Annotated in this window: 100 protein-coding genes (2 of these 100 cut by a window edge); 52 read left to right on the top strand and 48 right to left on the bottom strand. The window is 57.6% G+C overall.

What is annotated here, in order from left to right; genetic code table 11:
- From CKW31_RS13465 to CKW31_RS13450, 4 genes are all read right to left on the bottom strand, one after another.
- Positions 1–735: the beginning of a DUF3488 and transglutaminase-like domain-containing protein gene (locus tag CKW31_RS13465; protein ID WP_095095579.1), read on the bottom strand. The gene continues 1,278 nt to the left of window position 1, outside the view; the window shows 735 of its 2,013 coding nt (coding positions 1–735); it begins with the start codon at positions 733–735; its stop codon lies off the left edge, out of view.
- Complete coding sequence (locus CKW31_RS13460; RefSeq protein ID WP_095095576.1) at positions 732–1,688, bottom strand: DUF58 domain-containing protein; 957 nt, start codon at positions 1,686–1,688, stop codon at positions 732–734. The genes CKW31_RS13465 and CKW31_RS13460 overlap by 4 nt, the downstream gene beginning before the upstream one ends.
- Complete coding sequence (locus CKW31_RS13455) at positions 1,685–2,602, bottom strand: MoxR family ATPase (RefSeq protein WP_095095574.1); 918 nt, start codon at positions 2,600–2,602, stop codon at positions 1,685–1,687. The genes CKW31_RS13460 and CKW31_RS13455 overlap by 4 nt, the downstream gene beginning before the upstream one ends.
- Before the next feature lie 241 nt (positions 2,603–2,843).
- Entirely contained in the window at positions 2,844–3,122 is a 279-nt protein-coding gene (locus CKW31_RS13450; RefSeq protein WP_027901763.1) for a hypothetical protein, read from the bottom strand.
- A 186-nt stretch (positions 3,123–3,308) separates the two neighbouring features.
- On the opposite strand from CKW31_RS13450, the gene CKW31_RS13445 reads away from it, so the two are divergent.
- Positions 3,309–4,367, top strand: a complete 1,059-nt coding sequence (locus CKW31_RS13445) for a patatin-like phospholipase family protein (RefSeq protein ID WP_095095572.1) — start codon at positions 3,309–3,311, stop codon at positions 4,365–4,367.
- A gap of 170 nt (positions 4,368–4,537) precedes the next feature.
- Here CKW31_RS13445 and CKW31_RS13440 read toward each other — a convergent pair whose 3' ends face one another.
- From CKW31_RS13440 to kdpF, 6 genes are all read right to left on the bottom strand, one after another.
- Entirely contained in the window at positions 4,538–5,227 is a 690-nt protein-coding gene (locus tag CKW31_RS13440) for a response regulator (RefSeq protein WP_095095571.1), read from the bottom strand.
- 31 nt (positions 5,228–5,258) lie between these two features.
- Complete coding sequence (locus CKW31_RS13435; protein ID WP_095096067.1) at positions 5,259–7,919, bottom strand: sensor histidine kinase KdpD; 2,661 nt, start codon at positions 7,917–7,919, stop codon at positions 5,259–5,261.
- A 9-nt stretch (positions 7,920–7,928) separates the two neighbouring features.
- Entirely contained in the window at positions 7,929–8,501 is a 573-nt protein-coding gene (gene kdpC, locus CKW31_RS13430; protein ID WP_095095568.1) for a potassium-transporting ATPase subunit KdpC, read from the bottom strand.
- Positions 8,502–8,622: 121 nt separating this feature from the next.
- Positions 8,623–10,704, bottom strand: a complete 2,082-nt coding sequence (gene kdpB, locus CKW31_RS13425) for a potassium-transporting ATPase subunit KdpB (protein WP_095095565.1) — start codon at positions 10,702–10,704, stop codon at positions 8,623–8,625.
- A 10-nt stretch (positions 10,705–10,714) separates the two neighbouring features.
- Complete coding sequence (gene kdpA, locus CKW31_RS13420; protein ID WP_095095562.1) at positions 10,715–12,409, bottom strand: potassium-transporting ATPase subunit KdpA; 1,695 nt, start codon at positions 12,407–12,409, stop codon at positions 10,715–10,717.
- 13 nt (positions 12,410–12,422) lie between these two features.
- Positions 12,423–12,512 (bottom strand): K(+)-transporting ATPase subunit F, encoded by a 90-nt coding sequence (gene kdpF / locus CKW31_RS13415; protein WP_080237935.1) that lies wholly within the window; start codon positions 12,510–12,512, stop codon positions 12,423–12,425.
- Between the two features lie 426 nt (positions 12,513–12,938).
- Between kdpF and CKW31_RS13410 the strand changes: the two genes are divergently transcribed.
- From CKW31_RS13410 to CKW31_RS13350, 13 genes are all read left to right on the top strand, one after another.
- A complete protein-coding gene (locus CKW31_RS13410; protein ID WP_095095559.1) occupies positions 12,939–14,153 on the top strand; it encodes a PepSY domain-containing protein in 1,215 nt (404 codons plus the stop codon).
- Positions 14,150–14,692 carry a thiamine pyrophosphate-binding protein gene (locus CKW31_RS13405; protein WP_095095556.1) on the top strand — a complete coding sequence of 181 codons (543 nt, stop codon included), beginning with the start codon at positions 14,150–14,152 and terminating at the stop codon, positions 14,690–14,692. The genes CKW31_RS13410 and CKW31_RS13405 overlap by 4 nt, the downstream gene beginning before the upstream one ends.
- Positions 14,689–15,042, top strand: a complete 354-nt coding sequence (locus CKW31_RS13400) for a hypothetical protein (RefSeq protein ID WP_371856738.1) — start codon at positions 14,689–14,691, stop codon at positions 15,040–15,042. The genes CKW31_RS13405 and CKW31_RS13400 overlap by 4 nt, the downstream gene beginning before the upstream one ends.
- On the top strand, positions 15,039–15,614 hold the full coding sequence (locus CKW31_RS13395; RefSeq protein ID WP_095095553.1) for a DUF6162 family protein: 576 nt from the start codon (positions 15,039–15,041) through the stop codon (positions 15,612–15,614). Before CKW31_RS13400 ends, CKW31_RS13395 begins: the two co-directional genes overlap by 4 nt.
- Positions 15,615–15,650: 36 nt before the next feature.
- Positions 15,651–16,577: a metal ABC transporter substrate-binding protein gene (locus CKW31_RS13390; protein ID WP_095095550.1), complete on the top strand. Its 927-nt coding sequence runs from the start codon at positions 15,651–15,653 to the stop codon at positions 16,575–16,577.
- Positions 16,574–17,338 (top strand): metal ABC transporter ATP-binding protein, encoded by a 765-nt coding sequence (locus tag CKW31_RS13385; RefSeq protein ID WP_095095546.1) that lies wholly within the window; start codon positions 16,574–16,576, stop codon positions 17,336–17,338. The genes CKW31_RS13390 and CKW31_RS13385 overlap by 4 nt, the downstream gene beginning before the upstream one ends.
- Complete coding sequence (locus CKW31_RS13380; protein WP_095095543.1) at positions 17,338–18,237, top strand: metal ABC transporter permease; 900 nt, start codon at positions 17,338–17,340, stop codon at positions 18,235–18,237. The genes CKW31_RS13385 and CKW31_RS13380 overlap by 1 nt, the downstream gene beginning before the upstream one ends.
- On the top strand, positions 18,238–19,149 hold the full coding sequence (locus tag CKW31_RS13375; protein ID WP_095095540.1) for a metal ABC transporter solute-binding protein, Zn/Mn family: 912 nt from the start codon (positions 18,238–18,240) through the stop codon (positions 19,147–19,149).
- A 396-nt stretch (positions 19,150–19,545) separates the two neighbouring features.
- Entirely contained in the window at positions 19,546–21,075 is a 1,530-nt protein-coding gene (hutH, locus tag CKW31_RS13370) for a histidine ammonia-lyase (RefSeq protein ID WP_095095537.1), read from the top strand.
- 154 nt (positions 21,076–21,229) lie between these two features.
- Complete coding sequence (locus CKW31_RS13365; RefSeq protein ID WP_095095534.1) at positions 21,230–21,511, top strand: hypothetical protein; 282 nt, start codon at positions 21,230–21,232, stop codon at positions 21,509–21,511.
- 307 nt (positions 21,512–21,818) lie between these two features.
- Positions 21,819–23,120, top strand: coding sequence for an Nramp family divalent metal transporter (locus tag CKW31_RS13360; RefSeq protein ID WP_095095531.1), 1,302 nt, complete (start codon positions 21,819–21,821; stop codon positions 23,118–23,120).
- Between the two features lie 294 nt (positions 23,121–23,414).
- A complete protein-coding gene (locus tag CKW31_RS13355) occupies positions 23,415–24,740 on the top strand; it encodes an MFS transporter (RefSeq protein ID WP_095095528.1) in 1,326 nt (441 codons plus the stop codon).
- A 124-nt stretch (positions 24,741–24,864) separates the two neighbouring features.
- Positions 24,865–26,634 carry an EAL domain-containing protein gene (locus CKW31_RS13350; RefSeq protein ID WP_095095524.1) on the top strand — a complete coding sequence of 590 codons (1,770 nt, stop codon included), beginning with the start codon at positions 24,865–24,867 and terminating at the stop codon, positions 26,632–26,634.
- Between the two features lie 26 nt (positions 26,635–26,660).
- On the opposite strand, the gene CKW31_RS13345 is transcribed toward CKW31_RS13350, so the two are convergent.
- On the bottom strand, positions 26,661–26,843 hold the full coding sequence (locus tag CKW31_RS13345) for a DUF6021 family protein (protein WP_095095522.1): 183 nt from the start codon (positions 26,841–26,843) through the stop codon (positions 26,661–26,663).
- 94 nt (positions 26,844–26,937) lie between these two features.
- Entirely contained in the window at positions 26,938–27,444 is a 507-nt protein-coding gene (locus CKW31_RS13340; RefSeq protein WP_246475355.1) for an SgcJ/EcaC family oxidoreductase, read from the bottom strand.
- Positions 27,445–27,626: 182 nt separating this feature from the next.
- Here CKW31_RS13340 and CKW31_RS13335 point away from each other — a divergent pair, with 182 nt between their 5' ends.
- From CKW31_RS13335 to CKW31_RS13320, 4 genes are read left to right on the top strand one after another with little or no spacing between them, the layout of a single operon-like run.
- Positions 27,627–28,811 (top strand): sensor histidine kinase, encoded by a 1,185-nt coding sequence (locus tag CKW31_RS13335; protein WP_095096061.1) that lies wholly within the window; start codon positions 27,627–27,629, stop codon positions 28,809–28,811.
- Positions 28,808–29,476: a response regulator transcription factor gene (locus CKW31_RS13330; protein WP_095095516.1), complete on the top strand. Its 669-nt coding sequence runs from the start codon at positions 28,808–28,810 to the stop codon at positions 29,474–29,476. Before CKW31_RS13335 ends, CKW31_RS13330 begins: the two co-directional genes overlap by 4 nt.
- Positions 29,473–31,785, top strand: a complete 2,313-nt coding sequence (locus tag CKW31_RS13325) for an ATP-binding protein (RefSeq protein WP_095095513.1) — start codon at positions 29,473–29,475, stop codon at positions 31,783–31,785. The genes CKW31_RS13330 and CKW31_RS13325 overlap by 4 nt, the downstream gene beginning before the upstream one ends.
- On the top strand, positions 31,782–32,267 hold the full coding sequence (locus tag CKW31_RS13320; protein ID WP_095095510.1) for a response regulator: 486 nt from the start codon (positions 31,782–31,784) through the stop codon (positions 32,265–32,267). Before CKW31_RS13325 ends, CKW31_RS13320 begins: the two co-directional genes overlap by 4 nt.
- A 142-nt stretch (positions 32,268–32,409) precedes the next feature.
- Here the strand turns inward: CKW31_RS13320 and CKW31_RS13315 are convergent, their stop codons facing one another.
- Positions 32,410–35,220, bottom strand: a complete 2,811-nt coding sequence (locus tag CKW31_RS13315) for a PAS domain-containing protein (RefSeq protein WP_141230153.1) — start codon at positions 35,218–35,220, stop codon at positions 32,410–32,412.
- 250 nt (positions 35,221–35,470) lie between these two features.
- On the opposite strand from CKW31_RS13315, the gene CKW31_RS13310 reads away from it, so the two are divergent.
- From CKW31_RS13310 to CKW31_RS13300, 3 genes are all read left to right on the top strand, one after another.
- Positions 35,471–35,977: a GNAT family N-acetyltransferase gene (locus CKW31_RS13310; RefSeq protein WP_371856737.1), complete on the top strand. Its 507-nt coding sequence runs from the start codon at positions 35,471–35,473 to the stop codon at positions 35,975–35,977.
- Positions 35,978–36,335: 358 nt separating this feature from the next.
- Positions 36,336–37,760, top strand: a complete 1,425-nt coding sequence (locus CKW31_RS13305) for a sugar porter family MFS transporter (protein WP_095095504.1) — start codon at positions 36,336–36,338, stop codon at positions 37,758–37,760.
- Between the two features lie 122 nt (positions 37,761–37,882).
- Positions 37,883–39,088 (top strand): sugar transporter, encoded by a 1,206-nt coding sequence (locus CKW31_RS13300; protein WP_095095500.1) that lies wholly within the window; start codon positions 37,883–37,885, stop codon positions 39,086–39,088.
- A gap of 199 nt (positions 39,089–39,287) precedes the next feature.
- Here the strand turns inward: CKW31_RS13300 and CKW31_RS13295 are convergent, their stop codons facing one another.
- Genes CKW31_RS13295 through CKW31_RS13280 form a run of 4 tightly spaced genes read right to left on the bottom strand, consistent with a single transcriptional unit; the run spans position 39,288 to position 41,973 of the window.
- The gene (locus tag CKW31_RS13295; RefSeq protein WP_095096055.1) at positions 39,288–39,653 is read right to left on the bottom strand and encodes a hypothetical protein; all 366 of its coding nucleotides are present in this window, start codon (positions 39,651–39,653) and stop codon (positions 39,288–39,290) included.
- A gap of 11 nt (positions 39,654–39,664) precedes the next feature.
- Positions 39,665–40,414 (bottom strand): phosphatase PAP2 family protein, encoded by a 750-nt coding sequence (locus tag CKW31_RS13290; RefSeq protein ID WP_095095497.1) that lies wholly within the window; start codon positions 40,412–40,414, stop codon positions 39,665–39,667.
- A 12-nt stretch (positions 40,415–40,426) separates the two neighbouring features.
- The gene (locus CKW31_RS13285; protein ID WP_095095494.1) at positions 40,427–41,287 is read right to left on the bottom strand and encodes a phosphatase PAP2 family protein; all 861 of its coding nucleotides are present in this window, start codon (positions 41,285–41,287) and stop codon (positions 40,427–40,429) included.
- Complete coding sequence (locus tag CKW31_RS13280) at positions 41,287–41,973, bottom strand: histidine phosphatase family protein (protein ID WP_176469879.1); 687 nt, start codon at positions 41,971–41,973, stop codon at positions 41,287–41,289. Before CKW31_RS13280 ends, CKW31_RS13285 begins: the two co-directional genes overlap by 1 nt.
- A gap of 323 nt (positions 41,974–42,296) precedes the next feature.
- Here CKW31_RS13280 and CKW31_RS13275 point away from each other — a divergent pair, with 323 nt between their 5' ends.
- From CKW31_RS13275 to fetB, 4 genes are all read left to right on the top strand, one after another.
- A complete protein-coding gene (locus CKW31_RS13275; RefSeq protein ID WP_095095491.1) occupies positions 42,297–43,937 on the top strand; it encodes a phosphoethanolamine transferase in 1,641 nt (546 codons plus the stop codon).
- Between the two features lie 63 nt (positions 43,938–44,000).
- The gene (locus tag CKW31_RS13270) at positions 44,001–44,675 is read left to right on the top strand and encodes a response regulator transcription factor (RefSeq protein ID WP_095095489.1); all 675 of its coding nucleotides are present in this window, start codon (positions 44,001–44,003) and stop codon (positions 44,673–44,675) included.
- Positions 44,676–44,817: 142 nt separating this feature from the next.
- Positions 44,818–45,465 (top strand): ATP-binding cassette domain-containing protein, encoded by a 648-nt coding sequence (locus tag CKW31_RS13265; RefSeq protein WP_095095486.1) that lies wholly within the window; start codon positions 44,818–44,820, stop codon positions 45,463–45,465.
- Entirely contained in the window at positions 45,462–46,256 is a 795-nt protein-coding gene (fetB, locus tag CKW31_RS13260; RefSeq protein ID WP_095095483.1) for an iron export ABC transporter permease subunit FetB, read from the top strand. Before CKW31_RS13265 ends, fetB begins: the two co-directional genes overlap by 4 nt.
- A 164-nt stretch (positions 46,257–46,420) precedes the next feature.
- On the opposite strand, the gene CKW31_RS13255 is transcribed toward fetB, so the two are convergent.
- Complete coding sequence (locus CKW31_RS13255; RefSeq protein WP_256582602.1) at positions 46,421–47,302, bottom strand: LysR family transcriptional regulator; 882 nt, start codon at positions 47,300–47,302, stop codon at positions 46,421–46,423.
- Positions 47,303–47,421: 119 nt separating this feature from the next.
- On the opposite strand from CKW31_RS13255, the gene CKW31_RS13250 reads away from it, so the two are divergent.
- Together CKW31_RS13250 and CKW31_RS13245 are read left to right on the top strand one after the other, a co-directional pair.
- On the top strand, positions 47,422–48,255 hold the full coding sequence (locus CKW31_RS13250; RefSeq protein ID WP_095095479.1) for an SDR family oxidoreductase: 834 nt from the start codon (positions 47,422–47,424) through the stop codon (positions 48,253–48,255).
- Between the two features lie 152 nt (positions 48,256–48,407).
- Entirely contained in the window at positions 48,408–49,031 is a 624-nt protein-coding gene (locus CKW31_RS13245) for a hypothetical protein (protein ID WP_095095478.1), read from the top strand.
- A gap of 158 nt (positions 49,032–49,189) precedes the next feature.
- Here the strand turns inward: CKW31_RS13245 and CKW31_RS13240 are convergent, their stop codons facing one another.
- Complete coding sequence (locus CKW31_RS13240) at positions 49,190–49,786, bottom strand: TetR/AcrR family transcriptional regulator (protein WP_095095475.1); 597 nt, start codon at positions 49,784–49,786, stop codon at positions 49,190–49,192.
- 214 nt (positions 49,787–50,000) lie between these two features.
- Here CKW31_RS13240 and CKW31_RS13235 point away from each other — a divergent pair, with 214 nt between their 5' ends.
- Complete coding sequence (locus tag CKW31_RS13235; RefSeq protein ID WP_095095472.1) at positions 50,001–50,678, top strand: type 1 glutamine amidotransferase domain-containing protein; 678 nt, start codon at positions 50,001–50,003, stop codon at positions 50,676–50,678.
- A gap of 140 nt (positions 50,679–50,818) precedes the next feature.
- Positions 50,819–51,955 (top strand): alkene reductase, encoded by a 1,137-nt coding sequence (locus CKW31_RS13230; RefSeq protein ID WP_095095469.1) that lies wholly within the window; start codon positions 50,819–50,821, stop codon positions 51,953–51,955.
- A 247-nt stretch (positions 51,956–52,202) separates the two neighbouring features.
- Here the strand turns inward: CKW31_RS13230 and CKW31_RS13225 are convergent, their stop codons facing one another.
- A complete protein-coding gene (locus CKW31_RS13225; RefSeq protein WP_095095466.1) occupies positions 52,203–55,232 on the bottom strand; it encodes an FAD-binding and (Fe-S)-binding domain-containing protein in 3,030 nt (1,009 codons plus the stop codon).
- 158 nt (positions 55,233–55,390) lie between these two features.
- Here CKW31_RS13225 and CKW31_RS13220 point away from each other — a divergent pair, with 158 nt between their 5' ends.
- Positions 55,391–56,293, top strand: coding sequence for a LysR substrate-binding domain-containing protein (locus CKW31_RS13220; RefSeq protein ID WP_095095464.1), 903 nt, complete (start codon positions 55,391–55,393; stop codon positions 56,291–56,293).
- A 108-nt stretch (positions 56,294–56,401) separates the two neighbouring features.
- Here CKW31_RS13220 and dapF read toward each other — a convergent pair whose 3' ends face one another.
- Both dapF and CKW31_RS13210 read right to left on the bottom strand, forming a co-directional pair.
- The gene (dapF, locus tag CKW31_RS13215) at positions 56,402–57,217 is read right to left on the bottom strand and encodes a diaminopimelate epimerase (protein ID WP_095095461.1); all 816 of its coding nucleotides are present in this window, start codon (positions 57,215–57,217) and stop codon (positions 56,402–56,404) included.
- A 44-nt stretch (positions 57,218–57,261) separates the two neighbouring features.
- Positions 57,262–57,591 carry a DHCW motif cupin fold protein gene (locus tag CKW31_RS13210; RefSeq protein WP_027898278.1) on the bottom strand — a complete coding sequence of 110 codons (330 nt, stop codon included), beginning with the start codon at positions 57,589–57,591 and terminating at the stop codon, positions 57,262–57,264.
- Positions 57,592–57,972: 381 nt separating this feature from the next.
- Here CKW31_RS13210 and dusA point away from each other — a divergent pair, with 381 nt between their 5' ends.
- Both dusA and tal read left to right on the top strand, forming a co-directional pair.
- On the top strand, positions 57,973–58,983 hold the full coding sequence (gene dusA, locus CKW31_RS13205; RefSeq protein WP_095095459.1) for a tRNA dihydrouridine(20/20a) synthase DusA: 1,011 nt from the start codon (positions 57,973–57,975) through the stop codon (positions 58,981–58,983).
- Positions 58,984–59,149: 166 nt separating this feature from the next.
- Complete coding sequence (tal, locus tag CKW31_RS13200; protein ID WP_095095457.1) at positions 59,150–60,076, top strand: transaldolase; 927 nt, start codon at positions 59,150–59,152, stop codon at positions 60,074–60,076.
- Between the two features lie 73 nt (positions 60,077–60,149).
- Here tal and rssC read toward each other — a convergent pair whose 3' ends face one another.
- Together rssC and rssB are read right to left on the bottom strand one after the other, a co-directional pair.
- Entirely contained in the window at positions 60,150–60,632 is a 483-nt protein-coding gene (rssC, locus tag CKW31_RS13195) for an anti-sigma factor antagonist RssC (RefSeq protein ID WP_027898268.1), read from the bottom strand.
- Positions 60,629–61,813: a two-component system response regulator RssB gene (gene rssB, locus CKW31_RS13190; protein ID WP_095095454.1), complete on the bottom strand. Its 1,185-nt coding sequence runs from the start codon at positions 61,811–61,813 to the stop codon at positions 60,629–60,631. The genes rssC and rssB overlap by 4 nt, the downstream gene beginning before the upstream one ends.
- Before the next feature lie 264 nt (positions 61,814–62,077).
- On the opposite strand from rssB, the gene CKW31_RS13185 reads away from it, so the two are divergent.
- Positions 62,078–62,377, top strand: a complete 300-nt coding sequence (locus CKW31_RS13185) for a PilZ domain-containing protein (protein ID WP_095095451.1) — start codon at positions 62,078–62,080, stop codon at positions 62,375–62,377.
- 78 nt (positions 62,378–62,455) lie between these two features.
- On the opposite strand, the gene CKW31_RS13180 is transcribed toward CKW31_RS13185, so the two are convergent.
- Positions 62,456–63,157 (bottom strand): VacJ family lipoprotein, encoded by a 702-nt coding sequence (locus CKW31_RS13180; protein WP_095095448.1) that lies wholly within the window; start codon positions 63,155–63,157, stop codon positions 62,456–62,458.
- A 209-nt stretch (positions 63,158–63,366) separates the two neighbouring features.
- Between CKW31_RS13180 and CKW31_RS13175 the strand changes: the two genes are divergently transcribed.
- A complete protein-coding gene (locus tag CKW31_RS13175) occupies positions 63,367–63,975 on the top strand; it encodes a phosphatase (protein ID WP_095096044.1) in 609 nt (202 codons plus the stop codon).
- A 195-nt stretch (positions 63,976–64,170) separates the two neighbouring features.
- Positions 64,171–64,434: a DUF4404 family protein gene (locus CKW31_RS13170; protein ID WP_095095445.1), complete on the top strand. Its 264-nt coding sequence runs from the start codon at positions 64,171–64,173 to the stop codon at positions 64,432–64,434.
- A gap of 73 nt (positions 64,435–64,507) precedes the next feature.
- On the opposite strand, the gene queF is transcribed toward CKW31_RS13170, so the two are convergent.
- The 5 genes from queF to CKW31_RS13145 all read right to left on the bottom strand — a co-directional run bounded on the left by queF (position 64,508) and on the right by CKW31_RS13145 (position 69,277).
- A complete protein-coding gene (gene queF, locus CKW31_RS13165; RefSeq protein ID WP_095095442.1) occupies positions 64,508–65,338 on the bottom strand; it encodes an NADPH-dependent 7-cyano-7-deazaguanine reductase QueF in 831 nt (276 codons plus the stop codon).
- A 73-nt stretch (positions 65,339–65,411) separates the two neighbouring features.
- Positions 65,412–65,924 (bottom strand): plastocyanin/azurin family copper-binding protein, encoded by a 513-nt coding sequence (locus tag CKW31_RS13160; protein WP_095095439.1) that lies wholly within the window; start codon positions 65,922–65,924, stop codon positions 65,412–65,414.
- A gap of 93 nt (positions 65,925–66,017) precedes the next feature.
- Positions 66,018–67,262 carry a lipoprotein-releasing ABC transporter permease subunit gene (locus CKW31_RS13155; RefSeq protein WP_095095436.1) on the bottom strand — a complete coding sequence of 415 codons (1,245 nt, stop codon included), beginning with the start codon at positions 67,260–67,262 and terminating at the stop codon, positions 66,018–66,020.
- Positions 67,263–67,335: 73 nt separating this feature from the next.
- Positions 67,336–68,019: a lipoprotein-releasing ABC transporter ATP-binding protein LolD gene (gene lolD / locus CKW31_RS13150; protein WP_176469878.1), complete on the bottom strand. Its 684-nt coding sequence runs from the start codon at positions 68,017–68,019 to the stop codon at positions 67,336–67,338.
- A 7-nt stretch (positions 68,020–68,026) separates the two neighbouring features.
- Positions 68,027–69,277, bottom strand: a complete 1,251-nt coding sequence (locus tag CKW31_RS13145; protein ID WP_095095433.1) for a lipoprotein-releasing ABC transporter permease subunit — start codon at positions 69,275–69,277, stop codon at positions 68,027–68,029.
- A 125-nt stretch (positions 69,278–69,402) separates the two neighbouring features.
- Between CKW31_RS13145 and CKW31_RS13140 the strand changes: the two genes are divergently transcribed.
- Both CKW31_RS13140 and CKW31_RS13135 read left to right on the top strand, forming a co-directional pair.
- Positions 69,403–69,984, top strand: a complete 582-nt coding sequence (locus CKW31_RS13140; RefSeq protein WP_095095430.1) for a PilZ domain-containing protein — start codon at positions 69,403–69,405, stop codon at positions 69,982–69,984.
- Between the two features lie 168 nt (positions 69,985–70,152).
- A complete protein-coding gene (locus CKW31_RS13135; RefSeq protein ID WP_095095427.1) occupies positions 70,153–70,875 on the top strand; it encodes a glycerophosphodiester phosphodiesterase in 723 nt (240 codons plus the stop codon).
- 42 nt (positions 70,876–70,917) lie between these two features.
- Here the strand turns inward: CKW31_RS13135 and sthA are convergent, their stop codons facing one another.
- Both sthA and CKW31_RS13125 read right to left on the bottom strand, forming a co-directional pair.
- Entirely contained in the window at positions 70,918–72,312 is a 1,395-nt protein-coding gene (sthA, locus tag CKW31_RS13130) for a Si-specific NAD(P)(+) transhydrogenase (protein ID WP_095095424.1), read from the bottom strand.
- A gap of 315 nt (positions 72,313–72,627) precedes the next feature.
- Entirely contained in the window at positions 72,628–77,163 is a 4,536-nt protein-coding gene (locus CKW31_RS13125; RefSeq protein ID WP_095095421.1) for a dermonecrotic toxin domain-containing protein, read from the bottom strand.
- 330 nt (positions 77,164–77,493) lie between these two features.
- Between CKW31_RS13125 and CKW31_RS13120 the strand changes: the two genes are divergently transcribed.
- Entirely contained in the window at positions 77,494–78,786 is a 1,293-nt protein-coding gene (locus CKW31_RS13120; RefSeq protein ID WP_095095418.1) for an MFS transporter, read from the top strand.
- 206 nt (positions 78,787–78,992) lie between these two features.
- On the opposite strand, the gene CKW31_RS13115 is transcribed toward CKW31_RS13120, so the two are convergent.
- Entirely contained in the window at positions 78,993–80,456 is a 1,464-nt protein-coding gene (locus tag CKW31_RS13115) for a glyceraldehyde-3-phosphate dehydrogenase (RefSeq protein ID WP_027898081.1), read from the bottom strand.
- Positions 80,457–80,672: 216 nt separating this feature from the next.
- On the opposite strand from CKW31_RS13115, the gene mfd reads away from it, so the two are divergent.
- From mfd to CKW31_RS13100, 3 genes are all read left to right on the top strand, one after another.
- Entirely contained in the window at positions 80,673–84,125 is a 3,453-nt protein-coding gene (gene mfd / locus CKW31_RS13110) for a transcription-repair coupling factor (RefSeq protein WP_095095415.1), read from the top strand.
- Positions 84,126–84,136: 11 nt separating this feature from the next.
- Positions 84,137–84,661, top strand: a complete 525-nt coding sequence (locus CKW31_RS13105) for a CsiV family protein (protein ID WP_095095413.1) — start codon at positions 84,137–84,139, stop codon at positions 84,659–84,661.
- 71 nt (positions 84,662–84,732) lie between these two features.
- Positions 84,733–87,474, top strand: a complete 2,742-nt coding sequence (locus CKW31_RS13100) for a DEAD/DEAH box helicase (RefSeq protein WP_095095410.1) — start codon at positions 84,733–84,735, stop codon at positions 87,472–87,474.
- A 207-nt stretch (positions 87,475–87,681) separates the two neighbouring features.
- On the opposite strand, the gene CKW31_RS13095 is transcribed toward CKW31_RS13100, so the two are convergent.
- The 3 genes from CKW31_RS13095 to CKW31_RS13085 all read right to left on the bottom strand — a co-directional run bounded on the left by CKW31_RS13095 (position 87,682) and on the right by CKW31_RS13085 (position 90,233).
- Complete coding sequence (locus CKW31_RS13095; RefSeq protein ID WP_095095407.1) at positions 87,682–88,422, bottom strand: S-methyl-5'-thioinosine phosphorylase; 741 nt, start codon at positions 88,420–88,422, stop codon at positions 87,682–87,684.
- A gap of 9 nt (positions 88,423–88,431) precedes the next feature.
- Positions 88,432–89,430, bottom strand: a complete 999-nt coding sequence (gene nagZ / locus CKW31_RS13090; RefSeq protein WP_176469884.1) for a beta-N-acetylhexosaminidase — start codon at positions 89,428–89,430, stop codon at positions 88,432–88,434.
- 86 nt (positions 89,431–89,516) lie between these two features.
- Positions 89,517–90,233 carry a TetR/AcrR family transcriptional regulator gene (locus tag CKW31_RS13085; RefSeq protein WP_095095401.1) on the bottom strand — a complete coding sequence of 239 codons (717 nt, stop codon included), beginning with the start codon at positions 90,231–90,233 and terminating at the stop codon, positions 89,517–89,519.
- A gap of 247 nt (positions 90,234–90,480) precedes the next feature.
- On the opposite strand from CKW31_RS13085, the gene lexA reads away from it, so the two are divergent.
- Positions 90,481–91,089 carry a transcriptional repressor LexA gene (gene lexA, locus CKW31_RS13080; RefSeq protein WP_095095398.1) on the top strand — a complete coding sequence of 203 codons (609 nt, stop codon included), beginning with the start codon at positions 90,481–90,483 and terminating at the stop codon, positions 91,087–91,089.
- Between the two features lie 9 nt (positions 91,090–91,098).
- Positions 91,099–91,569, top strand: a complete 471-nt coding sequence (gene sulA / locus CKW31_RS13075; RefSeq protein WP_095095395.1) for an SOS-induced cell division inhibitor SulA — start codon at positions 91,099–91,101, stop codon at positions 91,567–91,569.
- Positions 91,570–91,590: 21 nt separating this feature from the next.
- Here sulA and CKW31_RS13070 read toward each other — a convergent pair whose 3' ends face one another.
- The 7 genes from CKW31_RS13070 to CKW31_RS13040 form a co-directional block, all read right to left on the bottom strand.
- Positions 91,591–91,824 (bottom strand): hypothetical protein, encoded by a 234-nt coding sequence (locus CKW31_RS13070; protein ID WP_027900631.1) that lies wholly within the window; start codon positions 91,822–91,824, stop codon positions 91,591–91,593.
- Positions 91,825–91,962: 138 nt separating this feature from the next.
- On the bottom strand, positions 91,963–92,484 hold the full coding sequence (locus CKW31_RS13065) for a DUF6586 family protein (protein ID WP_095095392.1): 522 nt from the start codon (positions 92,482–92,484) through the stop codon (positions 91,963–91,965).
- A gap of 222 nt (positions 92,485–92,706) precedes the next feature.
- The gene (gene topA, locus CKW31_RS13060) at positions 92,707–95,316 is read right to left on the bottom strand and encodes a type I DNA topoisomerase (RefSeq protein ID WP_095095389.1); all 2,610 of its coding nucleotides are present in this window, start codon (positions 95,314–95,316) and stop codon (positions 92,707–92,709) included.
- Between the two features lie 114 nt (positions 95,317–95,430).
- Positions 95,431–95,667: a DUF1653 domain-containing protein gene (locus tag CKW31_RS13055; RefSeq protein WP_095095386.1), complete on the bottom strand. Its 237-nt coding sequence runs from the start codon at positions 95,665–95,667 to the stop codon at positions 95,431–95,433.
- 102 nt (positions 95,668–95,769) lie between these two features.
- The gene (fadA, locus tag CKW31_RS13050; protein ID WP_095095383.1) at positions 95,770–96,945 is read right to left on the bottom strand and encodes an acetyl-CoA C-acyltransferase FadA; all 1,176 of its coding nucleotides are present in this window, start codon (positions 96,943–96,945) and stop codon (positions 95,770–95,772) included.
- Between the two features lie 34 nt (positions 96,946–96,979).
- A complete protein-coding gene (fadB, locus tag CKW31_RS13045; RefSeq protein WP_095095380.1) occupies positions 96,980–99,127 on the bottom strand; it encodes a fatty acid oxidation complex subunit alpha FadB in 2,148 nt (715 codons plus the stop codon).
- Positions 99,128–99,711: 584 nt separating this feature from the next.
- Complete coding sequence (locus CKW31_RS13040; protein WP_095095377.1) at positions 99,712–100,149, bottom strand: hypothetical protein; 438 nt, start codon at positions 100,147–100,149, stop codon at positions 99,712–99,714.
- A 109-nt stretch (positions 100,150–100,258) separates the two neighbouring features.
- On the opposite strand from CKW31_RS13040, the gene CKW31_RS13035 reads away from it, so the two are divergent.
- Entirely contained in the window at positions 100,259–100,699 is a 441-nt protein-coding gene (locus tag CKW31_RS13035; RefSeq protein ID WP_095095373.1) for a universal stress protein, read from the top strand.
- Positions 100,700–100,890: 191 nt separating this feature from the next.
- Here the strand turns inward: CKW31_RS13035 and CKW31_RS13030 are convergent, their stop codons facing one another.
- Positions 100,891–102,807: an ATP-binding cassette domain-containing protein gene (locus CKW31_RS13030; protein WP_095095369.1), complete on the bottom strand. Its 1,917-nt coding sequence runs from the start codon at positions 102,805–102,807 to the stop codon at positions 100,891–100,893.
- Positions 102,808–103,022: 215 nt separating this feature from the next.
- Here CKW31_RS13030 and CKW31_RS13025 point away from each other — a divergent pair, with 215 nt between their 5' ends.
- Both CKW31_RS13025 and CKW31_RS13020 read left to right on the top strand, forming a co-directional pair.
- Entirely contained in the window at positions 103,023–104,951 is a 1,929-nt protein-coding gene (locus CKW31_RS13025) for a transglycosylase SLT domain-containing protein (RefSeq protein ID WP_095095367.1), read from the top strand.
- 393 nt (positions 104,952–105,344) lie between these two features.
- Positions 105,345–106,496 (top strand): glycerophosphodiester phosphodiesterase, encoded by a 1,152-nt coding sequence (locus CKW31_RS13020; protein WP_176469883.1) that lies wholly within the window; start codon positions 105,345–105,347, stop codon positions 106,494–106,496.
- 19 nt (positions 106,497–106,515) lie between these two features.
- Here CKW31_RS13020 and CKW31_RS13015 read toward each other — a convergent pair whose 3' ends face one another.
- Positions 106,516–107,532 carry a LacI family DNA-binding transcriptional regulator gene (locus tag CKW31_RS13015; RefSeq protein ID WP_095095365.1) on the bottom strand — a complete coding sequence of 339 codons (1,017 nt, stop codon included), beginning with the start codon at positions 107,530–107,532 and terminating at the stop codon, positions 106,516–106,518.
- Positions 107,533–107,804: 272 nt separating this feature from the next.
- Between CKW31_RS13015 and CKW31_RS13010 the strand changes: the two genes are divergently transcribed.
- The 6 genes from CKW31_RS13010 to CKW31_RS12985 all read left to right on the top strand — a co-directional run bounded on the left by CKW31_RS13010 (position 107,805) and on the right by CKW31_RS12985 (position 113,010).
- Complete coding sequence (locus CKW31_RS13010) at positions 107,805–108,299, top strand: gluconokinase (protein ID WP_027898328.1); 495 nt, start codon at positions 107,805–107,807, stop codon at positions 108,297–108,299.
- 111 nt (positions 108,300–108,410) lie between these two features.
- Positions 108,411–109,763, top strand: a complete 1,353-nt coding sequence (locus CKW31_RS13005) for a GntP family permease (protein ID WP_095095363.1) — start codon at positions 108,411–108,413, stop codon at positions 109,761–109,763.
- Positions 109,764–110,553: 790 nt separating this feature from the next.
- The gene (gene csrA, locus CKW31_RS13000; RefSeq protein ID WP_002554157.1) at positions 110,554–110,742 is read left to right on the top strand and encodes a carbon storage regulator CsrA; all 189 of its coding nucleotides are present in this window, start codon (positions 110,554–110,556) and stop codon (positions 110,740–110,742) included.
- Positions 110,743–111,035: 293 nt separating this feature from the next.
- Positions 111,036–111,782 (top strand): hypothetical protein, encoded by a 747-nt coding sequence (locus tag CKW31_RS12995; RefSeq protein ID WP_141230151.1) that lies wholly within the window; start codon positions 111,036–111,038, stop codon positions 111,780–111,782.
- Positions 111,779–112,186, top strand: coding sequence for a phage holin family protein (locus CKW31_RS12990; protein WP_095095359.1), 408 nt, complete (start codon positions 111,779–111,781; stop codon positions 112,184–112,186). Before CKW31_RS12995 ends, CKW31_RS12990 begins: the two co-directional genes overlap by 4 nt.
- Positions 112,183–113,010 carry a DUF3618 domain-containing protein gene (locus CKW31_RS12985; RefSeq protein ID WP_095095357.1) on the top strand — a complete coding sequence of 276 codons (828 nt, stop codon included), beginning with the start codon at positions 112,183–112,185 and terminating at the stop codon, positions 113,008–113,010. The genes CKW31_RS12990 and CKW31_RS12985 overlap by 4 nt, the downstream gene beginning before the upstream one ends.
- 55 nt (positions 113,011–113,065) lie before the next feature.
- Here CKW31_RS12985 and CKW31_RS12980 read toward each other — a convergent pair whose 3' ends face one another.
- The 3 genes from CKW31_RS12980 to CKW31_RS12970 all read right to left on the bottom strand — a co-directional run.
- Positions 113,066–113,308, bottom strand: a complete 243-nt coding sequence (locus CKW31_RS12980) for a DUF465 domain-containing protein (protein ID WP_095095355.1) — start codon at positions 113,306–113,308, stop codon at positions 113,066–113,068.
- A 59-nt stretch (positions 113,309–113,367) separates the two neighbouring features.
- On the bottom strand, positions 113,368–114,303 hold the full coding sequence (locus CKW31_RS12975) for a ketopantoate reductase family protein (protein ID WP_095095353.1): 936 nt from the start codon (positions 114,301–114,303) through the stop codon (positions 113,368–113,370).
- A 234-nt stretch (positions 114,304–114,537) separates the two neighbouring features.
- Positions 114,538–115,343, bottom strand: partial view of a pyridine nucleotide-disulfide oxidoreductase gene (locus tag CKW31_RS12970; protein ID WP_095095350.1) — the 3' portion only. It continues 616 nt past the right edge of the window; 806 of the gene's 1,422 nt are visible here — the last part of the coding sequence; its start codon lies beyond the right edge, outside the window; its stop codon occupies positions 114,538–114,540.

Raw genomic sequence — 115,343 nt, 5'->3', positions numbered from 1 at the left:
CAGGGAGCGCCAATACAGTTGATTACGCGCCGGAATCGGACCGTCAAAACTGGCACGAAACACCAACGCCGCAGACTTGCTCAGCTCGGCCATGTCCCCCGGTGCCATGCTGTCGGAAAGCCCCGTCTGGCCTTTATTGCTCGGCTGCGGCAATGACCAGAGCGGCTCCAGACGCGGGAAGAACAAGAACAGCAAAAGCATCAGCGGCACAGCTTGCGCCAACAATTTAATCGCCAACTTAAGGCTGCCGGGCTGACTGCTGGAATGACTGGATGACTGCAGGCCGATCAACGCCGCCAACAAGGTGCTGACCGGCAGCAAGGTAAACGCCGCCCACAGCAGGTTGTCCTCAAACAGGTAGCCAACCGTAATGCAAAAGAAGCCAAGAAAGATCAGTACCAATGCATCGCGCCGACTCTGCGTCTCGAGCATTTTCAGCACAAAGGCCGCCACTAATAGCGCGGCACCGGCCTCCAGACCGACCAGACTGCCACGGGCCAGATACACCCCGCCCGCCGTGCCCACCAGCAAACCGCCTTTTATCCATGCCCCCGGATGGCGAGCACGCATCCGGAATATCTGCACGCGCCACAGCATGCAGACCAGCCACAAAATGATGATGGTTCCAGGAATGTGCTGAATGAACGGCACGATGACCAGCGCTTGTGCCAATAGCAGCCAGAGCAGGCTGGCACGCGGAATCGGCAGGCTCAGGCCGGACGCGACGGCGGTCATTGCCGCACGCCGTACAACGCCAGAGCGCGCAGGCAGGTTTCCCGGTGCAGATTGCCGTTGTCCACTGCCGACAGATAACCCGGCAAGCGCAAGGCAAACGGTTGCTGACGCTGGGACAGAATCACCACCCAATAACACAGACGCGACAGCCGCTCTTCGATGTCACCGCCCAGGGCCATGAAGTCCAGGCACAAGTCCTGACCGCTCAGGTCGGTGAAGTCCTTGAGCAGCAGTCCTTGGCCTCTGGAATACGCCTTCCAGTGCAGGCGTCGCCGATTGTCACCGGGCTGATAAGTGCGCAAGCCCTGATAGTCATCCACGCCCGGTCCCTGAGTGGCCACCCCCTGATCTTCGGCATGGGGCTGAACGCCTTTAAGCAACGGCATTGCACCCGCCACTGGCCGCGGGTAAATCAACGCCGTCTGCTCCAGATCCAGCCAGCTCCAGGTGCGCAGAATGCTTAACGGAAAGACGCTTTCAACCCGTAGCCTTGGTGCCCGCAACCAGCCGCGATTGTGTGCAGGCAAGCTCAACTCGACCTCGACTCGTTCTTCGGAAGCGATATCGACTTGCTGCAATTGCTCCGCGTCCCAGCCCAGCGAGATCGCCTGATGGGCATGGTTATCACTTTCCAGGCGCAGGCTCAGTTGCACGGTCTCACCGACAAACACAGGCCGCGCCGGGCCCGCGCTAATCACCAGACCGCTCAGGTTTCTGTAGGTGTGCAAGATCCCCAGAATTGCCATCGACAGCAGCAGGAACGTCAGGCCATAAGCGAGGCTGTTCTGATAATTGATCGCCACCAGCAACATCAAAAACAGCACCAACGCGAAACTGCCACCGGTACGGGTGGGTAAGATGAAAATGCGCCGGTGGTCGAGTCTGACCCGCGATGCGGGGGGGATACGTCGCGCCAGCCAGCGCTGCCAGAACGGTTTGAACTGTTCGATCAAAGCGCCGGCACCTCACGCAGCAACCACTGGACCAAGGCCCCGCCGCCATGCCCGGTGGGATCAGTCCGCTCGCGAAGACGATGGCCAACCACCGAGGGCAAAATCGCCTGCACGTCTTCGGGGATCACATATTCGCGTCCGGCCAGCAAAGCCCAGGCCCGTGCTGCGCTGAGGATCGCCAGACTCGCCCGTGGCGACAATCCATAAGCGAACTGCGGCTGGGCGCGGGTTGCGTCCACCAGCCGCAAAACGTAATCCACCAGCGCATCGCTGACCCGCACTTGCCGGGCCTGCGCCTGTAAAGCCCCTAGTTCGGCGTGATTCAAAAGCGGCTGTAGACGGGGCAATAAATCCCGACGTGATTCGCCCAACAGCAAGGCTTTCTCCGCCGAGCGTGCCGGATATCCCAGTGAAAGACGCATCAGAAAGCGATCCAGTTGTGATTCAGGCAAAGCAAACGTGCCGCCCTGGCTGAAAGGGTTCTGGGTGGCGATCACAAAGAATGGATCCGGCAGCAAACGGGTCGCGCCTTCAATAGTGACCTGCCCCTCTTCCATGGCTTCAAGCAAAGCGCTCTGGCTTTTGGGCGTGGCGCGATTGATCTCGTCAGCCAGCACCAGCTCAGCGAAGATCGGGCCGGGATGGAAGGTAAACTGCCCCGTTTCCCGATCAAACACCGACGTGCCGAGAATATCCCCCGGTAACAGATCCGAAGTGAACTGGATTCGCTGGAAGCTCAGGCCCAGCACCTTGGCCAAGGTATGGCTGAGCGTGGTTTTGCCCATGCCGGGCAAATCTTCGATCAACAAATGGCCGCCACCGAGCAGGCAGGTCATTGCCAGCCGGACTTGCGACTCCTTGCCTAACACCACCTCGTTGATGGCATTGAGGCACTCATCGAGTTTTCTGCCCATCGAAAACACTCTCCAGGCGACTGCCTATGGCTAAAAACGGGACTGCTGTGCAGTCACAATAAAGTTAGCGTAGGTGTTTTCGCCAGAGAGAAGAGGAAATTGGTACGGGAGGGATGGGAATGTTGACTGAAAAACAATTGTGGGGGCGGTGCTTGTGCGCGATAAACGATAACGCGGTATGCCTTCTGGCTGCGTCTCATGTATCGCGGGCAAGCACCGCTCCCACAGCGCCCAGCTCTACTTACCTGCCAGCGCGGGATTCGCGGATATAGAAGCGGGCTTTTTCGGCTTTCTCGGTGCAACCTTCGAAGGCTTCAAATTGTTGCTGGGTTTTGGCGCCAGTCAGCAAGGACAAGGCTTTGGAGTAGCTGACCGTACCGGCGAAGCCTTCAGCCTTGGCCAGATCGAGTTCCTTCCAGGCCGAATCGAGTTGCGTCCCGCAACTTTCGCGATAACCGGTTTTACCCGCGCAACCAGTGAGAACCAGAGCAAACAAGGGCAGGACAATCCAGGCTTTCATCGGTGTTACCTCAAGAAGAACGATCAATGGTGCAGCTTTGACGGCGGCGCTTGCTGAAAGTGCCAATACCGCGGTCGCAAGCGTAACTGTTTTTTACTGAAATAGAGCCTTCACAACGCCTAAATGAGCGATAAAAATAACCCGATTCAAGCGTATGGTGGATCAATCTGACTCGGGGAGCCTTTCATGAAAAAACGTATAGCACTGGTGCTGGGTTCTGGAGGCGCTCGGGGTTATGCGCATATCGGTGTCATTGAGGAACTGGAGCGCCGCGGCTATGAGATAGCCTGCATTGCGGGTTGCTCCATGGGGGCGGTAGTTGGCGGTGTGTATGCGGCAGGTAAGCTCAGACAATACCGGGAATGGATCGAAAGCCTGGACTATCTGGATGTGTTGCGACTGGTAGACGTCAGTTTCCGCCTTGGGGCGATTCGGGGCGAGAAGGTGTTCGGTCAGATCCGCGAAATCGTCGGTGAAGTCAACATTGAAGACCTGCGCATTCCCTACACCGCAGTGGCGACTGACCTGACCCATCAGCAGGAAATCTGGTTTCAGGAAGGCTGCCTGCATCAGGCCATGCGCGCCTCGGCGGCCATTCCCAGTCTGTTCACGCCGGTGATGCAGGGTAATCGCATGCTGGTGGATGGTGGCCTGCTCAATCCCCTGCCCATCGTTCCGGTGGTTTCCAGCCATTGCGACCTGATCGTCGCGGTCAATCTCAACTCGACCACCCAAGGGCATTATCAATTGCCGGTGATCGAGCGCCCGCCTGCGGTGAAACGGCGCTTCGATCACATGATCAGTTCACTGGGTTCGCGCCTGCCGTTCCGTCGCAAGCTGGACGCCGCTGGCAACGAAGTGTTGCACCTGCCGCAGAACAGCCTCAAGGCCAGCGCGGCGGCGATCGACAATCCGTGGCTGGAATCTGCCGATCCGCAAGGTCAGCAACCCGCTGCAGCCCCTCAAGGCGAGAGCGCGCCAAAGTCCGCCACAGGATCAGTGATCATCGATAATGTCGGCCCGGCGTCGCTGCTGGACCTGATCAACCAGAGTTTTGAGGTGATGCAGACGTCTCTGGCGCAGTACAAGATCGCCGGGTATCCGCCGGATATCCTGATCAATGTGCCGAAACGCGTGTGCCGGTTTTTCGAGTTTTATAAGGCACCGGAACTCATCGCCCTGGGCCGGGAGATCGCCAGCGATACACTTGATCGGTATGAGGCGGAGCATCGAGGCAATAGCTGAAATGTAAATTTTTTGGCTTGGCGCACCGTCAATACTCAGGATCGTCATATTCGTTGGAGCGAGGCTTGCCCGCGAAAGCGTCGGGTCAGTCAATGCATGTGCTAGCTGAAAGGACGCATTCGCGGGCAAGCCTCGCTCCAACAGATATATATTCCAATTACAAAAAGTATTCAGGCCTCCCGTAGCCTGTATCCCACGCCCGCTTCGGTCACGATAAACCTTGGTGCGGTGGGGTCATCTGCCAGCTTCTGGCGCAAGTGACCGACCACAATTCGCAGGTAGTGGCTGTCTTCGGTATGGGTCGGGCCCCAGATGTCCTTGAGCAATTGCTGTTGTGTAATGACCCGCCCCGGATGCCGCGCCAGTTGAGCCAGTACCGCGTACTCCTTGCGGGTCAAGGCCACTTCAACCCCATCCAGCAGCACCCGGCGGTATGCCAGGTCAATGGTCAAAGGACCGAACACCAGTGCCGCGCCTTGTTGTTCGCCCGTCGGGGCCTGACGCAACAAGGCGCGAATACGAGCCAGGAACTCCTGAATACCAAACGGTTTGGTCACGTAGTCGTTGGCGCCGCCATCCAGTGCCTCAACCTTCTGGGTTTCGCTGGCCCGCACTGATAGCACCAACACCGGCACGCTGGACCACTCGCGAAAATCCCGTAGCACCTGCTGACCGTCCATGTCCGGCAAGCCCAGGTCCAGCACCAACAGATCGGGTTTGCTCAGCGCGGCCTGAGTCAGGCCATCGGCCCCCGTTCCTGCTTCCAGCACTTTGTAGCCCTGGGACGCGAGGCTGATGCGCAGAAACTTGCGAATCTGCGGCTCATCATCGATCACCAGAATGGTTGCGGTCTGACTCATGATCACCCTGATTCTTTAACGTAAAGCGGACTCAAGACAGCAATTCCGCTTCGCTTTCGCCTTGAGGCTGAGCCTGAAGGGGCAAATATAGAGTGATAGACGTGCCCTGACCATCAATGCCCTGCCCGACGCTGATCCGCCCGCCGTGGGCACCCACCATGCCCTGACAGATGGCCAGCCCCAACCCTGTGCCCTGCCCGCCGCGATCGCCCCGCGCGGCGGTATAAAACATGTCGAAAATCTTGGCCCGCTCTTCTTCAGGAATGCCCGGCCCTTCATCACTGACCGCAAAGAACAGTTCGCCATCGATAGCCCCGGCCTCCAGTTCCAGACGCCCATTCACGGGCGAAAACCGTGCAGCGTTTTCCAGCACGTTGACCAGTGCCTGCTCGATCAACGCCGCGTGTACATACAGCAGCGGCAACTCGGCAGGCAGCAAGGTCTGGACCTGCAGCGGCGCCATTACTGCACGCAGTCGATTCAGCGCACTGCCGACGATGTCCCCCGGCGAAACCCAGTCCCGAGCCAGCTTCAACGCGCCGTGACCAAGGCGGGTCATGTCCAGTAGGTTCTGAATGTAGCGATCCAGACGCTCGGCCTCGTCCCGAGTGCCTTCGAGCAACTCCCGACGATCTTCAAGAGGGATGGCTTCGCCCAGTGCCAACAGGCTGTCGATGCTGCCACGCATGGCCGTCAGCGGTGTGCGCAGATCATGGGACACCGACGCCAGTAACGCACTGCGTAACTGCTCGGTTTCCCCGTGCAAACGCGCCGCCTCAAGGTCATCCGCCAGTTGCGCCCGAGCCAGCGCCTGAGCCAGCGGTTGGCTCAGCGCAATCAACAGCCGACGCCGCTGCGCAGTGAAATCCTGCCCCGCACGCGCACTGACACCCAGCAACGCCAGCGGCCCGTCTTCGCCGGACAACGGGCACCACCACCAGCGACTGGACGGCAAGGTGCCAGTGCCATGCCCGGCAGGTTGATCATGTTTCCACGCCCAGTCCGCAGCGGCGCGCTCCGGCTCGGACAATTGCGCGATGCCGCTTTGCACTTTCCAGCCGTTGGGGCCATCCCGGTCGATCAGGCAAATATCAAGCTCTTGCCAGCCACTCAGATGCTGCCCGGCAGCGCTGATCACTGCTTGCCGATCAGTCGCGGCGGTCAGTTTTCGCGACAGGTCGAGCAGTTCGCTGGTTTCTTCCTGTGTTTCGCGCAAGGCTTGCATTTGGCGACGCTGACGGGCCGCGAGGTTGCCGGTCAACGCCGACATCAACAGGAAAAACAGCAAGGTCAGCACGTCTTCTTCGCGCTGGATACTCAGGGAAAAGCTCGGTGTGATGAACAAAAAGTCGTAAGCCAGAAACGACAGAATCGAAGACGCCAGGGCCGGTCCCGTGCTGGTCCGCACGGCCACCAGCAGCACCGCAGCCAGAAACACCAGCGAGATGTTCGGCAAGTCCAGCACGCTGGACACGGCCCAGGCGAAGGCGCTGGCCAATACCGTGGCGATCACCGCCAATGAATAGTCCTGCCAACTGGCGGGACGAGAAGAACGCACCCGTGGTTGATCCGGTAACGGCTCGCTGTCCAGCACACTGATTTCCAGCCCGTGGGCTTCGCGTAACAGACGTTCAGCCACCCCTCCCCCCAACCAGCGACGGCGCAGTCGCGGCTGTGACTGGCCGACCAGCAAGACACTGGCGCGACGTTCACCCGCATGCTGGATCAAGGTCCTCGCCACTTCACCGGCCCGCAACAGCACCACTTCACCGCCCAGCCGCTCGGCCAGTTGCTGGGCACTCTGCAGGCGAGCACGATTTTGCTCATCGAACGGCCGGCCATTGTCGACATGCACCAGGCTCCATGGCAGATGCCGCCGCTGAGCGACACGGCTGGCGTGGCGCACCAGACGATCGGCGTGCGCATCGCCATCGACGGCGACCAACAGGCGACCACGAACGGCCGGTGCCGCCTGCCCCATCTGGCGATATCCCTGAGCCAGATCGTCATCGACCTGAGCCGCAGCGGTCTGCATCGCCAGCTCACGCAAGGCGGTCAGGTTGGTCTGGGTGAAGAAAGCATCGATGGCCGCACGCGCTTGCTCAGGCACGTACACCTTGCCGTCACGCAGACGTTCCAGCAGTTCACGCGGCGGCAGGTCGATCAGCACCAGTTCATAGGCTTCCTGCAACACCCAGTCCGGCAAGGTCTCCCGAACCTGCACGCCCGTAATGCCGCGGACCTGATCGTTGAGGCTTTCCAGATGCTGGACGTTGACCGTGGTGTAAACGTCAATGCCAGCGGCCAGCAGTTCCTGAATGTCCTGCCAGCGTTTGGCATGACGACTGCCGGGCGCGTTGCTGTGCGCCAGTTCGTCGACCAGCACCAGTTTCGGCTTGAGCCTGAGCAGACCGTCGAGGTCCATTTCCTCCAGCGTCACGCCGCGATATTCCGAGCGAACCAATGGCTGCTGCGGCAAGCCGCTCAGCAGCGCTTCGGTCTCGGCCCGACCGTGGGTTTCGACGACGCCAGCGATAAGCGCCACGCCCTGGCGCAACTGAGTGTGAGCGGCCTGCAACATGGCGTAGGTCTTGCCCACACCCGGCGCGGCGCCGAGAAATACCTTGAGTCGACCGCGCCCGTCTCCGGGCATCTGGGCTAGTAACGCATCGGCACGGCCGGAATCACTCATATTGCTCACTCAAAGCTGTGCTTGTTGTTGCGCAGACGTTAACTCATTCAGGCTGCGATTCAAGTTCAAAACGTTGACCACCGGCGGACCGATCAAGGGCCGCAAAGTATTGGCCTCGATCAACCCCTGGACTTTCTCGACGGAAAGCTTGCGCGCCTTGGCCACTCTGACGGTCTGGTATGCAACGGCCTCGGGTGAAAGGTGCGGATCAAGACCGCTGCCGGAAGTTGTCAGCAGCGCCAACGGCACCGGGCCCTGACCTGGCACAACTTCTTTCGTGGCGTCTTCGCTGATCCGCGTAGCGAGTGCCGGGTTGCTTGGGGAAAGGTTGCTGGCACCACTGGCGACCGTGGCAAAAGCACCTGCGGAAGGCCTCGAGTGGAACCACTCGTCTCCGGTGAAGGACTGGGCGATCAACTGCGAGCCGCGGACCTTGCCGTCGGCGTCGTGGATCAAGCTGCCGTTGGCCTGATCCGGGAAAGCGACCTGAGCAACGCCGGTGACGACCAGCGGATAAGCGACGCCTGTGATTAGGGTCATCAATACCAGGAGGCTCAGGGCGGGACGGATGATGGTGGACATGGTGAGAATCCTCATAAATCGAATTTGAAATGCAAACTCTTGTGGGAGCAGAGCTTGCTCGCGAGCGGGTTCACAAATAATCGCGGGCAAGCCCAGCTCCCACAGGTCAGTTTTCCTTCAGTTAAACCAACCCCAAGCCAACCAGAATCAGGTCAATCAACTTGATCCCCACGAAAGGCACGACAATCCCGCCCAGCCCGTAAATCAGCAGGTTACGACGCAGCAACTGCGCAGCATTGGCCGCCTGGACACGTACACCGCGCAGGGCCAGGGGGATCAGCACAACGATGATCAAGGCGTTGAAAACGATGGCCGAAAGGATCGCGCTCTGGGGGCTGGCCAGTTGCATGATGTTCAGCACGCCCAGTTGCGGATAGATCGCCGCGAATAGCGCGGGCAATATCGCGAAGTACTTGGCAATGTCGTTGGCGATGGAAAAGGTCGTCAGCGCGCCACGGGTTACCAGCAATTCCTTGCCGATCTGTACTACGTCCAGCAGCTTGGTCGGGTCGCTGTCGAGGTCGACCATGTTGGCCGCTTCCCGTGCAGCCTGGGTGCCGTCATTCATTGCCATGCCGACGTCGGCTTGAGCCAGCGCCGGAGCGTCGTTGGCACCGTCACCACACATCGCCACCAGACGGCCGTCGTTCTGTTCGGCACGAATACGCTCAAGCTTCTTCTCTGGGGTGGCTTCGGCCAGCACATCATCGACCCCGGCTTCAGCGGCAATCGCCGCAGCGGTCAGCGGGTTATCACCGGTCACCATCACGGTGCGAATGCCCAGCTTGCGCAGTTCGGCAAACCGTTCACGAATGCCTGGCTTGACCACGTCCTTGAGGTGAATCGCACCGATCAACTTCTTGTCGACACACACCAGCAAAGGCGTGCCACCAGTCTTGGCAATGCCGTCGATTTCCCGGGCCAGTGATGCAGGCAAATCACTGCGCTGCATGTCGACAAAAGCCAACAGCGAATCCACTGCGCCTTTGCGATACACCCGGTTCTGATAGTCAACGCCCGACAACCGGGTTTCAGCGCTGAATGGCACACCGGTGACGTCGGCAGGTTTTGGCTCGACCATCGGATGCAGGTTACGCAGGTATTCGACGATGGATTTACCTTCCGCCGTGTCGTCGGCCAGTGAGGCCAGCAGCGCGGATTCGCTGAGCTCTTTCGGGGTCACCCCCGGCGCGGCATAGAGTGCGCTGCAACGGCGGTTGCCGAAGGTAATGGTCCCGGTCTTGTCCAGCAGCAGTACGTGTACATCACCCGCCGCTTCCACGGCGCGCCCGGATTTGGCGATCACATTGAGGCGCACCAGGCGGTCCATCCCGGCAATACCGATGGCCGAAAGCAGGCCGCCAATAGTCGTCGGAATCAACGTCACCAGCAGCGCCACGAGAAACACCAGGGGCAAGCTCCCGCCCGCAAAGTGGGCGAATGGTTGCAGGGTTACCACCACCAACAGGAAGATCAGCGTCAGGCCGATCAACAGGATATCCAGCGCCACTTCGTTGGGGGTTTTCTGCCGCTTGGCGCCTTCCACCAGAGCGATCATCCGGTCCAGCGTGGACTCACCGGGGTTACTGCTGATGCGCACCAGCAACCAGTCCGAGACCAGCCGGGTATTGCCGGTCACCGCCGAGCGATCACCACCCGATTCACGAATCACTGGCGCGGATTCACCGGTAATCGCCGCCTCGTTGACCGCAGCAATACCTTCGATGACCTCGCCGTCGCCGGGAATCATCTCACCGGCCTCGACCCGCACCACATCGCCTTTACGCAGGACGGTGGCGTTGACCACACTGAAACGGCCCGACTCATCACGACGGCGCGCCTTCAGGCCTTCGCTGCCTGCTTTGAGGCTATCGGCGCGTGCCTTGCCGCGCCCCTCCGCCAGGGCTTCAGCAAAGTTGGCGAACAACACGGTGAACCACAACCAAAGGGCGATCTGCACCGCAACGCCAGTGGAAACAGCCGGATCGGGGATCAGGCATAGCACCGTGGTGAGGATCGCAGTCAGTTCCACCACCAGCATGACCGGCGAGCGCGCCAACTGACGAGGATCAAGTTTGACGAACGCCTGAATCAATGCCGGACGCCACAAGGCGGCGAAACCGGTTTTTACCGTCTCAGTGGAAGGCTGCGCTTGCACTGGTTTTGGTTCGGACGGCTCGGGTTTAGCGATATGCATATTCATGGTCGGCTCCTCAGAAACCCAGACTCAAATGTTCGGCAATCGGCCCTAGAGCCAGGGTCGGCAGGAATGTCAGGCCGCCGACAATCAGGATCGTCATGGTCAGCAAGGTGACGAACAGCGGGCCGTGGGTCGGGAAGCTGTTCAGGCCCAGCGGCGCGCTCTTCTTCATCGCCAGACTGCCAGCCAGCGCCAGTACCGGCAGGATGTAGCCGAAGCGACCGATGAACATCGCGAGACTGAGCATCAAGTTATGGAATACGGTGTTGGCGCTGAAACCACCGAACGCCGAGCCGTTATTGGCCGTCGCCGAGGTGTAGGCGTACAGCAACTGGCTGAAACCGTGCGGTCCGGGATTGCTTACCGACGCTATCGAGCCAGGCAAAGTCGCGGCGATGGCACCCAGCACCAATACGCCGACGGGCATTACCAGCAACGTCGCGACCAGCAGCTTGACCTCATGGGCCTGCAGCTTTTTACCGAGGTATTCGGGGGTACGGCCGATCATCAATCCGGCCAGAAACACTGCGATCAGGACGTTCAGCAGCATGCCGTTCAGGCCCACGCCGACACCACCGAAGATCACTTCGCCGACCATCATATTGGCCAGCGCGACCATGCCGCTCAGCGGGTTGAGGCTGTCATGCATGCCATTCACCGAGCCGTTGGACGCCGCCGTAGTCGCCGTGGCCCACAATACGGTGCCGGTTGTGCCGAAGCGGCTTTCCTTGCCTTCCAGCGGAGCGGTCTGCTCAACGTTAGCGACATTCAACGTCGGATTGGGCTGATATTCGGCCCACATCGACACGGTCCCGCCAATGATCAGCAAGGTCAACATGCAGGCCATGATTGCCCGGCTCTGACGCATGTCTTTAACGTAATGGCCGAAGGTGAACACCAGCGCTGCCGGAATCAGCAGAATCGACGCTAACTGAAACAGATTGCTCCACGCGGTCGGATTCTCGAACGGGTGCGCCGAGTTGACACCGAAGAAGCCGCCCCCGTTAGTACCCAGTTGCTTGATCGCGATCTGACTGGCAGCCGGGCCCATGGGCAGACTTTGATCCGCACCTTGCAGGGTCAGCGCATCAATGTAGTGAGCGAAGCTTTGTGGCACGCCCTGCCAGACCAGCAACAACGCCAACACGATGCACAATGGCAGCAAGCCGTAGAGTGTGACGCGGGTCATGTCGGTCCAGAAGTTGCCGAGATTCTGCGTCGAGCGACGGCTGATACCACGGCAGAACGCCAACAGCACGGCGATACCGGTCGCGGCGCTGACGAAGTTCTGCACGGTCAGGCCAGCCATCTGGCTCAGGTAACTCAACGACGCTTCGCCGCTGTAGGCCTGCCAGTTGGTGTTGGTGACGAAGCTCATGGCGGTGTTGAACGCAAGTGACCATTCCATGCCCGGCAATTGTTGCGGGTTAAGCGGCAGAGCGCCCTGCCCCAGGAGCATCGCGAACAGCAGGACGAAACCGGCAAGGTTGAAGGCCAGCAAGGCCCAGAGATAGGTTTTCCAGTTCTGCTCGACAGCCGGATCAACACCCGACAGGCGATAGCAGAGGTTTTCAACCGGTCGCAAAACCGGCGTCAGCCAGGTGCGCTCGCCTTCCACCACTCGATAGTAGAAACGCCCCAACAAGGGCGCGGGGAGCAGCACCAGTGCGAGGAAGGCCAGAATCAATAGATAGTCATAACTGTGCATGGCGGCTCCACTCCTAGTTCTGGCCAGCGCGTAACAGCGCAACCAGCAAGTAGATGAACAACCCTGCGGCCAACAACAGTGATACCCCGTCTACAGCGCTCATCGAATTACTCCGTCTCTACGGCGATTGCCGCGTGTGGGGTAATTGTCGTGAGAGTGGGTGTAAAGGAACGAGAGCGAGGGGTGGGGAGCGGCGTAAAGATGGCGTAAAGATGGCGGTTTTTGTGTGTATATCCGTTGTCGGGTAACGGATATGTACACATAAATCACTAAGTACAGATACCCGTTTGACCACCCCGCAATTGCCGACATCCCCACATCCCCCAACCATCTGCACCCACTCAAAAAAACACATCCAGATACATCTTTTAAATTTGTAATGAGAATTAACACTGGGAGTATTTGATTCTCATCCGTCCTAGTAATATGCAGCAGTCCCAATGGCAACAGCCATAACTGCTTTTTATCGACACCGTACGCCCGAACAATCATCGGGCTGCTCTACACCGTGAATCGAGACCGTTACTCCATGTCCAAGAAGTCCCGTTCAAAAATCTGGTTTCTCGTCCACAGCTGGCTGGCTCTGCCCATCTGGTTCTTCGTCCTGATCGTGTGTTTCACCGGGACGCTGGCCGTGGTGAGCAAAGAGATCATGTGGCTGGTCAACCCGGAAATGCGCGCCAATCCGCCGTCCGGCGATGCCCCGCGCCTGAGCTTTGAAGCAGTCAAGGCGACCATAGAGCGTAATGACCCGCAGATAAAAGTCGGCAGGATCTCGGAACCCGATGGTGACTACTTCGCCTTGAACGTTCGCGCCACTTATCCAGGTGGCCGCTCCGTTGTCGCCTATGCCAACCCGTACACCGGGGTGCTTCAGGGTGTTGCGCCGTCCTTCGACTTCCCCGCCTTCACCCGTGCCCTGCATGGCTGGTGGCTGGTGCCGTTCACCAACGGCTTCTCCTGGGGCTGGTACATGGTGTCGCTGTTGAGTATTCCGCTGCTGGCCTCATTGGTGACCGGGCTGGTGGTCTACAAGAAATTCTGGAAAGGCTTTTTCAAACCTACGCTGCGCATCAGCCAGGGCGCACGGATTTTCTGGGGTGACTTCCACCGCCTCAGCGGAATCTGGTCGATCTGGTTCATCGCTGTCATTTCCATCACCGGCATGTGGTTCCTGATCCAGGCCATCCTGTTCGATAACCAGATCAGTATTTCCAGCCAGTCGCCCATCGCCTCGGTCATTCCCCACGCCAGTGTGCCGCTGACGGCAGACGGTAGCCCGGCGCCGATGATCAGCCTCGATAAGGCCGTCGAGATTACCCGCGAGAAGATTCCCGGCCTGGAGCCCAGCTCCATCAGCATGCCGCTCAACGCCTACAGCAATATCAGTGTGTCGGGCCGCAGCTGGTACCCATTGATGTTCCAGACTGCGGAGATCAACCCCTACAACGGTGAAATCGCCACCTCACATCTGCTATCGGATCGCTCGACCCTGGAGTTCGTCACCGAATCCATGCGTCCTCTGCACACCGGAGACTTCGGCGGGATCTGGATCAAGCTGATCTGGACCTTCTTCGCCCTGATCCTGAGCATGATGGTCCTCAGCGGCCTGCTGATCTGGACCAAACGTACTGCTCAGGCAACCGTCAACGCGCTCAAGCGCAGTGAAAAGCTCGAACGCGCCAGCGCCAGACAGCAGACGCTTGCGCCCATGGTCAGCAAGATTCCGGAGAACACCCTGTGAGCAAGGCCGCCGTCGCAACACAACCGTCGCCCCTGGGCCGTTTCTGGCACAAATGGCGTTTTCATATAAACATCCTGCTGGTGCTTATCCCCTTGGGGTTCATGCCCAAATACTTCACCGAAATGGCACTGTTCCGTGGTGACAGCGGCCTTGGCCAGCGCGAGATCGGCGAGGTTCAGGTCGGGCCGTGGAGTATCCGCATGGCGGAGTTCTTTGATGAGGCACCACGCTTGGAAGGTGCTTCCGGCTACACCAAAACATTTAACGCCGCGCTCTGCGCCGAATGTGCGAACACGGTCAAGGCGACCTACCTGCGCATCGGCAAGCCGCGCAGCCTGCGTGCCGCCGGGGTGATTTTCTTTGGCTCCCCCTATCGCATGAGCGCCTTTATGCAGATTCCTGAACGCACCGAACCCGACGCCGATCTGTGGATCACCATGGAAGGCTGGGACGGTTCGATGCATCAGGCGTCCATTCCGTTATCACAGGCCTCTCCCGCGACCGTAGCCTGGCTGAAAAAACAAGGAGTCAAACGATGATCGGCAGACCTTATCTGCGCTGGCTGGGTGTCAAAGCGCTGCCCTTGATAGCAACGGGGATGATCGGCCTGGGGCTGAGCAGCACTGCGCTGGCGCACAACCCGATGTGCGAGTGCAAACAGATCGATAACGAACAGATTCGCTGCACCGGCGGCTTTTCCGATGGCAGCGGTGCGCCGGGCGTGACCCTCGACGTGATCGGCTACGACGAAACCATTCTGGTGCCCGGCAAGCTGGGTGAAGACTCGACAGTGACCTTCAAAAAACCGGCCTCTGAGTTCTATGTCCTGTTCGACGCAGGTCCTGGTCACGTGGTCGAAATTGACCAGGCGGATATCGAAGCCCCATGAGTAGCCCGACCCATCAAGTCGTCCGTCCGGCGGGTGCCGGTCACGAAACGCTTTACGTATTGGCGTTGTGTCTGATCATTCTTCTGGTTGCCGGAACAGTCATCGGCTGGCACGGGGAACGCCAGGACGTGCAAAACGTAGCTGCCCATGAACTGGATGCCCGTCGCGACCTGACGGCGTCCGAACAAGGCATTTACGCCGACCTGCGCGTCACCCTGGACGAAATCCGCCTGCTGGCACCCGAGCAAGCCACTCCGGTAACGCCGCAACAACTCAGCGATGAAGGTCTCGCCCCGTTTGTCGAGGACGCCAGTTCGGTGAGCCGTGGCGGACATGCCTGGCAAATGGTCGACAAGTCCTACGTTGGGCTGAGTCAGAACCCCGCCGTTGCAGGATCGTTTCTGTTGCGTATCGGAACAGCCGATGACGCCCAGGCCGACATCTGGATCAATCGCAGTCCTTCGCTCAGCAATGGCATCACCGATGTCAGCGACAAGGCCCTGATTGCTTCGGGCTGGAAGCAAGTCGTCGCCCAGTTTGATGCAGGCGTGACCCGCCAGCACAAACACTGATCCCCACGCACTTATTTGAAAGAAGACTTCTTGCCCATGCCTATTTCTCTGAAACGCCGCCCGCTGCTGCGCGTTGTGCTGGTCGGCCTGCTGGCCACCCTCCTCTCGCCACTGGCTCATTCCGACGCCAAGCGCTTGCGGATTGGTATTACCCTTCATCCTTATTACAGCTATGTCGCCAACATCGTAGGTGACAAGGCCGAAGTCGTGCCGCTGATTCCGGCCGGCTTCAACCCTCACGCTTACGAACCACGTGCCGACGATATCAAGCGCATCGGCTCGCTGGACGTGGTGGTGCTCAACGGCGTGGGTCACGACGATTTCGCCGACCGCATGATCGCTGCCAGCGAGAAACCGGATATCCCGGTGATCGAGGCCAACGCCGACGTGCCGTTGCTGGCCGCAACCGGTGTGGCTGCGCGGGGCGCGGGCAAAGTGGTCAACCCGCACACTTTCCTGTCGATCAGTGCGTCCATCGCGCAGGTCAACAACATCGCCCGCGAGCTGGGCAAGCTTGATCCCGACAACGCCAAAACCTACACCGCCAATGCACGCGCCTACGGCAAACGTCTGCGTCAGATGCGCGCTGATGCACTGGCCAAGCTGACCAAGGCTCCCAATGCCGATCTGCGTGTGGCCACCGTACATGCCGCTTATGACTACTTGTTGCGTGAATTTGGCCTGGAAGTGACAGCCGTGGTCGAGCCTGCGCACGGCATAGAACCAAGCCCTAGTCAGTTGAAGAAAACCATCGATCAATTGCGCGAGCTGGACGTGAAAGTGATTTTCTCGGAGATGGACTTCCCCTCGACCTACGTCGAAACCATCCAGCGCGAGTCGGGTGTGAAGCTCTATCCGCTGTCGCACATTTCCTACGGTGAGTACACCGCCGACAAGTATGAGAAGGAAATGGCGGGCAATCTGGATACCGTTGTGCGCGCCATTCAGGAGTCCGGAGCATGACCGCTGCTGAAAAAATCACGATTACCGGCAACGGACCGGGCGTGGAATTCGCGGATGTCAGCCTGACCCTGGGCCGCACGGTGATTCTCGATCGCGTCAGTTTCAAGGTCAGCCCGGGCAGCATTCATGCACTGGTGGGCCCGAACGGTGGCGGCAAAAGCTCGCTGATCAAAACCATGCTCGGCCAGATGCCCCATCAGGGTCAGTTGAGCCTGCAATGGCCCGGCTCGCCCGGACTCATCGGCTATGTGCCACAAGCGCTGGAATTCGACCGTGGTCTGCCGATCACCGTCGACGATTTCATGGCCGCCATGTGTCAACGTCGCCCGGCGTTTCTCGGCCTGTCAAAACATTACGCAGCGGCCATCGGTGAGGCGCTGGAGCGGGTCGGCATGCAGGACAAACGCAAGCGGCGCATGGGCGCGTTGTCCGGTGGCGAACGCCAGCGCGTACTGCTGGCTCAGGGCCTGATCCCGGCGCCGCAACTGCTGGTGCTCGACGAACCGATGTCGGCACTGGATGAGGCCGGCATTCAAGTGTTCGAACGTCTGCTGGGTGACTGGCGCAAGGCAGGTATCACCGTGCTCTGGATTGAGCACGACCTGGAGGCGGTGAAACGACTGGCCGATAACGTCACCGGCCTGAATCGCCGGGTGCTGTTCGACGAAACGGCGGCCACCGCACTGACACCGGACCGCCTGCTGACTTTGTTCTCCGCCCATCCTCGCGCCGCTGCCACATCAAAAGGGAGCGTTGTGTGATGGACTACGAGCAGTTTCGTCTTTTCATTCAAGGGCTGGCGTCGTCCGGCTATCTCCCGGAAGCCCTGGCCTACGGCTTCGTGGTCAACGCGTTGCTGGCGGGGCTGCTGATCGGCCCGGTCCTCGGCGGTCTGGGCACGCTGGTGGTGGTCAAGCGCTTCGCGTTTTTCTCCGAAGCAGTGGGCCATGCCGCGCTGACCGGTGTTGCCATCGGCATCCTGCTCGGCGAGCCCTACACCAGCCCGTACGGCGCACTGTTTGGCTACTGCCTGTTGTTCGGCATCGTCCTCAACTACCTGCGCAATCGCACCGGCCTGGCACCGGATACGCTGATCGGCGTGTTCCTCTCGGTATCGCTGGCCTTCGGCGCCAGCCTGCTGCTGATTCTGGCAGGCAAGATCAACATCCATATTCTGGAGAACGTGCTGTTCGGCTCGGTGCTGACGGTCAACGGCGGCGATTTGTTGGTCCTCGCCGTGGTCGGTTCACTGGTCATGGGCCTGAGCCTGCCGCTTTACAACCGGATCATGCTGGCCAGCTTCAACCCGCAACTCGCTGCCGTGCGGGGCGTTGCGGTGAAAACGCTGGATTACCTGTTCGTGATTCTGGTGACGCTGATTACCGTCGCCGCAGTGAAAGTCATCGGCGCAATCCTGGTGGGCGCACTGCTGGTGATCCCGGCTGCAGCTGCCCGACTGCTCAGCCAGTCGCTGAAAGGCTTCTTCTGGGTATCAGTGGCCATCGCCACCGTCAGCACCTTGTGCGGCATTCTGTTGCCGATTGTTTTCGACCTGCCTGTACCGTCCGGCGCGGCGATCATTCTGGTCGCCGGCATGGCCTTCGCTCTGGCTGCCATCGCTCGCGGCACGGTACCAAGCCTCAAAGGGAATATTGGATAAATGTTGCGTAAATTGACCCTGGCACTGGCCCTCTCCGGCTTGCTTGCCGCCACGACTCACGCCGCGCCCACTGCGCCAGAGAATCAGAAACCTGTACGGGTTCTGGCCAGCCTGCCGATCACCTTCGGCCTCGGGCAGATCCTGCTCAAGGACACCGGTGTAGTGCTGGAACGCGCCGCCGCAGCTAACCTGCCCGGTTCACGCCAGACGGCGTACTTCACCGGTCGCGGTGTCGAAGCGCTGCGTAAATTGTCAACGGATGCTGATGCGGTGATCGGTCTGCGTTCCATCTGGGCTGACGATCCGTTGTATCCCAATGCTCGGCGCAGCAATATCCGCATTGTCGAAATCGACGCTGCACGCCCTGTAGACGGCAGCTTGCCGGGTATTGCCGTCCAGCCGGGCCAGGGCGTGGATGGCCTGAACAGTCAACCGTGGCTTTCCAGCAATAATATGGGCCGCATGGCCGACGTCATGGCTGCCGATCTGGTGAGGCTGGCGCCCGCCGCAAAACCGCGTATCGAGGCCAACCTGTCGGCCCTGAAACAGCAATTGCTGAAACTGACTGCCGACAGCGAAGCGAGCCTGGCCAGCGCTGATAACCTCAGCGTGGTCAGCCTCTCCGACCATCTGAGCTATTTGATCAGCGGCTTGAATCTGGAACTGGCGGGAACACAAATACTGCCCGACGATCAATGGACGCCCGAAGCACTGCAAAAATTGACCGAGACCCTCAAGGACAACGACGTTGCATTGGTCCTGGATCATCGCCAGCCGCCGGAGCCGGTGAAGGCTGCCATCAGCGCGGCAGGTAGCAAGTTGTTGGTCCTGACTCTGGACGGTGAAGACCCACTGGCCGAGTTGCAGGGGAATATCGGGCAGGTGACGCAGGCGCTGGCCGGGAAAAAATAACGGTTCGATGTATCTGCAATCTTGAGGGATTGAAGTACGTCTTATGTAGGAGCTGCCGAAGGCTGCGATGTATTTATCCTGACTTACCGCGATCGCAACCTTCGGCAGCTCCTACAGATCCAGTGCTTGCCAAACGAACGCAACCTCCACACTCAAACGTTTCCAGCCGCCCCAAAGCCGGGCATCACGCACCGGTCGGTGCCACCTTCGGTGACAGGCACGCCGCAGCCCACCAACACAAATCATCTACAGTCCAACAAAACCGGGAACATATTTGCTTGGCCCGGCTTTTGCCTTATCTTGTATATACAGGATGATATAACTCACAAACTCGACCTCGTGGATAATTCCCGAGCCGGTTCGGCAAAAACTACAACTCAAGCAGGAAAGCGCACCATGCCAGCAGCACTTCTACTCAAGCCAGGTCAATTCAATCTCGATCAGTTGCGCGCCATTTATCAGCAGCAAAGCCCTTTCGAGCTTGATCCATCTGCCCGTGAAGTGGTCGACGCCAGCACCCGCACCGTGAACGAAATCATTGCCAACCAACGCACCGTGTATGGCATCAACACCGGTTTTGGCCTGCTCGCCCGCACGTCCATCCCCACCGAGTCACTGGCCAAACTGCAACGTAACTTGCTGCTTTCCCACTGCACCGGTACCGGTCCATTGCTCGATGACGCCAGCGTGGCGCTGATCATGGCGCTGAAAGTGGGCTCGCTCGCCCGGGGTTTCTCCGGGATTCGCTGGGAAGTCATCCAGGCCCTGAGCGCACTGTACGCCGCCCGGGTTTATCCGTGCATCCCCTCGCAAGGCTCGGTGGGGGCGTCAGGGGATCTGGCACCGCTGGCGCACATGTCCGCCGTGCTGATCGGGGTGGGTCGGGTGCGTCATCAGGGTCGCGAAATGGACGCTGTCGAAGGTCTTGCGCTGGCAGGGCTTGAGCCCATGGTGCTGGGCCCGAAAGAAGGCCTGGCGCTGATCAACGGCACCCAGGTGTCCACTGCTCTGGCGCTGCGGGGCCTGTTTGCCACCGAAAAGCTGTTCACCGCCGCCGTGGTCGCCGGTAGCCTGAGTGTTGAAGCCTTGAAAGGCTCAGACGTACCGTTCGACCCACGTATTCAAGCGGTACGCGGTCAACCGGGCCAAATCGACGTGGCAGTCCTGTATCGCGAGCTGCTGGCCACCAGCGAGATCCGCAAGTCGCACGTGGATTGCGGCCGTGTGCAAGACCCGTATTCCCTGCGCTGCCAGCCACAAGTGATGGGCGCATGCCTGGATCACATGCGTTTCGCCGCAGGTGTGTTTCTGCGCGAAGCCAATGCGGTATCGGATAACCCGTTGGTATTCAGCGCTGATGGCGATGTGTTGTCAGGTGGTAACTTCCATGCGGAACCCGTCGCCATGGCCTCCGATGTGCTGGCGTTGGCGATTTCGGAAATAGGTGCACTGTCGGAGCGTCGCATCGCACAACTGGTAGACCCGGCGCTTTCCGGCCTGCCTGCGTTTCTGGTCAAGGAAGGCGGCCTGAATTCGGGCTTCATGATTGCTCAGGTCACCGCCGCCGCATTGGCATCCGAGAACAAGACCCTGGCCCACCCTGCTTCGGTTGATAGCTTGCCCACCTCAGCCAACCAGGAAGACCACGTCTCCATGGCAACGTTTGCTGCGCGGCGCTTGCTGGATATGGCGGGTAACAGCAGCGCGGTGGTAGCGATTGAACTGCTGGGCGCTGCGCAAGGCGTCGATCTGCACGCCCCCTTGCGCACCTCGGAAAAACTCAGCGAAGTGCTCGCCATGATCCGCAGTGAAGTCGCCCACTACGACGAAGATCGCTATTTCGCCCCGGACATCGCGGCGGCGCGTGCCTGGGTCGAAGAAGGTGCATTTGCGCGCTGGCTGCCATTTGAGCGTCTGTACGGCTGATCGCGCTCGCGCTGCTGAATGAGCGTCATCCGCAAAGATGGCGCTCATTTATAAACGGATCGATTGCCGGTCGTCATATTGATCGAACGACCCGGACACAACGTCCTCAGATTTTTGTAAGCCATCGCAGCTGAACAATAATCAGAGGTGAACAATGAGCGATCAAAATCAGGATCCAGTCGACCGTAACGACCCGGCGATCAAGCCGGATAATGCCCCGGACACACCGACTCAGGAGCAGCAGACTCAGGGGTATGATTCTCAATCTCAGGGTAGGCCGCAGGGTCAGCCTGATACCCAGTTCCAGCAGAATCAGGACTCAGGTGGCAACACCTACACGCCTGATTACGAGCCTGAAGAAAAACCGGAAAAAGTCCCCAATAATCTGCATCCAACACAAGGCAAGGATGCAGATATCGATACCGATGGGGGTTAGACTGGCGGCTTCCGTGTCACGGACAGCATCCACCTGGATATCTCTTGACGTGGGACCGACTTCAGCCGGGAAGTCGGCTTTTCCGCCGATACAAATGCACTATCTGTATAGGCACATCCCCGGCTAAACCCGGTTCCACGTCGAACTTCATATCCAAAGCTCTGTTAACCCGCATAACGCTGCACACCCTACGCCTCTCCCGCCGAAACATCTGCACACACTCCATCAAAAATCTCATGTTGTACGACGTCTGACGTTATGTTCGACTTGCAGCCGTCTCACTAAAAATAACAATGGGGATACTCCTATGACGAGCACCAGCTCAGTCGATAAAAAAGCTACTGCTGCGCGTGAATCGGTCTTCGCCAAAGTCACCAAGCTTCTTGGCCCCGGCATTATCGCGGTGCTGTCATGGTTGGGGGCCGGTGACCTGATCACCTCTTCAGTGGCTGGCGCCAACTACGGCTACGCCATGATGTGGGTGCTGGCGGTCTCGCTGCTCCTCAGATTCCTGATCGTCAACATCATTGCCCGCTTCCAGCTCTGCAATAACAAGGGTATGAGCATCCTCGAAGGCTACGCCCAACTCCATCCAATCTTTGCCTGGTTCATGCTCGGTTACGCCTTGCTTATGGGGCATTTGATCAATGCCTACATGATCAAGGGCGCAGGCGAAGCACTGGCCATGCTGCTGCATATCAACCAACCGTTGCTGTGCTCTTTCGCAGTCGTGATCGTGGTCTGGTTGCTGGTGGGACGCAACATCTACACCATGATTGAAGGTGTCATGAAGGGCCTGCTGGCACTGATGACGCTGGCGTTTCTGGCACTGGCGATCATGTCCAAACCGGATATGGTCGGAATCCTCAAAGGCACCATTGGCTTCAGCATCCCGCCGGATGAAGGCGTACACGGCGCACTGCTGGTGGCGGTTTCGGTGATCGGCGCAGTTGCCGGTTCTATCGCTAACTTTGTACACCCGTATGTGATGCGCGAAAAAGGCTGGATCGGCCCTGAGCACAAGCGCATGCAGCGTAATGACCTGCTGTTTGCGGTATTCGTCGGCATTATCATCAACCTGGCAATCTGGGTTGTGGGTGCGGAAATTCTGCGTCCGAACGGCATTCAGGTGACCAACCTGCAAGACCTGGGCAAAGCCCTGGAAATGTTCTTTGGCTCGGCGGGCTGGTACATCTTCTTCGTGGGTGTGTTCGCAACGCTGTTCGCCAGCATCGCGGGCAAGACCACCGCCTTCCCGATGCTGATCACCGATGCCTTCCAGCACATCCTCCCGAAACGTCGCGAGAAATACGGGAAGGAGTTCCACAAAGACCCGATGCACAAGTGGTTCATGTTGTTCATTCTGGTCACTCCACTGGTGTGGTCACTGCCCGGCATGCCGGACTTCGTGACCCTGACCATTGGCGTGAACGCACTGAACATCATCGGCCTGCCTATCATCTCGCTGGGCCTGCTGATCATGTCCAACCAGAAAAAGCTGCTCGACAAGCAATACCGCAACAACCTGTTCGAGAACATTGCTCTGGTATTCGCGACAGGTCTGGCGTTGTGGGTAGCGTTCCAGTTGGGGACTGATTTGCTGAGCTAAGGGACGACATGGCTCCTCTGAGCTGAACCCATTCCTCTGGGAGTGGCCGGGGTGGCGATCGCGGTTTACCTGACAAACTGCATCGCAGCCTTCGGCAGCTCCTACAGCTGATGCGCCTTTAGCGTTGAAAACATTTTGCAACAAACCATTGCACAGCAGCCGCATAAAACAGCAGGATCACTCTAGCGTCTGCGTCGAGCAGGCATCCCTGCTCGAATAAACGGAGCCCTGCTGGTAATGGATCGAACCTCTTCACCCACCTCCACCCGGCTGACGTCTCGTGAGTTTCGCGGGATGGTTGCCATTCTGTTGTCTATCGCCCTCGCCACACTGGATACCGCGATCGCGAATACCGCGCTGCCCAGTATCGCGGCTGATCTGAATGCGTCGCCTGCCGCCTCGGTATGGGTCATCAACGCCTACCAGCTCGCTGCAGTGGCGACCTTGCTGCCTTTCGCTGCGTTGGGCGGGGTCATCGGCCATCGCAAGGTGTATTTGGGCGGGCTGATGCTTTTCGTGCTGTCTTCAGCGCTCTGTACCTTTGCCTGGTCGCTGCCGTCGTTGACCATCGCCCGCGTCATGCAGGGGCTCGGGGCGAGCGCCATCATGGCCGTCAATGCGGCGCTGATCAGTTCGATTTTTTCTCACGAGCGCCTGGGCCGGGGCCTCGGCATGAATGCGCTGGTGGTGGGTACTTCATTTGCAGCCGGCCCCACCATCGCTTCTTTAGTATTGTCGGTTGCCAGTTGGCCCTGGCTGTTTGCAATCAACCTGCCGCTCGGCATTTTCGCGCTGGTTTTCGCCTGGAATTCATTACCCGCCAGCAAGCCTGGCACCCTGACTTTCGATCGTCTGACCGCTGTGCTCAGCGTGATTACCTTCGGCGCACTGATTTACGCCTTGAGTGAAGCGGCCCAATTGGGCTCTAAAACCGGGGTACTGGTCGCCTTGGCGGCCTTCCTGATCGCCGGTGCACTGATGTTGCGGCGCGAAGCCGGTCACCCGGCCCCCATGTTCCCGCTGGATTTGCTCAAGCGGCCGATGTTCGCCCTCTCCGCCCTCACCGCTTTCTGTTCATTTGCCACCCAGGGTCTGGCGTTTGTCTCGTTGCCCTTCTTTTTCGAAACAGTTCTGGGCCGCGACCCGATCCAGACTGGCTTCCTGATGACTCCATGGTCGGTGGTAGTGGCTATGATTGCGCCCATTGCCGGACGCCTGTCAGACCGCTATGCGCCAGGAATGCTGGGCGGCATCGGGTTGGCGATTTTATGCGCGGGCATGATTTCGCTGACGATGATTCCCGCCGACGCCAGTGCGTGGGAAATCGGCATTCGCATGATCATCTGCGGGCTCGGCTTCGGGTTCTTCCAGGCTCCAAACCAGAAAGCACTGATGACCAGCGCTCCCAAGGAGCGAGCCAGCGGTGCCAGTGGCACCATCGCCACCGCACGTCTGATCGGTCAAGCCACGGGCGCAGCGCTGGTCGCCTTGAGCTTCGGTATCAGTGGTGAACATGGACCGGTTCTGGCCCTTGCCATTGGGGCCGGTTTTGCGGCTGTTGGCAGCATTTCCAGCGCATTGCGCCTGGTATCGGGCAAATCACCTGCTGGCGCAACCTGAACGACATCACATAAATTTAAAAAACTGCCGTTCGTAGGAAACCTTCTTCAGAGTAAGCCGTCCCAGCTATGATGGCACAAGGCCTCTCAATACCGAGACCACTCTGCGGCTGTCCGGAACGTCTATGCAATTATCATTACAAGCCGAAAAACAACGTCTCGCGGCGGTCCGCGCCATTCAGTGGCTGGAAACGGCCGCCGACGAGAACTTTGATCGCATCTGTCGACTGGCTTCAGCCTATTTCAATGTACCCACAGTGTTGGTGTCGCTGGTGGAGAAAGATCGTCAGTGGTTCGCGGGCAGAGTCGGCTTCCCGAAGCCGCAAACTCCTATCCATCAGTCCTTCTGCGCGCACACGATCAAGCAGGAAGGCGTCATGCAGGTGGTTGATGCCTGCGCTGATCCACGCTTCATGGATAATGAGCTGGTGACGGTTGACGGAGGTATTCGTTTCTACGCCGGAGCTCCACTGATCACGCGCGACGGGCATGCAATAGGCAGCCTGTGCCTTATCGACAAATTTCCTCATCAACTCAGCCATGCCGAAACATTGGTCCTGCAGGATCTGGCCGAGATGGTGATTTCACAGATTGAGCAGCGCCAGCAGACCAGCATGTGCAATGCCACAAGTGGCCTGCCCAATCTTCGGCAGTTTCTGACTGATAACGCAGGTCCATGGCTCGATGCGGAAGCCTCTACACGCGTACTGATGGTCGTTGAAGTCCTTGAAAGCCAATGGACTCATGGCTTTGCCCTGGAGCAGGACTCCGGACTTATTGATGCAAAAGCGAAGAACATCACTGCTCGCCTCAGCCAGGTCCTGGGTGAAGAGCTCACGGCTTACCATATCAGCGAGCGTCACTTGTGCCTGTTGATTCCAGCCAAACCCAAGGATCAAAGCGAGCTGATTCGCACCCTCAGCACACTGGTTTGCGAACCCTGTGCCGAAGACTCGATCTCCACCTTACCCGGTCTTCGCATGGGCATTGCCGTATGCGGAAACGGAAAACAATCAATTGGCGACCTGCTGCGCAAGGCCCGCTCCGCAGCGGACTCAGCTGCCCGGGACGGAATTGACTGGGCTGTCTGGGATGAGGACCCAAATTGTGCGTCTCGTCGTTCCGACGCCCTGATCCACGACGTGGCTGGCGCATTGTCCAGCGGCGATATTTCGTTGGTATTCCAGCCACGCTTCAGGCTTGAGGACGGTCGCCAGGTCAGCGCCGAAGCACTGCTTCGGTGGAATCACTCGGTTTTCGGACCGGTATCCCCTGCTGAGTTCATCCCGCTCATTGAACGTTCCGGGCAAATCAGCATTGTGACGCGCTGGGTTATCGAGAATGCCCTCGCTGCCGCGGCGAGCTGGAACGACATCGAGGCCAAGGTCTCGCTCAACCTTTCAGCCCTGGACTTTCAACACATTGATATCGCCAAGGCGTTGAAGGCGGGGTGTGAAAAACACAACATCGGCCCATATCGGGTCGAGGTTGAGATCACCGAAGGTGAATGGATAAGGGCCAGCAACAATGTTCTGGCCCAATTAGCCGAGATTCGCGCCCTTGGAGTAGATGTCGCCATCGACGATTTTGGCACGGGCTACAGCAACTTTGCTTACCTGCATGAAATCCCGGCCAACGTTATCAAGCTGGACAAATCGATCATTACCGATCTTGAAAACAAACCGCGCAATCGCATCATCGCGCAGTCTGTGTTTCAGCTGGCGCACCAGTTGGGTTATCGAACCGTGGCGGAAGGTATTGAAACCTTCAAGTGCATGGATCTGGTCAGGGGCTACGGTTGCCATGAGGCACAAGGCTTCTTTCTGAGCCGACCGCTTTCCGCCGAACAGATCAGACTGTCGACAATGGGTACCCATTTCCTTCTCAGCGCCTGAACTTCACGAAATCATGTACACAGGCGTTACTCGCCGCTTTTGTAGGGCGGATAGTTTTCATCGCCGTTTACACGCTTGTCCTTGTTCAGGTCATGCCCATCTTCAGGAGACTCCGCTGGCCCTACCGGATCGACTTGCGGGTCTGCAAGGTCAGGAGAGTCGGGGTCGAAGCCCAGGTCCTGCTCGGGGTCGCGCTGATTGGTCGTCATACTCACCTCCAGGTAAATGCCCAACAGCGTTGGGCTACTCACGTAAGAAGCAAGGCAGCTCGCAAAGTGCAGCGTAACTGACGAGTGGACCTCATCACTGTTGTGGCATGGCCGAAGAGTGGTGATTCAGGATGAGCCATTCACCATTAATCTTCTGATAGAGGTAGGTATAGCGTGCCTGGACCTGACGTTTGGTGCCGTCAGCCTCGGTGAGGGTAAAGGTGTACACACCGGTGTCCAGCGCCTTGTTTTCATTCAGGCGACGAATCTCACGGAAGTTGACGACCCCAACCGGTTTCAGCAGCAGAAAGTGGTCGAAGTAATCCTTGATCTCCGCAGGGGTGGTACGCACTTTATTGGACACTGTAGGCTGCAGAATCGCATTCTTCGCATAAAGGGCGGTTACCTTGGCGGAGTCACCGGTCTGCAGCGTGCGATTCCAGCGTTCGAACAGTGCAGCGATTTCGCGATCTTTCACATCAGTCGGTTGAGGGGCGATCTCCGTGTAGGAATGCGGCTTGACCGGCGCGGTGTCCACAGCGTGGACCAGGGGCGTTGCCAGCAGAGCAATCAGAGTCACAGCAGATATTTTTACGTTCAGCTTCATTTAAGGTATTCCTGTCGGCTTTTGGTGGAGCTACTGTGCCGCGTCCCGAAGATGCGGAAATCAGCCGATTGGGGCGATCTGTCTATGCCATTTGGCAGATAGCGGTACTGCACCGGAAAAGGTCTAATGGCGCCACTTTCTGCCGAATGGATCCGGCCCCTGTGTTGGAGCAGTACATGCACAAGCCTTCCGAAGATCCGGCCAGCGCGCTGAACCTGCGCAGTCAGTACCGTCAATGGGAGAGTCGTGCAGCGCGCTTGCGATTGCTCGTGGATACCGGCCAGGAACTGACACGCCTTTCGCCGTCATCCATGCGCCAGCGCGCATTACAAAGGGCCTGCGCGTTTCTGGCGCTGGATCAGGGCATTCTCCTCGAATGGAACGGCGAGGCACCTTCAAGGGTGAGCGCCAGCCATGGCAATCCACAGCGTTTCGACACACTGACGACACTTCTCGACAGAACAATCCTGACGCCGGAGTGGCGAGTTCAACCGTGCGCACAAATCCCCTGCGTATTGCATTTACCGCTACTGGGTGCCGACGGCGAGCCCTTCGCTGCCCTTCTGCTGGCCAACAGCGCGAACATTGCGGCGCCTGATACCGAAGATCTGCAGTCTCTTCAGCTGCTGGCCACCCTGCTGGCGGCACACCTGGAGAACAGCCGTTTGCTCGACGCACTCTCGGCTCGCGAGCGGGCCATGTCCGAACTGGTTCATCGTTTATTCAGTGCTCAGGAAGATGAGCGTAAAAGGGTCGCCTACGATCTCCACGACGGTCTTGCACAAACCCTGGCGGGTCTTCACCAGCGCTTGCAAGGTTTTGCCAGCCAGTGCCCTGAGCTCTCGGAACCGCTGAGCCAGGAACTCTCAACGATTCTGCAACTGGCGCAGCACTGTGTCGGCGAGGGTCGACAGCTCATTGGCGGCCTGCGTCCGGTTGTGCTGGATGACTTCGGTCTCCTTCAGGCCATAGACAAGGAAGCCGATCGCTTGCGCGAAGCCGGCCACGCTGTGCAATGGACGGCCAAATATGCCGAGCGATTGCCGGATGTCATTGAAATCACCTTGTTCCGCATCGCACAGGAAGCCATCAACAACGTCCTCAAGCATGCCGGCCCGTGCAGTGTCCGGCTTGCCCTGCAAATGCGCGGTACGGAAGTAGCCGTACTGATTGAAGACCAGGGCCGGGGGTTTGTAGCCCGGCAAGCGTTGAGAAATGACTCGGCAGACGAATTGGGGCTGACTGCCATGCAGGAGCGCACTCACCTCGTTGGCGGGCGGTTTGAATGCGTCAGCCAGCCCGGCAAAGGTACGCGTTTGAGTGCAATTGTCCCGCTGGGCTACAACGAGGTACGGGCATGAGTAGAACATTAAGGCTGGTCATGGCAGACGATCATGAAGTGACCCGCGCAGGGTTCATCTCACTGCTGGCCGGACACCCCGAGTTTGAAGTCGTGGGGCAAGCCAATGATGGTCAGGAAGCCCTCGAGCTTTGTGAACGTCTGCGCCCGGATATCGCCATTCTCGATGTCCGCATGCCGATCCTAAACGGCCTGGGTGCTGCACGTCTGCTGCACCAGCGGATGCCGGAATTGAAAGTGGTGATGTTCACCATGGACGACAGTCCGGACCATCTGGAAGCGGCCATAGCAGCCGGGGCGGCTGGCTATCTGCTCAAGGACGCCAGTCGCGAAGAGGTCATCAGTGCCTTGCGTCGGGTTGCTGCCGGAGAAGACGCTCTGAACAGCGCGATGAGCGCACGCCTGCTGAGACGCATCGCCACCCGCCGCGCCGCGGGTTCAACGCCTCGGGAAAACCTTACCGAACGTGAGCGTCAGGTTCTGGGACTGGTTGCCGGAGGGTTCAGCAATCGCGAGATTGGCGAAAAACTGGGCATCGCCACCGGCACCGTCAAGGCCCATGTCGAGCGCGTAATCAGCAAGCTCGATGCCTCTGACCGAACCCAGGCGGCGGTGCGCGGCATCGCCCTCGGACTGGTCGCCCAGCCTGACGGAAACTGGACATGAGTCGCTGGTCGGATTTGCCGCTGCGGGGCAAGGCGCTGATCGCGATCGCCCTGCCGCTGGTGATCCTGCTGTCATCGCTGGTGCTGATTTACCTCGCTGAACGGCAGACCGCTCGTGCCGAGGAAGACGTTCGCCGGGTGCTCCTGGTACAAGGTGATATCCAGGCTGTTCATACCCTGCTCGCCGAGGCAGCCGCCAGCGAACGCGGGTATCTGCTCACCCACCGCGAAGACTTCCTGCCGGCCTACAACAGCGCGGGACCGTTGATCGATGCAGCCTTGCAGCGTCTGGATGCAAACGTTCGCGACCCCGAAATCCGTGATCGCCTGCAACTCATCATTCCGTTGATCAAAGTCAAGCTGGGGGCCCTTGCGAAGCTGCGTGAGGGCCATGGCGAGGACCCGGCACTTGTTACCGATATTCTCGTGAGCAACAAGCAGGTGCTAGACACCTTGCGAGAGCAGATCAGCGCCATGCGCAATCGCGAAGCCACGCTATTGGCAGAACGTACTGCAGCCGCGGCGGAAACCCGTGAACGACTGGTGTTTGCCACGTTTCTGGCCGCCTGCTGCGGGGTATTCGCGGCTGTCGCAGCCATGCTTTTGCTGTCCAGAGGTATCGTCAGCCGGGTCGAACATGTGAAGCGCAACGCGCAATTGCTGGCTGCGGGTCACCCTCTGATGCCGCAACCTTCGGAAAAGGACGAAATCGGCCAGTTGGGCACACGTCTGGTGGAGGCTGCGCACCTGCTGGCCCAGCGCGAAGGCGCTTTAAGGGATAACGAAGAACGCTTGCGGCTGATCATCGACGCGGTCAAGGATTACGGTATTTTCGCCCTCGATGCCAACGGCCGTGTCACGACATGGAACGTCGGAGCAGAGCGCATAAAGGGCTACAGCGAACAGGAAATCATCGGTCAACCGTTCTCCGTTTTCTATTTGCCGGAACAATGCCCTCAGCGTCCAGAGATGGCCTTGCGAGAAGCCAGGAGCAAAGGCTATTTCATGGAAGAGGCCTGGCGACGCCGCAAAGACGGCAGTCGCTTCTGGGCCAGCGTGGTCATCAGCGCCCAGTACGACGCCAGCGGTACCTTGCGCGGTTTTTCCAAGGTGACCCGGGATATCAGCGACCGTCATGCTGCCGAAATCGCTTTGAGCGCAGCCCGGGAAGAAGCGGAGCGCGCCAGCCGCGCCAAAAGTGAATTCCTGTCACGCATGAGCCATGAGCTGCGTACGCCTTTGAATGCCATTCTCGGCTTTGCGCAACTGCTGGAGATTGATCCGCTGCCGACACAGCGTCAGCAGATCGGACACATCCTCAAGGCGGGCCAGCACCTGCTGACCTTGATCAACGAGGTGCTCGACATTGCCCGTATCGAGTCCGGGCACCTGCCGGTCAATCTGGAGCGCATTGCGCTGGGCACCGTCCTGCACGAAGCGCTGGCGCTGGTTGCCCCTATGGCCAGTGAAGCGCGGATCCGTGTCGCTCCCCTGCCTGTCATTCGCCCCGAAGAAGGCGTAATTGCCGACCGCCAGCGATTGATGCAGGTGCTGCTGAACCTGCTCTCCAACGCCATCAAATACAACCGCACGGAGGGTGAAGTGACCCTTCAGGTTGCCCGCAGTGGCCAGCAGGTCTCTGTCACGGTATCGGACACAGGCCCCGGCATTGCCAAGGATCAGTTGCACAAACTGTTCAGGCCGTTTGAGCGTCTGAACGCCGACCATCAGGTTGAAGGCACAGGTCTTGGACTGGCACTGAGCAAGAATCTTCTGGAAATGATGGACGGCAGCCTTGAGGTACTCAGCGCTACGGATGAAGGTTGCAGCTTCATTTTAAGTTTGCCCCACGCCGTCATCCAGCCGGAGACCGCGGTGGTCGCTTCGCCCCCCAGTGCCGTGATTGATAATCCGGGGCAAACCTCTTCGCCCTATCGTGCCAGTGTGCTGTGTATCGAAGACAACCTGGCCAGCCTGACGCTGATAGAAACCCTCTTGCAGCGGCGCTCGGGCATTCAACTGTTCTCCAGCATGCAGGGGCAGATGGGGCTGGATCTGGCTACCCGGCATGCGCCGGATCTGATTCTTCTGGATATAAATCTTCCCGATATCTCCGGCATCAAAATACTGCGCCGCCTGCGTCGCGCCGTACAAACTGCGAATATCCCGATCCTGATGATGACCGCCGACGCCACGCCGATGACTCACAAGGTGTTACGCGAAGCGGGCGCTACGGCCATTCTGGTCAAGCCCATCAACGTCCGGATGTTCTACGACCAGATTGATCAGTTCCTCACGGAGCCTGTATGACTCAAGACCTACGCATCCTGCTGATTGACGATCAGCGTGCCAATCTCGAACTGATGGAGCAGTTACTCGCCCGTGAAGGACTGCTGAACGTCCTCAGCACTACCCAACCCACGCACACACTGGAGCTGTTCAACAGCTTCGAGCCGGATCTGGTGATCCTCGACCTGCACATGCCTGAATTTGATGGCTTTGCCGTACTCGAACAGCTCGGACGGCGGATCTCACCCCATGAATACTTGCCTATTCTGGTACTGACCGCCGACGCGACCCGCGACACCCGGATACGCGCTCTGGCTTTAGGTGCGAGGGATTTCATCAGCAAACCACTGGATGCATTGGAAACCATGCTCAGGGTCTGGAACCTGCTGGAAACCCGCGTGCTGTACAAGAGCCTGCGGCAGTTGCTGCCTGCGGAACAGATTGAGCTGCTGCAACAGCGACGTGGAGCGAGCCTGCAAGTGCAAAATCCACAGCGGGAGTGATGTTAGCCGCGAGAGTATCTGTATGAGCGCTACTCATGCCTCGTCAGACCCACTGCCCTCGCGGCTGAAGCCGCTCCTACGATCAACGTGAATCCGTAGAGCGCTACCGTGAATCCGTAGGAGCGGCTTTAGCCGCGAGGCATCAGCAGCCACCTTGCCGCGCACTAATCTCGTTACGCAGCAGCCGGGCCAGTGCTTCCACCGAATACGGCTTTTGCAGGAAGGTAAAGCCCTGGGAATTACCCTGAGCCAGAGCCGGGCTGTACCCACTGGTCAAAACAATCGGCAGCTTCGGATACAACTTCTGGACTTCAAGAGCGAGTTCAACACCGTTCATGCCCGGCATCACTACATCGGAAAACACCGCCTGAAAGGTATCAGCCTGATCTGCCAGTACCTTCAAAGCCTCCAGGCCATTCCTGACCCAGTGAATGTCGTAGCCGAGCTCTCTTAACGTCTGACTGGAAAAATCGCCAATTTCGGGATTGTCCTCAACTACCAGCAATCGGGCACCTTCGCCACTGGTCTGCAGCTCCAGGTCCAGAGCCGCATATTCGGCACTTGGCATAGCCATGGATCGAGGTAGATAGAGAGTGAATTTGCTACCTTCGCAGAACTCGCTTTCGACTATCACCTCGCCTCCGGATTGCTTGGCGAAGCCGAATACCTGTGACAGCCCGAGACCCGTGCCTTTACCGACATCCTTGGTCGTGAAGAACGGGTCAAAAATACGATCCAGCAAGTCCGGCGCGATTCCAGAACCGGTGTCGATCAAAGACACCGCCACATAATCGGCAACCACTGCAGCATGGGTCCGGCGGGCAGGTATCTGACCTACCGCCTCGACGCAAATTCTTAACGTGCCCTCGCCGTTCATGGCATCCCGTGCGTTGACCGCCATGTTGATCAGCGCAGTGTCGAACTGCCCGGCATCGGCATTGATGTAGCAAGGCTGCGCAGGAAGCTCGACCAGCACTTTGATCCGCGCTCCGGTCAACGAACTGATCATCTCGCCTATGGTCCGGACGCTCTTGCCTACATCAAAGACTTCCGGGCGCAGTGTCTGCTGACGGGAAAACGCTAACAGTTGCCCGGTCAATTTGCTCGCCCGATCAACCGCATCGGAGATCGCGTCGATGTAGCGCCGACGTCGCTCTTCATCCAGATTACGCTTGAGCAGATCGGTTGATGCTTTGACCACTGTCAGCAGATTGTTGAAGTCGTGAGCCACGCCACCGGTCAATTGCCCGACCGCTTCCATCTTTTGCGACTGGCGTAACGCGGCTTCTGTGCGGCGCAATGTTTCAGCGGCCTCGCGCTCAACCTGGACATCGCGGCCCACGGCATGGATGTAGGACTGATCAGGTACAGCCGTCCAGGATATCCAGCGGTAAGAACCGTCCTTATGCATATAACGGTTTTCAAAACTGGAGAAGCTGATGCCTTGAGAAAGCTTCGCCGCAGCGGCCGCGGTGCTCAGTTCATCGTCCGGGTGCAAAAATTCCAGGAACGATCTGCCTACCAGTTCCTCGGGCGTCCAGCCCAGCAGATGAGTCCAGGCCGGATTGACCGCCGTAATGGCGCCGTCAAATTCGGCGATCAGCATCAGGTCAGTCGACAACCGCCAGATACGGTCGCGATCCTGAGTGCGGGCCTCGACCCGCTCTTCAAGTGTGGCGTTGAGCTTGCGTAAATCTTCTTCGGCAGCACGAGTTGCGGTGATATCGCGGGAAATGCAGAGGATCTTCTCCACCGCCCCTGCGGCATCGAACATCGGCGTGACCTGCACATCCCACCACTTCGGCGCCCCCAGATAGGTGTTGGCAAACCCCTGAAAGCGACCTGACAAACCGGCTTTCGCACTTTCGATGGCAGCCTTGGCGTCGATATGCCCCTGATCTTGCCAGAAGTCAGGCCAAGGGCAGCCACGCACCGCATTGAAATCACTGATTTCCATGACACGCATGCCGCCTTCGCTCATGAACGCCAGCTTGCCATCCAGATCAATGACTTTGATGCAGTCATTGCTACTGGCCAAAACCCGGCTGTTGAATTCTTCGGTATCACGCAGGGAGGATTCGATACGCCGAACTTCAGTCACGTCCTTGAACAGCATCGCGATACGGTTCTGTGCGTGCTCGTCGACCTTGTAGGCGTAGATCTCATACCAGCGCCCGTTCAGGGCAACGGCAGGTGCATTGAACCCCATCGACTTGCCGCTCAACACGACTCGCGCATAGACCTCAAACCAGGGCACCGGTCGCCCTTCGGCAATGTCGCGCAGGCTCTGACCGATCTGCTGTTTAAGCTCGATCATGCCTTCGAAGGCAGCGTTTATCTCAACGAGATGGCAGCCCGCCAACGCATCACCGGCATAGGACACTTCGAGCACACAGAAACCGATATCAATGTTGCTGAACAGTGCGCGGTAACGTTCGTCGCTGGACTTGAGTTGTTGGTCCACGCGCACCGAGTCAGTGGTTTCGACGGTGTGGCACAAGACGCCCAGCACCGACTCTTCAAGCTCGTCGTATATCGGCGAAAATGAAAATGTCCACCAGGTCTGCTCTTCAACCCCATAGCGCGCCATGCTGATCGGCTGATTTTCATAACGACTGGATTCGCCGGCAAAAGCACGCTCCACCACGGGCCGGACCTGCTCCCAGGCGTCAGCCCACAGTGTGGTGACGCTCTGCCCCAGAGCGCCTTCAAGACGTGGGCCGAGAATCGGTCGATAGGCATCGTTGAAAAAGAAATTGAGATCCTCCCCCCAGAGCAGATACAGGCTTTCAGGGGAGTTAAGCATGATGCTCAACGCCGACCGTATAGGCGCAGGCCACTGTTGCATGGGCCCAAGGGGGGTCGCAGCCCAGTCAATCGCTCTGATGGCTGCGCCAGTCTCGCCGCCGGGAAGCGTGCGCGGAGTCGGGCTGGTAACGGGGGTCATTGGCATTTACTGACTGCTAAGGCGTCACAGGACGAAGATGATCGGCCGAATCAGCGCAAGAGGACCGCTGAGTCTGGATGCTGGCAAACAAGTGCACTTAACGCATTTTATGCGGATGCTGGCTTATTGCACACAGATTGACACTTGGGACGCGAAAACGTTCTGCGGGGGCTCAGCTCAGGGTTCCATACAAGCCGTGTTATAGACAGCTGCCGTATACTGACGGGCCGCACCCGCACTTAAGGAATGAATGCCAATGCGCGCACCGTCCTCCGCCATTGTTGTCGAACGCTTTACTGAAGCACACGCCGAAGGCGTAACCGCTTTGTACAACGTCCCCGCAGTCGCCCGGCAAGTCCTGCAGATGCCTTTTCAATCTGCTGACATCTGGCGCAAACGGCTGGACAGCAGCAACGAACGATTGGTCAGCCTCGTGGCGCTGCACAAAGGTGACGTCATTGGGCAAGGTTCTCTGGAGCAGTTTTCCCGTATCCGCCGTGGTCACAGTGGCTCGATTGGCATGGCTGTCGCGCAGGACTGGCAAGGCCAGGGCGTCGGTAAACAGCTTTTGACCGCGTTACTGGATGTAGCCGATAACTGGATGAAACTGCGCAGGGTTGAGTTGACTGTTTATTCAGACAATCAGGCGGCAGTGATTCTCTATGAAAAGCTCGGCTTCGAGACCGAAGGGCTATTGCGTGATTATGCCGTTCGCGATGGTCAGTTCACCGATGCCCTGACCATGGCGCGCATTCGTGCCTGATGCGATTGCGAAAATGGGTATGGGACCGGCTTTAGCCGGGAAGGCTGGAGTCCGATAGAAAGGCTGCGGCAGTACCGGCGCCCTCCCGGCTAAAGCCGGTCCCACGTCAGTTAATCAGCTCGCAAGCCATTTATCGCTTCCTCCGTAACCTGGCAATAACGCCCGCCTCAAGCCCCCTCACGCTGAAACGATTAACCTCTAATTCAATATGTTTCCAGTTTTTACGGAACTAGCCCGACTGACCACCCCCTAAGGCTTCAAGCCATCGGTCTGGCAGGACTTTTACCGTCAACCTGTTACAGCATCGGGATGTTTCCTGCCCGGCCGCCTCATCGTTCAATCAAAGGATTTGCAGTTCATGTCCTCAAACACCACAACCGCCTCCTTAGGTGGCGATAAAGGCGGGCAGCATATTTCGGCCCGCAGGTTAGTATTTATTTCCGTACTCGTTGCAACCATGGGAGCCCTGGCGTTCGGCTATGACACCGGCATCATCGCCGGTGCGCTGCCGTTCATGACGCTGCCTGTCGAGCAGGGTGGACTGGGGCTGAACGCTTTTACCGAGGGACTGATCACGTCCTCGCTGATTGTCGGCGCAGCATTCGGATCGCTGGGCAGTGGTTATCTGTCCGACCGCTACGGACGCCGCGTGACGCTGCGCCTGCTGTCGCTGCTGTTCATCGCCGGAGCCCTTGGGACTGCCATCGCGCCGTCGATTCCGTTCATGGTCGCCGCGCGTTTTGTGCTGGGTATCGCGGTCGGTGGCGGATCAGCCACGGTCCCGGTGTTCATTGCAGAAATTGCCGGCCCGAAAAAACGTGGCCGACTGGTCAGCCGTAACGAACTGATGATCGTCAGCGGGCAATTGCTGGCTTACGTCCTCAGTGCGCTGATGGCGGCGTTGCTGAGCTCATCGCACATCTGGCGCTACATGTTGGCTATCGCCATGCTGCCCGGCTTTCTGCTACTGATCGGTACCTTCTTCGTCCCACCGTCTCCGCACTGGCTCGCCGCCAAAGGTCGCTTTGACGATGCCCAGGATGTGCTGGAAAAGTTGCGCGATACGCCTGAGGAGGCCAAGCGCGAAGTTGAAGAAATGAAGGCGCAGAAGGAAAACGCCCGCAAGCGTCCGCCGGTCTCCGAGCTGCTGCGTCAGGGCTGGATAATCAAGCTGTTGCTTATCGGCATTGGCCTGGGTTTCACCGCTCAGTTCACGGGCGTGAACGCCTTCATGTATTACACCCCGATCATTCTCAAGACTACCGGCATGGGCACCAACGCCGCTTTGACAGCCACCATCGGTAACGGCGTCGTCTCGGTGATCGCCACCCTGCTGGGCATCTGGGCCATCGGCCGTTATGGCCGTCGCCATTTGCTGATGACCGGGTTGGTTACCGTGATCCTGGCCCAGATCGCACTGGGCTGCGTATTGCAATTCATGCCGCAGAACCTGACCCAGAGTTACGCCGCCCTCGCCTGCATCCTGTTGTTCCTGCTGTTCATGCAGATGTGCATTTCACCGGTTTACTGGCTGCTCATGTCCGAGCTGTTTCCTTCCCAGATCCGTGGCTTGCTGACGGGTACAGCGGTGTCCATGCAGTGGCTGTTCAACGCAGCGGTGGCATTCCTCTTCCCGATGGCGCTGGACACACTGGGTAACCCCACGTTCTTCGTCTTTGCGGTAATCAACGTCGGCTCTTTGCTGTTCGTATTCTTCTGCCTGCCGGAAACCAAGGGCAAATCCCTGGAAGAAATCGAGAAGCACATGAAAAAAGAGCTGTAAACGCCTCAGGCCTGCTGCTCTAATCGCAGGAGCTTGCAGGCCTGACAGGCTCGATGGCTCAGTAATACACCCGGCGGACGCTCGAACGCTCAAGCGTCCGCCAATTTTTTTTGCGAGGATTCATGAGTACCTCTGCCGACACCCAACAGACCAGCTGGATCAGTGTAGGCGCACTGGCAGTAGCAGCTTTCATCTTCATCACCACCGAGTTTGCCCCGGTGGGTCTGCTGTATGCCATTGGCAGCAGCTTCGACATGACCGCCGCGCAGGTGGGGCCGATGCTGACGGTCTATGCCTGGACGGTGTCGCTGATGTCCTTGCCCATGATGCTGCTGACTCGCAACGTCGAACGACGGCTGTTGCTTAAAGTGGCGATCGGCACGCTGATCGTCAGCCACATCGTGCTCAGCCTTTCACCCAATTTCACCATGGTGGTGATCAGCCGGATCGGCATTGCCCTGGCGCATGCTGTGTTCTGGTCAGTCACCGCTTCGCTGGCGGTGCGCCTTGCCCCTGGCGGTAATCGATCGCGAGCGTTGAGCCTGCTGGCCATGGGCGCGTCGCTGGCCATGGTGCTGGGGATTCCCATCGGCCGTGTGCTGGGCGAAAGCATGGGCTGGCGCGCGACGTTTATCACCATCGCCGCTGTCGCCGCGCTGATCTGGTTTCTGCTGGCCAAAAAGCTGCCCCTGCTGCCGAGCCAAAACAGCGGCAGCCTGAAAAGCCTTCCTATCCTGTTCAAACGCCCGGCGCTGGTTTCCCTGTATGGCATCACGGCGCTGGTGGTCACCGCCAACTTTACCGCGTACACCTACATCGAAACCTTTGTGCAGTCGGTCGCAGGCTTCAGCGAAGAAACCACCACCTGGATGCTGCTGCTCTTTGGCCTGGCCGGATTGATGGGGTCGATATTCTTCAACACGTTGTACACCCGCTTCGCCAACCACCTGACCACCATGGCCATCGGCTCCTTGTGCATCTGTCTGACGCTGATGCTCTGGGCCTCATGGAGCATTTACACGCTGGTCGTGGTCTTTGCGCTGTGGGGGCTGGCGATGTTGTGCTTCGGAATTCTGATGCAGTCGCAGGTCATCCAGTTGGCCCCCGATGCCACTGATGTCGCGTCCGCCATGCACTCGGCCATTTACAACGTCGGCATCGGTGCCGGTGCGTTGCTGGGCAGTATCGTGGTGCATCACCTGGGGTCGGCGTGGGTTGGCTTCATAGGCGGTTTCCTCGCCTTGTGTGCTCTGATCATCAGCCGGGTGACGAGCAAGCGTTATGGCAGTGCAGAGCCGTTGCCTGGCAATGTAGACATCATCCACTGAAGCGGGTTGTTTTGAACTGGCTACCTTGAATCTGCTTGCCAGAGCCGGGAGGAAGCCAGTTCAGCCGCTGAAATTCGGTCGTCAGGAATGCTCTCTTCCCGGCCAAAGCCGGTCCCAGCAGGTTCGCTTCTTACATCTGCTGGCGGGCAAACACAGTTCCTCCATAGGCAATCGACGCAAAACCGTGACGGCTTCGTCGTCAATGCCTGATCGCCCTGCTCCACGCCTGATCCTTGCTGTGCTGCCAGTCCCGGTCCGCCTCGCTGTCGATGCCCACATGGCGCTGAAAGTCGCTAATGGTGCTGGCCTGACACTGGCGGAAACCGTCGTCCCAGCCCGTGGCGTACTTGCGATCCTCCAGATAGACCGGCACGTTCTTGCGAAACTCGCCGAGTGCTCCAGCGGCTTGTCGACCGCTGCCGCAGCCGTCGTCAAAGCCACTGGCATAGGGTGCGGGATACCCCTGAGCAAGCAGTCGCTCTCGGGTGCTTTCACAGCCTGCCAACACAGCGACAGACAGAAACAACGACAACACCGTAACGGCACGTCCACCCGGGACTCCCATGCGCTTCATGTTCAGCCCTTCCCGCTTACCGCTTCAATGGATTCAGGGTTGAGCGACGTCGGTGCTTGCGGACGATAGAGAATCCAGCGGTAGCAGAGCACACAGATCACCCAGTCAAAGAGTAAAGTCCAGATGTTGTGGGAAAGAAAATGCGCCCCCTGCATCATCCGCCCCACCGACAAAATCACCCCCAAACCGAGTGCAACCCCCAAGGCAATTCGTGCCCTGCGCGGATGACGGTCGCGCAAGGCAAAGAACAAGGCCAGCAACGAAAAACCGGTAGAAGCATGCCCGCCCGGCCAGCAGCGACCGGGCTTGAGGGTATCCGGACGCTGGCTGAGCAGTGGCGTGTAAGTCTCGCTGCCACCGAAATCACTCAAGCTCCACGGGCATTGCACGGCAGTCACCACTTTCAGCGGCGTAACAATGGAAGTGGTCAAGGCAATCGCCAGAACGGTGTACCCCAGCGGTCGGCGCCATTCAGCAAGCCGGGAAGAAAACCAGCTGCTCAGGTACGCAATTGTCAGCACTACGAACAGCAGAATTACTGCCTGCTTAACGCGGTCGTGCAGGATGTCTTCCAGCCAGTAACTTTTACGTCCAATAAAGCCCTCGCCCGGCACATAAAACATCTGGGCGATGGAGAAATCCAGAGCCGTTGGATCGAGCAGCAACATCAGCCCCATCAAAACGATGGGGATACCTAATGCGAGTCGAAAATCAAAAGGTCGCGATGCGCGAAGCGGTAGTGCAATAGCCATGGACAGGTTCCGTTATTGGATTACAGATGCAGTGCTTGTTAAGTGTTGAGGCTCCGGGGGTAGCGACATGGGCTCAATCCGAGGCTCTGTGCCTTGCCGGACCGGCTGCTGCAACGCCGAGCGACCGTAGAAAAATAGCGCCACCAGAAATGTGCTCAGCCAGACAAAGATGCCCGCCCAGAAGGTATGCGACAGGTAATGCCAGCCCTGCAAAACCCGCGTTGTGCCATAGACGAGGCCCAACAGAATCACGCCTGCCAGCAACAGCCTGGAGTGCTGCCAGCGGTAGCGTCGTGCGACGAAATACACGGCGAACAGGCTGAATGCACTGGAGGCATGCCCCCCAGGCCAGCAACGGCCGGCGCCCGCTTCACGCCAGAACGTGAAATTCTCGAACCATTCCTTATGCAACTGTTTGCCGCCATACAGCGTAGTTTCCACCGGGCAATAAATACTGGTGTGGCTTTTAAGGTAATGAATCAACCCGGTACTCAGTGCGAAGGCAACGATGATGAAAAAGAAATCCAGCCGGTGCTGCCGAATAAATTTCAGCGGGCTTGCTACTCGTGAGCGGGCGATAAATTGGCCTGGCCGTGTCTGGCGATAGCGCTCCACACACGGCCAGACGAACGACAGCAATGCACCAATAATGGCCAGCTCACCCGTCCAGTCCGGAATGATCCGGGCCCACTTGTGAGTGATCTTTTCAAACAGATGACTTTGACCGATGGGAAACGCGCCTGCGACCGGGTCGTAGAACAGGTTGCTGAACAGGCGATCGAGATCGGTCAGATCAAACGCCAGGAACGTCAGCAACGCCAACAGCAAGGGCAAGCCCAGATAGACGGAATAGAAGCCGGAACGGGTCTTCATCAATTCACCTGCCCGATCGTTATGTTTTTCCACTGCGCAGCGTCCATTGAACCGATGATGCTTGGCGCATGCTTACCGTCTACCTTGACGAACACCGCCTGGGCGTAATCGCTGGAACGGTCTCCTGCGCGAACGCCCATCTTGCGTTCAAATTGATCGATGCAACCGCTGTGAGTAATCAGCACCAGATTTTGTGCGACTTGCTTGTGGGCCAGAACAGCGTCTTTAAAGCCGCTGTTGCAATCACTGGCCCAGCTCTGGGTCGGCGCAGCTCGCCCTAGAATAAGGTCAGCCGTCTGGCGAGTTCGGGTCAGCGGGCTGGCAATGATCCGGGAGTTTTCAAGGCCCATTTGCTGCAAGCCGACGCCAACTGCACGCGCTGACTGGCTGCCGTTGACAGTGATGCCATCCGCACTCCCCAGGCAGGGGTTGCCGGAGCGATCGCAACGTTCTGCATGTCGGACCATGACCACCACATCTCCCCGGACCCAGCGGTCATACAATTTAGAATTGTTAAAGTTGTTATTAATACTTAGATCGACAACGGGAGTCGCTTTGTAAAACCAGACAATTAATACCACAGCAAAAATAGCCGCCGCCACGGCTATTACTGAACGGCCGCTGAACATAGCCGCGAAAGAGATTTTACCGGGAATAACTGATTCATTGATCAGGGTAGTGCTCACGCCTTCGCTCCTGCAAAAAGACCATGGCAACCGTCAGGCGTCGCCCCCCTGAAGTTGTCGTACTGTGAGCAAAGCCTAAAGTTAACAACGTGGGAGAGCAGTGAAAACGATGTGAAAAATAAGTCGCAAACAGCCCGCAGAAATGTAGCTATTCAGCCGCCGTTCAGTTGATAACAATTAGCATTAATTTCTACAAGTACACCCACCTTTTATTGGCATGTTTTTCACAAAAATTTGATGATTCCCTGCCTAGAGTCTGCGCCATTGGAGACACCATGCTCAATCACCCGAGCGACCTCCCTAATTCAGTGAAGCGGAATCACATGTTTAAAATCAAATACCTTCGCCCCGAGGTTGCGACGGCGCTCGCCAGCGCCTTCCTGTTACTCGGATTCAACAGCACCCTTTGGCAACACCTCGTGAGTATTACCGACCACAACGCGATGCTGCGTCTGGCGTTCGGGATCATGCTGTTCGGCGTTTTTAACATCACGCTGACGCTGCTGGCATTTCGCAAAACATTTAAACCGGTACTGATCGCCTTATTCATGATCAGTGCGGGCGTCGCCTACTTTATGGGACGTTATGGGGTACTGATTGATGCCGGCATGTTAAGAAACTTTGCCGAAACCAACGCGACTGAAGTAAGAGATCTACTATCACCTGCACTTTTTCTCTACATCTTACTGCTGGGTATAGTGCCATCGTTGCTGTTATGGAAAACGCCAATCAGTTATCGCCCACTGCACCGCGAACTCATCAGCAAGACACTCGTCACTCTCGGTTGCGCCGCCGTCATTGGCAGCGTCGCATTGCTTAACTATCAGGGATTATCGTCGCTGTTCCGCAATCACCACGAGTTGCGTCTGATGGTCGTACCCAGCAACTACATTGGTGCCTCACTTGGCTACCTGCGTGAACAAGTGGTTACGGCGCAAAAACCTTTTCTGAAAATCGGCGAAGATGCCAACCGAGACAGTGCCTGGGTGCAACGCCCACGTAAATCTCTCACCGTACTGGTCGTAGGCGAAAGTGCCCGCGCCGAGAACTTCGGCATCCTCGGCTATAACCGGGATACGACTCCGCAGTTGCGAGCAGAACAAGGCGTGATCGCCTTCACGGACGTCCATTCCTGCGGGACTGAAACGGCAGTGTCGGTACCGTGCATGTTTTCCAATATGGGACGCAAGAACTACGACGCACCCACGGCCAAAACCGAGGAAGGTCTACTGGACGTTCTCAAGCGTGCCGGAATAGACGTGATCTGGCGTGACAACCAGTCCGGCTGCAAAGGCACATGCGACCGGGTTACGCTGCAGGATGTCAGCAAACTGAAAGACCCTGAGCTGTGCGCCAACAGTGAGTGCCGGGATGAAATCCTGTTGCAGGGGCTGCAGAATTTCATTGAGCACCTGGACAAAGACACGGTGCTGGTACTGCATCAAATGGGTAGCCACGGCCCGGAATACTTCAAACGTTATCCAAAGGAGTTTGAGAAATTCACCCCCGTCTGTGAAAGCAATGCGCTGGATAAGTGCAGTCGGGAAAGTATCGTGAACGGTTATGACAATACGCTGCTTTATACCGACCATGTACTGGCGAGCCTGATAGATATCCTGCGCCGTAACCAGGCCAACGTAGACACCGCGATGATCTACCTTTCCGACCATGGCGAATCGCTGGGCGAGTACAACCTGTTCCTCCACGGCACGCCCTACATGCTCGCTCCTGACCAGCAAAAGCATGTGCCGATGATGGTCTGGTTTTCCGATAGCTATCAGCGGTCATTTGCCCTTGATACGGCGTGCCTGCAACAGACCCGTAACGCGTCCTTGAGCCAGGACAACCTGTTCCATTCGATGCTGGGTTTACTGAAGGTGCATACTCACGTTTACGACCCGTCGCTGGATATGTTTGCCGGCTGCAGAAACGGTACTGCCGACGGCGTATTGGCCAACAAATAACAAACGTCATGTCCGGGACAGAAACACCCCTGTCCCGGTAGACCAGAAAATAATGTGAGCCTGATGCGCATACTTGTTATCGAAGACCATAAAGATATTCTCGCCAACGTTTCGGAGTACTTCACGCTCAAGGGCTGTGAAGTCGTCGGCGCGCTGGATGGGCTGACGGGGCTGCATCTGGCGACGACGGGCAATTTCGATGCGATCATCCTCGACCTGATGTTGCCCGGCATGGACGGCAATCTGCTCTGCCGAAAACTGCGCGAAGACGCCCGACAGCAGGTTCCGGTGCTGATGCTGACTGCCCGCGATCAACTGGAAGATCGTTTGACCGGCTTCAACGTCGGTGCCGATGACTACATCGTCAAACCTTTCGCGCTCTCAGAGTTGTATGCCCGGGTTGAGGCCGTGACGTGGCGCTCAACCGGCATGAAGAAGAACGTACTCAAGATCCATGACCTGACCTACGACCTGGATTCGCTGGAAGTCAGGCGCGGCGGAACACTGCTCAAACTCAACCCCACCAACATGGTGCTTCTTGAATTGTTGATGCGTAAAAGCCCAATGGTGGTCAAGCGCAAAGAGTTCGAGCAAGCCGTCTGGGGCAGCAATACACCTGACTCCGACAGCCTGCGCACCAGCCTGTACATGCTGCGCAAAACCATCGACAAGCCGTTCGATATCACGTTGCTGCACACCGTTCATGGCATGGGTTACAAGATGCAAGGACCACGTTAAGGAACCTGCTTCTTGTGCTTATCCTCCGGGCACGAGCAAACTTGGCGGTTCACCTTGTCGTTTCTGGAGTCTGTACTTGCCCTCATCCGTCTCGCTGAGCCCTCAAGGCGCCCGACTGGTCGAAGCGTGCGCACTGAGTCGTATGGATCAAAACAGCGCTGCTTACCTTCTCTACCCGGTGAATTTCACTTTGAGTGGCGGAGACAGAGTCGCCATAACCGGCTCGTCGGGGTCAGGTAAAAGCGTCTTTTTGCGCACGCTGGCGTTACTGGATGCGCCCGGTTCCGGTCAAGTGGTCTGGCACGACCAGCCCGTTCAGGCCGCGCAGATCCCCGGATACCGCAGCAAGGTTTGCTACATTGCCCAGCGCCCTTCCATGATGGAGGGAACAGTTGAAGACAACCTGCGTTTTCCCTATAGCCTGAATATTTTCAAACAACAGAAGTTTGATATCGAAAAGGTCAAAGACCTTCTGCGTCAGGTCGGCAAACCGGAAAACTTCTTGCTGAAAACCGCTGACGACCTTTCCGGAGGCGAGGCGCAGGTGGTTTCACTGATTCGCGCCATTCAACTGGATCCTGAGGTAATGCTGCTGGATGAACCCACGGCTGCGCTGGACCCGCAGTCCTCCAGCCATGTAGAGAAACTGGTCAACACCTGGTTCAACGGTGGCGCGGCGTCCACGCGCGCTTATATCTGGGTCTCGCACGATCTCGATCAGGCGCAACGGATGAGCAATATCAGACTTGAAATGCACGCAGGTGTGCTGACGGCTATGGGTAACACATGAACTATCAAAGCTTGTCAGCTGCGGACATCGCCATCGCCGCGTGCCTGATTCTGATCAACGGGGCGTTATCTCTGGGTTTGAAACTGGGGCTGGAGCGGCAACTGATCTGGGCGTCGGTCCGCACGGTCGTTCAACTGCTTGCCATTGGCTACATCCTCGGCTGGGTGTTCGAGTTTGCCTACTGGTATGTCGTGCTGCCGCTGATGTGCCTGATGACGCTCATCGCCGGTATTTCAGCTGCCGGACGAGGCAAGCGGACCTATGCCGGGCGTCGTGTGGACAGCATCGTTTCAGTGTGGGGCAGCTCGTGGCTGGTGACGGCTATCGGCTTGCTGCTGGTCATTCAGATTCGGCCCTGGTACGAACCGCAATACGCTATTCCAATTCTGGGAATGATCCTGGGTAACACGCTGACCGGCGTGTCGCTGGGTATTGAGCGCATGATGCAGGAACTCTCGTCAGGCCGAAGTCACGTGGAAATGATCCTGGCACTGGGCGGCTCACGCTGGGAAGCCGCTCAAATGGCAGCACGGCAAGCCGTAAGAGCCGGCATGACCCCGACTCTGAATCAGATGAGTGTGGTGGGCATTGTCAGTTTGCCGGGGATGATGACCGGTCAGGTTCTGGCCGGACAATCACCCGCCGAAGCCGTACGCTACCAGATCGTGATCATGTTTCTGATCGCCGCGTCTTCAGCATTGGGAACGGTGTGCGCGGTATTGCTGACCTACCGCCGCCTGTTCTCGGCGGATCACCGTTTCATGATGCATAAGCTGACCAATAGAGTCTGATGGAGACGCACCAGGCTGACAGACCGCCATCGCAGCCTTCGGCAGCTCCTACAGATCAAGCGTTTACTGCACAACTCGAAGCACATGCGGAATTTCAGGCACCACGGTGAAGCGGTGCATCGGGCAGAACACAATAACGGCCTCGCCAACAAGCTGATTTAAGCTCAGCGCCCCAACGCCTGAATGAAGCTGATAAAGGCCCTCAACGGCGCAGGCACATTTCGTCGCCCCGGGTAATAAAGCATTAACCCTGGCTCATCCTGGCACCAATCATTCAGCAACAATTGCAGCTTTCCGTCAGCCAGACTTTGCGCGACAGCCTGCTCCAGGACAAAAGCCACGCCAAGGTCACCTTCGGCAGCTTCTATCATCAGGGCCATGCGGTTGACGGTCAGCGAGCCCGGAACATCCAGTTCGATTCTTTCGCCCTTGCGCTCAAATTCCCAGGCATAGCGCTCGCCTCTGGGCATTCTGATCCGGATACATTTATGCGCCATCAACTCTGCCGGGTGAGCGGGACGACCGTATTGCTGGAGATAGTCCGCAGAAGCCACGGGAACGAAACGTGCCTTGCCGCCAAACGGCACGCCAATCATGTCAATCGGTACACTGCCGCCCAGCCGGATGCCCGCGTCACAGCCATCGGCGACGATGTCCACCGGCCGCTCCTCGTGGCGTAGCTCAAGCTCAATGTCCGGATGAAGCTTCATGAACGATGGCACCACCTCCTTCAACAGATAAAGTGCCGCAGCAAATGGGGTGTTGATGCGCAGCTCACCGCTGATGTTGCCCTCCTGCCGCTGATTGATTTCGTCGACAGCAACGCGGAGCTCACCGAGTACCGGACGAATTCGGGACAGGAAAGCTTCCCCTTCCACCGTCAGCGCGACGCTACGGGTGGTGCGATGGAACAGGCGCAGCTTGAGTGTTAACTCAAGTTCAGTAATTGCGTGGCTGAGACTCGAAGGCGCCATTTCAAGCAATCGAGCGGCGCGGCGGAAGCTGCCAGTGTCCGCGACGGCCAACGCCATGCGCAGGCTTTTCAAGCTAAGGTCATGGATTGATGTCAATTATCGATCAGCCTGTTCGTGATTGATGGTCTATTCAGAACAGCATGCCAGTCCCATCCTTGATTTGAAATCCACAAACAAGTGAGGACATCAACATGCCTGCTTCATGGTTTATTACCGGTGCGAACTCCGGCTTCGGCCGACTCATGACTGAAATACTGCTTGAACGTGGTGACCGGGTCGCTGCCACCTACCGCAGTGATGGCGCGATGGATGATCTGCCGCAACGCTTTCCGGAATCGCTCGTTCCCATTCAACTGGACCTGACCGATAGCGACCGCATCGCCCCGGCCGTCGCTGAGGCATTTCAGGCATTGGGGCGTATCGATATCGTCATCAGCAACGCCGGTTACGGGACCTTCGGGGCTGTGGAAGAGCTTTCCCAGGTGCAGATCAGACGTCAGATCGAGACCAATCTGCTCGGCTCGATCTTTTTCATCCAGGCGCTGTTACCTCACCTGCGTAAACAAGAAAGCGGTCGTGTTCTTCAAGTCAGTTCCGAAGGCGGAAGGATCAGCTATCCGGGCTTCAGCCTGTACCACGCCAGCAAATGGGGACAGGAGGGTTTTATCGAAGCAGTTGCTCAGGAAGTCGCCCACTTCGGCATCGAGATGTGCCTGTTGGAGCCCGGCCCAACGGCCACGAACTTCCTTGCCGGTATTGACAGTGCGCAACCGTCCGCCGCTTATGAACACAGTCCAGTGGGCGAGCTGCGCAATCGCCTTCAGAGTGGCGAGTTCAGCCCTCACATGGGCGACCCGGTCAAGATCGCTCAGCAAATGATCGCCATCGCACAAGCGGATGTACTACCCCTTCGAGTGCCGTTGGGCAGTATTGCCTGGGACAATATCAATACGAAATTGCACGAGCGCCAAGCCCTGTTAAACACCCAGAAAAACGTGGCTTATCGTTGTGATGTCGACATGTAGTATGAATTCCATCAATTCCGACAATCAATGGAAGCATTTGAAATTATTAATGAAATAGCGTCCCCTTGCGAACCGCAATTATCAAGTTGCCTCGCAAGTCTGGAGCTTTCGTTTTGCCCCTCATTTTCAAAGATTTAAAAAATGCGTCGCTCATGTTCTTGTTCAAGCTTGTTTTGACGGGCATCGTTTTCGGGATGATCTGGCTGGACATCGCCGTGTTTGATACTCAGTTGCTGGAGACTTCATTTACTGAAATCTCTCAGGAAATAATGCTGTTCGCCTGCGCCCTGCTCTTCTGGTTTTCACCTGCAAACGACGGCCAGAGGGGCTTCAAGGTTTTGGTTGCAGGCTTCTTTGCCTGTCTGCTGATGAGAGAACTCGACGGTCTTTTTGATCCCATCAGCCACAGCGCCTGGTGCTGGCCATTTCTGCTGATCGCCATCACGTCGCTGACCATTGCCTTCAACTCGACGAATCGTCAGGACACCCTACGAGCCCTGGCTGCCTTCACCAAAACCCCGGCCTTCGGTACGTTGTCCACCGGATTATGCGTGCTGGTGTTTTCCCGGGTATTCGGCATGGGCGCGCTTTGGCATCTGATTCTGGATGACGGTTACGCACGCCAGGCCAAAACGGCTGTGGAAGAAGGGATCGAATTGATGACCTACGCCATGTGGCTGTCAGCGAGTGTCAGTTACTGGCTGCAACAGCGGTCTGTGGCTGCAGATGTTCTAGGCCGAGTAGGTAACTCAAACCTGCAAACAAGCGCTGTCTGATTGCCAGGTTAAATCACAACCCGGACCCCTGCAGGCGCTCACCGAGGTTACGAGGCCAGCGATGGCGGAGTGTCAGACAAACCGTGATCGCTGGCCTCGTAACCTCGGTGAGCGCCTACAGGATCGGGGTGCAACCAGAAAAACTATTGCAGCCAAAATCAAACGCTGTCTGAAACGCCCAACAATTGCTTCGTTGTCGTCATCGACGTCTGCAAAGGCTGACCATCGCGTTGCAGCTTGTTGAGCAGGCTGGCACCCAACCACATTTGATAAAGCGTTTCTGCCAGCTGTCGCGCATCGTGGCCGGGCAGGCACCCTTCGGATTGCCCCTGGCGGATACACGCCGTCAGCCGCGCCACAATTTGCTCGGCACCGTCACGCAAGGTAATACGCATAGACTCGGACAAGTCCGCCACTTCAGCGCTCAACTTGACCACCAGGCACTCATTGCCGCTGAACGGCTCGACACAACGCTGCTGCCATCCAAGCCAGTAATCCATGAGCCGTTCGCGAGGCGTCAACCCTGGCAAGGCAAGGCGTCTGTCCATGTCAGCGAGATAGCCGGCAAAGTAATCTTCCAACAAGGCCTGCCCGTACTGCTCCTTGGATTTGAAGTAGTGGTAGAACGAGCCTTTGGGCACGCCAGCAACTTGCAGGAGCTCACTGAGCCCCACACTGGTGAAGCCCTTCCCCGCCATCATGCGGTGGCCGGTATCGAGCAAATGCTGGCGAGTGTCGTCATAGGTCGGTTTCATGAAGCGCAAAATACCAAAAATTAGACCAGTCGTCTATTTTTTGAACGATCAAGCGAGATACGTGACCAACCTTGTGGAAATGATCTGAAAAAAACTCTAGACGACTGGTCTATTCCGAGTCTAAGCTTTGTCCATCGGTGACCTGACGCGCTGATATTTCAGCTCCCGCGTCGCTTCGCTTCATTGCCAGTCCTTCACCTTCAAGGAGTACCGTATGAAAATTCTGATGGTTCTGACTTCGCACGATCAACTGGGTAACACCGGCAAGAAAACCGGCTTCTGGCTCGAAGAATTTGCTGCTCCCTATTTCGCGTTCAAGGATGCGGGTGCGGACATCACCGTCGTCTCGCCAGCCGGTGGTCAGCCGCCGCTAGATCCGAAAAGCGACGAGCCTGATGCGCAAACCGCTGAGACTGATCGCTTCCGCAAAGACGCTGAGGCTCAACGCGTACTCGCCAACACTGGCCTGCTGTCAGATGTACGCGCTGAAGACTTCGACGCAGTCTTTTACCCAGGTGGCCATGGCCCGTTGTGGGATCTGGCTGTAGACAAGAACTCGATTGCACTGATCGAAGCCTTTGATCGCAGCAACAAGCCTCACGGCTTTGTCTGCCACGCACCTGGTGTGCTGATTAACGTCAAAGGCGCCGATGGCAAGCCACTGGTAAGCAGCCGTAAGGTTACTGGCTTCACCAATTCGGAAGAGGAAGCGGTTGGCCTTACCGACGTGGTGCCGTTCCTGATTGAAGACGAGTTCCAGCGTTTGGGTGGGCAGTATTCCAAGCTAGGCGATTGGCAGGTTTATGTTGTTGAAGATGGTCAGTTGGTCACTGGCCAGAACCCGGCCAGTTCGGCAGCCGTCGCTGAAGCACTGCTGAAAAAATTGGGTTAATCCCCCAGTTTTACATTCCCTGCGACACGATTCCCCGTGGACGCTGCGCCTGACGGCAAAGCGTCCATTATTTTTAGATTAGAAATAGTCGACTGGTCTAATAAACACTGAGACCGTTCAACGTCGAACAAGGCAGATCAATGAGCAATTCAGTCAAAAACAGCAATTTCTTCACCCCGACCCAACTGGGACATCACACCCTCAAAAACCGTATTGTCCTGCCACCCCTCACCCGGCAGCGCAGCACTCAGCCTGGCAACGTCGCCAACGAGCTCATGGCGCAGTACTACAGCCAGCGCGCAGGTGCGGGATTTCTGGTCACCGAAGGCACGCAAATCGAACCGCGCGGTCAGGGTTATGCCTGGACGCCGGGTATCTATACACCCGAGCAAATCGCTGGCTGGCGCAAGGTGACGGAGGCGGTGCATGCAGAAGGCGGCGTGATCTTCGCCCAGCTGTGGCATGTCGGCCGGGTGTCTCACACCGCGCTGCAACCGAATGGCGAAGCCCCCGTATCGGCCTCGGCCATTGCAGCGGACCAGGTGAAAGTGTTTATCGAAACCGCGCCGGGCGCAGGTGAACTGGTCAAACCTTCTGTACCGAGGGCACTGACCACTGATGAAGTTCAGGAGCTTGTTCAGCTCTACATTCAGGCGGCACGCAATGCGATGGAGGCCGGCTTCGATGGCATCGAACTGCATTGCGCCAATGGCTATCTGGTCAACCAATTCATTTCTGCTCACAGCAATCATCGCGAAGATCAGTACGGCGGCTCGCTTGATAATCGCCTGCGTTTCCTGCGTGAGATCGTTGCGGGTGTCGCCGAATGCATTGGCAAAGAGAAGGTCGGCGTACGTTTTGCACCTCTGTTCACGACGACGGATGAAGACCGCACTTATCTGGGGTTGGTCGAGGAAGATCCGCACACCACGTACATCGAAGCCATCAGGATTCTGGAGAACGCCGGTATCGCTTATCTCTCCATCGCCGAAGCCGATTGGGATAACGCGCCAGCCATGCCGGAAGCATTTCGTCGTGACGTGAGAAGCACCTTCAGCGGAGCCATCATGTATGCCGGAAAATACACGGCACAAAGCGGCTCAGCGCTGCTGGATTCAGGCTTGGCGGACCTTGTTGCGTACGGCCGCCCATTCATTGCCAATCCAGACCTGCCAGCCCGGATCGCCAATGACTGGCCGTGGAATCCGATCAATCCAGCCACCGTGTATGGCGGCGATGCCGAAGGTTATGTGGATTACCCGCTGTATGCGCAGTAATCGGTCAGGTATGTAACAGATACCCCGAGTTGATCTTATTGCGAGCAAGCTCGGCTCCGACTGGGTCTGCGCCATGGCGCAATGTCGTGGGACCGGCTTCAGCCGGGAAAAGGTCAGGACAGTCACTGAAAATGTGTCGTCAGAGATATCGCTTTCCCGGCTAAAGCCGGTCCCACGTCAACTCGCGGACAAACATAGAACTTCCCACAAATTCAACTGAACTCGCAGAACTGCCCGCTTCAGCCTGCTACGTCCTCAAGCGAGCCAGCAAAACCTGCAGCGGATGGAGCACCGTTGTGCCCTCCTGACGTTTGACCTGACTGCGGCACGAATAACCGTCAGCCACAACACGTCCGGACTGGTTGAATTTCTGGATCAACAGCTTCCATGATTGCCCGTAGATGATGTTCGACGTGGCAGCGTTTCGTGTTTCGTGACCGTAAGTCCCCGACATTCCGCAACAGCCGCTGGCCTGGACCTGCAGCTTCAGGCCCGCGCGCTCAAAAATCTTCTGCCACAGGCCGATGCTACCGGGTTCGTTGGTTTTCTCGGTGCAGTGCGGCAGGAAATGATAAGGCTCCGCCTCCTTCAACGCCTCGCTTTGCGGCAGCGCATTGATCAGCCACTCCTGCGCCAGCAGCACCAACGGAGCCTTATCGACATCCAGCGTTTTAGCGTACTCCTGGCGGTAAACCAGAGTCATGGCGGGGTCCAGCCCCACCAACGGCACGTCATACTGCTGAAGATTGAACAGCGACTGGCCATTAAAGCTGGCAGCCTTTTCAAACGCTTTGAGAAAACCCTGCACTTGCAGCGGCTTGCCATTGGGCGCGTAAGGTGCGAGATAAACCTTGTAGCCAAGCCTTGAGATCAGCTCTACCCAATCCGCCAGTAACGGGGTTTCGAAGAACCGGGTAAACGCGTCCTGGACGAGAATCACACTTTTCGCCCGCTGCGCATCCGAAAGCACGGAGAGGCGCTGCGGGGTGGCGACTTCGACGTTCCAGCGTCGGCACACTGCGGTGAAGTCCACCAGACTCAGCAACGGGCTGTCGACCATCCCCGCGATGCGCTCAAGCCCCCACCGAACAGGGCGAGCACTCATGACGAAATTATAAAGTCGCGGCATTCTGGCGATGTAAGGAACGGTGTATTCCAGAGAGCCGATCAGATAGTCCTTGAGCGGCCGCAGATAGCGGGTGTGATAAAGCTCAAGAAAACGCGAGCGGAACTCGGGCACGTTCACCTTCACGGGGCATTGCCCGGCACAGGATTTACACGCCAGGCAACCCGCCATCGCGTCGTAAACCTCATGGGAAAAATCGTCCTGCCCGAGCTTTTGCCTGACGGTGTTAACGGCTCGCCGGGCGATGTTCTGCGTCGCGCCCGAGGCCGCCGCCAATACATCAACATCCTGCGCGCCCTGTAACCGAAGCCATTCCCGGAGCAGCGAGGCACGGCCTTTGGGCGAGTGAATACGATTGCGCGTGGCCTTCCAGGAAGGACACATGGCGTCATCGGGATCGAAGTTGTAGCACGCGCCATTGCCGTTGCAGTGAAGCGCGGCGTCATAGCTCTGCCAGACACGCTCATCGATCGTGCGGTCCAGCTCGCCACGCAACCGGACTTCGTCAACCAACGTCAATTTCGCGGTTGGCACGGTACCGGGTGTAGCGATTTTGCCCGGATTGAGCTGGTTGTGCGGGTCGAACGCCGCTTTCAGCGCTTGCAATGCTGGGTAAAGCGCACCGAAGTAGTCAGGCACATATTGCGAGCGTAAGCCCTTGCCATGCTCGCCCCACAACAGGCCGCCATGCTTTTGCGTCAGCGCCGCGACCGCATCGGAAATCGGCCGGATCAGCGCGGCCTGAACCGGATCTTTCATGTCCAGAATCGGCCGAACATGCAGCACGCCCGCATCGACGTGACCGAACATTCCGTATTGCAGGTTGTGGCTGTCCAGCAGCGCCCGGAACTCCTGAATGAAATCAGCGAGGTTTTCAGGCGGGACCGCAGTGTCTTCGACAAAAGGCTGCGGTCTTGCCTCGCCCTTGACGTTACCGAGCAAGCCCACCGCTCGTTTGCGCATGGCATAGATACGTTTGAGCGCATCAGCGCCTATCGCAAGGGTGTGGCCAAGGCGCACCACCGACAGGTCGCGCTGCAAGTGCAAAACGAAATCGTGGACTTTCTGCTGGACGACCTCTTCGTCATCACCGCTGAACTCGATGATGTTGATGCCAAGGGTCGGCGTGTCGGGATTTTCCGGGAAGTACTCGGCGACGCCGTGCCAGACGATGTCTTTCATCGCCAGCATCAGTACTTTCGAGTCGACGGTTTCAATGGAAAGCGGCTTCATTTCCATCAACGCTTTTGCGTCACGCAAGGCATCCATGAAGCCGGCGTAGCGCACATTCACCAGAATCGAATATTTGGGGATCGGCAGGACGTTGAGTTTGGCTTCAACGATAAACCCGAGCGAGCCTTCGGAACCGCAAAGCACACTGTTCAGATTGAAGCGACCGTCGGCCTCGCGCAGGTGCGCCAGGTCGTATCCGGTCAGGCAGCGGTTCAGTTTCGGGAACGTGCTTTCAATCAGTTCGGCCTGGGTGTCGACAATATCCAGTGCACAGCGATAAACCTCGCCGATGCGGTCAGTCCGGTTAGCGAACGCCTGCAATTGTTCGGCATCAACCGACAGACTGTCGAGGCGATGGCCACCCAGCATGACCGTAGAAAGCTCAAGCACATGGTCGCGGGTCTTGCCATAGGTGCAACTGCCCTGCCCGCTCGCATCGGTGTTGATCATGCCGCCAATGGTGGCTCGATTCGAGGTTGAAAGCTCCGGCGCAAAAAACAGCCCGTGAGGCTTGAGCGCGGCGTTCAGCTGATCCTTGACCACGCCGCTCTGCACTTTGACCCAGCGCTCCTCGACATTGATCTCAAGGATATTGTTCAAGTGCCGCGACAGGTCGACGACCACACCATCCGTCAGCGACTGGCCGTTGGTGCCTGTACCGCCGCCACGAGGCGTAAGCACTACCGAACTGTGCTCAGGTTCAGCGACCAGCCGCGAAACAATCGCAACGTCCTGCTCATCCAGCGGAAACACCGCGGCCTGGGGCAGCCGCTGATAAATGGAGTTGTCCGTTGCCAACACAGTCCGGCCGCCATAATCACGCGCAATCTCCCCTCGAAAGCCCGCCGCTCCAAGGGCATCAAGAAAGGCTTCATACGTCGTGCTTTGGGCAACTGCCGGGGACAAACGGGCGATCATATGGAATTCCTGCAGGCTAAGAAGCTAATCTATGCATTCACGTTGCGTATGCTCGGCTTCACGGGCACAGAGCATCAGATTCTGTTTTTTGTTAATTTTTACGCCTCTCAGCTTTTGTCACAAGCGTAATTCCTGCTGATTTTGCATGAGCTTTATGAATGAACCCCAGAAGACTGACCCCATCAATGTCGCTGCTGATTGCTTTCGAAGCTGCAGCTCGACATGGCAGTTTCACCAAAGCCGCAGAAGAGCTGACGCTGACCCAGAGTGCGGTCAGTCGACAGGTGCAGACGCTGGAGGCCCAACTTGAAGTCGAGCTGTTCAGGCGAGACGGGCGCAAGATCGAACTGACCGCCGCAGGCGCGCTGTATCAGCATGAATTGGCTGCTGCGCTAGGCCGCATTCGTAGCGCGACCCTGCAAACCATTTCATACAAGAATGACGGCGGTCCTTTGAATCTGGCGGTGCTGCCTACGTTGGGCTCAAAGTGGCTGCTGCCGCGCATGCATGAGTTCTATGCCAAACACCCTGGAATACTGGTGCACATCCACTCCAGGATTATTCAGGCGGAAACCCAGCCCACGACTCACGACATGGACGCAATCATCTGTGTAGGTTCGGGGGAATGGCCCGGCTATATTTCGCATAAGCTGCTCAGCGAAAAACTTGTGGTGGTCGCCAGCCCGGCTGCACTACCCGGGTTTCGGCTAATGACGCCTGCGAACGTTGCCGAGCATGCACTGCTCAACGTAGTGTCGAGACCCAACGCTTGGTCTGACTGGTTTGACAGCCATGATGTCGATCACCGAAACATGAGATCCGGCCCGAGCTTCGAACTCACCGCGCATCTGATTCAGGCGGTATCGGCGGGCATCGGGATCGGGCTGGTGCCTGAGATTCTCGTGCAGGATGAGCTCAAGAGCGGCGAACTGGTTGCGCTGTTTGACGCCATGGACAGCGGCCGCAGTTACTACCTTGTCTACGCAACCCGCTATCAGCATCTGCCGTCGTTGAACGCGTTCAGCACCTGGCTACTGTCGTTGCCGTTTCCTGACAAGTAAAAACACAGTCTGTGAGTGAATGCATTTATTGCAGGAGCTGCCGAAGGCTGCGAAGCATTTGCCGCCATCGCAGCCTTCGGCAGCTCCTACAAGTGAACATGTCTCAGACTACAAATCCAACAAGCGGTCGGCGATTAATCCCGATGCAACGCTCTCCACCGAACCAATCAAAAATACTGGCCCCATTCCATCCCATCGAACCGTCACGGTCCCGCCATCACATTCAACCTCGACTGTATTGTCCAGCAGGCCACGACGTATTCCGTTAACGGCCGCGCCGCACGCGCACGAACCCGAGCCCAGAGGAATACCTCCGCCCCGCTCCCAGATACGTAGCCGGATGTGCTTGCGGTTAATAATCTGAACGAAATGCACGTTCGTCTTGAGCGGAAACAAGTCATTGGTTTCAAGAGCCGGACCGATTTTCGCAATATCAACATCGGCCAGGTCATCGACAAAGTAAGTGCAGTGCGGATTGCCCATGCTGCAGGCTGTCGGGCGACCGGCCAGTGGCAGCACTACCGAATCCAGCTCCAGAGCCAGGGGGATGTCTGCCCAGCTAAAGAGGGGTTTGCCCATGTCCACCGCGATATCGCCGGTCGACGCTCGCTCGCACGCCAACAAGCCGCGATTGGTCCTTAACGTTACAGACGTGACGCCCGCTTCGCGCATCAACAGATCCGCAACACCCCGAGTGGCGCTCCCGCACGCATCCAAGGGAGAGCCGTCCGCATTCCAGAATATCAAGCGCGCCGCAGCATCATCACAATCAAGCAGCACCGCGAGCTGATTGAAACCGAGCCCTCGATTCCGGTCGCCCAATCGACGGGCGATATCACTGGTGAACGGGTTGGGGGCGTTTCGCGTGTCTACAATGACGAAGTCATCGCCATTGGCATGCATTTTATGAAAACCAAGCGGCATCACTGGATCCTGCAACAAGACGTGGAGATGATGTTTAAAGCGTATTAGTCCACCACAAACAACCTGGCACCGGTAGTGGTGAACGAGCGATGCCCTTCGGCGTCATTACTGACCTGATAGCTCATCCCGGCAGTGAGCACGAATTGGCGACCATCCTCAAGCTCTGTGTGCAATTCACCCTCAAGGCACAGCAGGATATGGCCTCTCCAACACCAGTGATCAGCCAGATAACCGGGGCTGTATTCCACCATACGAACGCGGACCGCACCAAACTGACAGGTGCGCCAATAAGCAGTACCGGTTTCACCGGCATGTTCTACGGGTTCGATTGTCGACCAGTCGGTTGTGCCGAATGGAAAAGCGGTGAGTTCAATCATGGCTGGTTCCAGACAAGAGGGATGCAAACCGTATCAGCCTGAAGGAATGGCTGACAGATACAGATTGCTTGTAGTCGCGGGATACAGCGCGCCTCAGTGACTGCGGCAAGCGCCGTAAGTAGGCTGCCGCGCAATACGGCCCCCCTTCAGACAGCATTACAACAAGGCGGAGTCGTACTGAAACATGAAAGCGCCCTCTTGAAGCACAAACGACTTAGCATGGCAGCCGTATCCAGCTGAAACTCATCATCAATGGCGAGTTGCTTCATTTATGACGCCGCCGGTTCTGCCCCTCCTACTCTGGTAAACTCCACCCTTCATCGCCGTGATCAGCGACGACTGACACCGTCCAGAATTGGTACAGATACGTTGAACACCATGTCGCCCGAAGCTTTCAACAATATTCGCACTACATCCCCTGAACCCTCACGCCGCTTCAGCGTCGCTCCGATGATGGACTGGACTGACCGCCACTGCCGCTTCTTCCTGCGCCTCCTCTCAAAGAACGCCCTGCTCTACACCGAAATGGTCACCACTGGTGCGTTGCTCAACGCTGACCCGCATCGCTTTCTCCAGCACGACGAGGCGGAGCATCCGCTGGCGTTGCAGTTGGGGGGCAGTGTTCCGGCGGATCTGGCGGCGTGTGCGCGGATGGCTGAGGCGGTGGGTTATGACGAGGTCAATTTGAATGTGGGCTGTCCGAGTGATCGGGTGCAGAACAATATGATTGGTGCGGTACTCATGGCGCATCCGCAGTTGGTGGCGGATTGCGTCAAGGCGATGCGTGATGCGGTATCGATTCCGGTGACGGTCAAGCATCGGATCGGGATCAATGGCCGCGACAGTTATGAGCAGTTGTGTGAGTTCGTCGGTACGGTTCGCGACGCGGGCTGCACCAGTTTTACGGTGCATGCGCGGATTGCGATTCTTGAGGGCCTGTCGCCCAAGGAAAACCGTGATATCCCGCCGCTGCGTTATGACGTTGCCGCGCAGTTGAAGCGTGATTTTCCCGATCTGGAAATCATCCTCAATGGCGGGATCAAGACGCTCGAACAATGCCAGGAACACTTGCAGGTGTTCGACGGCGTAATGTTGGGCCGCGAGGCGTATCACAATCCGTATTTACTGGCCGAGGTCGATCAGCAGTTGTTCGGCAGTCAGGCACCGGTAATTTCCCGGGCTGAGGCGCTGGCAGCAATGCGTCCGTACATTGCCGCGCACATTCAGAGCGGCGGCTCCATGCATCATGTCACCCGCCATGTGCTGGGCCTCGGTACGGGGTTCCCCGGCGCAAGACGCTTCAGGCAGTTGCTGTCGGTGGACATCCACAAGACTCAGGATCCGCTGGCGCTACTGGATCAGGCGGCCGGGCTACTGGAAGGTCGCTGAAAGCAGGGAACAAGCACGGCGGATCGCGCTCCAACCAGTCTGGATCGAGTTTTCGCCCGCCCGGGCAACAGGCCGCCCTGTTCTGGCGCGGCGTTATGCTTTGCGCCCTTGAGTGGGCGGCACCGCTCGGGTAATGTCACCTAACCGCACAGGACAGAGCACGCTCATGACTTCCAAGCTGGATCAACTCAAAGCATTTACCACCGTTGTTGCCGACACCGGCGATTTCGCAGCCATCGAAAAGCTCAAGCCGGTCGATGCGACCACTAACCCTTCTCTGCTGCTCAAGGCCGGTTCAAGCGACAGCAATGCTGATCGCCTCAAGGCAGCCTTCAGCGGCGCCAATGGCGATATCGGTCTGGCATCTGATCGTTTTGCCGTCGCTATCTGCCAGGAAATCCTCAAAGTCGTTCCTGGCCGCGTTTCGACTGAAGTCGATGCCCGCCTCTCCTTCGACACCAACGGCTGCATCGAGCGCGCCCAGCGCCTGATCGACATGTACGAGTCGGCCGGCGTCAGCAAGGATCGCATCCTGATCAAGCTGGCCTCCACCTGGGAAGGCATCCGCGCGGCCGAAGTGCTGGAAAAGAAAGGCATCCAGTGCAACCTGACGCTGCTGTTTTCTTTCGCCCAGGCCCAGGCGTGTGCCGATGCTGGCGTATTCCTGATTTCGCCGTTCGTAGGTCGTATCTACGACTGGTACAAGAAGGCTGAAGGCAAGGACTTTGTAGGCGCGGAAGACCCGGGCGTGAAGTCTGTGACCCGCATCTATAACTACTACAAGGCCAATGACTACAAAACCGTGGTCATGGGTGCCAGCTTCCGTAACCTGAGCCAGATCGAGCAATTGGCCGGTTGTGACCGCCTGACCATCAGCCCGGATCTGCTGCAGAAGCTCGCAGAAGATACTGGCACGCTGGAACGCAAACTGGCACCGGGCAATGGCGGCGAGCCACGCGTAACGCTGAATGAAAGCCAGTTCCGCTGGGCGTCCAACGAAGATGCAATGGCGACCGAAAAACTGGCGGAAGGCATTCGCCAGTTCGCACGCGATCAGGAAAAACTGGAAGCGTTGCTAAGCGCCAAGGTCTGATCTAAACGCGAGAAAAAAAGGGCGGCATCCTCACGGGTGCCGCCCTTTTTGCTATGTATCGTTCAGCCTTTGATCAATGGCGCTCGAGGGCATTGACCAGATCATGGAAGGCTTCGCGATTGGAGTCATTGAGCCCCATGAGTATCTTGTGCGCTTCCAACACCTTGGCCTTGACCACTTCCTCGCACTGGTCCTGGGACGGCAGGTCCGTCAGGCACTCAGGGCACGGGATCGGCCGGTCAACGATATTGAATACCTGATCGAAACCCATCGACTGTAAAAGCCGGGTAATGTCTTCATGGGTGGTGACCAGCGTTGGCAACAACCCTACCTTTTGACGCGACAGGATAGACAGCTTGGCCAGCAAGCCGAGTGTGGTGCTGTCTATGCTGCGGGTTTCGGTCAGATCAATCACTACCGTTGAAAAATTCAGCGCAGTGAAGATCCGCTCAATCGTCGCATCCAAAGCCGAACATAACGTCAGACGCACTTCCCCAACAAACTTGAGGACAAACGTGCCTTCCTGCTCGGCGAACTGGATTCTACCGGTACTCATTCAAGGTTCCTGCTCAACACTAACAAGGCGATATCATCCGGCATCTCCCCTAGCGTGGCCAATCCAAAAGTCTGGCGCAAGCCATCCAGGCTGCCGCCCGCCGCCTTTACCAGTTCAGGTAACGCGGCTTCTTTCTCTTTGAGTGTATCACCGGGAAGCAGGTCCAGAATGCCATCAGACAACAGGGTCAGACTAAACGACTCGGGCAAGTCGATCACATGATCCTGATAGGTGGCTTCGTTGAAAAGCCCTACCGGCAGACCACGACCTTCCAGATAGCGTGCTTCACCCGGTGTATACAGCACAGGCAACGGCAGATGACCGCCGACTGCGTACGTCAGTTGCCCCGACTCCTCGTCAATCACACCGCCGACCATCGTTACATGCTTGCCCAGCTTGCAACTGATCAGACCGCGGTTGATATGGCCGAGAACATCAGAAGGCTTGAATTCCGGTAGCGTACCACCGCGCTTGGATTCGAACAGCAACCGCGTGGTCATGAACTTGAGCAACACGGTGATGAACGCGGACGAAGCACCATGACCGGAGACATCTGCGAGATAGAACGCCACCCGGCGCTCGTCAACGCGGAAGTAATCAACGAAATCACCCGACAGGTAGAGCGAGGGGATGATTTCATGAGCGAAATGGAACTGATCGATCGACCACGGGCTGATCGGCAGCATGTTCATCTGCACCTGGCGACCGGCATCCTGGTCTTCCTGAAGCAGATGCAGGCTGGCTTCCAGCTCACGGTTTGCCGTTTCCAGCTTCTTGCGATATTGCTGGTTTTCCTGCAGCAGACGCGCACGATCAAGCGCACGACGCACTGAGTGCTCCAGCACGGCCAGATCTTCCAGAGGCTTGATGAGGTAATCGGCAGCCCCCAGACGGAGCGCCTCGACAGCGTCATTCATGACGCCAGCACCCGACACCACGATCACAGGCGTTTCCGGCGCGATGGCCGTCACCTGACGAATCAGCTCAAGCCCGCCCATTTGCGGCATGCGCAAATCGCAGATCACCAGATCAGGCTTGTCCTGTTCGAATATCTGTATGCCCTCCAAGCCATTATTCGCTTGCAGGACGCTGAAGCCACTGTCTTCCAAATAGGCGGCAAGGCTCGCTCGCACTACTTCGTCGTCATCGATTATCAGCAGCGTGGCACTGGTTTTCTGCATGTGGGCAAACGGCGCCAGATAAGGTTGGCGTAGGCACCCCGGTTCACGGGTCTGCGTACTGGATTCGCTTCTAGCCACTCTGACCGCACGACCGGACTTATGATCCCGTCAGTGGCGTTTCAGAGGTGCCCTTCAAGGCGCAGACGGTACTCCCATCCGACGGGCGTTTCAAGCACGCGCCGGTGCCGACATTGCGTCTTTACACGGCAAATCGCTCAGAGTTATAAGAACCCTGAATTCAGCAATGGAAATGAAGGACTGGACATGAGTCTAAATGATCGAAGCTACGAGGAGAAACGAGACTTCATCCGGATGCGCGTGGAGGCTGACATCAGCTTGATCTACGCAGGCCAGATCATCCCGGCTGTATGCATTGATTTATCGAGCTCCGGGATGCAGGTACAGGCACCCAGAACCTTCAAGGTTGGCGAAAAACTGAGCGTGAGAATCGATTCTGACCATGCAGCCCTCACAGGCCTTGAGGCAGAAACAGAGGTTGTATGGGTCACTGACGAAGCTGATGGCGGACAGAAACTGGGCCTGACCATCATCAAGATGAGCTGAGATCCGGCGGAACTGGTTCACAAATGGTAAAAAATAAAGGCGACCACAGGTCGCCTTTATACATTCAGCGGATTGCGATCAGAAATCGTCAACCACCTGACCATCCTTGACGCGGAACTCGCGGTTCTGCAGATACGCGTTTCGGATGAAGATGTACTTGTCGCCATTGATCAGCCGCTCGGCCGACAACAGGCTGGCGCGAGTATCCACCAGGTTGATGCCCAGCGCAGTGTTACGGGTGGGCACGTGATCAATGTAGCGGTACGGCGAGGTGTAGGTGTCCGGGTACTTGGCGACAGCGTCACGCACAGTGCTCGGACCAAACAATGGCAGCACTACGTACGGACCGCTTTGTACGCCCCAGTAACCCAGCGTCTGACCGAAGTCTTCGTCACTGCGCTGCAGGCCCATCTTGGTGCCGACATCAATGAAGCCCAGCAGGCCGAAGGTGGTGTTAAAGATCAGGCGTGCAGTATCAACACCCGCTGCCGCCGGTTTAGCCTGCAGCACGTTGTTGGCGAGGTTTCCGACATCACCGATGTTGTTGAAGAAATTATGCACGCCGTCTTCAACGAATTGTGGAGCAATGAATTGATAGCCCTGAGCGATAGGCTTGAGCGCATAGGTATCAATGGTGTCATTGAAGCGGAAAGTGAGCCGGTTGACGCTTTCCCACGGATCTTCCTCAGCGGCCTGCGCGACCACTGGAACCAGCGCCATACCGGCACAAACACAAAGCTGAGCAAGACGATTGAACACACCTGCACCGGTCACGGGCATAGCTGAAACTCCTGGTATAAGTAATGAAGCGGGCGCTACGCCCCCACACGTCAAGGCGAGGAGTATAAGGCCATATGACAGGAATTAGGCAGCACCTTGGTCATTCAAGTCTGTAAGACCGGTGAAACACCTGTAAACACCATCACCGGACATTCATCTTACTGTCACAAATGACCCGTAGCGTTCAGCGTTATTTCAGAGATATCGCCATGCTCGCGCCTGTGACAGCTCCCCTGCCCGCTTTTACCGCCGTTCTTTTTGGTCTCAGTGGCTGCCTGGTGGACTTTGGCGCCCAAGCGCGTAATGCGTCCGGGCTGAGTGATGAACACTCGCTGCCCACGCCTGGCGCCTTGAAAGCATTACAGAGGCTGCACCAGCAGGCGGTGCCTTGTGCGTGGCTGGACGAATTGCCCAGCGACCTTACACATACGCTGGCTCAACCATTGAGCCATCTGATTCGTGCCACCCCTGCCGCCCAGGCACAGTGGCCCGCCCCTCATGCTTGCTGGCAGGCGCTTATGGAGCTGAACGTCAGTCAACTGGACGGCTGTGTCCTCGTCAGCGGCGAGCCACGCTTGCTGCAGGCCGGTCTGAATGCCGGACTATGGACAGTAGGCCTCGCATCGTGCGGTTCACTGTGCGGCCTGTCTCCTTCGCAATGGCATGCCCTGACCGATGCAGAGCGCGAATACCGCCGGGGCCAGGCGACGTTGGAGCTTTACGCCCTGGGCGTGCATTCGGCGATTGATCATCTGGGCGAACTGGAGTCCTGTCTGGCAGATATCGCGCTGCGCCGGACCAAGGGAGAGAAGCCCTGACCCTGACATGAAATTTTCGGGTGCACCCCTCATGCCGAGTCGCAGGACCGGCTTTAGCCACGAGGGCAACAGGATTGGACGCGCGATTTGAAGGCAACCCGCACCAGAGTAGATTAGTCTTGTCACATACCCATTAAGAACCTTTGGCCCCGGGCCGGGGTCCATGGGACAGACTTATCAAAGAAGGAGCACGTCATGCCTGCCCGCGAACTGCAAGAACAACTCAATACCCTGCGCGAGCAACTGGAGCAGAACCCGCCGCTCAACCCAGAGGAGCGCGCCGACCTGGAAACACTGGCGCAGCAGATTCAGTCACAGATCGAACTGGAGTCCGCCACTCAGGACCCGAGCCTGGCCGATGGCGTCAATCTTGCCGTCGAGCGCTTCGAGCTTGAACACCCAGGTATCGCAGGCACTTTGCGTAATATCGTCGTGACCCTGGGCAATATCGGTATCTGATGTCTTAAGACGTCAAACCGAGCCGCCTGCCGCCAAGTAGCAAAAAGCCCGTCAATGACGGGCTTTTTGTTGCCTACTGCCGGGCCAGTCTACGATTATCCGGGCTGATCGACTCAGTGCTGCGATACGGATTGATATCCAGCCCGCCACGACGCACGTAACGCGCATAGACGGTCAATTTCTCCGGCTTGAGCAAGCGCTGCAAATCGAGAAATATCCGCTCGACACATTGCTCATGGAAATCCGAATGCTGGCGGAAACTGACGATGTACGCCAGCAGGCTCGCGGGATCCAGCTCGGCGCCGCGGTACTCCACTGCTACGCTGCCCCAGTCCGGCTGGCTGGTCACCGGGCAATTGGACTTGAGCAAGTGGCTGTGGAGGCTTTGTTCGACAACACGGGAATCATCGCAACGCAGCAGTTCTGGCTGCGGTCGGTCGTAGCTATTGATGCTCACATCAAGCTCGTCGATACACAGGCCCGGCATCGTCGCCACGCCTTCGCCTTCAATATCCGCCAGAGTGCGGATACGCACACCTACTGGCTTACCCGCCGCCGCCGACAGGTCTTTGACCAGCGTCGCGGTCAGGTCGGCGCGATCAGCAAACGCCGTCTGATTAAGCGAGTTGAGGTACAGCTTGAATGACTTCGACTCGATGATATTCGGTGAATCAGCCGGAATGCTGAACTCGGCGATGGCCACCACCGGCTTGCCGGATGGCAGCAGCCAGGACAGCTCGTAGCAATTCCAGAAGTCCACACCTTGATACGGTAACGTCTCGGCAGTCAGACCCAACTCGGCCCATTTGGCGGCACGCGGGATCGGGAACAACAGAGACGGCGTGTAAGTGGCGATGTATTCGCTGGACTTGCCTAGCGGCGAATGTTCGGCTGCGGGGTGCATGAAAGTACCTGAATCACATAAAGCTGACGGAATAAGCGCCAAGTTTATAGGGTTTGCGCCGAGCTTTCAGCGGCTAGTCGGTAATTGTCAGTTTGCCGACCATACCGGCCTGATAGTGCCCAGGCAGATTGCAGGCGAACTCCAGATTGCTGGCCTTGGCAAAGGTCCACGTCAGTTCGGTGGTTTTGCCCGGCTCTACCAGCACACTGTTCGGATCATCGTGCTTCATTTCCATGGAGCCATGGCCCATGTCGTGATGCGCCATGCCGGTCGGCGTCAGCATGCCGCTCTGTTGCATCTTGATCATTTCCTGTTGATGGCTGGCGTGCATCGCCGCATCCCCCAGGTTGAACTCATGCAGCAACTGGCCTTTGTTGATCAGCACGAAGCGCACCGTCTCACCCGCCTTTACCTGCACCGCTTTAGGGTCGAAATACATATCCCCCAATACCAGTTCGATAGTGCGCGAAGCCTGGGCGGCAGGCGCAGCATGTCCGAACGTGAGGACTGGAGCTGGCGAAGCGAGCAATGGCTGGCTGAGTGTCAGCAGCGCAGCAATCAGTGTGAAGCGGGCAATAGAGGGCATGGTGTTCTCCAGAGTGGCGACGAACAATGGCTGAAGTTAATGCAATGAATTACCGGGCCTGACGAACAGATCAAGTCAGGCCCAGACCATCAATCACTCATACCGCAATGCATGCGCCGGCTGAATCTGCGCCGCGCGCCAGGCTGGGTAAAGCGTTGCCAGGAAGCTCAGGATAAAGCCTGCGCTGCAGATCAGCACCACATCGCCCGCTTGCAGCTCGGAAGGCAGATTGCTGATGAAGTACACATCAGAGCTGAAGATGTGCTGACCACTGACCCGCTCTATCCAACCCACAAGGCTGCTGACGTTGATAGCAGCAATGATCCCAAGCACACCACCAATGATCGTCCCGACGATACCGATGACCGTCCCCTGGACCATGAAGATGGTCATGATCTGTCCAGGGGTCGCGCCGATGGTACGCAGGATCGCAATGTCTGCACCCTTGTCGTTTACCACCATGATCAGGGTGGCAATGATGTTGAATGCCGCGACGGCGACGATCATCAGCAACAACAAGCCGATCATGGTCTTCTCCATCTTCATCGCGCTGAACAGACTGCCCTGGGTGTGGGTCCAGTCATCGGCGCGATAATCTGCTCCCAGGCCTCCGGCAATCGCTTTCGAGACTTCAGGCGCTTTGTAAAGATCCTTCAGGGCCAGACGCACGCCTTGCACCTGATCAGGCTGCCAACGCTTTATCTGCGCAGCGTCTGCGACGTTGATCAAAGCCATGGAGCCGTCGAGCTCGGCACCCACCTTGAAAATACCGACCACCGTCAGACGTTGCAGGCGTGGCGTAATACCGCCCGGTGCGCTGCTGACTTCCGGCACAATCAGGGTCAGCTTGTCGCCGACATTCAGACGAAAACGACGAGCGCTCAACTCGCCCAACACGACACCAAACTCGCCTGCCTTGAGATCTTCCAGCTTGCCTTGCACGATGTGCCGGGTGACGATCGACACCTCGTGCTCCAGCGCCGGATCGACGCCACTGATCTGAATCGGCTGCATCGCGCCCTTGTAGGAGAGCATCCCGTCCATTTCGGTGAACGGCACAGCGGCGGTGACTTGCGGATTTTTCAGCGAAGCGTCGGCAACCGGCTTCCAGTTATCCAGCGGCTTGACGCCCGCGATCACTGCATGGGGCACCATGCCGAGAATGCGCGAGCTCATTTCCCGCTGAAAACCGTTCATCACAGACAGCACCACAATCATCGCGAGCACGCCGAGCGCCAACCCGATCATCGACGTCATTGAAATGAACGAGATGAAATGGTTGCGGCGCTTGGCACGTGTGTAGCGCGCGCCAATAAATATTGATAACGGTCGAAACATTCGTATAGCACCGTGGGAAAGATTGCCGCAAAAATGAAACCCCGGCGCGATCGATTGCGCCGGGTTGGACAGGTCAGGCTTCTACCAGACGACCGCCTTCCAGGCGCCATACTCGATCCATCTGTCTGGCCAGATTCATGTCATGGGTCACCACCAGAAACGCAGTACGCGACGAGGTGCTCAGCTCCAGCATCAGGTCCTGAATACCTTGCGCAGTGTGGTGATCGAGGTTACCCGTCGGCTCATCAAGCATTACCAGGCCCGGCTGGTTGACCAGAGCCCTGGCGATCGCTACCCGCTGACGCTCGCCGCCGGACAATTCAGAAGGTTTGTGAGCCAGACGATGTCCCAGCCCTACCCGCTCGAGCAACGCGGTGGCACGCTGACGAGCCTCCGGGATTGCAGTCTTGCCAATCAGCAGCGGCATGCAGACGTTTTCCAGCGCAGTGAATTCCGGCAACAAATGGTGGAACTGATAAACGAAGCCCAGCGCCCGATTACGCAGCAGGCCTCGGGCCTTTTCACCCAAGGCGGAAAGCTCTTCGCCAGCCAGCCAGACACTGCCTTCGGAAGGTGTATCCAGACCGCCCAACAGGTTGAGCAAGGTACTTTTGCCAGAGCCTGAACTGCCGACAATCGCCACGCGCTCGCCCGGAAACAACTCCAGCTGCAAACCCGACAGAACCACTACCGACTCAGGGCCTTCCTCATAGGATTTGCCCAGGTTACGGCAACTCAATACTGCTTTATCACTCATGCCCGACTCACTCATAACGTAACGCCTCCGCCGGTTGGGTACGCGCTGCGCGCCAGGCCGGATACAGGGTGGCGAGGAAACTCAGGACCAATGCCGCGCCGCAGACCATCAACACATCTTCGGCCATCAATTGCGATGGCAAGTAGTCGATAAAGTACACATCGGCATTGAGAAACTTGTGGCCGATCAGGCCTTCCAGCAGGGAAATAGCAGCACTGACGTTGAGCGCTGCGATAATCCCCACGACAGCACCGATGAACGTGCCGACCACACCTATCACTATGCCCTGGACCATGAAAATCGCCATGATCTGCCCGGGCGTGGAGCCCAGAGTGCGCAGGATCGCGATATCGCCTTTCTTGTCGTTGACCACCATCACCAGCGTTGAAATGATGTTGAACGCCGCCACGGCCACAATCAGCAAAAGCAGCAGCCCGATCATGGCTTTTTCCATGCGGATCGCCTGATACAGGTTGCCATGGGTGCGGGTCCAGTCACGGGAATAGTAGTTGTGCTCGCCAAGGGTCTGGGCGATTTGATAAGAAGTGCGAGGTGCCTCGAACAGGTCCTCGAATTTCAGGCGCAGCCCCTGCACTTCGTTGGCTTTCCAGCGATGCAGGCGCCCCAGATCGTCGATATTGGTCAACCCAAGGTAGCCATCCAGTTCACCGGCCCCCACGTGAAAAATGCCCGTCACGGTAAAGCGCTTCATGCGCGGGAACATCCCCGCAGGCGTCACCGTCACTTCAGGGGCAACGAACGTCACCTTGTCACCAACGCCAACCCCAAGCTTGGTGGCAGCCTTGTCGCCGATCACGATGCCGAAGTCACCGGCAGCCAGATCATCCAGCTTCCCCTGCTTCATGAAGTTATCGATGATAGAAACTTTCCGCTCTTGCGCCGGGTCGATGCCATTAAGCAGGACCTTTTGCACGTTGCCGTTATTGGTCAGCAAGCCCTGCATCTGGGTAAACGGGGCAACGGCCAGCACCTGAGGGTTTTGCCTGACCTTGTCAGCCACACCCTGCCAGTTGCCGATCGGCTCACCGGCTTCGATGGTGGCGTGCGGGACCATGCCGAGTACGCGAGTACGCATTTCATGATCGAAACCATTCATGACCGATAACACGACTATCATCACCACTACGCCCAGGGCGAGACCGATCATGGAAGTCAGGGAAATAAAGGAGACGAAATGATTACGGCGTTTTGCACGGGTGTAACGCGTGCCTATGAATACAAAAAGAGGTCTGAACATTTAGGGACTTGTTCGGAGGAATGGGAACGTCCTTGTGGCGGGCCTGAGCAGGCAGCTTTACACTCGAAATCACTCTGAGCACTGCGAGCAACCACTATGACCATCGCCGCTACCATGGGTTCGCCATGTCGACATTAGATGAAGAAGAACGCCGCGAATACTACCGTATCGAGGACAGCGTCGCACTGGAAATTAACCTGTTATCCAGTACCGACGAGACGGGGCACCAGGCCATGCGCGAGACCTCGGCCCTCTTCGAGCTGCTCAGCGAGCTGCACATTGCCGAGTTCGAATCCCAACATCTTTTACGCCAGCTGGACGACCGCGACCGGGTGGTGAACAGCCTGATGCAATCGTTCGGCAAGCGCATTGAGCTGCTTGGCCGGGTGGTGGCGCAAACCACGCTGGGCAAGCTGGGCGCCCCGCAACCCGTGACGATTTCCGAAGGTGGCGTGCAGTTTCAAAGCGCCACAAGCTTTGCCGTCGATGCCCAGCTATCGATAAAAATGGTCTTGATGCCGCAGGCGTCAGCACTGATGCTGCACGCCAAAGTGACCCATTGCGACATCCTGCTAGATGGCCAATTCGAGATCGGCACCGAGTTCATCGACCTGCCGGACTCGCAACGACAGCTGCTGGCCCGATACATTTTGCAACGACAAGCTGCTATACGGCGTCAGGCGCTTGAGTCGAAAGAGGCGCAATAACCTGTCTTCGGTAGGAGCGAACTTGTTCGCGAGGCGATGTGTCAGGCAAGACGTCTCGCCAACAAGTTGGCTCCTACCGGACAGTGCTCGCTGCGCGACAAAACTCTCCGGACTCAGCATCATGCAACTACACCAAAACCAACGCCTTAAAGGCCACCAGGAGTAGACGTGACCCTTATTTATGGCCATCGCGGCGCCAAAGGCGAAGCACCGGAAAATACTCTGACCAGCTTTCAGGAATGTCTGAAGCACGGCGTACGTCGTTGCGAGCTGGATCTGCATTTGTCCCGTGACGGGGAATTGATGGTGATTCACGACCCGACCCTGAAACGCACCACGGACAGGCGCGGCAAGGTCATCGAGCACAGCGCCGCCGACCTGGTCACGTATGACGCACGCAAAGGCGGTCCTGGCTGGATCAATCCTTGCCCGATCCCACGCCTTGAAGAGCTGTTCGAAAAGTGCGCTTTCGAGCATTGGCAGTTGGAAGTCAAAAGCGCATCCCGCACCCGTGCCGCATCCACCGTGCTGGCCATCCGTGAAATGGCTCAGCGCCACGGCTTGCTGGACAAGATCACCATCACTTCAAGCTCTCGGGAAGTGCTCAAAGCAGCACTGGAACTGACACCGGACATCTCACGCGGCCTGGTAGCGGAGTACGCATGGCTCGACCCGCTGAAGGTCGCGCAAAGCTATGGCTGTGAGTACCTGGCATTGAACTGGACACTCTGCACCCCTGAGCGCCAGCAAAAAGCTCAGCGTCAGGGCTTGCATGTGTCGGTGTGGACGGTCAACGAACCTGCACTGATGCGCAGGCTCGCCGACTTCGGCGTGGACAGCCTGATTACAGACTTTCCCGGTTTGGCCAGCGCCACCCTCGAGAATCACTGAAATCGGTCTCCCCGGCCGGCTCAGGCCACCGGCCGGAGTCGCTTAAAAAAGCCGGTTCAGGCCGTCGTAAGCAGCGACCCGATAGGCTTCTGCCATGGTCGGGTAGTTGAACGTGGTGTTGACGAAATACTTCAGGGTATTGGCTTCACCTGGCTGGTTCATGATCGCCTGCCCGATGTGCACAATCTCCGAAGCCTGGTCGCCGAAGCAATGCACGCCGAGCACTTCCAGCGTTTCACGATGGAACAGAATCTTCAGCATGCCCACGCGTTCCCCGGAAATCTGCGCCCGCGCCATGCCTTTGAAGAACGCCTTGCCCACTTCGTAAGGCACTTTCGCCTCGGTCAGTTCGTGTTCGTTTTTGCCGATCGAGCTGATTTCCGGAATCGTGTAGATGCCGGTCGGCACGTCATTGACGTAACGCCAGCTGCCGTTGTCGACCACCACGCCCGCGGCTGAACGGCCCTGATCGTATGCAGCACTGGCCAGACTCGGCCAGCCGATCACATCACCCGCGCCGTAAATATTCGGCACGTTGGTACGATAGCTTTCATCGACTTCAATCTGGCCGCGACCGTTAGCCTTGATGCCAACATTCTCCAGACCCAGTTTGTCAGTGTTGCCGGTACGGCCGTTACACCAGAGCAAGGCATCTGCCTTGATCTTCTTGCCGGACTTGAGGTGCAGGATCACACCGTTATCCAGGCCTTCGACCTTTTCATACTCTTCGTTATGGCGAACCATCACGTTGTTGTTGCTGAAGTGATAACTCAACGCCTGAGAAATTTCCGAATCCAGAAAGCTCAGTAGCTGATCGCGGTTATCCACCAGTTCGACCATGACGCCCAGACCGCTGAAGATCGAGGCGTATTCACAACCGATCACGCCGGCGCCATAAATGATCAGCTTGCGCGGGGTGTGGCCGAGACTGAGGATCGTGTCGCTGTCGTAGATACGCTTGTGGGAGAAGTCGATATCTGCAGGGCGATAAGGGCGCGATCCCGTGGCGATAATGATCTGGTTGGCCACCAGCTTCTCCACAACACCGTTGCCGCATACCACGTCAATGCTGCGCTCGTCAGCAAAACTGCCGGTGCCGAAAAACACATCAACGCGGTTGCGGGCGTAGTAGCCGGTGCGCGAGGAAACCTGCTTGGAAATAACCATTTCGGCGTTTTTCAACACGTCCGGAAACGAGAACCAGCGTGGCTCGCCTATGGCCCTGAACATAGGGTTGGTGTTGAAGTGGATGATCTGCTTGACCGAATGACGCAATGCCTTGGACGGGATAGTGCCCAGGTGTGTGCAGTTACCGCCAACCTGCCGACGGCTGTCGACCATCGCTACCTTACGCCCTGCCTTGGCGGCGTTCATTGCCGCGCCTTCTCCGGCAGGGCCGGAACCCAGTACCACTACGTCGTAGTTGTAGACAGCCATGCGTACTCCTTAGAACAGGCCGAGGTGCCACTCTGGCATCTCTGGCTAAATCACGTCGCGGCCAGCGACATGAAGGATCAGAATCTGGTGCGCAGTTTAAACCGCCACCGAAGCGTGGAACATTAACCGTTGGTAGCGCCGCAAGCCACTTTTGTCTGCGACAAAATGACGCTCCTGTTTTTTACCTGGCATTCCACGTCATGCAGACGGCAAACAGTCGAGCCCCACAAGGCTGCGAATGATAAAGCGCTTGCCGTCGCAAATCACAAAAAAACACCAATGCAGCTTTTCAAGCCGCTATCCGACCGATTCCATTCAAGGGGTCAACACCAGAAACAGGCGCTGAGCGACCTCCTTGCCAATCGAACTGCGGTAAATACTGACCACGTCCTGATTGGCCTTTGCTGCCCTGACCAGTGCCTTGTAACCCAGAAGCCGCTGCGCCGGTAATTTCAGATGCGCCGCCGTGAACGCGTCAGGGCTGGCATTTTCAGTCGCGTAGTGAAAATGCGCCCACCAGAGTAGTTGATGGTCTTTATCGCGAATGGCGAATTCCTGGAGGAAATCATCACGCCGGGCGCCAGACATATTTTTTCGGCTGCCGAAACTGGAAATATCGATCTCCCGCTGCTGATGGAGATAATTGATACGCGCGGCAGTTGGCGGCTGTGCCTTGATCATTGCGATGCGAATCAAGCGTCCCTGATCCTTGAGCCGGGCAGCTGCCGCAGTCAGTTCCTGGATATCCGTGGCGAAAGCTGAAGCAGATGCCTCATCACTTAAAGCCTTCATCTGCTCAATCAGCACGGTCAGCTTTTCAGCCCTTTGCACCAGAATATCTTCCATGTCCTCCGGTTCGCTCGCCCGTTTCGATTGCCTCCAGGCGCTGTTGATACTGCCCTCCACTCTTGCAAGGTGTTCTCTGGCCTGTCGCTGCAACTCTGTCGGCGAGGCGCGGGAGATGAGTGGCTTCGCGGCGGGCTCGGGCGTCACGATCTCAACCCATTCACCGCCAGCGTGCTGATGCCATGAGTTGATCACTTTACTGGTCAGCGCATCGGAGACATCCACCACTTCGCCCTCAGCCTGCGCGTCACCCTGGCGAATGCTGCCGATGAACGTCCGGTGGCCGCGGGTTTTGATCACCCGCTTGCCAGGCCTCGCCACCTTCGGCACCTGTTCAAGTAATGTATCTGCTGCTTCGGTATTTTCCTTGATCAACAAGGTAAGCCGTTGCAATGCAACATCGTGAAAGGCACTGAGTTGAGCAATGAACTGCTCAAGGTATTGCCCTCTCCTGCCCGAGAACTCCAAGGTATGAATGTAGGTGCTGATGTCACTCGCCCTGCCGTACTCTTTGAGCGCACTTTCCAGAACACTGATGCTTTCAGCCAGTGAATAGGTATTGGGCCTGTCCAGCTCCAGATGGGATGCAATCGCAGCATGCAGATTCTGGTCGTTACGCAGCATCCTCAACTGCTTCAGGTCTTCACCGAACATGGTTTCGGGACGACTGAACACCAACTCAAGCGTCGAAAACATATGGATCGCCTTCCACTCCAGATTCGAAGGCTGATTGTGGGCATATGCCTCTGTGACTTCACTGCGCCAATATTCCTGACCTACCTTTGGAACGTCACGCAGTTGCAACCATATCGCCTCTCGCTCCTGTGACCAGTGCAGCCCCTTTGTCTGGGAGATCGTCAGCTTGCGGAGCATCTCGAAGTAAGCGTCAGCATTCTCAGCTGTCAATGAGGCGCCAGAGGCCAGGGTTCGCAGGTTCACGAGCTCATTGTTCGCAATCACTGCCTGATCCTTGAACAGCAGGCCCTCAAAGTAGCAAATTTGCCGGGCCAGACTTTGCAGATCACTGGCAACATCCTTTTCTGCTGGACGGTCGCCCGGCCGGTGTTCCTGCGCTAATTTGACATGCTCTCGCATCACACTGACCAGCTCAGTCAGATCGCTTTCATAACGCTCCATAAAAAGCTGACGCACTGTGCCTTGCGCAGTGTCCAGCTGCAGATCGTAGGCTTGAATGTTTTTCAGCAACACATCACTCCGTTTCACGAGCTCCGACAGGCCATCGTTGATACGCCGAACATTGGCTGCGTTGGCCTGCGCCAGTTTCCGGGCATTCTGTTTTGGGCCGCCACCGCGCAGATGCAGCCCCAGATTCAGCCGCCATTGCAGCCCGCTCCGGGTCAGCCATGGCCCCGTCACGCCAGGATCATCGTCCTGGACGATATACGCGCTGCCTTCATCAGCAATGACACGAAACAGATTGCCCTCAACGCGTGCGTACCACTTTCCTTGGTCCTCGTACAAACCGGCGTAAATGCCAGAGTTGACCATTGCGCCAAGGGGCGGCTCGGGAAAGACATTAAAGGTCAGGAGCCTGGAGCGCTGGGTTGCGGTAAGACGAGAAAGCGGGTTGGACCAGCTGAAATCGAGCCCGTCCCTCCCGGCCGCCATATCCAGCGTCTGCGTGGCCATCGGGCTTGCTTTCATCTCTTGAGAGGTGAGCGGCGCATCAACCAAAGGCTCACCACTGCCAATCGCCGGGCCTGTGGCTGATATGACGCCCTGATGCAGAACAATCATCGCAACGTTGAGCAGCAAATCCGCAAGGGCCGCCGAACGAGCCCCCTGATCGGCATCAGCAGGCAGAGTGAGTATCTGGTCGGCGCTACTGAGCAATTGCAAAAGCCATGCTGACTGACCCAGCGAGCCACCAATCAGGGGCAGCAACGTGTCGAGCAACAGCCAGCCTCCTTCCTTCAGGTTCGCCCAACGGTTTTCGACATTGGAGACCGATTCGCGATCTGCCAACTGCACCAGCGCCATGGCGACGGCCTTGAACAACGCCTCAAGCGGGTCTCCCGCCATGACATCGCGACTCAACACCGTTGGCTGCGGCCGCTCAAGCGGCTGGAACTCGGAGCCGAGCCCGAAACGGATGATATGTGGCTCATCAAATCCTCCGTTGGCATAAACAGGACGTGCCGTATCACTCAGCCAGATCAGTACCTGTTGTTGCAACGCACCAGGCTGAGCAATGGCGTCACGCAGCGTCGTCCAGTTGCTGAATTCAGTCAGGGGCGTCGCCTGAAAGGGTTGATAAAGCAGGTAAGGGCCCAACTCAATGTTCGCCGGGCCAATCACAAACATATTGCCGACCCTGTCCACCTGCCCCGTTGGCCTGGCCTTGAACCCCAGCATGCGCAGAACAACAGACTGCGCGTCCTCTTCACGCGTGGGCGACAGGTCGTCCATCAAGGCAGAAATCAACCGGCAACCGGCGTCACTTATCGCACCTTCGCGTTTGAGCTTCTGCTCCAGAGCCTTCAGGGGAAGCTGGATACGCAATTGATTGCAGAAGAGTAATCGACGTCTGTCAGCCTCTTTGGCATTGGTAATCAGCAGCGTGCGCAGTAATTGCGGATAGGCCTGGCCGACATTGACTACCTGAATAAGGCGTTTGGCATAAGCTACCGTCAGCCAGTCCGGCAAAGGCTGATCAGTGGTCCTGCGTAACGTCACGGCACCAACCGGTAATCCAACAAGATTCTCCAGAGCACAATCACACAGCGTCATGCGAACCTGTTCCACTTCACCCTGAGCAAACATCTCTCCACCAGACGTGGCGGCCACAGCCGTCACTTTGTCGATAACCAGCTCTATCTCGTTCAAAGGCACCTGTACGGCGTCTGGATGATCCTCAAGCATCTGCCTGGCCATGACCTGAGAGGCAAACTCCGCAATGGGCGGCAAGTCCTCGTTAAACGTCCTGCCTTGCGTATTCGCCTGCAATACCGCCAATGCGGTCATGGATCGACTGTAGGAGATTCGCTCCGAATCGCTGGCCTTTCCAAGCCAGTCGGGAAGCGATTCGGCATAAGCCTCGGGTTGCTTGACAAACAAGGAGCCGACATCTGTCGACGCTTCCAGGTACCGCTCAAGCTTCGCAACTTCCAGGTCCGAGTAATAATTCAGGCAGTGCACGTCTCTGATCTGATTCTCCAGAATGGCACGGGCAAGGTCATCGAACACATCGTTATCCGGCTCGTAGAAGCCCCAGGCCAGCGATTGATGCCGGGGGTCCTGAATGAAATCATCCCGCAGTCGCATCACCCAGCTAGTCAGTGTGTAGCGTTCACACTGCCCGAAAAGACGGTAAACCAATACCTCCGGGTTGGCTGTCGACTGGTCGAGTGCCACTAACGCCGGTATCGCCCGTGTTTCGGAAACACCGTCTTGAATCAGCGTGACATACGCAACACCCGCCTGCCCCTCAGACGGTTCATCTTTACCGCACAGGGTATTGATCGTACTGAGCATGGCACGCTGATCTGAAAGAGACGTATCGGGCGCTGCCAGCCGATCGCGCACGTCTCGCCGAATCAACGTCGAAAGCCAGGCCCAGCGGGTCGTGAGCTGGCTGCCGATAACGCAGGGCTGGCTCCAGAAATCAGCGATAGCTTGTTTGAGACCGCTGATCAGACCCAATGCCGACTGGTCGACGATGGTGCTGATTTCAGCCATATCCACTGCTAATGGCCGCGCAGGCGAGTCGCCAGGATTGGCGATGAGCGCGAAGCCAGCGTCTGTCCATTGCGGTGTTGCCCGGCGTAGAAAATGCTCCAGCAGGGTATCCACCAGGGAAAGCCGCAATGATTCGGCCGACATAGCCGGGACGCCAGAGGTCAGCGCCACTACCGAAACCCGCTCGGGGTCGATGGCGAGGTCCGGATAACGCACGTTTAAAGCACTGCGCAGGCTGCTCGTCGCCAATTCACGCAGTGAAGGACGGGAGGCGAATTGCTCCGCCACGGCCAATTTGATTGTCATGGGTTGAACTCGTGATGAATGAAATATCTCACCGGAGTTAACACCTTCGACGGGCTGGCAATGACATACAAAAGTAATGCAATCCGGCCCCTGCCAGCGGTCTGCCAAACCCGCGTACAAAGTATCAAGAGTTGTCTTTAAGGCGTTTTACACATATCGTTACAATTGTGCAGCGCGTGCAGGCAGGAGCCTTGACCGGTGCAGCAGGACATAAAAATACAACGGATCCTTTGGGGCCCTTGTCGCGTCAACATAACCGGGCCAGAGCCTTCTGGCTAATGTTGAACACGTATGAGGCCCTGACCAGATAGCCCAAGCGAGTAATTTTCAATGACCTCGAACACCGGCAAAGGCAAGGCGATATTTCGCGTTGTCAGCGGCAACTTCCTTGAAATGTTTGACTTCATGGTCTACGGCTTCTACGCCACTGCCATCGCCAAAACCTTCTTCCCTACCGACAGCGCATTCGCCTCACTGATGCTTTCACTGGCGACGTTCGGCGCCGGCTTCCTGATGCGTCCACTGGGGGCGATTTTCCTTGGCGCTTACATTGACCGTCACGGCCGTAAAAAAGGTCTGGTGGTGACGCTGGCAATGATGGCGATGGGCACAGTGCTGATTGCCTGCGTGCCGGGTTATGCAACGCTCGGCGTCGCTGCGCCGTTGCTGGTATTGCTGGGTCGTTTGCTGCAAGGCTTTTCGGCTGGCGTGGAACTGGGCGGTGTCTCGGTTTATCTGGCAGAAATCTCTACCCCGGGCCGTAAAGGCTTCTTCGTCAGTTGGCAGTCCGCCAGTCAACAAGCCGCGGTGGTCTTCGCAGGTTTGCTGGGTGTTGCGCTGAACCACTGGCTGAGCCCGGAAGAAATGGGTGAATGGGGCTGGCGCGTGCCGTTCCTGATCGGCTGCCTGATCGTGCCGGTGATTTTCGTGATTCGCCGCTCGATGGAAGAAACCCCGGAATTCGAAGCCCGCACTCATCGTCCGACGCTTAAAGAAGTGGTGCGCTCGATTGGCCAGAACTTCGGTCTGGTCCTCGGCGGCATGGCACTGGTGATCATGACCACCGTGTCGTTCTACCTGATCACCGCGTATACGCCGACATTCGGTAAAAACGAGCTGCACCTGTCCGACCTCGACAGCTTGATCGTCACGGTTTTCGTCGGGATTTCGAACTTCATCTGGCTGCCGGTGATGGGCGCGCTGTCTGACCGTATTGGCCGCAAGCCTTTGCTGGTTGCCGCAACCGTTCTGGCCATTGCGACGGCCTACCCTGCCCTGTCCTGGCTGGTGGCCAATCCGAGCTTCGGTAATCTGCTGATGGTCGAACTATGGCTGTCCTTCCTGTATGGCTCTTACAACGGTGCGATGGTGGTTGCCCTGACCGAGATCATGCCGGTGGAAGTGCGCACGACCGGCTTCTCCCTGGCCTACAGCCTGGCAACTGCAACCTTTGGCGGCTTTACCCCGGCAGCGTGCACCTACCTGATTCATGCACTGGACAACAAGGCTGCACCGGGCATCTGGCTGACGGGCGCAGCAGTGTTGGGTCTGGTGGCAACACTGGTGCTGTTCCGTAAGGGCGGGCAAAAGCTGCAAGCGCCTGAGGCCGTGACTGCTGGCTGAGTAAATTCCGTAGGAGCCGAAGGCGGCGATCGCGGTTTGCCTGACACACCGCGATCGCTGCCGTCGTAACCTCCGACAACTCCTACAGAGCCCAAGGCGTGCCCGCCATCCGTAAGAGTTGGACTACAAAAAACGCCCCGACCAGTTACCGGTCGGGGCGTTTGTATTTCAGCTTGTCGCTTAAAGCTTAAAGCTAATAACTGCTCTTAACGCGGAAACGCTGGTGGGTTAACACCCGCCATGTCTTCCATCACGCGAACCACCTGGTGGCTGTAACCGAACTCGTTGTCGTACCAGACGTACAGAACAACGCGGTTATCGTTGGCGATGGTTGCTTCAGCATCCACTACACCGGCGTGGCGCGAGCCGACGAAGTCAGTGGAAACCACTTCCTGCGAGTTAACGAAGTCGATCTGCTTATGCAGGTCCGAGTGCAGCGCCATATAGCGCAGGTACTCGTTGATCTCTTCGCGGGTGGTCGCTTTCTCAAGGTTCAGGTTGAGAATCGCCATGGACACGTTCGGCGTGGGTACGCGAATCGCGTTACCGGTCAGTTTGCCAGCCAGCTCAGGCAGTGCCTTGGCAGCAGCAGTGGCAGCACCGGTTTCGGTGATCACCATGTTCAGCGCGGCGCTACGGCCACGGCGATCGCCCTTGTGGAAGTTGTCGATCAGGTTCTGGTCGTTGGTGTACGAGTGAACCGTTTCAACGTGACCGTTGACGATGCCGAACTTGTCGTTGACGGCCTTGAGCACCGGCACGATGGCGTTGGTGGTGCAGGACGCCGCCGAAACGATCTTGTCGTCAGCGGTGATTTCACCGTGGTTGATACCGTGCACGATGTTTTTCAGCTTGCCTTTGCCTGGAGCGGTGAGCACCACGCGGTCAATGCCCGGGCATCCAAGGTGCTGACCCAGACCGTCGGCATCACGCCATACACCGGTGTTGTCCACCAGCAGTGCGTCCTTGATGCCGTACTGGGTGTAATCCACCTCGGTCGGGTTCTTCGCGTAGATAACCTGAATCAGGTTGCCGTTCGCAGTGATGGTGCTGTTGGCTTCATCAACCGTGATGGTGCCATCGAAAGAACCATGCACAGAGTCGCGGCGCAGCAGGCTGGCGCGCTTGACCAGATCGTTCTCGGCGCCTTTGCGGACGACGATTGCACGCAGACGCAGGCCATCGCCGCCGCCGGTTTTTTCGATCAGGATACGCGCCAGCAGGCGACCAATCCGGCCGAAACCGTACAGCACAACATCAGTGCCCTTACGTGGAGAAGCATTCTGCTGACCCACCAGCTCGGCCAGTTCTTCACGAACGAACTGCTCGGCGGTGCGGCCGTTGCCTTCAGTCTTGAACTTGACGGCCAGTTTGCCGAGGTCCACCGAGGCTGAACCCAGCTTGAGCTCGCTCATGGCCTTAACGAGCGGGAAAGTCTCGTGTACGGACAACTCGCTTGCATCGGACTGGCGGTGACGCGCAAAGCGGTGGGCTTTGAGAATCGCGATAACCGATCGGTTGATCAGGCTGCGGCCATAGATCGAACTCACCACATTATTATTGCGGTAGAGCTGACCGATAAGCGGGATCATCGTCTCGGCGAGAGCTTCACGATCAATCCATTCACCAAGACACTGGTCGGGCTTCTGAGTCACGGGAACCTTCCACATGTAGGGGCTGAAAAAAGGGGCTACATTATGCCGCCGCCTTTGTTTAAGGGCAATGCGCGGTAGTCAGATCAGCGAGCACTACATTTTGTTCCGCTGCACTTCAGAAAATGCCCGGGCGTGCACTTCTGAATCACAGCGTAGTCTTAGACCTGACATTTGCACCCTTCCCCCGGTACAATCGCGGCCCTCGTCGCAACGCTTGGAGCTCAATCTTCCGTGCCTGTTCTGCGTCTACCGCTACTCCCTGCCGCGGCAGGCAAACAACACTGGGGCAACCTTCCCGGTGCCTCGCTGAGCCTGGCGATTGCCGAGGCTGCCAGCGCCGCCAAGCGCTTCACCCTGCTTTTGACCGCCGACAGCCAAAGTGCCGAGCGACTCGAGCAAGAGTTGAAATTCTTTGCGCCCAGCCTGCCGGTGCTGCATTTCCCGGACTGGGAAACCCTGCCCTACGATTTGTTCTCACCGCACCAGGACATCATTTCCCAGCGGATTGCGAGCCTCTATCGCCTGCCAGAGCTGGTCCATGGCGTTCTGGTAGTGCCAATCACCACAGCCCTACATCGTTTGGCACCGACCAAATTCCTGCTGGGCAGCAGTCTGGTGCTGGATATTGGCCAGAAGCTCGACATCGAGGCCATGCGCACCCGCCTGGAGGCCAGCGGTTATCGTTATGTCGACACGGTTTATGAGCACGGCGAATTCACAGTACGCGGCAACCTGATCGACCTGTTCCCGATGGGCAGCAAACTGCCGTACCGGATCGACCTGTTCGATGACGAAATCGAAACGCTGCGCACCTTTGATCCCGAAAGCCAGCGCTCCATCGATAAAGTCGACTCGGTTCGCCTGTTGCCTGCACGTGAATTCCCCCTGCAAAAGGAAGAAGTGACACGCTTCAAGGCCCGTTTTCGCGAACGCTTCGATGTGGATTTCCGCCGCAGCCCGATCTTTCAGGACCTGAGCAGTGGCATTACACCGGCCGGTATCGAGTATTACCTGCCGCTGTTCTTCGAAGAAACCTCGACCCTGTTCGACTATCTGCCTCAGGACACTCAGGTGTTTTCCCTGCCGGGCATTGAACAGGCCGCTGAAAATTTCTGGAATGACGTTCGCAACCGTTATGAAGAACGCCGCGTAGACCCCGAGCGACCTCTGCTGCCTCCCGCTGAATTGTTCTTGCCGGTAGAAGACTGCTTCGCTCGCCTGAAAAGCTGGCCGAGAGTGGTTGCCAGCCAACAGGACGTCGAAACCGGCGTGGGCCGCGAGCGCTTCCCGGCGCAACTGCTGCCGGAGCTGGCCATCGAAGCCAAGGCGAATCAGCCGCTGGCTGCCTTGTCGAAGTTCATTGAAGAATTCGACGGCCGCATCCTGTTTACCGCTGAATCAGCGGGTCGCCGCGAGGTGCTGCTGGAGCTGCTCGAACGTCTGAAGCTGCGACCTAAAACCGTCGACAGCTGGAATGACTTCGTTGATGGCAAGGATCGCCTGTCGATCACCATCGCTCCGCTGGATGACGGCTTGCTGCTCGAACAACCCGCCATTGCCCTGATCGCTGAAAGTCCGCTGTTCGGGCAGCGCGTGATGCAGCGTCGGCGTCGCGAGAAACGCACCGACGGCGGCAATAACGATGCCGTCATCAAAAACCTGACCGAGCTGCGTGAAGGCGCGCCGGTGGTGCATATAGACCACGGCGTCGGGCGCTACCTGGGTCTCGCGACACTGGAGGTGGAAAACCAGGTCGCCGAATTCCTGATGCTGGCCTACGCCGAGGACGCCAAGCTGTACGTCCCTGTAGCCAACCTGCACCTGATCGCCCGCTACACCGGCAGCGATGACGCTCTGGCGCCGCTGCATCGACTGGGTTCGGAAACCTGGCAGAAAGCCAAACGCAAAGCCGCCGAACAAGTGCGTGACGTTGCAGCCGAGCTGCTGGACATTTATGCCCGCCGTGCAGCCCGGGAAGGCTACGCATTCGCTGACCCCAAGGCCGATTACGCCACGTTCAGCGCGGGCTTCCCGTTCGAAGAAACGCCGGACCAGCAGACCACAATCGATGCCGTACGCGCCGACATGCTCGCGCCAAAACCCATGGACCGGCTGGTCTGTGGCGACGTGGGCTTCGGCAAGACCGAAGTGGCCATGCGCGCGGCGTTCATCGCTGTACATGGCGGCCGTCAGGTGGCGATTCTGGTGCCCACCACCCTGCTCGCCCAACAACACTACAACAGCTTCCGCGACCGCTTCGCCGATTGGCCCGTGAGCGTTGAAGTGATGAGTCGCTTCAAGTCCGCCAAGGAAGTCAACGCCGCCGTCGCTGATCTGGCCGAGGGCAAGATCGACATCGTCATCGGCACGCACAAGCTGCTGCAGGACGACGTGAAGATCAAGAATCTGGGCCTGGTCATCATTGATGAAGAACACCGCTTCGGTGTGCGTCAGAAAGAACAGCTGAAAGCGCTGCGCAGCGAAGTCGACATTCTGACCCTGACCGCAACGCCAATCCCGCGCACGCTGAACATGGCGGTGTCGGGCATGCGCGATCTGTCGATCATCGCCACGCCACCGGCTCGACGCCTGTCCGTGCGCACTTTCGTCATGGAGCAGAACAAGCCGACGGTCAAAGAGGCCTTGCTACGTGAACTGCTGCGCGGCGGTCAGGTGTATTACCTGCACAACGACGTGAAAACCATCGAGAAATGCGCTGCTGATCTTGCCGAACTGGTGCCCGAAGCACGGATCGGGATCGGTCATGGGCAGATGCGCGAGCGCGATCTTGAACAAGTGATGAGCGACTTCTATCACAAGCGCTTCAACGTGCTGATCGCCTCGACCATCATCGAGACCGGCATCGACGTGCCTAGCGCCAACACCATTATCATTGAGCGCGCCGATAAATTCGGTCTGGCGCAATTGCACCAGTTGCGCGGCCGGGTTGGGCGCAGTCACCACCAGGCATACGCTTACCTGCTGACACCGCCACGCAAGCAAATCACGCCGGACGCAGAAAAGCGTCTGGAGGCCATCGCAAACACTCAGGATCTGGGTGCCGGTTTCGTTCTGGCCACCAACGACCTGGAAATCCGTGGCGCTGGCGAACTGCTGGGCGACGGCCAGAGCGGGCAGATTCAGGCAGTAGGCTTCACGCTGTACATGGAAATGCTTGAGCGCGCGGTGAAGTCGATCCGCAAGGGCGAACAACCGAACCTTGATCAGCCGCTGGGCGGCGGACCGGAAATCAACTTGCGCGTACCTGCCTTGATCCCGGAAGCCTACCTGCCGGATGTACACACACGGTTGATTCTCTACAAGCGCATCGCCAATGCCGCGGACGAAGACAGCCTCAAGGATCTTCAGGTAGAAATGATCGATCGCTTCGGCCTGCTGCCGGAGCCGACCAAGAATCTGGTGCGTATCACCCTGCTCAAATTGCAGGCCGAGCAACTGGGTATCAAGAAGGTCGACGCAGGCCCGCAAGGTGGCCGCATCGAATTTGCTGCGGACACGCCGGTTGACCCACTGACCCTGATCAAATTGATTCAGGGCCAACCCAACCGCTATAAATTCGAAGGTGCCACGCTGTTCAAATTCATGGTGCCCATGGAGCGTCCGGAAGAACGCTTCAACACCATTGAAGCGCTGTTCGAGCGCCTGACCCCGAAAACTCCTTGAAGGATCCATTCATGCGTGTGCTCCACTCACTCATCCTGCTGCTGACGCTGATCGCGCCCGCAGCATTTGCCGATGGCAATTTTCAGGTGGAAATGATCCTGTTTCGCCAACAGGGCGAGCCGGCTGCAACCCGTCAGGTCGCACCTGAGAACTGGGCAGCCAATGCACAGAAGATTGACGCGCAGAGTGAGCGCGGCGTTGCCTTGAAGGATCTGGCGGACAAACTGAACGCCAGCGGCACTTATCAGGTGTTGCTGCACCGCGCCTGGCAACAGAGCCTCAGTGCAGAGCCAGGTAAAGTGGCCGTCACCGGCGGTGAAGAACAGTGGGCCCACTTCCCGATTGAAGGCACTTTGAGCATAGGCATTGCACGCTTCACCGATATCGCGGCAGACTTCTGGGTCAATCAGCTTGATGCCCACGGCGTGCTGACCAGCAGTGAACGCCTGAAACAGACCACCCGGGTCAAGAACGGCGAATTGATCTATATGGACCACGGAAGTCTGGCCATGCTGGTGAAAGTATCGCCTCTTTAACCATTCAAGTAGCGCAACACGTGCTTCTTTTCCCATTCGAGCATCGCTACGGCGTAGGGCTGTCCTGAACTGTGTCGTCCAATCTTGAAAAAGTCCTCGCTTCGTCCTGGACGTATATCTTTACCAGCAAAACCGTTGAGCGGGGGTTTGACTACGCCCATGAAGACCGCATCCAGCTTGAGGATCTCAATCCAGACTCGGCTCGCACCTTGTGTAAAGGCTCGGGTTCCGAGGTATACGTCCAGACCCTGAAATTCAGGGATCCCGAACGTTTCAAGAATGCTCTGGTTTGTAAATGCACGTGCCCCGTCAGGGAAAACTGCAAGCATTGTGCGGCGGCCCTGTTTTATCTACAGGCCCCGCAGAATCGAAATGCGTTGCAGGCTGCACTGGACCAGACGCCGTCCGTGCAGGCACCGCGCATCGAGAAAGCGCCCGCCCTGCCTGAGCGACTGGTCGACGACATCAAGCCGCAGCCACGCCTGATGCTGGCCAGCGTCGAGTTCAGCGCTTATGAACCGCGTAACGGCCGCATGCAAAGGCACATCCAGCATCGCGCGGCACTCGCCTTTCGTTATGACAAGCACTACGCCATTGGCACTGCCAACGTCAGTATCCTGGTCAGTTCTCTGGGCAGCGACCTGGTTAACCAGAAAAGCGACATCATCGAGCACAGGGAAACCGAGACCCTGCGCATCCGGCGCCAGGGCGAGCTGGAACGACAGCAGCGTCAGGTCCTGCAGGACATGGGGTTCAGGGTCGCCACCCGCCAGAGCAAGGCACTGCCTGACACCGCCGGTGACATGTTTGACCTGCCCAACGACAAAGCCTGGCTGCACTTCGTGCTCAACGACTTGCCGCGCCTTGAAGAACAAGGCTGGGAAATCGTCATCACCGAGGATTTCGCTTTCGACGTGACGCCCGTGGACGACTGGTACGCGGTCATCGACGAAGAGGCCGAGCGCGACTGGTTCGATCTGGAACTGGGCATTATCGTCAATGGCGAACGCCTGAGCCTGCTGCCGATTCTGATCAACCTGCTGCGCAGTCACCCGGAATTGATGAGCGCGGCCGGGATCGCCAAACGTGGCGACGATGAACAACTGCTCGTGCAGCTTAATCACTTCACACAAAATGGCGGCGGCCCGGTGCAGATCGCCCTGCCCTACGGCCGTCTGAAACCGGTATTGGCCACCCTTGGCGACTTCTACTGGCGCGAAGAAGGCAGCAACTCACTGCGCCTGAATACTGCCGACGCCACGCGCCTAGGTGAGCTCGATGATTTACCCCTGAGCTGGCAAGGCGGCGACCGCCTGCGCCAGTTCGCGGACCGGCTGGCCAATATCAAGGATGCCCCGGTCGACGTGCCCGAAGGCCTCAACGCCACGTTGCGGCCCTACCAGCACGAAGGCCTGAGCTGGATGCAGTCGCTGCGTGAACTGGAAGTCGGTGGCGTGCTGGCCGATGACATGGGTCTGGGTAAAACCCTGCAGACCCTGGCCCACCTGCTCATGGAAAAACAGGCCGGTCGTCTGGATCGTCCGGCGCTGGCTGTGATGCCCACCAGCCTGATCCCCAACTGGCTGGACGAAGCCGAAAACTTCACCCCGCAATTACGCGTGCTCGCTTTGTATGGCGCCAATCGCCACGCTGATTTCGACAACCTGGGCCAGTACGACCTGATTCTTACCACCTATGCCCTGCTGCCGCGGGACGAAGAAGTGCTGGCGAAGCTGTCGTTTCACACCCTGATCCTCGATGAAGCGCAATACATCAAGAACCCCAACAGCAAAGCCGCCCAGGCCGCGCGCAGTCTCAATGCCCGACAACGCCTGTGCCTCAGTGGTACGCCGCTGGAAAACCATCTGGGCGAGCTATGGTCGCTGTTCCACTTCCTGATGCCGGGCTGGCTGGGCAGCAGCAAGGAATTCAACAGCAACTACCGCAACCCTATCGAGAAGCACGGCAACATGGAGCGCCTGCAGCATCTGAACGCGCGAATCAAACCGTTCCTGCTGCGCCGCACCAAGGAACAGGTCGCCACCGAGCTGCCGCCCAAGACCGAGATCATCCATTGGGTCGAACTTAACGAAGCCCAGCGCGATGTGTACGAAACTGTACGCTTGGCCATGGACAAGAAAGTCCGCGACGAGATCACCCGCAAAGGTGTGGCCCGCAGTCAGATCATCATCCTTGAAGCGCTGCTCAAGCTGCGTCAGGTGTGTTGCGACTTGCGTCTGGTCAACAGCGCTCCGGCCAACCCGCGCCAGGGTCACTCCGCCAAATTGCAAAGCCTGATGGAGATGTTCGAAGAGCTGCTGGCCGAGGGCAGGAAGATTCTGCTGTTCTCGCAGTTCACTTCGATGCTCACCCTGATCGAAGCCGAACTCAAGCAACGCGGTATCGAATATGCCCTGCTGACCGGCTCGACCCGAGACCGACGTACGCCCGTGCAAGCGTTCCAGGCAGGCAAGCTGCCGATCTTCCTGATCAGCCTGAAAGCAGGCGGTACCGGCCTGAACCTGACCGCTGCCGATACCGTGATCCATTACGATCCATGGTGGAATCCGGCAGCCGAAAACCAGGCCACCGACCGTGCTTATCGCATCGGCCAGGACAAGCCGGTATTCGTCTACAAGATGATTGCCCGAGGTACCGTGGAAGAGAAAATCCAGCGCCTGCAGCAGGAAAAATCAGCACTCGCAGCTGGGGTGCTGGATGGACGGGTAACGGGTGACTGGAAACTGCAAAGCGAAGACATTGCCGCACTGTTTGCGCCGTTGCCAGCGCAGACCAAGAAGGGCAAGAAGTAAGGACATCACATCACGCCCCTGTAGGAGCTGCCGAAGGCTGCGAAGGCGGTCTGTCTGTCACACCGCCTTCGCAGCCTTCGGCAGCTCCTACAGGGATCGCCGATTTGTGGGAGCCGGGCTCGCCCGCGATTCAGACACTGCGGTTTATCGTGAATATAGAGTCATCGTTCATCGCGAGCTAGCTCGGCTCCTACACAGTAAACCTTGTCAAACCGCGCCCAGCACCCGCGCCAGGGTCGCCTTCACTTTCCCCATCCCGTCATGCAAGGCCTGTTCGATTTCGGCCATGGTGATGACTGCCGAAGACTTGCCCGCTGCCGGATTGACCACCAGCGCCAGGCAGGCATATTCCAGTTCCAGCTCGCGAGCCAGCGCAGCTTCCGGCATGCCGGTCATGCCCACGATGTCGCAGCCATCACGCTCAAGGCGGATGATCTCGGCGACAGTTTCAAGACGCGGTCCTTGAGTGCAGGCATAAACACCCTGCTCGCTGAATTCACAGCCTTCGGCAGCCAATGCTGCAATCAGACGCCCTCGCAGCGCTTCACTGTAGGGATAGCTGAAGTCGATGTGGGTCACTTGCTCCAGGTCATCAGCGAAAAACGTGTGCTGGCGACCACTGGTGTAATCAATCAGGTCGTGGGGCACGCAGAAATGCCCGGTGCCCATGGCAGGATGAATCCCGCCCACCGCATTGACTGCCAGAATCGCCTCCGCACCCGCGTGCTTCAGAGCCCAGATGTTGGCTCGGTAATTCACCTGATGCGGCGGGAAACGATGCGGGTGGCCGTGGCGCGCCAGAAACATCACCTCGCGACCGGCGTAATCGCCGATCTGGATCTCCCCCGAGGGTACGCCATAGGGCGTATTCACCGGCAGAGACTGACGAATGCTCAAGCCCTCAAGCTGAGTCAGCCCGGTACCACCGATAATCGCGTAAACAGTCATGGAAAATCCTTAGTCGATCAATTGCGCAGCGCGCAAGGCTTCAAGCGCGGCAAGCCAGCGCGGATGTTGACGATACTCGGTGCTGGCAAAAGCCTGACCGCGCATCCTGGCAATACGTGGCGAAGGCTTGACCTTGAGCCGTTGTGCAGCCGTCAACGCCAGTTCTGCAGCGGCACGATCGTTACAGACCAGCCCCATGTCACAACCGGCACTCAACGCCGCTTCAATGCGACTGGCCGCATCGCCGACCACGTGGGCACCAGCCATGGACAGGTCGTCGCTGAAAATCACGCCGTCGAACTTCAGCTCACCGCGCAAGATATCCTGCAACCAGCGCCGGGAGAAACCGGCAGGTTGAGGATCGACCTGCGGATAAATCACATGCGCGGGCATCACGGCCGCCAGTTGCTGGCTCAGCCGGGCAAATGGGACCAGATCGTTGGCGCGGATATGCTCCAGGCTGCGCTCGTCATTGGGTATCGCCACATGGGAGTCAGCCTCGGCCCAGCCGTGCCCTGGAAAATGTTTGCCGGTCGCGGCCATGCCAGCGGCATTCATCCCTCGAATGAAAGCGCCCGCCAACAACGCCGCTCGCTCGGGATCACCCTCGAAAGCGCGTGTACCCACAACAGCGCTACGCTGGTAATCCAGATCAAGCACAGGCGCAAAACTCAGGTCCAGACCCACTGCCAGAACTTCCGTCGCCATCAGCCAGCCGCAATGCTCAGCCAGCATCTCGGCATCAGGCTGGTGAGCAATCGAACGCATGGCTGGCAGTCGCACAAAGCCCTGACGCAAGCGCTGCACGCGACCGCCCTCCTGGTCCACTGCCAACAGTAGATCAGGCCGCACCGCGCGAATCGCCGCGCTCAGTTCGCGAACCTGACGGGGATGCTCGATGTTGCGGGCAAAAATGATCAGCCCGCCCACTTCGGGCTGACGCAGAAACTGGCGATCTTCGGCGGTCAACCAAGTGCCCTCGACATCCACCATTAAAGAGCCTTGCAGGCCAGAACTCATAAAAAAACACCATTGCCGATATCCAATCCGGGCAATGGTGCTTGATCATCGAGTCTGGCGCAATGCGCGAACAGTCAGGCCTTCGCAGTACTGGGGACAGGAGAGCTGCTTTTGCTGCGCGGCTTGAGTTGCGCGGCAATCATCGCGGCGTCGGTCACACCGGTTTCGGCACGCATGCCTGCGGCCAGGAACGGCACCATCAGGCGCATCACCTGCTCGATCGAGGTGTTGACGCCAAAATCGGTTTCGGCAATCGCCCTTAGCGCCTTGATGCCGGACATGCTGAATGCCGCAGCGCCAAGCATGAAGTGCACACGCCAGAACAGTTCAATGGGAGGGATGCGAGGCGCGGCCTCATTGACCAGCACCATGTAGCGGCGAAAAACCTTGCCGTACATGTCTTCCAGATAACGGCGCAAATGGCCCTGACTCTGGCTGAACGCCAGACCCAGCAAGCGCATAAAGATCGACAGATCATTGTTGCTGCGTGGCTGTACCACGAGGGCTTGCTCGACCAGCATCTCCAGCAACTCTTCCAGGGTCGGCTTCTGATCAGGTCTGGCCTGACGGCGCTCCAGTTCACGGTCAAGACTGATACAGAAGGGTCCCAGGAAGCGCGAGAACACGGCCTGAATCAGCGCCTTTTTGGAACCGAAGTGGTAATTGACCGCCGCCAGGTTGACCGACGCCTTGCTGGTAATCAGCCGTAGCGACGTCTCTGCGAAGCCTTTCTCCGCGAACAACTGCTCGGCAGCATCAAGAATGCGTTCAACTGTTTCCGACTGGGCCATGGTTCTCTGCCTGACAAACACTTGTTTGAAACATACGTTTCAGATTATGTACCTGTCAAGTCCGCGATGCTCCATGGTCCGACAGGGGCGTATTTAACCATATAAACCGTGGCCTGTAGCCACCCGCGTAACCCGGCCCGCCATCCCGCCGGGCGCGATCGAAAACCGGCCTGATAAAAGGAAGATTGCCAACTCGCTCGTACTGTATATAATCCCAGTCACTGTATAAAAAGACAGAGCGATCAACATGATTAAACTGACGCCACGCCAAGCTGAAATTCTGGGATTCATCAAGCGCTGTCTTGAAGACAACGGCTACCCGCCTACTCGTGCGGAGATCGCTCAGGAACTGGGTTTCAAGTCGCCCAACGCTGCAGAAGAACATTTGAAAGCCCTGGCTCGCAAAGGTGCTATCGAGATGACGCCGGGCGCTTCCCGGGGCATCCGCATTCCAGGCTTCGAAGCAAAGACCGAAGAAAGCGGATTGCCCATCATCGGGCGCGTCGCTGCAGGTGCACCGATTCTGGCTCAGCAACACATTGAAGAATCTTGCAACATCAACCCTGCGTTTTTTCATCCGAGTGCCGATTACCTGCTAAGGGTGCAAGGCATGAGCATGAAAGATGTCGGCATTTTTGATGGCGATCTACTCGCCGTGCACACCACCCGTGAGGCCCGCAACGGCCAGATCGTGGTAGCACGTATCGGCGACGAAGTGACGGTCAAGCGATTCAAGCGTGAAGGCAGCAAAGTCTGGCTGATTGCCGAAAACCCGGACTTCGCGCCCATCGAAGTGAATCTCAAGGATCAGGAACTGGTTATCGAAGGTTTGAGCGTCGGCGTTATCCGTCGCTAAGGAGACATCATGCAGTTTGTCCAGGCCCCGCAATCACAACTTCCACTGTTTGAAGCATTCCTGGCGCAACCCATTGCGCCCATGCTCAAGGAAGCAGCAGTACCGTCATGGAATAATGGACCTGAGGTGTTCAGTGAGCTGTCATTGCGTGGTGCAGCCGGGAACTGCTTGAGTCTACTGGCGCCGATCCTGCGCGAGCTGAGCGAAGAGTCCAACGCTCGATGGCTGACCCTGATCGCACCACCCTCCAGCCTTACACAAAGCTGGCTGCGTGATGCAGGACTCAACCGCGAGCGGATCTTGTTGCTGCAACCGCGCGGGACGCAAAGCGCATTTGAACTGACGCGTGAGGCGCTGCGCCTCGGCCGCAGCCACACTGTGGTCAGCTGGATCAATCCGCTCAGTACAGGATTGCGTCAACAGTTGATCAGCGCGGCAAAAATGGGTGACGCACAGAGCCTGAATATTCGTCTGGGCTAAGTCTTCCGGGCGAGTTCAGCCTCAATGAAGAACTCGCGGACCGGTATCCTTCTCCAGCTCGCCTTCAGCCAGACGACCCGCCATCTGTACACCGACGCTCAACATTGCCTTGGCGATCTCGACGTGTTGCCCTTGCAGGAACTCTTTGGCATCGGCCGAGAAATCCAGGGTCACCAACGAGCCTTCGTCGTCAGCACGACGCAGCTCAATCCGACCGTCAGGCAGTTCCACAATTTCAAGAAACGATGTTGGCATCAGGGCAGTACTCCACGAAAGGCCGACATTGTAGCAGCCTGTCGACCCAGTCCCTAGGGTCTGTTCCCGTTTTATGACAAGCCGCATTGCCGCAGCCGTCTTCAATCAGAAGGCTTTGAGCCATCCCTCACTGCACAATCAGCACTCGCTCAGGCCTTCGCGGAAGCGAATTGCCAGCCCCTTGAGCTGCTGACGCCAGCTTTCCAGTTCCTCGCGGGACAGTTCAGGTTCAGATTCTTCATCCAGATTGACCGCCACAATGAGTGGCTGTGTTACATCGCCTTTCACTTTTTTCGGCGCACGAGGCGGCTCGAACAGGCTGTTGTACTCGGCAAGCAACTGCGCGAGCCAGGTTTCCCGGTGTTGAGCCAACTCGACCAGCTCGGCCATTTCCGGGATCGCCAGGGCATCCAGCACATCCTGGGTGAGGAGCATCTCCGCACGTGGCGCATTGGCTTGCGGCAGACGGTAGTAGCCGGCGATCTCGTGACACAGCCCCAGCAGGGCGCCATACAGATGGAATAACGCCGACTCACGCTCCGCCTGCAACAGCGCCTGGGCGTTCATCGCACGGCCTTCCTGCGCCTTGCCCATGGACTCCAGAGCCAGGCCGGCGAAATAAATCTTTTGATTGGTGCGGGTATAGAGTTCGTGGGCCATGGCGGTCGCCTCCGTAGCGATGAGCAAGACCTGAAGCCAAGCCTTGTCAAAATTACCTCAATTAAATGCTTTCCGGTAGGAGCGAACTTGTTCGCGAGGCGGCGTATCAGCCACGATGGCTCGCGAACAAGTTCGCTCCTACCGGGGTTCAACCCAACCAAAGCAACAAAGCCCTCGGCACATACAGCATACCGAGGGCTTTGCGTTCAGTCAGGCGTTAGATCAACGCTTGTCTTCAACCTTCCAGGCCTTGCCGTCGTAGAACGCTTTCCAGCCGGTTGGCTTGCCTTCCACTTCAGTCTGAACGTACTGCTCTTTGGTCTTGCGGCTGTAACGGATCACTGTTGGGCGTCCGTCCGGATCTTTCTTCGGCGCGTCACACAGGAAGTGGTACTTCGGATCGATCTCGTCCTTGTGCGGTGCAATCTCCATGACCAGCGGCGCACGGGTTTCACGGTTTTTCGGGAATTGACTGGCCGCCAGGAACAGACCGGATGCGCCGTCACGCAGGATATACGTGTCGTCGACCTTGTCGCACTTGAGCTCAGGCATCTTCACCGGATCCATCTTCGGTGGAGCAGCGTCGCCGCTCTTGAGTAGCTTGCGAGTGTTCTTGCAATCAGGATTGGTGCAACCAAAGAACTTGCCGAAGCGGCCTGTCTTGAGCTGCATCTCGCTGCCGCACTTATCGCACTCCAGGCTCGGGCCTTCGTAACCCTTGATCCGGTAGTTACCCTCTTCCACTTCAAAGCCAACGCAATCCGGGTTGTTACCGCAGATGTGCAGCTTGCGCTTCTCATCCAGCAGGTAAGCGTCCATTGCCGTGCTGCAGATGTGGCAACGATGCTTGCCGCGCAGAACACGAGACTCGGACTCGCCCTCATCATCTTCGGCGATTTCATCGCCCGGCGTCAGGTTGACGGTAGCCTTGCAACGCTCTTTCGGTGGCAGGCTGTAACCCGAGCAACCAAGGAACACGCCGGTAGATGCAGTACGAATCTGCATCGGACGGCCGCACACCTTGCACGGGATATCAGTCATCACCGGCTCGTTGGAGCGCATCCCGCTGTCCGGCGCTTCAGCCACTTCCAGCTTCTTGCGGAAATCGCCATAGAACTCGTCCAGCACGTTTTTCCAGTCACGCTCGCCCTGGGCCACATCATCGAGGTTTTCTTCCATGCCGGCCGTAAAGCCGTAGTCCATCAGGTTGGAAAAGCTCTCGGACAGGCGTTCAGTAACGATATCGCCCATTTTCTCGGAGTAGAAACGGCGATTGTGCAACGCGACGTAGCCGCGATCCTGAATGGTCGAGATGATCGCCGCATAAGTCGACGGACGACCGATGCCACGTTTTTCCATTTCCTTGACCAGGCTCGCTTCCGAGTAACGCGCAGGCGGCTTGGTGAAGTGCTGGCTCGGATCGAGCTTGATCAGCTTCAGGGTTTCGCCCTGAGCCATGTCCGGCAATACGTCGTCATCGCCTGGCTTGGTCATCTGCGGCAAGGCGCGGGTGTAACCGTCAAACTTCAGGATGCGACCCTTGGCACGCAGCTCGAAGGTCCCGGCCGCGACACTGACAGTCGTCGACAGGTATTGCGCTGGAGGCATCTGGCACGCCACGAATTGACGCCAGATCAGCTCGTACAGGCGCTCAGCATCGCGCTCCATGCCGCTCAGCTTGCTCGGATGCGTGTTGACGTCGGAAGGACGAATCGCTTCGTGGGCCTCTTGTGCGCCTTCCTTGCTGCTGTAGACGTTTGGCGATTCCGGCAGATACTTCTTGCCGAATTCGGCTTCGATGTAAGCGCGCGCCATGCTCACCGCATCAGCGGACAAGTTGGTCGAGTCGGTACGCATGTAAGTGATGTAACCCGCTTCGTAGAGACGCTGGGCCATCATCATGGTTTTCTTCACGCCGAAGCCCAGGCGGTTACTGGCAGCCTGCTGCAGAGTCGAAGTGATGAAAGGTGCCGAAGGCTTGCTGCTGGTCGGTTTGTCTTCACGCTTGGCGATGCTGTAGCTGGAAGCCTTGAGCTTTTCCAGTGCCGCCATGGCTTGAGCTTCGTTCAGCGGCTTGAACGCTTCGCCGTTTTCCCGGGCGACTTCGAAACGCACGTTCGCGCCCTTGGCGGTACCCAGATCAGCGTGTACTTCCCAATACTCTTCGGGGTTGAACGCACGGATTTCCCGCTCACGCTCCACCACCAGCTTTACGGCAACGGACTGCACACGACCGGCGGACAGGCCACGAGCGATCTTTTGCCACAGCAGCGGCGAAACCATGTAACCCACGACCCGGTCGAGGAAACGGCGTGCCTGCTGAGCGTTGACGCGGGCGATATCCAGCTCGCCAGGCTTGGAGAAGGCTTCCTGAATGGCTTTCTTGGTGATCTCGTTGAACACCACGCGCTTGTAGCGGCTGTCATCCCCACCAATGGCTTCGCGCAGGTGCCAGGCAATGGCTTCCCCCTCGCGGTCCAAGTCCGTCGCGAGATAGATGGTGTCGGCATCCTTGGCGAGCCGGCGCAGCTCTTCGATCACCTTCTCTTTACCGGGAAGGATTTCGTATTTGGCTTTCCAGCCATGATCCGGATCGACGCCCATGCGGGCCACCAGTTGCTTCTTCGCCTTCTCTTTCGGCGTGAGCACCGGGCCTTCGCCAACTGCGGCCTTGCCACGTTTGACGGGTTCTTTACTGGCGCTAGCCGAACCGCTGGTGGGCAGGTCTCGGATATGGCCGATACTCGACTTCACCACGTACTGGTTGCCCAAATACTTGTTGATGGTCTTGGCCTTAGCCGGGGATTCCACGATGACCAGCGATTTGCCCATGGATCAGAAAATTCCTGAATACTGAAAATGAAAGACGGTTGGAACCTGTCAAGGCCCCGCTATATATAGTGGCTACAAGATGAGGTCAAGCACGGGATAGTGATCGAACTCGCCTCACGGCCTGGAAAAGCGGCTCGGTTCGACTTGAACCAAAGCAAAGCGCGGGACCTGCTCGCCGTCAACCTCGACGGACTCCAGAAACATGCTCAGCGGCCGCACCCACATCCCGAAATCGCCGTACAGCGCTTGGTAAAACACCACTTCTTCTTCGGTTTCGGAGTGCCTGGCAACACTGAATACGCGGTACTCGGGGCCTTTGTAATGGCGATAGAGACCTGGCTGTAAATTCATGTTGCTGTCCTCGCGAAAAAAACTGAAAAACTTTTCTGGAATGGCTTGTACAAAAATACAAAAGCCGGGGCACCTGGCCCCGGCTCGCATCAAACAAACGCGTCAGACGCGTTCGAAGACGGTAGCGATACCCTGCCCCAAACCGATGCACATTGTTGCAACACCGAGATTGGCGCCATTTTGCTTCATGACGTTGAGCAAAGTGCCGGAGATACGAGCGCCGGAGCAACCAAACGGGTGGCCCAGGGCGATGGCACCGCCGTGCAGGTTAACCTTCTCATCCATCTTGTCGAGCACTTTCAAATCTTTCAGCACTGGCAAGGCCTGTGCAGCGAAAGCTTCGTTGAGCTCGAAGACGTTGATATCAGCAATGCTCAGACCCGCGCGTTTCAAGGCTTTCTGAGTCGCGGGAACCGGACCATACCCCATAATCGCCGGATCCACACCTGCCACAGCCATGGAACGGATCACTGCCAATGGCTGAATACCAAGGTCCTGAGCGCGCTGGGCGGACATCACGATCATGCACGAAGCACCGTCGGTGATTTGCGAAGATGTGCCCGCCGTCACCGTACCGCCTTTCGGGTTGAAGGCTGGCTTCAAGGCCGCGAGGCTTTCCAGAGTGGTCTCGGGACGGATGGTTTCGTCGTAGTCGAAGACCTTGAGGAAACCGTTCTCGTCATACCCCAGCATCGGGATGATCTCGTCCTTGAACTTGCCTTCCAGCGTGGCCTTGTGGGCCAGGCGATGGGAACGCACGCCAAAGGCATCCTGCTGCTCACGGGTGATGCCATGCATTTTGCCGAGCATTTCTGCGGTCAGGCCCATCATGCCGGATGCCTTGGCGGCATACAGGGACATGTGCGGGTTTGGATCAACGCCATGCATCATGCCGACGTGGCCCATGTGCTCGACGCCGCCGACCACAAACACATCGCCGTTACCGGTCATGATTGCCTGGGCGGCAGTGTGCAAGGCACTCATCGACGAGCCACACAGGCGGCTGACCGTCTGCGCCGCCGAGGTGTGTGGAATCTGCGTCAGCAATGAAGCCATACGCGCGATGTTCCAGCCCTGCTCCAGGGTCTGGTTGACGCAGCCCCAGATCACGTCTTCAACTTCGGCGGGATCAACCTTGTTGTTGCGTTCCAGCAGCTTGCTGATCAAGTGCGCGGACATATCTTCTGCGCGGGTATTGCGGTGCATGCCACCCTTGGAGCGGCCCATGGGTGTGCGACCGAAGTCGACAATCACCACATCTCTTGGATTCAAACTCATACATTCACTCCTGAAAGACGCTTAACCGAAGCTCTCAACCGAAGAAGCTCTGGCCGTTTTTGGCCATCTCACGCAGCTTCGCGGTCGGGTGGTACAAAGCGCCCAAATCAGCATATTGATCGGCCAGGGCAACGAAATCAGCGACACCAATGGAGTCGATGTAGCGCAACGCACCACCACGGAACGGAGGGAAACCGATACCGTAGATCAAGCCCATATCAGCCTCGGCGGCCGTTTCGACAATACCGTCTTCAAGGCAGCGTACGGTTTCCAGGCACAACGGGATCATCATCCAGTTGATGATGTCTTCGTCGGACACTTCACGCTGTTCGTAGATGATCGGCTTGAGGACTTCGAGCACCGCAGAGTCGGTAACCTTCTTCGGCTTGCCCTTCTTGTCGGTCTCGTAAGCGTAGAAACCTTTACCGTTCTTCTGGCCCAGGCGTTTCGTCTCATAAAGAGCATCGATAGCCGAACGGCGATCATCTTTCATGCGATCCGGGAAGCCTTCGGCCATGACGTCGCGACCGTGGTGGCCGGTGTCGATACCAACAACGTCCATCAGATACGCAGGGCCCATTGGCCAGCCGAATTTCTCCATCACTTTGTCGATGCGCACAAAATCCACACCGGCACTGATCAGTCGGGCGAAACCGCCGAAGTACGGGAACAGCACGCGGTTGACCAGGAAGCCCGGGCAATCGTTGACCACGATCGGGTTCTTGCCCATTTTCTTGGCATAGGCCACGGTGGTGGCTACTGCCAACTCACTGGACTTCTCGCCACGGATCACTTCCACCAGCGGCATCATGTGCACGGGGTTGAAGAAGTGCATGCCGACGAAGTTTTCCGGACGCTTGAGAGCTTTCGCCAGCAAGTTGATGGAAATGGTCGAGGTGTTGGAAGCCAGAATCGTGTCTTCGCCCACCTGGGCTTCGACTTCCGCCAATACCGCCTGTTTAACCTTCGGATTCTCGACGACAGCTTCGACCACGAGGTCGACGTTGCCGAAATCGCCGTAGGACAGCGTCGGACGAATCGCATTCAGCGCTTCGGCCATCTTGGCAGCAGTCAGACGGCCTTTTTCGACACGGTTGCCGAGCAATTTCGAGGCTTCGTTGAGACCCAACTGGATGGCGTCTTCACGAATGTCCTTCATCAGGATCGGTGTACCTTTGGAAGCCGACTGATAGGCAATGCCACCGCCCATGATGCCAGCGCCCAGTACCGCAGCCTGTTTCACGTCCTTGGCGGCCTCATCGTAAACCTTGGCTTTGCGTTTCAGCTCCTGATCGTTCAGGAACAAGCCAATCAGGCTCTGCGCAGCAGAGGTCTTGGCCATTTTGACAAAACCGGCAGCTTCGATTTCCAGCGCCTTGTCACGACCGAAGTTGGCAGCCTTCTGGATTGTCTTGATCGCTTCGACCGGGGCTGGATAGTTCGGACCCGCCTGACCGGCGACGAAACCCTTGGCGGTTTCGAATGCCATCATTTGCTCGATCGCGTTGAGCTTGAGCTTTTCCAGCTTTGGCTGGCGCTTGACCTTGTAATCGAACTCACCGGAAATGGCGCGTTTGATCAGATCCAGCGCAGCTTCCTGAAGTTTTTCAGGAGCGACCACTGCATCGACTGCACCCACTTTCAGGGCGTCTTCGGCGCGATTTTCCTTGCCGGAAGCAATCCACTCGACAGCGTTGTCGGCACCGACGATGCGCGGCAGACGTACCGTACCGCCAAAACCAGGATAGAGACCCAGTTTCACTTCAGGCAGACCGATTTTGGCGCTGCTGGACATCACCCGATAGTCTGCGGCGAGACACATCTCCAGACCGCCACCCAGGGCGATACCGTTGATGGCCACCACGGTCGGTACGCCAAGGTCTTCGAAATCGCTGAAAATCCGGTTGGCTTCCAGATTGCCCGCCAGCAGTTCTGCATCCGGCAACTTGAAGTTGTCGACGAACTCAGTGATATCGGCACCGACGATGAAAACGTCCTTGCCGCTGGTGACAACCACGCCCTTGATGGAGCCATCAGCCTTGATGGTATCCACAGCCTGACGAAGGTCGTTGAGGGTGAGACGGTTGAACTTGTTGACGGACTCACCCTTGAGGTCGAAATTCAATTCGACGATGCCGCTCTCAAGAGCCTTAACCGTGATGGCTTTACCTTCGTAAATCATCAACTGATCTCCACGATATGGAAGCTGAACAATACACACCGGACGCTGAAATCTGGCGCGGCTACGACGTTATCGTCGGTGAAACGCCAAATCTTCAGGCACACCCGTCGATGCGGTAGCCGGGATCTGTAAGAACTGTCTTACTACCAAACGCTCAATTCATACGCCCGTTTGATTTGGGTGCGCCTACCTTCATGCAAATCCTGCGGTTTGTCAATTCGACGAATCACCGACAAATGCGGGTCATCCCCTAAAGCATCGCACGTCTGGAACCCCTCAAGCCCAGCGTGATCAGCCTCTATTCACTGTGTTTATCGGGAAAAACCGAACCTATGTCCAGGCAGTTTTTGCACCACATAGGGTCACTCATAAAAATAATTAAGAGAAAGCGCGACAAATGAGAGCAAAGCGTCTACATTCAGCGCACGACAGCACGAGGTGAATTTTTCGGATTCGTCGAAGCTTGAGTCACTCGCTTTGGGCATTGCACCGCAAAGCGCTACAGAATTACCGGCCTGCCTGGCCAACCCGAGCCCGATGTTGTTATCGGGCTTTTTAATGCCTGAAATTTGATCCGGCGAACGTTACGCCAGCGCTTTCAGCACCGCAGCAATACGCTGCAACACCTCTGCCTCGCCCTTCTCGCCCCAATACAAAGTGATCATCTGCGGGGCTGCCTCGACCTTGTAGACGTCTGCCGGCAGGGTATTGAAATGCGTCAGCAACACAGCATCCTCACAGGGCTCACGCCACTGATTGAGCCAGACGCCGGCCTCAGCCTGCCAATACACCCACACGGACGGTTTGCTGCCGCGTCGGGGCCGATGATATTGCGCGCAGGGGCTTGGCGGCTCTTTGGCCAGCCAGTGCGGCCAGTCCTGCGCCGACAGCTGCATGGCAAGCCCCATGCGCCGGGCCTCCATACGCAGGGCCATTCTGCCGCCCTGCTGACGGGACGGCCGCAGCCACACTAATGGGCTGAGCATTACGCCAACGATTGACAGAATTATCCAGAACGTCATATTGCTTGCTGCCTTTTATCTGCTAACCCATTGATGAAGATAATGGCCTGCCCAGGTCGGGCTGAAAGAGCCATACTGAATACATCGCAACCTTAAGGAGGACTTCCTCATGAAGTATGAACACGTTCTGGTCGCCGTTGACCTGACTGACGAGTGCAACCCTGTCCTTTCCCGCGGTCGCGAAATTGCCGAGCGCAACGGGGCCAAACTGTCGCTGGTTCATATCGTCGAGCCGATGGCCATGGCCTTTGGCGGCGACGTGCCGATGGATCTTTCGCAACTTCAGCAGCAGCAGTTTGATCAAGCCAAGGAGAAGCTTGCTGCATTGAAGGCTCAGTATCCGGATACCCACATTGGTGAAGCTCATCTGGTTTATGGCCAGCCTCGCCAGGAAATCCACGAGCTGGCGATCAAGGAGAAATGCGACCTGATCGTCGTAGGCAGTCATGGCCGTCATGGCCTGGCATTGTTGCTTGGTTCAACAGCTAACGACGTACTGCATGGCGCACCTTGTGATGTACTCGCAGTTCGCCTGAAAAAGGCGGAGTGATTCAACAACAGGATTGATGCATTTGCTGTGGGAGCGGTGCTTGCCCGCGATAGTCTGTAAACCCAATCGCGGGCTAGCACCGCTCCCACATGAAAATCGTATCTACTCAGTGATTTATATTTTGTTTGCCAGTTGCGCCACCCAATAAAAAGCCCGGATCAGTGATCCGGGCTTTTTATTTGCCTTGAGTATCAGGCGTCAAGCTCGGCCCAGCGCTCCAGCAAACCGTCCAGTTCCGCCTGACGGTTTTCCAGTTGCGCCAGTACCGCAGCTGTTTGCTCGGCAGGACGCTGATAGAAACCAGGTTCGGCCATTTCGGCTGTCAGGGCAGCAATCTGCGCTTCGGTCTCGTCAATCTGCTCAGGCAGTGCTTCCAGCTCGCGCTGCAGCTTGTAGCTGAGTTTCTTCTTGGCGCTCGCCACGGGTATTTCCTTGGCCTCAACCGGCACAGCTTCAACCACTGCAGTGGCCAGTTCGGCCTTGCCCGACTTGGAGTCAGTCACACCCAGCAGTTTGGGTGAGCCGCCCTGACGCAGCCAGTCCTGATAACCACCGACGTACTCGCGGACCTTGCCTTCGCCTTCGAACACCAGGGTGCTGGTCACGACGTTGTCGAGGAATGCCCGGTCGTGACTTACCATCAGTACGGTGCCTTTGAAGGTCAACAGCACTTCTTCAAGCAGCTCCAGGGTTTCCACATCCAGATCGTTAGTCGGTTCGTCGAGGACCAGCAGGTTGGCGGGCTTGCTGAACAGCTTGGCAAGCAATAGACGCGCACGTTCACCGCCGGACAACGCCTTGACCGGTGTACGGGCACGTTGCGGGCTGAACAGGAAATCGCCCAGATAGCTCAATACGTGCCGACTCTGGCCATCGATGTCGATAAAGTCGCGACCTTCGGCGACGTTGTCGATAACGGTTTTCTCCAGGTCCAGTTGATGACGCAACTGGTCGAAGTACGCCACATCAAGACGCGTCCCCACCTCCACCGAGCCATTGGTTGGCTGCAGATTGTCGAGCATCAGCTTGAGCAACGTGGTCTTGCCGGTACCATTGGCACCCAGCAGACCAATGCGGTCTTCGCGCTGCAGGACCATGGAGAAATCCTTGATCAACATCGGGCCGCCCGGGTGAGCGAAGCTGACGTTGTCCAGAACCATAACCTGCTTGCCGGATTTGTCAGCCGTATCCAGCTGGATATTGGCCTTGCCGGTGCGTTCACGACGCTCGCCACGCTCAACGCGCAATGCCTTGAGGGCACGCACACGGCCTTCGTTACGGGTACGACGGGCCTTGATGCCCTGACGGATCCAGACTTCTTCCTGAGCCAGACGCTTGTCGAACAGCGCGTTGGCGGTTTCTTCTGCCGCCAGACTGGCTTCCTTGTGAACGAGGAAGCTGGCGTAATCGCCGTTCCAGTCGATCAGGCCACCGCGGTCCAGCTCGAGGATGCGGGTTGCAAGATTCTGCAGGAAGGAACGGTCGTGCGTAATAAACAGTACGGCGCCCTGAAATTCCTTGAGCGCGTCTTCCAGCCAGGCAATCGCGCCGATGTCCAGGTGGTTGGTTGGTTCGTCGAGCAGCAGCAGATCCGGCTCGGACACCAGCGCCTGGGCCAGCAACACACGACGACGCCAGCCACCGGACAACTCGGCGAGGGTCTTGTCGGCAGGCAATTGCAGGCGGCTCAGTGTGCTGTCGACCAGTTGCTGCAAGCGCCAGCCATCACGGGCTTCGAGGTCTTGTTGAACATGCATCAGCTTGTTCAGGTCGTCCTCGGTGACGCAGTTCTGCGCCAGGTGGTGATACTCGGCCAGCAAGGCGCCCACGCCGTCCAGACCTTCAGCAACCACGTCGAACACTGTCCGGTCGTCGGCTACTGGCAATTCCTGAGGCAATTCGCCGATTTTCAGGCCTGGCGCGCGCCAGACTGCGCCGTCATCAGGCTTTTGCACGCCTTTGACCAGCTTCAACATACTGGACTTGCCAGTACCGTTACGACCGATGATGCACACCCGCTCACCACGGGCGATCTGCCAGGATACCTTGTCCAACAACGGCATAGCGCCGAACGCAAGGGACACATCGCTGAATTTGAGCAGGGTCATGAGCTTCTCCAAAAACCGGGGGCGCATTCTACCTGAGATAGAAGCCATATGTCGGGTTTCAATGACAAGCGCGCTGCCGGGAATGCGCAACGACGCGCCTTGAGTCGTCCTCATTTGTTTCCAGTTGCGAACCCTCGGTCCGCAACGCTTTCAACCAGAGCTGGCAAAAGGCTAAGCTAGGGTTACTTTTCACGATTCATCTGCTCGGAAGTCTCATGCGCAGTCGCTTGTTCAGCCTTTTTTCCTGCATGCTCCTCACTGCTACTGCGGCTCAAACTGTTTTCGCCGCAGATCTCAATCAACAGCGCCAGTATTACGATGTGGCCAAAAGCGCGTTGGCCAAGGGCGATACCGGCCCCTATCGGGCCTATGCTGCGGCACTCGCGGATTATCCTCTCGAGCCTTATCTGGCTTACGACGAGCTCACTGCCCGCCTGAAGACTGCAAGCAATCCGGAAATCGAGAAGTTTCTCGCCGAGCACGGCGACCTGCCGCAAGCCAACTGGATGAAGTTGCGCTGGCTGCGCTGGCTTGCCGAACGAGGCGACTGGGCAACCTTCGTCAAGTATTACGACCCGAAGATGAATTTCGTGGAACTCGACTGCCTGTATGGTCAGTACTTGCTGGGACATGGCAAGAAAGCCGAGGGCTACGCCAGCGCCGAGAAGCTCTGGATGACCGGCAAAAGCTTGCCAGCCGCGTGTGACGGTTTCTTTGCCCAATGGGCCGCTGACGGTCAGCTTCCGGAGCAGAAACGCTGGCAGCGGGCCAAGCTCGCCGCTCAGGCAGGCAACTACCCGTTGGCAACCACACTGGTCAACAGCCTTAACAGCCTTGCGCCCCAGGGCAAGCTGCTGCTGGAAATTGCCAAAAAGCCGGAAATGCTCAACAACCCGGCACAGTTCGCTCCGGTCGATGAGGCGATGTCCGACGTGGTCGGCCTGGGCCTTCGCCGCCTGGCCAAGCAAGATCCGCAGAAAGCCATGGAGATGCTCGATGGCTATTCGTCCAGGATGCATTTCTCCCATGAGGAACAAGTGCAGATCGCCAAGGAAATCGGCCTTACCCTGGCACGCCGTTACGATGGTCGTGCTCTGGAGGTCATGACCAAATACGACCCGGACCTGCGCGATAACACAGTCACCGAATGGCGTCTGCGCCTGTTGCTGCGTCTCGGTCGTTGGGAAGATGCCTACGAACTCAGCCGTCGTCTGCCCAAAGACCTGGCCGACACAAATCGCTGGCGTTATTGGGAAGCCCGCTCGCTGGAGCTGGCTCAACCACACAGCCCGCTGATCCCGGCACTCTATAAAGATGTGGCCAAGGAGCGTGATTTCTATGGCTTCCTGGCGGCCGACCGGACCCAAAGCGCTTATCAGATCAATAACAAGCCGCTGGTGCTCAGCCAGGCATTGATCAACAAGGTTCGCAACACACCGGGCGTTCGTCGCGCACTGGAATTCCATGCCCGCGGGCAGATCGTGGACGGCCGTCGTGAGTGGTATCACGTCAGCCGCCACTTCAACCGTGATGAAATGGTTGCCCAGGCCAAACTGGCTTACGACCTGAAATGGTACTTCCCTGCCATTCGCACCATCAGCCAGGCGCAGTATTGGGACGATCTGGATATCCGCTTCCCGATGGCCCACCGCGATACCCTGGTCCGTGAAGCCAATGTGCGTGGCCTGCATTCCAGCTGGGTGTTTGCGATCACACGACAGGAAAGCGCCTTCATGGACGATGCCCGCTCCGGTGTTGGCGCCAGCGGCCTGATGCAACTGATGCCTGCCACCGCCAAGGAAACTGCGCGCAAATTCAGCATCCCGCTGGCTTCGCCACAGCAGGTACTGGACCCGGATAAAAATATCCAGCTGGGCGCAGCCTATCTGAGCCAGGTCCACGCCCAGTTCAATGGCAATCGGGTACTGGCTTCCGCTGCTTATAACGCAGGCCCCGGACGCGTAAGGCAGTGGCTCAAGGGTGCCAATCACCTGGCCTTTGATGTGTGGGTAGAAAGCATTCCGTTCGACGAAACCCGTCAGTACGTACAGAACGTCCTGTCCTACTCGGTGATCTACGGCCAGAAGCTCAATTCGCCACAACCGCTGGTGGACTGGCATGAGCGGTTCTTTGATGATTTGTAAGTAACCTGTGCAATACCCGATGCCAGTCAGCTCACCTGACTGGCATTTTTGTTTGTGATGCCGACTTCATTGCGCTGCAACAAAAGGCTGATCAACTGAAAGCTGTTTTTGGCTTGGCAATTTGGACCATTCCCGCATGACCTGTAGGAGTGAGCTTGCTCGCGATAGGGGGGAGATCTGTTGAGAGGATATCGCCTGACCTGACGCTATCGCGAGCAAGCTCACTCCTACAGTGATATGCATGATGGGATCGGTAACGACATCAACAGTCAAAGAACGACGCAACACTTGCCGGGCCAACCAGAGGCTGTTAAAGCTCTGCATCAGGTTTTGCAGGCTATGATCGACCTCATCGTCAATGATCACAAAAAAAGAAGGATTATCGAGACCATGCTGAAAGGAATTTCAAAAACGCTGCTCCTCAAGACGCCCTTGAGCAGCCTTCTGACCGGCAGCGTGCTGGCAGGCTTGATGATGGCCTCAGCGCCAGCTGTCTCGGCCGAACCGCCTGGCAAGGCCCTGAGCGCAAAAATCGGCTTGCCGTGGCCCGCAGTGATTGCCCACCGCGGCGCGTCCTATGACGCCCCCGAAGAAACCATTCCTGCCTACACAGTGGCGCGTGACCAAGGCGCGGACTATCTGGAAATGGATATTCAGCGCACCAAGGATGGTGTGTTGATCGCCCTGCACGACGACACCCTTGAGCGCACCACCAACATCGCGCAAGTTTTCCCCAAGCGGGTCAAAGACCCACTGAACACCTTTACTCTGGATGAGATCAAGCAACTGGATGCGGGCAGTTGGTTCAACAAGGCTCACCCTGATCGCGCGCGTGAGGCTTACGCCGGTCTGCAGATCCTGACGCTGGAGGAAGTAATTGATATCGCCGAAGGCGGCAAGAACAAGCCCGGTCTGTACATCGAAACCAAAGCGCCAAGCCAGTTTCCCGGTATCGAAGCGGACCTCAAGAAAGTACTCGCCAAGCGCGGCTGGCTCAACACCCGCCCCGCTGCTGCCGGTCATGTAAACGTCGCGCAGATGCCCGGCCGTGTTGTGCTGCAAACCTTCGAGAAGCCAAGCCTGGTGCTGTTGCAGAAAGAGATGCCGCAAGTGCCGAAGGTGCTGTTGCTATGGATCGGTAAAGGCTCCATCGAACCTGAATCCGATGTGGCTTTCGCAGACTCAGGTGCGAAAGACAAAGCCACGTATTACGGTGCCCAGAAGCCAAAAACCCAGGAAGAATTTGTCGCCTGGGTCGACTGGGCCAAGGCCCACGGCGCAATCGGTACAGGTCCGTCAGCGAAGCTCACCAACGGTGGCGACCAGAGCTACATGGACCTGGTCAAACCATGGATGAACAACGTGGCGCACGAAAGAGGCATGGTGGTACACCCGTACACCGTGGATGAGGAAGTTGACTTCAAACAAATCAGTCATGACGGCGTTGATGGCTTCTTCACCAACCGTACCTCGGAACTGCTGAAGTTCTATGGGCGTCCGGCCAAAGAAAGCCTGGATACCATCCTCAAGCGCAACGGTTACTGATCCGTCCCGGGGCTATTGCTCAAGAGCTCTCTCGCACTACCAGCTCAAACCCCAGGTCCACCTGGGGTTTCTGCGCGACACCATCGATCAGCCCCAACAGCAATTGAGCGGCACGCTGCCCGACTTCTTCACGGGGTGTGCGAATCGAGGTCAGCCGCGGGACCATATGCGCCGAACCGGGCAGATCATTGAAGCCCACCAGAGACACCTGCTGCGGAATCTCGATACCACGACGCAACGCTTCAAGCGCTGCGCCTTGTGCAAGGTCATCGTTGCAGAAAAACACACCATCCACGTCCGGATGCTGCGTCATCAACTGCATGAACAACTCACCTCCCAGACCGATGGAAGACGGTTGCGGCGTCATCACTTGCAGGGTTGGATCGTAAAGCCCCTGCTCTTCCAGCACCTGACGAAAGCCTTCGCCTCGCTGCATGACGCGCGGGTCGAGTTGCGCGGCGATGTACGCCAGCCGTTTACGTCCGCGGCCCAGTAAATGACGCGCCGCCTCGGCACCGGCCTGAATCTGCGAGAACCCTACGCAATACGCGCCGCGCACAGTGTCCAGCTCCATCATGTGCACGCAAGGCACGCCGCTCGCGGCCAACAGTTGACGCAGTGCAGGAGTGTGATCGAAACCGGTGAGCAGCAACCCGCGGGGTCGATTCACCAGGTGGTTGCGCAGCAGGTTCTCTTCTTCTTCGGGGGAGTAATGGTAGTTACCGATCACCACGTCCAGGCCACGGGTGCGCAGTACGTTCTGAATCGCTTCCAGTGTCTCGATAAACAGCTGGTTCGATAATGACGGCACCAGCACCACGACGGTCTGGCTCTGGGACGACGCCAGCGCCCGCGCCGCCGGGTTGGCGACATAGCCCAGGGCAAGTGCCGCAGCGCGGACCCTTTCCACTGACTCCGGGGTTACGGTACTGACACCCCGCAGCGCGCGGGAGGCAGTGATGGGTGAAACACCCGCCTGACGAGCCACTTCATTCAGGGTAGGACGACCAGTAGAGCGGGAACCATTGCGTGTCATGCGTTGCCAACTACACAGGGATAAACATCGGGGGTTGCCAAAGGCGGTGGATGGGCTCTAAGGTAGCGCTGTCTCGTGGACCCTGCCAATGCTTTCAGTCATTTTGTTGACTTCGAGTACAGTCCGATGAAGACCGATTCATTCAAAACAATGACAAGAACTGGAACCAGCTCTTGCTGTACTTATGTCCAAGCTGACAAAGACAGCGCTGTCTCCAGCTAAGGTGGCCTACTGTGACAACTGCGAACTCTGCTATTTCCGCTCTGGTGATCATGGGCGTTTCGGGCTGCGGCAAGAGCGCCGTCGGTGCCGAGATTGCCGCCAAGAGCGGAGGCCGCCTGATCGAAGGCGACGCCTTTCATCCCCCCGCCAACATCAAGAAGATGAGCGACGGCCACCCACTCAACGACGAAGACCGAGCAGGCTGGCTCGAAACGCTGGGTAAAGAAATGGCCGCAGCGTTGAGTAATGGCGAACAACCCGTCCTCACTTGCTCATCTCTGAAACTGATTTATCGCGAACGCCTGCGCAACGCTGTGCCTGGTCTAGGCTTTGTATTTCTGGAACTGACCAAGGAGGTGGCGGTTGATCGCTGCTCCCATCGCCCCGGTCACTTCATGCCAGCCAGCCTGGTTGACAGCCAGTTCGCAACGCTGGAACCACCTTACGGTGAAGATCGTACTTTGGTCGTGGATGCTGGTAATGCGTCTATAGACGAGATCAGCACTCAAGCAGCGAACTGGTGGAAAGCGTCGAAAGCCAGCTAAAGGCGTGGGCGCGAAAGACAGCGCTGTCTTGCACATAAATGTGCTGAAAATGTGGAACGACAGCGTTTAGCCGTAGCTCCATAAACAATAAAGATAACCGGAGAGACATCTATGTTCGGTATGACACACGAGACGTACCTGTTGGTCGACGCGGTGGTTACCATCATCGGCTTGATCCTGCTGATCACCAAATTCAAGGTCCACCCTTTCGTCGCACTGACGATTGCCGCAGGCTTCCTTGGCCTGACGTCCGGCATGCCGGTGGAAAAAGTCATGAAAGCCTTCCAGGACGGCTTCGGCGGCGTGCTGGGTTTCGTCGGTATCATCCTCGGCCTGGGCACCATGCTCGGCAAACTGATGGCCGATTCCGGTGGTGCTGATCAGATCGCGCAGACGCTGATCCGCTCGTTCGGCAAGCAGCGCGTGCATTGGGCGATGATGTTTGCTGCCTTTCTGGTAGGCATCCCGCTGTTCTTCGAGATCGGCTTCGTTCTGTTGATTCCGCTGGTGTACATCGTTGCTCGTCGTACCGGCGTGTCCATCGTCAAGATCGGCATCCCGTTGCTGGCCGGTCTTTCTGCCGTTCACGGTCTGGTACCGCCACACCCGGGGCCGCTGTTGGCCATCGGGATCTTCGGCGCTGATATTGGCAAGACTATTTTCTACGGCCTGTTGGTGGCGTTGCCTACTGCAATCATTGCCGGTCCTATCTATGGCAAGTGGATTTCCAAATACGTACCGGGCACCCCGTCGCAGGAGTTGATGGAGCAGATCGGTAAAGAGTCGAGCGCGACCAACTTACCAAGTTTTGGCATCACGCTGGTCACCATCCTGCTGCCCGTGTTCCTGATGCTGCTCAAGACCTTCGCTGATGTGGTGCTGCCTGAAGGCAATAGCTTCCGCATCTGGATGGACTTCATCGGCCACCCGATCACCGCCCTGCTCGCGGCCTTGCTGCTAGCCTTTTACACCTTCGGTTCAGCGCGTGGTTTTGATCGCACTAAAATCATGAAATTGCTGGATCAAAGCCTGACGCCAGTAGCCGCTATCGTACTGATCGTAGGTGCGGGCGGTGGCTTCAAGCAGATGCTGGTAGCCAGCGGCGTGGGCGACCTGATCGGTAACATGGCAGTGCAGGCGCAGATCAACCCGATCATGCTGGCCTGGCTGGTCGCTGCAGTGATTCGTATTGCGACGGGTTCGGCGACGGTGGCGACGATTACCGGTGCGGGCATCGTGGCGCCGGTGATTGGTCTGATCCCAGGCGTTAACCGTGAGTTGCTGGTGTTGGCGACGGGTGCAGGTTCGTTGATTCTGTCCCATGTAAACGACGCAGGTTTCTGGCTGGTGAAGCAGTACTTCAATATGACAGTGGCAGAGACGTTCAAAACCTGGACCGTCATGGAAACCATTCTGTCGGTGGTCGGTTTGATCTTCATCCTGCTGTTGTCGATGGTGATTTGATCCTGGCCGATTGGATTTCACATCCCGTGGCAACAACAAAATAACGGACCAGCCTTCTCTGGTTTCGCCCTAATGGTTGCCCCCTTTGTTTCGGCAAAGGGGGGCAAACCATTTATCGCTGACGTACGGCCCCGGCTCCGCAGGGGTTCCTTCATTCCGGTGCCATGATGTAGACACGCCGACGGCCACCCATGGCCCAATGGCGCTCGCCTCGCATCGTCTGCACTATCGCGACTAACAACCCAGTCCAATCTTTGAACATTGCTCACGCGGAGCAGCGACGATGCCGGGCACTTCAAACCCGCTCTGCCCACGTTTACTTTTCGTGGAGCCCAGTCACGTTATCCGACGCAAATCCCTTCTCAAGATCAGACCCATCCGACCTGCCTGTCCCTGCAGTCCTACGAGCCTAGTGGCGATTTCGATCAATATTTTCAGAAGAGTCCAGCGTATCTCTTGAGTTACGCCTACGCTGAAAAGCGATCAGGGATGTATCGTGGCACAGCGTGATGTATTACATGAAAATGCTGCCGGATAAGTACGTGTTTCACGCTCTGTAAAGAAAGGTGTCCGGCAGAGCAGCTAAATACGGGCTTTTGCTATCAAAAACAGGCAGAATTGGCGCGCTCATCGGGCCGGGAACCGGTTTTGATGACAGAAAAATGTACCGAGGGAATTAAATTCGCACCTGTAACGTCATATTGATGGACGCATTTGGATGTACTCGGCAACTATTACCACGCAAAGGCACACGCCAGCCTCCTGCTGAGAGGCCATCAAGGAAACGATTATGTTGATACTCACCCGCAAAGTAGGCGAAAGCATAAACATTGGTGACGAGATTACCGTCACGATTCTGGGCGTTCAGGGCCTTCAGGTACGCCTGGGCATCAACGCACCGAAAAATGTTTCTGTGCATCGCGAAGAAATCTACAAACGCATTCAGGCAGAACTTGCCCCGAACCAAGACCCACAATGATCTGATCGTTACCTCCCCCGCATTCAAACCGACCCGCCTGAAATCGGGCGAGTGGGCCACGGCGTCTCCGGACGCCGTTTTTTATATCTGGTTTATTTGCAGCCTTCCCCTTCGACGCCACACAACCGCCTGGCGTATGGCTATTTGCCGCTGACGACCACTTGTCCGCCAACCAGAACTCCTGCTGAAAAACCTCACTCAACCTCATGCACACAGGATCGTTGCAAAGCCCGTAGTCAGTAGTGAGCCAAGCACGCTCTTCATTTTCATGAATAGCAATGACGGTGACTAACATGGACACAACGTCGCAAAATCCGGCCGGCTCCACTGACCAGAACAACGACCCGCCGCAGGATCATCTGCACAACCTGCAAGAAGATGCATTGGCAGCCGTTGCCAGCGCCAAAGAGCATGGCTCGGCTCAGTTCGAGCAGTATCGCGACACCGCCGTAGACCAGATTGAAAACCTCGCCCACAGCGCACAATCGGCTGCCGAACAAATGGAGGGCGGTGACACGCTGGGGCTGTCTCATTACGTCACCGACCTCGCCCAGAACATGACCACGCTGGCCGGTAATCTGCGCGGCAAAAGCATTGATGAACTGCTGCAACAGGCAGGCAAACTGGCTCGGGATAATCCGGCCCTGTTTGTCACCGGCAGCGTGGCGCTAGGCTTTGGTCTGTCACGATTCCTCAAGGCATCGAATCCAGATCAGCGCCCAGCTGAAGCCAAGACACCCAATCCGGTTCAGCCGTCCACCGAGTCACCAGGTATACGCCCCGTAAGGCCAGATGATGAATTGGGTAGCAATTACCAGTCAGCGTCGAGCCCGATTGTTGAGGCAGACCATGTCCCTCCCGTCACCCATGCGCACATGGGCGATGTTTATCACAGCGGCAGGCCCGGCATCGTCGATCGCAGTACGACGCCTGATGCGACAGGCTCATCGGTACCGGGCGGGCCGGGAAGTCTGTTCGATAGCGACTTGCCTGCTAATGCGCAACACAAAGAAGGCCTGTCACGAGGAGATGTGTCATGAGCATGTCTCCCAATACACCGCCGGAAGGCGATACCTCAGCGTTGGGCCTGATTCGCCAGTTGGCGCATGAAGTTCCGGCCTTGCTCAGCAAGGAACTGGCACTGGCCAAAGCGGAAGCCAGAGAGTCCATCGCAGCCGCAAAAGCCGGCGTCGCAGCCGTAAGTGGCGGCGCAGTAGTGATGCTGGCCGGTTTGGTCATAGTGCTGCTGGCGGCGGTTTATGCTTTGGCCAATATCATGCAGCCATGGCTTGCCGCCTTGATCGTCGGGGGGATCGCCATGGTCATCGGCTTCATCATGATCCAGTCCGGCAAAAAACAATTCGATGCGTCAAATCTGACACCAGAGCGCACCGTCAACTCCCTGCAAAAAGACAAGGACGCTATCCAGAGGAAAGTCTCATGAGCATCGACAGCACTTTCGACACACCGGAAAGCTTCGACAACGATTCGTACAAAAGCCCGGAAACCCTGGAGCGGGAAATCGACGCACAGCGTTCCAGCATCGGCAACATCGTAGATGCACTGGAGGGCAAATTCTCCCCCGGCCAATTGCTGGACCAGGCGTTGAGCTATGGCAAAGGAACCGGCGGTGAGTTTTTCAGTAATCTGGGCAATACGGTGAAGACCAATCCACTGCCAACGGTACTGACCTCGGTCGGGCTGTTGTGGTTGATGATGGGGCAAAATCGCAGCCCATCGCCGTCTACCGCTTCGTCAAGCCCAGGCCCTCTGGGAGAGCGAATCAGCGACATGGCCCACAGCGTGGCGGACACGTTTGGTAGCGCCAAATCCAGAATCGAGGAAACCGCGCAACGCATGAAAGAAAAAGCCGGGCAGGTATCTGACGACGTCAGTGAAAAACTTTCCGCCACTGGGGAGCGCTTGAACAAAGGCAGCCACGACGCTACTGCCTCCCTGCATCAACAAACCCGCAACGTGCAATCAAGCCTCACTTATATGCTGCGTGAACAGCCTTTGGCGCTGGCCGCTATCGGTATAGCGCTAGGCGCGGCCCTGGGTGCGGCACTCCCTTCGTCCAAGCGGGAAAACCAGATGATGGGCCAGGCCAGCGACACCCTGACGGAGAAGGTCAAACAGACCGCCACCGAAGGCTACGAAAAGGTCGCGCAGGAAGCGAAAGGCGTGGTCGATGAGGTGAAATCAGCGGCGCCTGGCAGCACGGCTCAGCAGGGTACGACGGTGGATATGTCTTCCGGGCTGGGTTAGTCAACACTTGCATCGCCTGTATCGCGGGCAAGCCCGCGGTACAAGCTTCTTGGTCTCACTCTGGAGACTCAACCCGCTGAACAATCCTGTCCTTGATCAGCAGCCTTTTTTCCTTGAGTTTTTTCAACTCGTCATCACCAATCCCCCCTGCAGGGCCAGACTCCGCGGCCAAGACCTCGCTATCAATCCGAGCATAATCATCCAGCAAGTGATTGAGCTTGCTATCCGCCTTCCGGCGCTCGGCCACTTGCTCACAAGTAAGCTTCAGATCCGCGTATAAATCGTGCTTGACCGGCATGGAACACCTCTTTGACTGCAATGACTCATTGGCGAACGTTCGCCCTTTCTACTTCAACGCTATGCCTGCTCACGCAAGCGGCGTACTTCGTAAGCCTTCAAATGGGTATACGCAAAACCCAGAACAGATGACGTCGACGTCGGCCCCTGAGCATCCCGGCGCAGCAGTAGATCACCCAATACATGCTCTGCCTCTATCGATTCGCCCCGCTCCATGTCGCGTAACATCGACGCGCTCAGCTTCGATCCAGGGGCGGTCAACATACTCAAGTAACGCTGACGAACCGCCTCATCCAACGGGCGGCCCTGCTCCGCAGCGATGCTGCAACACTCTGCAAACAACTTCACCACCAGCGGCAACCCCTGCGCCTCAAGAACATCCCCCAGGCTGGCGCGCATCGCGCACGTGATTCCGGCGAGGGTTGCGATGAAACACCATTTGTCCCACATGTCCTGAACAATGTGCTGGCTGAAATTCGCTTCGAAACCCGCATCAGCCAAGGCTTCGGCAACTCGTAAAATACGAGGCGTCGATGCGCCATTGAGCTCACCGAACGACAACTGATGCCGGTCATTGAGATGCAGAATGGTGCCCAGGGTGCTGCGATCCACGGAGATCAGACACTGACCGCCCAACACATTGGTGCTGTCGAACCGCTCCGTAAGACGGGTCAGATGCACCATGCCATTCAGCAATGGCAGGATCGCAGTGTCAGGCCCAACCGCCGCCGCAAAGGCGTCCATCGCAGAGTCCAGATCATAGGCTTTACAGCTCAGAACAATCAGATCATAAGGACCGTCGAGCATGTTACTTAGCACGCACGGCGGTGACGGGTACAGAATATTGCCTTGGGGGCTACGGATAATCAGGCCATCGCGTTGCAACTCATCGGCCCGGCCCGGACGCACGAGGAATGAAACGTCACGCCCCGCTTCCAGGAGTCGCCCACCAAAATAACCACCAATGGCTCCCGCCCCAACGATCAAAATGCGCATTGATATCGACCTCCCGTGACGCTATCGCACGCCGACAACCAGACTCACCCCGGCGGACTCACAGCGCGGTTAAACGTTGAGCGTAGAAGATGTTCTTGCCTGCCTCAATGCGCGGTTCGGCTCGGTGAGTTACAAATGGCAGGTTTTTAGTTGCAGGAAAACCCAGAAACTCGAGGAACCGCGCTGTCTCGCGGCAAACACGGACCTGTTGGAGCGAGTGGGCGGCAGTCAACCCTACAACCCGACCAGCCCCGGAAACAAAAACGGCAGGCCCTCCTCCAACCGTTCCGTCAGGCTGCGGTTAGGGTTTACCGCTTCCGGTGTGGACTGATGCAGACGGATCATCAGCGCGTCGATTACTGCGTTGGACGCGTCGTTATGAAACTGCCAGACCCCATATATCCGCCCATCGAACGATGGCTCACTGCCCAGACGCTCATCTGCGGCAAGTCCAGCGCCGATGCCGAACAGATGCAGACCCTGCAGGCGCTGGCCCGAAACATCCAGCGGACAGCCCGATAGATCCGAGTCAACGCCGCCCTTTACCTGGCGCAAGGTAATCGGCGCGCCGTCCGAATGGCTGAGAACCGGCAGTCGTGGTTGATACCCCGTACATTGCACCACCACACTGGACTCCAGCAGCGCTTGGGCGGCCTGCTCATATTCCCCCGCAGCTCCGCCCTGAATCTGAAAGGTGTGGGCCTGCACTCCGGTTTTCCCGACCCTGCCGCGGGCCAGCACCTCACGCCCGACGTCCAGCGCCCGATAACGTAACCCGCTGGAACGATTGACCCGTCCTGATACCGGGCAGACATCGCGCACGGGATGGAAAGCGTAACCGGCGGCCAACGCCAGTTCAGGGCTCTCATAAAACAGGCGGATGGCGGACCGATGTACCAGCGTGAGCTCTTTGAGACCGGCGAACTCCAGCGCATCGGCGAGGTTTTCCAGCATGGAAAAAGCACTGTGGGAACCGCCCACCACAGTAATCCTGCCCGAGTCCGCCAAAGCCGGGGCGAATGCTTCACGCAACTGCACGG

It is taken from the genome of Pseudomonas sp. Irchel 3A5, from assembly GCF_900187575.1.
In the GTDB taxonomy this organism is placed as follows: Bacteria; Pseudomonadota; Gammaproteobacteria; order Pseudomonadales; family Pseudomonadaceae; genus Aquipseudomonas; species Aquipseudomonas folii.
This window is presented reverse-complemented; position numbering and strand designations above follow the sequence as displayed.

Excerpts from the sequence above, each read along its gene's own strand:
- CKW31_RS13040 (WP_095095377.1), bottom strand. The coding sequence starts at position 100,149 with ATGACGTTCTGGATAATTCTGTCAATCGTTGGCGTAATGCTCAGCCCA.
- CKW31_RS13175 (WP_095096044.1), top strand. The coding sequence starts at position 63,367 with ATGCTCGCGCCTGTGACAGCTCCCCTGCCCGCTTTTACCGCCGTTCTT.
- CKW31_RS13115 (WP_027898081.1), bottom strand. The coding sequence starts at position 80,456 with ATGTGGAAGGTTCCCGTGACTCAGAAGCCCGACCAGTGTCTTGGTGAA.
- CKW31_RS13455 (WP_095095574.1), bottom strand. The coding sequence starts at position 2,602 with ATGGGCAGAAAACTCGATGAGTGCCTCAATGCCATCAACGAGGTGGTG.
- CKW31_RS13235 (WP_095095472.1), top strand. The coding sequence starts at position 50,001 with ATGAAAATTCTGATGGTTCTGACTTCGCACGATCAACTGGGTAACACC.
- sulA (WP_095095395.1), top strand. The coding sequence starts at position 91,099 with ATGCAGTTTGTCCAGGCCCCGCAATCACAACTTCCACTGTTTGAAGCA.
- CKW31_RS12980 (WP_095095355.1), bottom strand. The coding sequence starts at position 113,308 with ATGCCGGTCAAGCACGATTTATACGCGGATCTGAAGCTTACTTGTGAG.
- CKW31_RS13440 (WP_095095571.1), bottom strand. The coding sequence starts at position 5,227 with ATGAGTCAGACCGCAACCATTCTGGTGATCGATGATGAGCCGCAGATT.
- CKW31_RS13435 (WP_095096067.1), bottom strand. The coding sequence starts at position 7,919 with ATGAGTGATTCCGGCCGTGCCGATGCGTTACTAGCCCAGATGCCCGGA.
- CKW31_RS13245 (WP_095095478.1), top strand. The coding sequence starts at position 48,408 with ATGTTCTTGTTCAAGCTTGTTTTGACGGGCATCGTTTTCGGGATGATC.
- CKW31_RS12995 (WP_141230151.1), top strand. The coding sequence starts at position 111,036 with ATGGACACAACGTCGCAAAATCCGGCCGGCTCCACTGACCAGAACAAC.
- kdpB (WP_095095565.1), bottom strand. The coding sequence starts at position 10,704 with ATGAATATGCATATCGCTAAACCCGAGCCGTCCGAACCAAAACCAGTG.
- CKW31_RS13085 (WP_095095401.1), bottom strand. The coding sequence starts at position 90,233 with ATGGCCCAGTCGGAAACAGTTGAACGCATTCTTGATGCTGCCGAGCAG.
- CKW31_RS13070 (WP_027900631.1), bottom strand. The coding sequence starts at position 91,824 with ATGCCAACATCGTTTCTTGAAATTGTGGAACTGCCTGACGGTCGGATT.
- CKW31_RS13180 (WP_095095448.1), bottom strand. The coding sequence starts at position 63,157 with ATGCCCGTGACCGGTGCAGGTGTGTTCAATCGTCTTGCTCAGCTTTGT.
- CKW31_RS13320 (WP_095095510.1), top strand. The coding sequence starts at position 31,782 with ATGACTCAAGACCTACGCATCCTGCTGATTGACGATCAGCGTGCCAAT.
- CKW31_RS13385 (WP_095095546.1), top strand. The coding sequence starts at position 16,574 with ATGACCGCTGCTGAAAAAATCACGATTACCGGCAACGGACCGGGCGTG.
- CKW31_RS13360 (WP_095095531.1), top strand. The coding sequence starts at position 21,819 with ATGACGAGCACCAGCTCAGTCGATAAAAAAGCTACTGCTGCGCGTGAA.
- CKW31_RS13185 (WP_095095451.1), top strand. The coding sequence starts at position 62,078 with ATGAGTCTAAATGATCGAAGCTACGAGGAGAAACGAGACTTCATCCGG.
- fadB (WP_095095380.1), bottom strand. The coding sequence starts at position 99,127 with ATGATTTACGAAGGTAAAGCCATCACGGTTAAGGCTCTTGAGAGCGGC.
- rssC (WP_027898268.1), bottom strand. The coding sequence starts at position 60,632 with ATGAGTACCGGTAGAATCCAGTTCGCCGAGCAGGAAGGCACGTTTGTC.
- sthA (WP_095095424.1), bottom strand. The coding sequence starts at position 72,312 with ATGGCTGTCTACAACTACGACGTAGTGGTACTGGGTTCCGGCCCTGCC.
- CKW31_RS13295 (WP_095096055.1), bottom strand. The coding sequence starts at position 39,653 with ATGGGAGTCCCGGGTGGACGTGCCGTTACGGTGTTGTCGTTGTTTCTG.
- CKW31_RS12985 (WP_095095357.1), top strand. The coding sequence starts at position 112,183 with ATGAGCATCGACAGCACTTTCGACACACCGGAAAGCTTCGACAACGAT.
- kdpA (WP_095095562.1), bottom strand. The coding sequence starts at position 12,409 with ATGCACAGTTATGACTATCTATTGATTCTGGCCTTCCTCGCACTGGTG.
- dusA (WP_095095459.1), top strand. The coding sequence starts at position 57,973 with ATGTCGCCCGAAGCTTTCAACAATATTCGCACTACATCCCCTGAACCC.
- CKW31_RS13230 (WP_095095469.1), top strand. The coding sequence starts at position 50,819 with ATGAGCAATTCAGTCAAAAACAGCAATTTCTTCACCCCGACCCAACTG.
- CKW31_RS13445 (WP_095095572.1), top strand. The coding sequence starts at position 3,309 with ATGAAAAAACGTATAGCACTGGTGCTGGGTTCTGGAGGCGCTCGGGGT.
- CKW31_RS13025 (WP_095095367.1), top strand. The coding sequence starts at position 103,023 with ATGCGCAGTCGCTTGTTCAGCCTTTTTTCCTGCATGCTCCTCACTGCT.
- CKW31_RS13030 (WP_095095369.1), bottom strand. The coding sequence starts at position 102,807 with ATGACCCTGCTCAAATTCAGCGATGTGTCCCTTGCGTTCGGCGCTATG.
- kdpC (WP_095095568.1), bottom strand. The coding sequence starts at position 8,501 with ATGTCCACCATCATCCGTCCCGCCCTGAGCCTCCTGGTATTGATGACC.
- CKW31_RS13380 (WP_095095543.1), top strand. The coding sequence starts at position 17,338 with ATGGACTACGAGCAGTTTCGTCTTTTCATTCAAGGGCTGGCGTCGTCC.
- CKW31_RS13315 (WP_141230153.1), bottom strand. The coding sequence starts at position 35,220 with ATGCCAATGACCCCCGTTACCAGCCCGACTCCGCGCACGCTTCCCGGC.
- CKW31_RS13140 (WP_095095430.1), top strand. The coding sequence starts at position 69,403 with ATGTCGACATTAGATGAAGAAGAACGCCGCGAATACTACCGTATCGAG.
- CKW31_RS13270 (WP_095095489.1), top strand. The coding sequence starts at position 44,001 with ATGCGCATACTTGTTATCGAAGACCATAAAGATATTCTCGCCAACGTT.
- CKW31_RS13365 (WP_095095534.1), top strand. The coding sequence starts at position 21,230 with ATGAGCGATCAAAATCAGGATCCAGTCGACCGTAACGACCCGGCGATC.
- CKW31_RS13310 (WP_371856737.1), top strand. The coding sequence starts at position 35,471 with ATGCGCGCACCGTCCTCCGCCATTGTTGTCGAACGCTTTACTGAAGCA.
- CKW31_RS13265 (WP_095095486.1), top strand. The coding sequence starts at position 44,818 with ATGGATCAAAACAGCGCTGCTTACCTTCTCTACCCGGTGAATTTCACT.
- CKW31_RS13010 (WP_027898328.1), top strand. The coding sequence starts at position 107,805 with ATGGGCGTTTCGGGCTGCGGCAAGAGCGCCGTCGGTGCCGAGATTGCC.
- CKW31_RS13400 (WP_371856738.1), top strand. The coding sequence starts at position 14,689 with ATGATCGGCAGACCTTATCTGCGCTGGCTGGGTGTCAAAGCGCTGCCC.
- fadA (WP_095095383.1), bottom strand. The coding sequence starts at position 96,945 with ATGAGTTTGAATCCAAGAGATGTGGTGATTGTCGACTTCGGTCGCACA.
- CKW31_RS13035 (WP_095095373.1), top strand. The coding sequence starts at position 100,259 with ATGAAGTATGAACACGTTCTGGTCGCCGTTGACCTGACTGACGAGTGC.
- CKW31_RS13335 (WP_095096061.1), top strand. The coding sequence starts at position 27,627 with ATGCACAAGCCTTCCGAAGATCCGGCCAGCGCGCTGAACCTGCGCAGT.
- CKW31_RS13155 (WP_095095436.1), bottom strand. The coding sequence starts at position 67,262 with ATGTTTCGACCGTTATCAATATTTATTGGCGCGCGCTACACACGTGCC.
- CKW31_RS13105 (WP_095095413.1), top strand. The coding sequence starts at position 84,137 with ATGCGTGTGCTCCACTCACTCATCCTGCTGCTGACGCTGATCGCGCCC.
- CKW31_RS13290 (WP_095095497.1), bottom strand. The coding sequence starts at position 40,414 with ATGGCTATTGCACTACCGCTTCGCGCATCGCGACCTTTTGATTTTCGA.
- CKW31_RS13125 (WP_095095421.1), bottom strand. The coding sequence starts at position 77,163 with ATGACAATCAAATTGGCCGTGGCGGAGCAATTCGCCTCCCGTCCTTCA.
- lexA (WP_095095398.1), top strand. The coding sequence starts at position 90,481 with ATGATTAAACTGACGCCACGCCAAGCTGAAATTCTGGGATTCATCAAG.
- CKW31_RS13240 (WP_095095475.1), bottom strand. The coding sequence starts at position 49,786 with ATGAAACCGACCTATGACGACACTCGCCAGCATTTGCTCGATACCGGC.
- CKW31_RS13375 (WP_095095540.1), top strand. The coding sequence starts at position 18,238 with ATGTTGCGTAAATTGACCCTGGCACTGGCCCTCTCCGGCTTGCTTGCC.
- kdpF (WP_080237935.1), bottom strand. The coding sequence starts at position 12,512 with ATGAGCGCTGTAGACGGGGTATCACTGTTGTTGGCCGCAGGGTTGTTC.
- CKW31_RS13345 (WP_095095522.1), bottom strand. The coding sequence starts at position 26,843 with ATGACGACCAATCAGCGCGACCCCGAGCAGGACCTGGGCTTCGACCCC.
- CKW31_RS13275 (WP_095095491.1), top strand. The coding sequence starts at position 42,297 with ATGTTTAAAATCAAATACCTTCGCCCCGAGGTTGCGACGGCGCTCGCC.
- CKW31_RS13160 (WP_095095439.1), bottom strand. The coding sequence starts at position 65,924 with ATGCCCTCTATTGCCCGCTTCACACTGATTGCTGCGCTGCTGACACTC.
- csrA (WP_002554157.1), top strand. The coding sequence starts at position 110,554 with ATGTTGATACTCACCCGCAAAGTAGGCGAAAGCATAAACATTGGTGAC.
- CKW31_RS13055 (WP_095095386.1), bottom strand. The coding sequence starts at position 95,667 with ATGAATTTACAGCCAGGTCTCTATCGCCATTACAAAGGCCCCGAGTAC.
- CKW31_RS13355 (WP_095095528.1), top strand. The coding sequence starts at position 23,415 with ATGGTTGCCATTCTGTTGTCTATCGCCCTCGCCACACTGGATACCGCG.
- topA (WP_095095389.1), bottom strand. The coding sequence starts at position 95,316 with ATGGGCAAATCGCTGGTCATCGTGGAATCCCCGGCTAAGGCCAAGACC.
- CKW31_RS13325 (WP_095095513.1), top strand. The coding sequence starts at position 29,473 with ATGAGTCGCTGGTCGGATTTGCCGCTGCGGGGCAAGGCGCTGATCGCG.
- CKW31_RS13170 (WP_095095445.1), top strand. The coding sequence starts at position 64,171 with ATGCCTGCCCGCGAACTGCAAGAACAACTCAATACCCTGCGCGAGCAA.
- CKW31_RS12990 (WP_095095359.1), top strand. The coding sequence starts at position 111,779 with ATGAGCATGTCTCCCAATACACCGCCGGAAGGCGATACCTCAGCGTTG.
- dapF (WP_095095461.1), bottom strand. The coding sequence starts at position 57,217 with ATGCCGCTTGGTTTTCATAAAATGCATGCCAATGGCGATGACTTCGTC.
- CKW31_RS13015 (WP_095095365.1), bottom strand. The coding sequence starts at position 107,532 with ATGACACGCAATGGTTCCCGCTCTACTGGTCGTCCTACCCTGAATGAA.
- CKW31_RS13095 (WP_095095407.1), bottom strand. The coding sequence starts at position 88,422 with ATGACTGTTTACGCGATTATCGGTGGTACCGGGCTGACTCAGCTTGAG.
- hutH (WP_095095537.1), top strand. The coding sequence starts at position 19,546 with ATGCCAGCAGCACTTCTACTCAAGCCAGGTCAATTCAATCTCGATCAG.
- CKW31_RS13285 (WP_095095494.1), bottom strand. The coding sequence starts at position 41,287 with ATGAAGACCCGTTCCGGCTTCTATTCCGTCTATCTGGGCTTGCCCTTG.
- CKW31_RS12975 (WP_095095353.1), bottom strand. The coding sequence starts at position 114,303 with ATGCGCATTTTGATCGTTGGGGCGGGAGCCATTGGTGGTTATTTTGGT.
- CKW31_RS13225 (WP_095095466.1), bottom strand. The coding sequence starts at position 55,232 with ATGATCGCCCGTTTGTCCCCGGCAGTTGCCCAAAGCACGACGTATGAA.
- CKW31_RS13120 (WP_095095418.1), top strand. The coding sequence starts at position 77,494 with ATGACCTCGAACACCGGCAAAGGCAAGGCGATATTTCGCGTTGTCAGC.
- CKW31_RS13065 (WP_095095392.1), bottom strand. The coding sequence starts at position 92,484 with ATGGCCCACGAACTCTATACCCGCACCAATCAAAAGATTTATTTCGCC.
- CKW31_RS13395 (WP_095095553.1), top strand. The coding sequence starts at position 15,039 with ATGAGTAGCCCGACCCATCAAGTCGTCCGTCCGGCGGGTGCCGGTCAC.
- rssB (WP_095095454.1), bottom strand. The coding sequence starts at position 61,813 with ATGCAGAAAACCAGTGCCACGCTGCTGATAATCGATGACGACGAAGTA.
- CKW31_RS13300 (WP_095095500.1), top strand. The coding sequence starts at position 37,883 with ATGAGTACCTCTGCCGACACCCAACAGACCAGCTGGATCAGTGTAGGC.
- CKW31_RS13390 (WP_095095550.1), top strand. The coding sequence starts at position 15,651 with ATGCCTATTTCTCTGAAACGCCGCCCGCTGCTGCGCGTTGTGCTGGTC.
- CKW31_RS13450 (WP_027901763.1), bottom strand. The coding sequence starts at position 3,122 with ATGAAAGCCTGGATTGTCCTGCCCTTGTTTGCTCTGGTTCTCACTGGT.
- CKW31_RS13350 (WP_095095524.1), top strand. The coding sequence starts at position 24,865 with ATGCAATTATCATTACAAGCCGAAAAACAACGTCTCGCGGCGGTCCGC.
- queF (WP_095095442.1), bottom strand. The coding sequence starts at position 65,338 with ATGCACCCCGCAGCCGAACATTCGCCGCTAGGCAAGTCCAGCGAATAC.
- CKW31_RS13305 (WP_095095504.1), top strand. The coding sequence starts at position 36,336 with ATGTCCTCAAACACCACAACCGCCTCCTTAGGTGGCGATAAAGGCGGG.
- CKW31_RS13330 (WP_095095516.1), top strand. The coding sequence starts at position 28,808 with ATGAGTAGAACATTAAGGCTGGTCATGGCAGACGATCATGAAGTGACC.
- lolD (WP_176469878.1), bottom strand. The coding sequence starts at position 68,019 with ATGAGTGATAAAGCAGTATTGAGTTGCCGTAACCTGGGCAAATCCTAT.
- tal (WP_095095457.1), top strand. The coding sequence starts at position 59,150 with ATGACTTCCAAGCTGGATCAACTCAAAGCATTTACCACCGTTGTTGCC.
- CKW31_RS13250 (WP_095095479.1), top strand. The coding sequence starts at position 47,422 with ATGCCTGCTTCATGGTTTATTACCGGTGCGAACTCCGGCTTCGGCCGA.
- CKW31_RS13220 (WP_095095464.1), top strand. The coding sequence starts at position 55,391 with ATGAACCCCAGAAGACTGACCCCATCAATGTCGCTGCTGATTGCTTTC.
- fetB (WP_095095483.1), top strand. The coding sequence starts at position 45,462 with ATGAACTATCAAAGCTTGTCAGCTGCGGACATCGCCATCGCCGCGTGC.
- CKW31_RS13410 (WP_095095559.1), top strand. The coding sequence starts at position 12,939 with ATGTCCAAGAAGTCCCGTTCAAAAATCTGGTTTCTCGTCCACAGCTGG.
- CKW31_RS13145 (WP_095095433.1), bottom strand. The coding sequence starts at position 69,277 with ATGTTCAGACCTCTTTTTGTATTCATAGGCACGCGTTACACCCGTGCA.
- CKW31_RS13005 (WP_095095363.1), top strand. The coding sequence starts at position 108,411 with ATGTTCGGTATGACACACGAGACGTACCTGTTGGTCGACGCGGTGGTT.